This is a genomic window from Alteromonas mediterranea DE (assembly GCF_000020585.3).
Lineage (GTDB): Bacteria > Pseudomonadota > Gammaproteobacteria > Enterobacterales > Alteromonadaceae > Alteromonas > Alteromonas mediterranea.
On the sequence record NC_011138.3, the window covers coordinates 689,244 to 804,586 of the forward strand.

90 protein-coding genes, 1 pseudogene and 1 riboswitch (2 of these 92 cut by a window edge) are annotated in these 115,343 nt (G+C 46.3%); of the genes and pseudogenes, 53 read left to right on the forward strand and 38 right to left on the reverse strand.

The window, feature by feature from the left end; genetic code table 11:
* The 7 genes from MADE_RS03240 to MADE_RS03270 form a co-directional block, all read right to left on the reverse strand.
* On the reverse strand, positions 1 to 187 hold the start of the coding sequence (locus MADE_RS03240) for a protein-L-isoaspartate(D-aspartate) O-methyltransferase (RefSeq protein ID WP_012517176.1). Its footprint begins 449 nt before the window's first position; the window shows 187 of its 636 coding nt (coding positions 1–187); it begins with the start codon at positions 185 to 187; its stop codon lies off the left edge, out of view.
* 78 nt (positions 188 to 265) lie between these two features.
* On the reverse strand, positions 266 to 1,351 hold the full coding sequence (truD, locus tag MADE_RS03245; RefSeq protein WP_012517177.1) for a tRNA pseudouridine(13) synthase TruD: 1,086 nt from the start codon (positions 1,349 to 1,351) through the stop codon (positions 266 to 268).
* Positions 1,348 to 1,821: a 2-C-methyl-D-erythritol 2,4-cyclodiphosphate synthase gene (gene ispF, locus MADE_RS03250; RefSeq protein WP_012517178.1), complete on the reverse strand. Its 474-nt coding sequence runs from the start codon at positions 1,819 to 1,821 to the stop codon at positions 1,348 to 1,350. Before ispF ends, truD begins: the two co-directional genes overlap by 4 nt.
* A 14-nt stretch (positions 1,822 to 1,835) precedes the next feature.
* Positions 1,836 to 2,552 (reverse strand): 2-C-methyl-D-erythritol 4-phosphate cytidylyltransferase, encoded by a 717-nt coding sequence (gene ispD, locus MADE_RS03255; RefSeq protein ID WP_012517179.1) that lies wholly within the window; start codon positions 2,550 to 2,552, stop codon positions 1,836 to 1,838.
* Between the two features lie 5 nt (positions 2,553 to 2,557).
* Positions 2,558 to 2,848 (reverse strand): cell division protein FtsB, encoded by a 291-nt coding sequence (ftsB, locus tag MADE_RS03260; RefSeq protein WP_012519942.1) that lies wholly within the window; start codon positions 2,846 to 2,848, stop codon positions 2,558 to 2,560.
* A 99-nt stretch (positions 2,849 to 2,947) separates the two neighbouring features.
* Entirely contained in the window at positions 2,948 to 4,663 is a 1,716-nt protein-coding gene (locus MADE_RS03265) for a TIGR03545 family protein (protein ID WP_012517181.1), read from the reverse strand.
* 413 nt (positions 4,664 to 5,076) lie between these two features.
* The gene (locus tag MADE_RS03270) at positions 5,077 to 6,699 is read right to left on the reverse strand and encodes a methyl-accepting chemotaxis protein (protein ID WP_012517182.1); all 1,623 of its coding nucleotides are present in this window, start codon (positions 6,697 to 6,699) and stop codon (positions 5,077 to 5,079) included.
* 487 nt (positions 6,700 to 7,186) lie between these two features.
* On the opposite strand from MADE_RS03270, the gene putA reads away from it, so the two are divergent.
* Positions 7,187 to 10,984: a bifunctional proline dehydrogenase/L-glutamate gamma-semialdehyde dehydrogenase PutA gene (gene putA / locus MADE_RS03275; protein ID WP_012517184.1), complete on the forward strand. Its 3,798-nt coding sequence runs from the start codon at positions 7,187 to 7,189 to the stop codon at positions 10,982 to 10,984.
* 564 nt (positions 10,985 to 11,548) lie between these two features.
* Here putA and MADE_RS03285 read toward each other — a convergent pair.
* Entirely contained in the window at positions 11,549 to 12,151 is a 603-nt protein-coding gene (locus tag MADE_RS03285) for a TIGR04211 family SH3 domain-containing protein (RefSeq protein ID WP_012517186.1), read from the reverse strand.
* Between the two features lie 172 nt (positions 12,152 to 12,323).
* Here MADE_RS03285 and MADE_RS03290 point away from each other — a divergent pair, with 172 nt between their 5' ends.
* Both MADE_RS03290 and MADE_RS03295 read left to right on the forward strand, forming a co-directional pair.
* Positions 12,324 to 13,829, forward strand: a complete 1,506-nt coding sequence (locus MADE_RS03290) for a CYTH domain-containing protein (RefSeq protein ID WP_023559506.1) — start codon at positions 12,324 to 12,326, stop codon at positions 13,827 to 13,829.
* A gap of 60 nt (positions 13,830 to 13,889) precedes the next feature.
* Entirely contained in the window at positions 13,890 to 14,972 is a 1,083-nt protein-coding gene (locus MADE_RS03295; protein ID WP_012517188.1) for a helix-turn-helix domain-containing protein, read from the forward strand.
* Between the two features lie 92 nt (positions 14,973 to 15,064).
* Here MADE_RS03295 and mutH read toward each other — a convergent pair whose 3' ends face one another.
* Positions 15,065 to 15,742, reverse strand: coding sequence for a DNA mismatch repair endonuclease MutH (gene mutH / locus MADE_RS03300; RefSeq protein WP_012517189.1), 678 nt, complete (start codon positions 15,740 to 15,742; stop codon positions 15,065 to 15,067).
* A 113-nt stretch (positions 15,743 to 15,855) separates the two neighbouring features.
* On the opposite strand from mutH, the gene rppH reads away from it, so the two are divergent.
* The 7 genes from rppH to MADE_RS03335 all read left to right on the forward strand — a co-directional run bounded on the left by rppH (position 15,856) and on the right by MADE_RS03335 (position 23,487).
* Positions 15,856 to 16,398 (forward strand): RNA pyrophosphohydrolase, encoded by a 543-nt coding sequence (rppH, locus tag MADE_RS03305; RefSeq protein WP_012517190.1) that lies wholly within the window; start codon positions 15,856 to 15,858, stop codon positions 16,396 to 16,398.
* 271 nt (positions 16,399 to 16,669) lie between these two features.
* The gene (gene ptsP, locus MADE_RS03310; RefSeq protein ID WP_041702999.1) at positions 16,670 to 18,961 is read left to right on the forward strand and encodes a phosphoenolpyruvate--protein phosphotransferase; all 2,292 of its coding nucleotides are present in this window, start codon (positions 16,670 to 16,672) and stop codon (positions 18,959 to 18,961) included.
* Positions 18,962 to 18,966: 5 nt separating this feature from the next.
* Positions 18,967 to 19,773, forward strand: coding sequence for a sulfite exporter TauE/SafE family protein (locus MADE_RS03315; RefSeq protein ID WP_012517192.1), 807 nt, complete (start codon positions 18,967 to 18,969; stop codon positions 19,771 to 19,773).
* 4 nt (positions 19,774 to 19,777) lie between these two features.
* Positions 19,778 to 20,581: a prolipoprotein diacylglyceryl transferase gene (lgt, locus tag MADE_RS03320; protein ID WP_012517193.1), complete on the forward strand. Its 804-nt coding sequence runs from the start codon at positions 19,778 to 19,780 to the stop codon at positions 20,579 to 20,581.
* A gap of 18 nt (positions 20,582 to 20,599) precedes the next feature.
* Positions 20,600 to 21,433 carry a thymidylate synthase gene (locus MADE_RS03325; protein ID WP_012517194.1) on the forward strand — a complete coding sequence of 278 codons (834 nt, stop codon included), beginning with the start codon at positions 20,600 to 20,602 and terminating at the stop codon, positions 21,431 to 21,433.
* A gap of 9 nt (positions 21,434 to 21,442) precedes the next feature.
* Complete coding sequence (locus tag MADE_RS03330) at positions 21,443 to 22,513, forward strand: response regulator (RefSeq protein ID WP_012517195.1); 1,071 nt, start codon at positions 21,443 to 21,445, stop codon at positions 22,511 to 22,513.
* The gene (locus MADE_RS03335) at positions 22,510 to 23,487 is read left to right on the forward strand and encodes a sensor domain-containing diguanylate cyclase (RefSeq protein WP_012517196.1); all 978 of its coding nucleotides are present in this window, start codon (positions 22,510 to 22,512) and stop codon (positions 23,485 to 23,487) included. Before MADE_RS03330 ends, MADE_RS03335 begins: the two co-directional genes overlap by 4 nt.
* Positions 23,488 to 23,515: 28 nt before the next feature.
* On the opposite strand, the gene MADE_RS03340 is transcribed toward MADE_RS03335, so the two are convergent.
* The 5 genes from MADE_RS03340 to rapA all read right to left on the reverse strand — a co-directional run bounded on the left by MADE_RS03340 (position 23,516) and on the right by rapA (position 30,076).
* Positions 23,516 to 24,862, reverse strand: coding sequence for an AmpG family muropeptide MFS transporter (locus MADE_RS03340; protein WP_012519939.1), 1,347 nt, complete (start codon positions 24,860 to 24,862; stop codon positions 23,516 to 23,518).
* A 97-nt stretch (positions 24,863 to 24,959) separates the two neighbouring features.
* Positions 24,960 to 25,283 carry a hypothetical protein gene (locus MADE_RS03345; RefSeq protein ID WP_012517198.1) on the reverse strand — a complete coding sequence of 108 codons (324 nt, stop codon included), beginning with the start codon at positions 25,281 to 25,283 and terminating at the stop codon, positions 24,960 to 24,962.
* Positions 25,284 to 25,426: 143 nt separating this feature from the next.
* On the reverse strand, positions 25,427 to 26,311 hold the full coding sequence (locus tag MADE_RS03350) for a DUF3530 family protein (RefSeq protein ID WP_012517199.1): 885 nt from the start codon (positions 26,309 to 26,311) through the stop codon (positions 25,427 to 25,429).
* 165 nt (positions 26,312 to 26,476) lie between these two features.
* Positions 26,477 to 27,193 (reverse strand): bifunctional tRNA pseudouridine(32) synthase/23S rRNA pseudouridine(746) synthase RluA, encoded by a 717-nt coding sequence (gene rluA, locus MADE_RS03355; protein ID WP_012517200.1) that lies wholly within the window; start codon positions 27,191 to 27,193, stop codon positions 26,477 to 26,479.
* Between the two features lie 39 nt (positions 27,194 to 27,232).
* Positions 27,233 to 30,076 carry an RNA polymerase-associated protein RapA gene (rapA, locus tag MADE_RS03360; protein ID WP_012517201.1) on the reverse strand — a complete coding sequence of 948 codons (2,844 nt, stop codon included), beginning with the start codon at positions 30,074 to 30,076 and terminating at the stop codon, positions 27,233 to 27,235.
* Between the two features lie 446 nt (positions 30,077 to 30,522).
* Between rapA and MADE_RS03365 the strand changes: the two genes are divergently transcribed.
* Positions 30,523 to 32,598 (forward strand): extracellular solute-binding protein, encoded by a 2,076-nt coding sequence (locus MADE_RS03365; RefSeq protein ID WP_041912749.1) that lies wholly within the window; start codon positions 30,523 to 30,525, stop codon positions 32,596 to 32,598.
* Between the two features lie 303 nt (positions 32,599 to 32,901).
* The gene (locus tag MADE_RS03370; RefSeq protein ID WP_012517204.1) at positions 32,902 to 34,299 is read left to right on the forward strand and encodes a PhoH family protein; all 1,398 of its coding nucleotides are present in this window, start codon (positions 32,902 to 32,904) and stop codon (positions 34,297 to 34,299) included.
* A 133-nt stretch (positions 34,300 to 34,432) separates the two neighbouring features.
* Here the strand turns inward: MADE_RS03370 and MADE_RS03375 are convergent, their stop codons facing one another.
* From MADE_RS03375 to MADE_RS03385, 3 genes are all read right to left on the reverse strand, one after another.
* Positions 34,433 to 35,428, reverse strand: a complete 996-nt coding sequence (locus tag MADE_RS03375; protein WP_232363096.1) for a hypothetical protein — start codon at positions 35,426 to 35,428, stop codon at positions 34,433 to 34,435.
* A gap of 97 nt (positions 35,429 to 35,525) precedes the next feature.
* On the reverse strand, positions 35,526 to 36,911 hold the full coding sequence (gene cysG / locus MADE_RS03380) for a siroheme synthase CysG (protein WP_012517206.1): 1,386 nt from the start codon (positions 36,909 to 36,911) through the stop codon (positions 35,526 to 35,528).
* Between the two features lie 129 nt (positions 36,912 to 37,040).
* Complete coding sequence (locus MADE_RS03385) at positions 37,041 to 38,810, reverse strand: DEAD/DEAH box helicase (protein ID WP_012517207.1); 1,770 nt, start codon at positions 38,808 to 38,810, stop codon at positions 37,041 to 37,043.
* 306 nt (positions 38,811 to 39,116) lie between these two features.
* Here MADE_RS03385 and prsT point away from each other — a divergent pair, with 306 nt between their 5' ends.
* Positions 39,117 to 41,891, forward strand: coding sequence for an XrtA/PEP-CTERM system TPR-repeat protein PrsT (gene prsT / locus MADE_RS03390; RefSeq protein ID WP_012517208.1), 2,775 nt, complete (start codon positions 39,117 to 39,119; stop codon positions 41,889 to 41,891).
* 190 nt (positions 41,892 to 42,081) lie between these two features.
* Here prsT and MADE_RS03395 read toward each other — a convergent pair whose 3' ends face one another.
* Entirely contained in the window at positions 42,082 to 42,936 is an 855-nt protein-coding gene (locus tag MADE_RS03395; RefSeq protein ID WP_012517209.1) for an ion transporter, read from the reverse strand.
* 214 nt (positions 42,937 to 43,150) lie between these two features.
* On the opposite strand from MADE_RS03395, the gene MADE_RS20655 reads away from it, so the two are divergent.
* Complete coding sequence (locus tag MADE_RS20655) at positions 43,151 to 43,303, forward strand: hypothetical protein (RefSeq protein WP_012517210.1); 153 nt, start codon at positions 43,151 to 43,153, stop codon at positions 43,301 to 43,303.
* Positions 43,304 to 43,400: 97 nt separating this feature from the next.
* Here the strand turns inward: MADE_RS20655 and tolC are convergent, their stop codons facing one another.
* On the reverse strand, positions 43,401 to 44,789 hold the full coding sequence (tolC, locus tag MADE_RS03400; RefSeq protein ID WP_012517211.1) for an outer membrane channel protein TolC: 1,389 nt from the start codon (positions 44,787 to 44,789) through the stop codon (positions 43,401 to 43,403).
* A gap of 296 nt (positions 44,790 to 45,085) precedes the next feature.
* Here tolC and nudF point away from each other — a divergent pair, with 296 nt between their 5' ends.
* The 5 genes from nudF to parE all read left to right on the forward strand — a co-directional run bounded on the left by nudF (position 45,086) and on the right by parE (position 49,574).
* Positions 45,086 to 45,712 carry an ADP-ribose diphosphatase gene (nudF, locus tag MADE_RS03405; RefSeq protein WP_012517212.1) on the forward strand — a complete coding sequence of 209 codons (627 nt, stop codon included), beginning with the start codon at positions 45,086 to 45,088 and terminating at the stop codon, positions 45,710 to 45,712.
* On the forward strand, positions 45,709 to 46,149 hold the full coding sequence (locus MADE_RS03410) for a DUF1249 domain-containing protein (protein ID WP_023559508.1): 441 nt from the start codon (positions 45,709 to 45,711) through the stop codon (positions 46,147 to 46,149). The genes nudF and MADE_RS03410 overlap by 4 nt, the downstream gene beginning before the upstream one ends.
* The gene (locus MADE_RS03415; protein ID WP_012517214.1) at positions 46,146 to 46,949 is read left to right on the forward strand and encodes a metallophosphoesterase family protein; all 804 of its coding nucleotides are present in this window, start codon (positions 46,146 to 46,148) and stop codon (positions 46,947 to 46,949) included. Before MADE_RS03410 ends, MADE_RS03415 begins: the two co-directional genes overlap by 4 nt.
* 29 nt (positions 46,950 to 46,978) lie before the next feature.
* Positions 46,979 to 47,560: a YqiA/YcfP family alpha/beta fold hydrolase gene (locus MADE_RS03420; RefSeq protein WP_012517215.1), complete on the forward strand. Its 582-nt coding sequence runs from the start codon at positions 46,979 to 46,981 to the stop codon at positions 47,558 to 47,560.
* 118 nt (positions 47,561 to 47,678) lie between these two features.
* Positions 47,679 to 49,574 carry a DNA topoisomerase IV subunit B gene (gene parE / locus MADE_RS03425; RefSeq protein WP_012517216.1) on the forward strand — a complete coding sequence of 632 codons (1,896 nt, stop codon included), beginning with the start codon at positions 47,679 to 47,681 and terminating at the stop codon, positions 49,572 to 49,574.
* A gap of 31 nt (positions 49,575 to 49,605) precedes the next feature.
* On the opposite strand, the gene MADE_RS03430 is transcribed toward parE, so the two are convergent.
* Positions 49,606 to 50,283: a hypothetical protein gene (locus tag MADE_RS03430; RefSeq protein ID WP_012517217.1), complete on the reverse strand. Its 678-nt coding sequence runs from the start codon at positions 50,281 to 50,283 to the stop codon at positions 49,606 to 49,608.
* Positions 50,284 to 50,519: 236 nt separating this feature from the next.
* Between MADE_RS03430 and MADE_RS03435 the strand changes: the two genes are divergently transcribed.
* Together MADE_RS03435 and MADE_RS03440 are read left to right on the forward strand one after the other, a co-directional pair.
* On the forward strand, positions 50,520 to 51,224 hold the full coding sequence (locus MADE_RS03435) for an HAD family hydrolase (protein WP_012517218.1): 705 nt from the start codon (positions 50,520 to 50,522) through the stop codon (positions 51,222 to 51,224).
* Positions 51,225 to 51,433: 209 nt separating this feature from the next.
* Positions 51,434 to 52,642 carry a YfiM family lipoprotein gene (locus MADE_RS03440; protein WP_232363015.1) on the forward strand — a complete coding sequence of 403 codons (1,209 nt, stop codon included), beginning with the start codon at positions 51,434 to 51,436 and terminating at the stop codon, positions 52,640 to 52,642.
* A 129-nt stretch (positions 52,643 to 52,771) separates the two neighbouring features.
* On the opposite strand, the gene MADE_RS03445 is transcribed toward MADE_RS03440, so the two are convergent.
* Positions 52,772 to 53,104, reverse strand: coding sequence for a hypothetical protein (locus MADE_RS03445; protein ID WP_012517220.1), 333 nt, complete (start codon positions 53,102 to 53,104; stop codon positions 52,772 to 52,774).
* Positions 53,105 to 53,358: 254 nt separating this feature from the next.
* On the opposite strand from MADE_RS03445, the gene MADE_RS03455 reads away from it, so the two are divergent.
* Complete coding sequence (locus MADE_RS03455; protein WP_012517222.1) at positions 53,359 to 53,550, forward strand: hypothetical protein; 192 nt, start codon at positions 53,359 to 53,361, stop codon at positions 53,548 to 53,550.
* A gap of 1 nt (position 53,551) precedes the next feature.
* Here MADE_RS03455 and epmB read toward each other — a convergent pair whose 3' ends face one another.
* Complete coding sequence (epmB, locus tag MADE_RS03460) at positions 53,552 to 54,577, reverse strand: EF-P beta-lysylation protein EpmB (RefSeq protein ID WP_012517223.1); 1,026 nt, start codon at positions 54,575 to 54,577, stop codon at positions 53,552 to 53,554.
* Positions 54,578 to 54,613: 36 nt separating this feature from the next.
* Between epmB and efp the strand changes: the two genes are divergently transcribed.
* The 7 genes from efp (at position 54,614) to MADE_RS03495 (ending at position 64,207) form a co-directional block, all read left to right on the forward strand.
* A complete protein-coding gene (gene efp, locus MADE_RS03465; RefSeq protein WP_012517224.1) occupies positions 54,614 to 55,183 on the forward strand; it encodes an elongation factor P in 570 nt (189 codons plus the stop codon).
* A gap of 102 nt (positions 55,184 to 55,285) precedes the next feature.
* Positions 55,286 to 56,254 carry an elongation factor P--(R)-beta-lysine ligase gene (gene epmA / locus MADE_RS03470; protein WP_012517225.1) on the forward strand — a complete coding sequence of 323 codons (969 nt, stop codon included), beginning with the start codon at positions 55,286 to 55,288 and terminating at the stop codon, positions 56,252 to 56,254.
* A gap of 164 nt (positions 56,255 to 56,418) precedes the next feature.
* Complete coding sequence (locus MADE_RS03475) at positions 56,419 to 58,884, forward strand: TonB-dependent receptor (protein WP_012517226.1); 2,466 nt, start codon at positions 56,419 to 56,421, stop codon at positions 58,882 to 58,884.
* A gap of 106 nt (positions 58,885 to 58,990) precedes the next feature.
* A complete protein-coding gene (locus tag MADE_RS03480) occupies positions 58,991 to 59,614 on the forward strand; it encodes a hypothetical protein (RefSeq protein WP_012517227.1) in 624 nt (207 codons plus the stop codon).
* Between the two features lie 70 nt (positions 59,615 to 59,684).
* Complete coding sequence (locus MADE_RS03485) at positions 59,685 to 60,209, forward strand: GNAT family N-acetyltransferase (RefSeq protein ID WP_012517228.1); 525 nt, start codon at positions 59,685 to 59,687, stop codon at positions 60,207 to 60,209.
* 422 nt (positions 60,210 to 60,631) lie between these two features.
* Complete coding sequence (locus MADE_RS03490) at positions 60,632 to 62,977, forward strand: TonB-dependent receptor (RefSeq protein ID WP_012517229.1); 2,346 nt, start codon at positions 60,632 to 60,634, stop codon at positions 62,975 to 62,977.
* Positions 62,978 to 64,207, forward strand: a complete 1,230-nt coding sequence (locus MADE_RS03495) for a dipeptidase (RefSeq protein WP_012517230.1) — start codon at positions 62,978 to 62,980, stop codon at positions 64,205 to 64,207.
* 98 nt (positions 64,208 to 64,305) lie between these two features.
* On the opposite strand, the gene MADE_RS03500 is transcribed toward MADE_RS03495, so the two are convergent.
* Positions 64,306 to 64,914 carry a peptidylprolyl isomerase gene (locus MADE_RS03500; protein ID WP_012517231.1) on the reverse strand — a complete coding sequence of 203 codons (609 nt, stop codon included), beginning with the start codon at positions 64,912 to 64,914 and terminating at the stop codon, positions 64,306 to 64,308.
* A 47-nt stretch (positions 64,915 to 64,961) separates the two neighbouring features.
* Entirely contained in the window at positions 64,962 to 66,194 is a 1,233-nt protein-coding gene (locus MADE_RS03505) for a methyltransferase (RefSeq protein ID WP_012517232.1), read from the reverse strand.
* A gap of 333 nt (positions 66,195 to 66,527) precedes the next feature.
* On the opposite strand from MADE_RS03505, the gene MADE_RS03510 reads away from it, so the two are divergent.
* From MADE_RS03510 to MADE_RS03525, 4 genes are read left to right on the forward strand one after another with little or no spacing between them, the layout of a single operon-like run.
* The gene (locus MADE_RS03510; RefSeq protein WP_012517233.1) at positions 66,528 to 67,169 is read left to right on the forward strand and encodes an alpha-ketoglutarate-dependent dioxygenase AlkB family protein; all 642 of its coding nucleotides are present in this window, start codon (positions 66,528 to 66,530) and stop codon (positions 67,167 to 67,169) included.
* 7 nt (positions 67,170 to 67,176) lie between these two features.
* Positions 67,177 to 67,497: a BolA/IbaG family iron-sulfur metabolism protein gene (locus tag MADE_RS03515; RefSeq protein ID WP_012517234.1), complete on the forward strand. Its 321-nt coding sequence runs from the start codon at positions 67,177 to 67,179 to the stop codon at positions 67,495 to 67,497.
* 32 nt (positions 67,498 to 67,529) lie between these two features.
* Positions 67,530 to 68,222, forward strand: a complete 693-nt coding sequence (locus tag MADE_RS03520) for a phosphatase PAP2 family protein (protein ID WP_012517235.1) — start codon at positions 67,530 to 67,532, stop codon at positions 68,220 to 68,222.
* 2 nt (positions 68,223 to 68,224) lie between these two features.
* Complete coding sequence (locus tag MADE_RS03525; protein WP_012517236.1) at positions 68,225 to 68,854, forward strand: nucleotidyltransferase family protein; 630 nt, start codon at positions 68,225 to 68,227, stop codon at positions 68,852 to 68,854.
* 72 nt (positions 68,855 to 68,926) lie between these two features.
* Here the strand turns inward: MADE_RS03525 and MADE_RS03530 are convergent, their stop codons facing one another.
* Together MADE_RS03530 and MADE_RS03535 are read right to left on the reverse strand one after the other, a co-directional pair.
* Positions 68,927 to 70,267 carry a nitrate regulatory protein gene (locus MADE_RS03530; protein WP_012517237.1) on the reverse strand — a complete coding sequence of 447 codons (1,341 nt, stop codon included), beginning with the start codon at positions 70,265 to 70,267 and terminating at the stop codon, positions 68,927 to 68,929.
* A 325-nt stretch (positions 70,268 to 70,592) separates the two neighbouring features.
* The gene (locus MADE_RS03535; RefSeq protein ID WP_012517238.1) at positions 70,593 to 70,880 is read right to left on the reverse strand and encodes a hypothetical protein; all 288 of its coding nucleotides are present in this window, start codon (positions 70,878 to 70,880) and stop codon (positions 70,593 to 70,595) included.
* A gap of 405 nt (positions 70,881 to 71,285) precedes the next feature.
* Between MADE_RS03535 and MADE_RS03545 the strand changes: the two genes are divergently transcribed.
* The 11 genes from MADE_RS03545 (at position 71,286) to MADE_RS03595 (ending at position 87,787) form a co-directional block, all read left to right on the forward strand.
* A complete protein-coding gene (locus MADE_RS03545; RefSeq protein ID WP_012517240.1) occupies positions 71,286 to 72,851 on the forward strand; it encodes a SulP family inorganic anion transporter in 1,566 nt (521 codons plus the stop codon).
* A 327-nt stretch (positions 72,852 to 73,178) separates the two neighbouring features.
* Entirely contained in the window at positions 73,179 to 75,728 is a 2,550-nt protein-coding gene (gene nirB / locus MADE_RS03550) for a nitrite reductase large subunit NirB (protein ID WP_012517241.1), read from the forward strand.
* Between the two features lie 36 nt (positions 75,729 to 75,764).
* The gene (gene nirD, locus MADE_RS03555; protein ID WP_012517242.1) at positions 75,765 to 76,136 is read left to right on the forward strand and encodes a nitrite reductase small subunit NirD; all 372 of its coding nucleotides are present in this window, start codon (positions 75,765 to 75,767) and stop codon (positions 76,134 to 76,136) included.
* A 58-nt stretch (positions 76,137 to 76,194) separates the two neighbouring features.
* Entirely contained in the window at positions 76,195 to 79,023 is a 2,829-nt protein-coding gene (locus tag MADE_RS03560; protein ID WP_012517243.1) for a nitrate reductase, read from the forward strand.
* Positions 79,024 to 79,059: 36 nt separating this feature from the next.
* The gene (gene cobA / locus MADE_RS03565) at positions 79,060 to 80,001 is read left to right on the forward strand and encodes a uroporphyrinogen-III C-methyltransferase (protein ID WP_012517244.1); all 942 of its coding nucleotides are present in this window, start codon (positions 79,060 to 79,062) and stop codon (positions 79,999 to 80,001) included.
* Positions 79,985 to 80,980: a glycosyl transferase family protein gene (locus MADE_RS03570; RefSeq protein WP_012517245.1), complete on the forward strand. Its 996-nt coding sequence runs from the start codon at positions 79,985 to 79,987 to the stop codon at positions 80,978 to 80,980. Before cobA ends, MADE_RS03570 begins: the two co-directional genes overlap by 17 nt.
* 184 nt (positions 80,981 to 81,164) lie before the next feature.
* A complete protein-coding gene (locus MADE_RS03575) occupies positions 81,165 to 82,481 on the forward strand; it encodes a methyl-accepting chemotaxis protein (RefSeq protein WP_012517246.1) in 1,317 nt (438 codons plus the stop codon).
* A 556-nt stretch (positions 82,482 to 83,037) separates the two neighbouring features.
* Positions 83,038 to 84,447, forward strand: a complete 1,410-nt coding sequence (locus MADE_RS03580) for a CmpA/NrtA family ABC transporter substrate-binding protein (protein WP_012517247.1) — start codon at positions 83,038 to 83,040, stop codon at positions 84,445 to 84,447.
* An 89-nt stretch (positions 84,448 to 84,536) separates the two neighbouring features.
* Entirely contained in the window at positions 84,537 to 85,532 is a 996-nt protein-coding gene (locus MADE_RS03585; protein ID WP_012517248.1) for an ABC transporter permease, read from the forward strand.
* Positions 85,533 to 85,548: 16 nt separating this feature from the next.
* On the forward strand, positions 85,549 to 86,436 hold the full coding sequence (locus MADE_RS03590) for an ABC transporter ATP-binding protein (RefSeq protein WP_012517249.1): 888 nt from the start codon (positions 85,549 to 85,551) through the stop codon (positions 86,434 to 86,436).
* A gap of 130 nt (positions 86,437 to 86,566) precedes the next feature.
* On the forward strand, positions 86,567 to 87,787 hold the full coding sequence (locus tag MADE_RS03595) for an alginate export family protein (RefSeq protein WP_012517250.1): 1,221 nt from the start codon (positions 86,567 to 86,569) through the stop codon (positions 87,785 to 87,787).
* A gap of 89 nt (positions 87,788 to 87,876) precedes the next feature.
* Here the strand turns inward: MADE_RS03595 and MADE_RS03600 are convergent, their stop codons facing one another.
* The 5 genes and pseudogenes from MADE_RS03600 to ccoG form a co-directional block, all read right to left on the reverse strand.
* Positions 87,877 to 88,467 (reverse strand): HD domain-containing protein, encoded by a 591-nt coding sequence (locus MADE_RS03600; RefSeq protein ID WP_012517251.1) that lies wholly within the window; start codon positions 88,465 to 88,467, stop codon positions 87,877 to 87,879.
* A 76-nt stretch (positions 88,468 to 88,543) separates the two neighbouring features.
* Positions 88,544 to 89,176, reverse strand: coding sequence for a thiol:disulfide interchange protein DsbA/DsbL (locus tag MADE_RS03605; RefSeq protein ID WP_012517252.1), 633 nt, complete (start codon positions 89,174 to 89,176; stop codon positions 88,544 to 88,546).
* A 434-nt stretch (positions 89,177 to 89,610) separates the two neighbouring features.
* Complete coding sequence (locus tag MADE_RS03610) at positions 89,611 to 91,533, reverse strand: TonB-dependent receptor plug domain-containing protein (RefSeq protein ID WP_012517253.1); 1,923 nt, start codon at positions 91,531 to 91,533, stop codon at positions 89,611 to 89,613.
* Between the two features lie 87 nt (positions 91,534 to 91,620).
* Positions 91,621 to 91,883, reverse strand: a riboswitch (cobalamin riboswitch).
* Between the two features lie 106 nt (positions 91,884 to 91,989).
* Positions 91,990 to 92,974 (reverse strand): annotated as a pseudogene (locus MADE_RS03615) (serine/threonine protein kinase).
* Complete coding sequence (ccoG, locus tag MADE_RS03620) at positions 92,971 to 94,401, reverse strand: cytochrome c oxidase accessory protein CcoG (RefSeq protein ID WP_023559511.1); 1,431 nt, start codon at positions 94,399 to 94,401, stop codon at positions 92,971 to 92,973. The pseudogene MADE_RS03615 and the gene ccoG overlap by 4 nt, the downstream one beginning before the upstream one ends.
* Before the next feature lie 536 nt (positions 94,402 to 94,937).
* Here ccoG and MADE_RS03625 point away from each other — a divergent pair.
* Positions 94,938 to 95,210: a hypothetical protein gene (locus tag MADE_RS03625; protein WP_012518238.1), complete on the forward strand. Its 273-nt coding sequence runs from the start codon at positions 94,938 to 94,940 to the stop codon at positions 95,208 to 95,210.
* A 111-nt stretch (positions 95,211 to 95,321) separates the two neighbouring features.
* Positions 95,322 to 95,867, forward strand: a complete 546-nt coding sequence (locus tag MADE_RS03630; protein WP_012518237.1) for a DUF3016 domain-containing protein — start codon at positions 95,322 to 95,324, stop codon at positions 95,865 to 95,867.
* A gap of 123 nt (positions 95,868 to 95,990) precedes the next feature.
* Here MADE_RS03630 and MADE_RS03635 read toward each other — a convergent pair whose 3' ends face one another.
* Positions 95,991 to 97,751: an acyl-CoA dehydrogenase family protein gene (locus MADE_RS03635; RefSeq protein ID WP_012518236.1), complete on the reverse strand. Its 1,761-nt coding sequence runs from the start codon at positions 97,749 to 97,751 to the stop codon at positions 95,991 to 95,993.
* A 251-nt stretch (positions 97,752 to 98,002) separates the two neighbouring features.
* On the opposite strand from MADE_RS03635, the gene MADE_RS03640 reads away from it, so the two are divergent.
* The gene (locus tag MADE_RS03640; protein WP_015066211.1) at positions 98,003 to 98,809 is read left to right on the forward strand and encodes an SDR family NAD(P)-dependent oxidoreductase; all 807 of its coding nucleotides are present in this window, start codon (positions 98,003 to 98,005) and stop codon (positions 98,807 to 98,809) included.
* Between the two features lie 24 nt (positions 98,810 to 98,833).
* Positions 98,834 to 99,709 carry an amidohydrolase family protein gene (locus MADE_RS03645; protein ID WP_012518234.1) on the forward strand — a complete coding sequence of 292 codons (876 nt, stop codon included), beginning with the start codon at positions 98,834 to 98,836 and terminating at the stop codon, positions 99,707 to 99,709.
* A gap of 16 nt (positions 99,710 to 99,725) precedes the next feature.
* Here the strand turns inward: MADE_RS03645 and MADE_RS03650 are convergent, their stop codons facing one another.
* The 3 genes from MADE_RS03650 to MADE_RS03660 all read right to left on the reverse strand — a co-directional run bounded on the left by MADE_RS03650 (position 99,726) and on the right by MADE_RS03660 (position 102,246).
* Complete coding sequence (locus MADE_RS03650) at positions 99,726 to 100,910, reverse strand: mandelate racemase/muconate lactonizing enzyme family protein (protein ID WP_012518233.1); 1,185 nt, start codon at positions 100,908 to 100,910, stop codon at positions 99,726 to 99,728.
* Positions 100,911 to 100,978: 68 nt separating this feature from the next.
* Positions 100,979 to 101,746, reverse strand: coding sequence for a class II aldolase/adducin family protein (locus MADE_RS03655; RefSeq protein WP_012518232.1), 768 nt, complete (start codon positions 101,744 to 101,746; stop codon positions 100,979 to 100,981).
* Positions 101,747 to 101,811: 65 nt separating this feature from the next.
* Positions 101,812 to 102,246, reverse strand: coding sequence for an NUDIX hydrolase (locus tag MADE_RS03660; protein WP_232363097.1), 435 nt, complete (start codon positions 102,244 to 102,246; stop codon positions 101,812 to 101,814).
* Positions 102,247 to 102,608: 362 nt separating this feature from the next.
* Between MADE_RS03660 and MADE_RS03665 the strand changes: the two genes are divergently transcribed.
* From MADE_RS03665 to MADE_RS03685, 5 genes are all read left to right on the forward strand, one after another.
* Positions 102,609 to 103,658, forward strand: a complete 1,050-nt coding sequence (locus MADE_RS03665; RefSeq protein WP_012518230.1) for an efflux RND transporter periplasmic adaptor subunit — start codon at positions 102,609 to 102,611, stop codon at positions 103,656 to 103,658.
* A gap of 11 nt (positions 103,659 to 103,669) precedes the next feature.
* A complete protein-coding gene (locus MADE_RS03670) occupies positions 103,670 to 106,777 on the forward strand; it encodes an efflux RND transporter permease subunit (RefSeq protein ID WP_023559513.1) in 3,108 nt (1,035 codons plus the stop codon).
* Between the two features lie 498 nt (positions 106,778 to 107,275).
* Positions 107,276 to 107,680 carry a substrate-binding domain-containing protein gene (locus tag MADE_RS03675; RefSeq protein ID WP_015066216.1) on the forward strand — a complete coding sequence of 135 codons (405 nt, stop codon included), beginning with the start codon at positions 107,276 to 107,278 and terminating at the stop codon, positions 107,678 to 107,680.
* A gap of 33 nt (positions 107,681 to 107,713) precedes the next feature.
* Entirely contained in the window at positions 107,714 to 108,895 is a 1,182-nt protein-coding gene (locus tag MADE_RS03680) for a hypothetical protein (protein ID WP_023559515.1), read from the forward strand.
* 142 nt (positions 108,896 to 109,037) lie between these two features.
* Positions 109,038 to 110,657 carry a methyl-accepting chemotaxis protein gene (locus MADE_RS03685; protein ID WP_023559516.1) on the forward strand — a complete coding sequence of 540 codons (1,620 nt, stop codon included), beginning with the start codon at positions 109,038 to 109,040 and terminating at the stop codon, positions 110,655 to 110,657.
* A 227-nt stretch (positions 110,658 to 110,884) separates the two neighbouring features.
* On the opposite strand, the gene rpoD is transcribed toward MADE_RS03685, so the two are convergent.
* From rpoD to MADE_RS03700, 3 genes are all read right to left on the reverse strand, one after another.
* Positions 110,885 to 112,720 carry an RNA polymerase sigma factor RpoD gene (rpoD, locus tag MADE_RS03690; protein WP_015066219.1) on the reverse strand — a complete coding sequence of 612 codons (1,836 nt, stop codon included), beginning with the start codon at positions 112,718 to 112,720 and terminating at the stop codon, positions 110,885 to 110,887.
* A gap of 467 nt (positions 112,721 to 113,187) precedes the next feature.
* A complete protein-coding gene (dnaG, locus tag MADE_RS03695) occupies positions 113,188 to 114,966 on the reverse strand; it encodes a DNA primase (protein WP_015066220.1) in 1,779 nt (592 codons plus the stop codon).
* Between the two features lie 187 nt (positions 114,967 to 115,153).
* Positions 115,154 to 115,343, reverse strand: partial view of a GatB/YqeY domain-containing protein gene (locus MADE_RS03700; RefSeq protein WP_012517256.1) — the end only. 257 nt of this gene lie beyond the right edge of the window; the window shows 190 of its 447 coding nt (coding positions 258–447); its start codon lies beyond the right edge, outside the window; its stop codon occupies positions 115,154 to 115,156.

Sequence of the window (115,343 nt, forward strand, 5' to 3'; positions counted from 1 at the left end):
AAGGTTGCGATATCGTTTGACCTTGACCTATCGGTAACGCTGTATTTTGATAAGCTTTGTGCTTCAGCGCATCGGGTAGAAAACTTTCCCGCGGCGTACCAGCAATGGCGTTTAATACTGCTTGTGAACGTATTCCCTCGTTATAAAGCAGTTGTGCTAACGCGTCTCCTTTTCTAGAAGCTCTCATGATGTTGCGTACTTTCCTTTATTCTTATTCACAGCTACGCGAGATATGGATTGTTGCGTGCCACGCTCTCTATAGTTTTTAAACCCTGTTAATGGGAGACAAGGTCTCTACACACTCCCTAAGGACCGAAGTAGCAAAGCAGCCACTAGGAAGTGCAAATGAGATAGTAAATGTATCACCCTTACTCTGCCATTCAAGCTGTGATGGCCAAATTTTTATCGCTCGGCGCTCTTGATCGAAACCGCACTGGCTTAAAAAGTCGATCACTTCACTGTTTTGTTCTGCTACCGCTTGTTCTAGCGCTAGTGCGTTGGCTTGGGTCACAAGTTCACCTTTACCCCAAAGCGGTGCTGATGGGCATACGTCTTTAGCGTCAAATCGACGCTGGGCGTCTTGCTGTTCGTCTGTGTTGGTGGCGCCGCCATTAATGAAAAAACTGTTTGATCCAGTCAGTACTAGCGCGTCACCTTCAATAATCGTATCGAACTTGTTTTGCTCAAGGCGAGTGGAGAGCATTTCATTGAACAGCCAGCTGCGCAAAGCCGATAACGCCATAGAGCGCTTGTTTCTGTGCCTAATGGACTCACCGTTCACCATACGCTCAGCCATAACTAAATTACCGCCGCGCTGCACTTCGCCCATGTCGTTTAATCGCATAACGCCAAAGCGTTGTTCGCCGTAATAATTTGGAACTCCATGCTTTTCAATTTCCTGAAGACGCGCTTCAATGGCTTCAGGGTGAAGTACTTGCCTAAGCGTAATTGTGAAGTGGTTACCTTTGAGCTGGCCTGTTCGTAGCTTTTTGTTATGGCGAACTTGCTTGAGTACTTTAACACCTTCAAGTTCAAAGTTGCTAAAGTCAAAATCTGGCTTTCCCGGGGCGTGAATGCCGAACCACTGTTGGGTTACGGCGTATTTATCCTTACGCCCTGCATAGGTAATTTGTCGAAGGGGGAGGTTAACAAAGCGCGCAAGCTGCTCTGCGACAAACGCGGTATTTGTATTCGTTTTTTCAACAAATACAAACTGGTGCTCTCCCTCACCACATGGTGAATAACCTAAGTCTTCGACTACTTGAAAGTCGTCGGCTTGGAATTTAAAGATGCCGGTCGATACGGGCTTTGCGTAATAGTACTGCCAATGGTCGGTATTTAACGGCTTCATAGTTTTTCCAATAGTACGACGGCGTGAGAGGCAATGCCTTCTTTGCGCCCTGTGTATCCTAGCTTTTCGGTGGTTGTGGCTTTCACGTTTATTGCATCAAGGTTCACGTTACAGTCTTTAGCGATAACCTCTCGCATAGCGGTTATGTGCGGTGCCATCTTAGGTGCTTGCGCTACAATAGTCATGTCAGCGTTGCCAAGTTTATAGCCTTTTTCTTCTACCACGCTCACGACGTGGCGCAACAATACGCGACTATCGGCGCCTGCATAGGCATCGTCAGTATCGGGGAAGTGTTTACCAATATCGCCTAGCGCAGCAGCGCCTAACATTGCATCGCATAGTGCGTGAAGCAATACGTCGCCATCTGAATGGGCAACTAAACCTTGTTCGTAATCAATGCTCACGCCACCTATGGTGATGGGGCCTTCGCCGCCAAATTTGTGTACATCAAAACCGTGTCCAATTCGCATTATAATTGTGCCTTTTAATTTTTTGCGCTATCGCCTTGCGCGCTAAATTTTTGCTTAAGATAAAATTCTGCCAAAGGAAGGTCGGCCGGGTGTGTTATTTTTATATTCGCCGGGCTTCCGCTCACCATGGCTACACTGTGACCAGCAAACTCCATGGCCGACGCTTCATCAGTAATGCTAACACCTTGGGCCAACCCCTCTTGAAGCGCCCGTTTGAGCAACATGGCTGGAAATAGTTGGGGCGTAAGGGCATGCCATAGCCCATTCCTGTCTTCGGTATGAGAGATTATATTTGACGAAGGCTTTACCCGCTTCATCGTATCTCTCACCGGCGTCGCTAGTATGCCACCCGTAACGTCTTCGCTGCCTATAAGTGACAGCAGGTTGGAAATGTCGGCATCATCTACACACGGACGCGCGGCGTCGTGAACCAGTGCCCAGTCATTCTCGTCCAACGATAAGATGCCGTTCAATACGCTATCTGCACGTTCCTTGCCACCATCAACCACACGAATAGGCTTCTGCCTAAGCCCTAACTGGTCAAAGTACTCGTCACCTTGGCTTATCGCAACAATCACATCATCAATAAGTGGGTGATTGAGTAGCGCATCAATCGTGTGTTCAAGAATGGTTTTACCATTTAGAGAGAGGTATTGCTTCGGGCGGTCGGCCTGCATACGGCTACCAACTCCGGCTGCGGGGATAACTGCAACCACGCGGGGTGATGTCATTTTCTTCACTTAGAGTCTGCGGGCAAAATACGATAGAAAGTTTCCCCTTTTTTAATCAGGCCGAGTTCGTTCCTCGCTCTTTCCTCAATAGCCTCTAAACCAATTTTTAAATCGTTAATATCGGCTTTGAGAAGCGCATTGCGCTGGGCAAGGTTAGCGTTTTGCAGCGCTTGTGTCTGCACTTCCTGCTTTCGGCTAAAGTAGTCGGGGATGCTATTTTTTCCGAACCATAGTCTGTATTGCAGTAGTCCTAATAGTACTAACAACACAATAGGAAGCCATTTACCTTGCAACACAGATTCACCTGACAATGTGGTTAAGCGGAAAAAAGCAGAGGCAATAGGCCTCTGCGTGTAGGCTATTATGCCGCGAAGCGGCGTCGAGTCAAAGGCGCTTTACTCACCTTGACCCAATTTACCTTTCAATTTGTCGAATAGCTTATTTTTTTGCTGTTCAACAACGTTATTTAGCTGGGCTTGAAGAAGCTCTTGCAGCGCGGCACTGTCGCCTTGCGCAGCGCTAAGCATGCTGTTTACATCAACTAATTCGCCTGACAATAGCGACTGCTCGCTACTTATCATGCTATTTAGCTTTGTATTAAGCTCATCAAGTTTATCTTGCTGACTTGCGGTAAGCTGAGATAGTGCAGCCTTTGCCAACTTATTATCAAGATCAGATTTGATATTGAAGTCTGGGTTAGAAAGTGTGCCATCTAGCAGCATGGTCATATTTAAACTCGTCAACGTTTGTAGCGCTTGAGCAATTGCGCTAGTGATATCGCTGGTGCCAGTCGCTTCCATAACAAGCTGCTGTAAATCTACTTCACCGGTACCAGTGAGTAGATTATCAGTAACCTTCATTGAACCGTTGGTTTTCATTAAGGCCGACTTAAGCACTGCGTTTAACGTGTCGTTGCCGCTAAAGGAAACATCAGACATATTTACACCGGCCAGTTCCCATACTTGGCTAGCATCAACACCATCACCATCAATCCAGAATTCGCCACTTGACGTGAACGATTTTAATACATCGCCTGCGGCTTCAATGGTAAATGTAGTAGGGTTACCAAAGACTTCGTGAACATTGGTGATATTGTTCCATTTACTGGTAATCGATTCGTTTTGCCATAGCACAGAAACGTTCGCCTCTCTCACTAAGATAGACGGTACTTCAGCTGGGGCTTCACTTTTTTCTTCCCCTTGAATTAAGGGCATCACAATCTGCATCGCAGACATTAGGTACTCTGTATACTCAGCTGCTTTGTCACCAAAAACAAAATAGGTTACTTGTGAAAGAGCGGCTTGATCGCCAGCTATCACGCCTTTAAGTAACGCATAATCTTCTTGAGGTGCCTGTTTAAGGGCTTCAACGCTTTTACTCAGCGCTTCTTTCGCATCGCTTGCTTTGGCTGTAAAATCAGTGATAAGAGCGCGATCAGCCTGCATTTCTTCTTTTAATTTATCAAATGCTGACTTTGCCTGTACCAAGGCTTGAGGGTCTTTGTAATTGGTGTCTTTAAGTTCTGCGACTTGTGTTTTGTAATACGCAATGCGCTCTTTGTTAGGCAATGATTGATAATCTTCTTTCAGACCTTTGCCATAAGTTTCGTATGCAGATTTAGCATTTTCTATAGCAGCCGTCGTTTTCAACGGGTTACGAGCAAGCAATTCGTCAACGGTTGGAACCGCTTCTTGAGCTTTAGCTTTAATTTCGTTAAATGATAGCGAGCGTTCAGGTACACGATACACTTCACCTTCAGAAGGGCGCTCAGTATCGAACTGAACTTCTAATAAATTAAGATTATTTACAATAACTTGGTCGTCAAGCAGAGGCTTCAATGCCACATCTGCGTTGGCTTCACCCACAAAGACTTGGTTGTGAGAAGGTTTAGTGGGGTTGGTTAGCGCTATACCTTTAAGCGTCACCGTCGTTGGGTAAAGGGAATGATCGAAGTCATCTATATTAACTTCAGCGCCATACGATTCGCCAAGTTTTGACTCTAAGATTGACTTGATAATGGTATTGGCGAACAGCACGTACACCAAAAACAGCAATACAAAAAAACCGACAACCCACAATAAAATAGGCTTACCCTTTGAACCACTACTCATTTTCAACTCCTTGATTTTAAGCGCATCTAACGGTTATTGCGCTTCATTCTTCTCTACGTGTGATTGTGGTAAAAAATTACACGTAAGCATGCGAAAGACAGCCACTGTTGGTATTAGTTCAGTGTAATGCAGTGTGCTGTAATCTTCCATACGAAGAAAGTATACAGGGCGATTAGCGGGCCGTCTTTGGCTTATTTCATTGATCACCATACTGCGTTTACTTTTCAAACAAACGGTGAGTGCCGGCGTTGGCTAGTGTCAAATAAAACGCCTACAACGTAGGCGTTCGGTATAGGGAGGGAGGCGAAAGGCTCTGGACATTGCCAGAGCTTATTCGCTGGTATCATCGCTAATGGATAAGCGGTGTGTAACGAAAGCGCCAGGCTTAATTTGACCGACGCCTCGCAATGAATTTACAGTTTAAATCGATTAGCTATTTCCATAATGGCTAAACAGCTACTGCGCAACGCTTGGCTAGCCGCTGCTAGCTCATCAGCCGTACGAAGGCTGCTATCCGCTGCACCTGACAGCGCATTAATTCTCATGTTGGCTTCGGTCGCCGCTTCCGCTTGCTGCTCAGTCGCTCTTGCTATTTCACTGCTTTTGTCTGCGATTTCTGTCATTAGACGGTCGGCTTCTTGTAGGTTTTGGTTTGCTTGTATGGCGTTATCTACGGTTTTAGACGACGCAGCCTGACTCACTTTTACCGCATCCACGGCATTTTTCGCATTGCTCTGCAGTTTCTCAATCATGGCCTGTATTTCATCGGTACTTTGTCCCGTTCTGCTTGCTAGCGTTCGCACTTCATCGGCAACGACTGCGAAACCTCGGCCTTGCTCCCCGGCCCGCGCAGCTTCAATGGCGGCATTAAGTGCAAGCAAGTTGGTTTGTTCTGCAATACCGCGGATAACGTCAAGTACAGCGCCAATACTGTCTGTCTGTGCGGCAAGCTCGGTCACCACGTTACTCACACTTTCAATATCAGATGTTAATGAGCGAATATCTTGAACTGTACTATCTACCACAGACGCACCGTGCTGCACGTTACTTCTTGCACTACTGGTGCCTTTTTCAGCAGAGTCAGCGTTATTGCTTACCTCGTTAATTTGCGTGGTCATTTCTTCCATCGCTGCGGCAACTTGAAGCATGTTCTCATTTTGCGTTTGCGCCCGCGCGTTACTGTTTTTACTGGAAGTTTCTACCAGCTCAGCCTGTTGGGTAAGGGAATTAATATTTTCCCGAATACCCAATAAAGATTGACGCATCTTCTCGGTGTACTCGTTGAAATAGCGCGCCAAGCGCGTCACTTCATCTTGCCCTGTTTCCGGTAATGAGCGGGTAAGATCGCCCTCACCTTGGGAAATATCTTTCATGCGCTCACTGACTTCCTGAACCGGCTTAACGATACTGCCGCCAATTACGTAGATAAGCAGAATGACTAAAACTACGCTTACCACACAAAACACCACGATAACATTGCGCAGGTGGGCATATTCTTCTTCAAGATTGGTAAGGTAAATACCTGAGCCTACTGTCCACCCCCATGGTTTAAATGCTTTTACATAAGAAATCTTATCGGTTGGGGCTTCTTCGCCAGGAAGAGGCCAAACATAGTCGACAAAGCCTGCTCCTTTAGCTTTTACTTTTTGCGCCATTTCAAGAAAAAACGCTCTGCCATTACCATCTTTAAAGGTTCTAAGGTCTTTGCCATCAAGAGCAGGCTTCATCGGATGCATTACCATGGCAGGGGTTTCATCCTGAATCCAAAAATAGTTGTTGCCGTCGTATCTAAGCGCTTTAACCGCCTCAAGTGCTAACTGTTTGGCCGTAGCTTCGTCTACATCGTCGCGCTTAGCAAAACTCCCTAATAAGGTATGCACAACTTCAACAAGGTGCTGATTTTCATCGTAAGACTTTTGTTTTAATGCCTCGTAGTGCCTGTTCAAAACAAGTGCAGTAAGCAAGACAAATAGCAGGGTAATAAGAGCAGCTATAATGCCCAAACGTTGAATCAAACTGAATTTTCTTAACCACATAAGGCAAACCTATTTTTGGATTTTTTGTTTTTTAAGTGTAGACGTTATTCTCACTTCTACTCATTGTATGGATTTAAAATTGAGCAAAAAGGATCATTGTTGGCATAGCCGTTTATGGCGCCAAGTAACTCGTCACTTAACCTTTATCGACAATCTCGTTGTTGACTTAATGTCTTTAAATTTAAGTTCAAAAATGAGGGTGGATATTCAGCGTGATTAATGTCATCTAACGCAGTGAATATGTAGCTTGACACGGTATCTGAAAAACTTTTTGTGTGGGGGCTTGGCAGGGCTTTTTTGTGTGCTAACATCCGCGCAAATTTGGCGCTGTCGTGATCTTCATTCAAAAGTATAAAGTTTAAAGAAAAACGACACGTTAAAGCACGGTTTCGACTTTGCTTGTTTTTTGGCCGCTTCCATGTAACCGTGAGCAGAAGTACACGGCGGGAACGCTTTTTGTTACAGCTATTTCTATGAAAGGGTTGCAATGCTCATAAACGATACACTTCATACTACTTCACCGCTACGCCAGCGTATCAGAGACTACTATCGCATTAGCGAGTCTGTGGCTGTAGACCAAATTCTTCCCATTGCCGAGGTAAACCCTCGTGCACGAAGCCGTGCGTGGGAACGTGCACGTAAGATGGTGCTTCAAATTCGCCGTGAACAAGAAGGCCACGGTGGCGTAGATGCGTTATTAAACGAATACTCGCTATCTACTGCAGAAGGCGTAGTGTTGATGTGTTTGGCTGAAGCCTTACTGCGTGTACCAGATCGCGCGACACAAGATGAACTCATCCGAGACAAACTTTCAAAAGGGCAGTGGACACCACATTTGGGGAATTCTGACTCTCTGTTTGTGAACGCGTCAGCATGGGGCCTGTTGTTCACTGGCAACATGGTCAATTATGCCGACAAGCGTAAAAAAGAGCAGTTTGGCTTATTGAAGCAAACGATTGGCCGTTTAGGTGAGCCTGTTATTCGCCGAGCAATGAATATTGCAATGCGCGTTATGGGCCGTCAATTCGTCATGGGTGAAACTATCGAGGATGCGGTAGACCGCGCCAAAGAGAAAGAAACGAAAGGGTATGTGTACTCTTACGATATGCTAGGTGAAGGCGCGCGTACCATGCGTGATGCTGACCGCTATTATGACGCATACGTAAAGGCTATCAAGGTTATCGGTAAAGCGGCAAATGGCCGTGGTCCGAAACGCTCTCCGGGTATTTCCGTGAAGCTTTCTGCTATTCATCCGCGCTTTGAATTCTCTCATCGCGAGCGTGCCATGGTCGACATTCCACCGCGCTTAAAAGCCCTTTGTATGATGGCAAAAGAGTATGATATCGGTCTAACAGTAGATGCTGAAGAAGCCGACCGCTTAGAGCTTTCTTTAGACATTATTGAAGCGGTGTTCCGCGATGACGATCTCAACGGCTGGACTGGCTTTGGTTTGGCGGTGCAAGCTTATCAAAAGCGCGCAATTCACGTTATCGAACATTTACGTAACCTAACGTTAGAAGTGGGCCGACCATTGATGGTGCGCTTAGTTAAGGGTGCATATTGGGATACCGAAATTAAGCTTACCCAGCAGGCGGGCCTTGAAGAGTTTCCTGTATTTACTCGTAAGTCGTCAACAGATGTGTCGTATCACGCCTGTGCGAACCGCTTGCTTGAGTACCGCGATACTATCTATCCGCAGTTTGCTACGCACAACGCCTACACCGCTTCTGTTATCGTAGAGCTTGCTGGCGACGATAAAGAAGGGTTCGAATTTCAATGCCTGCACGGCATGGGCGATACCCTTTACGATCAAGTCGTGACAGAAGATAAGATTCAGTGCCGTGTTTATGCGCCGGTGGGAGAGCATGAAGACTTATTGGCTTATCTTGTTCGTCGTCTTCTTGAAAATGGAGCGAACTCGTCGTTTGTAAACGCTATTGTTGATGATGAAAAGCCTGTTGAGTCACTACTTGAAGACCCGGTAGAGAAAACGCAGCGCCTCAAAGTTCGCTACAATAAGCTTATTAAAACGCCTCGTGGTTTGTACGCGCCAGAGCGTGATAACTCACGTGGTTTAGACCTTACTGACACCAACGCGGTTACTGCACTTAAGCATGAACTAGAGCGTTGGCAGGATTACTACAAAGTCACCGATGAGGTGCCAGAAGGGGCAACACCTGTACTTAGCCCAACCGACCATACTGACATTGTTGGTTATCATTACTACGCTACGCCAGACGACATGCGTAAGGCGCTAGACGACACAGATGCAGGTTTTGAAGCTTGGTCGAAGCGAGATGTCAGCGAAAGGGCAGAAATTCTTAATCGTACGGCAGATGCGCTAGAGCGTCACATGGCCGAGCTTATTGCTATTTGTATGCGTGAAGCGGGTAAAGTAGCGCAAGATAGCATCGACGAAGTCCGTGAAGCGGTAGATTTTTGTCGTTATTATGCAGTACGCGCCGAAGAGCTTGCTGAAGATCAGCGTTTACTTCCCCGTGGTGTGGTGCTGTGTATTAGCCCATGGAACTTCCCACTGGCAATTTTCCTAGGACAAGTTGCCGCCGCGCTTGTTACGGGGAACACGGTAGTGGCTAAGCCTGCAGAGCAAACCAGTATCGTTGCGCAGCGCGCAGTCGATATTATGCACTCGGTAGGTTTACCCGAAGATGCATTGAAGCTAATTGTATCGCCAGGTAAAGAAGTCGGTGAAACGCTGCTGCCTGATGAGCGTATTAAAGCCGTCATGTTCACGGGCTCAACGCAAACCGGTACGCTAATTTCGCAAGTATTGGCAGAGCGAGGTGGTGAGCAGGTACCGCTTATTGCAGAAACCGGCGGTCAAAACTGTATGATGGTAGACTCAACGGCCTTGCCAGAGCAGGTGGTTGACGATGTAATCCATTCTGGGTTCCAAAGTGCGGGCCAGCGATGTTCAGCACTGCGCGTGTTGTTTGTTCAAGACGACATTGCCGATGAACTAACCGAAATGTTAATCGGCGCACTTAAAGAGCTAACGGTGGGAGATCCCACGCAGCTAGCTACCGACGTCGGCCCGGTTATTGACGAAAAAGCACTGAAAAGCCTGACAGACCACCAAGACTATATGGAAGGTAAAGGTAAGTTGCTCTATCGCAGTGAAATGCCAAAAGGGTTTGAAAACGGTACGTTCTTCGCGCCTACGCTTTATGAAATTGAAAATATCGATGTTCTTGAGCGAGAAGTATTTGGACCGGTTGTTCATATTGTTCGCTTTAAGTCAAAAGAGCTCGACAACGTGCTTGAGCAAATCAATGGTACAGGTTACGGCCTGACGATGGGTATTCACTCGCGCATTGAAGAGCGTGCTAACGAGTTAGCAGCGAAGAGCCGTGCGGGCAACGTTTATATCAACCGCAATATGATTGGGGCAATTGTTGGCGTTCAGCCCTTTGGTGGGCGCGGGCTTTCTGGTACTGGTCCGAAAGCCGGTGGTCCAAACTATCTGCCTCGTCTAATGATGGAACGCGCCACACCCAAGCCGTCTCATATCGATGATGTAGATGGTACCGATGCAGCGCTTATCGGGGATGAGAAAATTGCCGAGCGTGCCCACGTAATGATGGACAAGGCTAAAGCCGTTGAAATCCAATGGCGTCACACGCCTATCAACGATCGCATCTCAATGGTACGCCAATTATTGGCTAAAATTGCCAAGGTAGATATTGTCGATGACTTGGCCGACGACTTGAACCGCACGTTGGCAACGGCTCGTCAGCAATTAACCAGCGTAGAGCGTAAATTGGCTAAAGCTCAGACTTTGCCTGGCCCAACGGGTGAATCCAACAAGCTTTACTTAGAGCCGCGCGGTATCCTGGTATGTTTCGCCGATAAAGAAGTAACGTTTGAATACTGGTTGCTGTCTATTGTCACTGCGCTTTCTACCGGTAACCCCGTAGTGTCAGTCGTCTCTGAAATCTTCTATGAAGAAGCTGTAGAAATTCAGAACAAGTTTGAGTCAACGGGTGCCCCGAAGGGATTATTCCAAGTCGCTCGTCTTGCGCATTTAGATACGCTATTAATGGATGAAGACTTATCGGGTGTGGTTGTTGACTCAAGTACTGAGCGTACGGCGCGTATCACGGCTATGCTGTCGTCGCGCGAAGGGGCTATCTTGCCGGTTATTACCGCCGAGTATAACGATAACCTTATTCAGCGCTTGATGACTGAGAAAACCATCAGTATCGATACTACGGCATCCGGTGGCAACACCTCGTTGATGACCTTAGTAGAAGATGATGAATAAGCGATAATCCTTATCATGTAAATTCATAAATAAAAAAGGGCCAGCGATTATGCTGGCCCTTTTCTTTAGCCCACTTTACGTATTCTTTACGCCTACTTTTCCCACCTTAACCCCGTCTTAACCCTGCTTTTGGGACACTAGCTGCCAATAGTTAACTGAAATCACACGTTCGGTGCATCATTCGCTCTTTTCATGTTTTAGTAAACAGAAGGTAGGGATGCGCCGTGCGTCAAGTTATAGGCACACCTAATGCGCAACACGCTTAACCGAGAGCGAAATTTTGTTAACCATGCTCGTCATGAATTAAGAACGCCTATTGCCGTCACTCGAAGCAGTTCAGCTTTGCTTCATCGGGTTATAGATAGTGAAAATAAAAAAGTGAATAACCTTGCCTCGCGTAGACCATGGCCGCTCTAACAGAGACCCTTTTGTGGCTGGGGCGCGATGAAAATGCCTCGTTGCCCGAATCGAGAGTGGATGTGACAGTAATTACTCAACACCCTATACAACAACGCCGATGATTGTCATCGGCGTTGTTGTGTTGTTTCTTAAAAGCGTTAACGCTTACATCCATTCACTGCTTCGGCGCTTGCGCTTTGGCAGATAGGTTAGCATTACGCCTAGCAAAATACCGATGCCAGCCACTATTCCGCCGCGGGTAAACCACATTACTAGCTCATCTTTATTCGCGCTTTCAACCTTCGCCGTTAAACGAATAATTTGCGAGGCTTGCTCGTCATTCGTCGTGGTAAGTTTCGATACTTGCTGACGTGCATCGTTTAGCTGCTGACGGAGCTTTGCGTTGTCAGACTGTAAGGTCTGCAGACTGCTCTGGCTCTCTGCCAGTTTCTCGCTGATGATAGGAAGCTGCTCTGCTTGTGACATAGTATTCGACACAAATTTACTTTCTACCCAGCCTTTACGACCTTCCGGATCGGTAATTTGTGTGAACTCGGCATCGTTATCTCTAGCAAGTACCGTAATGGGGGTACCTGCTTCAATTGACCCTAAAATACGGTAATTACGGCCAGGCCCAGTATGCACGAAGATAAATAAGTCATCTCGAATGTAATGTGAAGAAGACGCTTCTAAATCAGCGATATCTTGTAGCGAAAATGCTTGAAAAGAGCACGCAATAAGGGCTGCTGCTAACCACTTTCGAATCATATGAAGTCCAATTTTAGAATTTAAAACGTGAAGATGGTATTGGTTGACCGCGATAAAGGCAAGTTTGTTCCACTTTTGTCTAAATTTAGCACCTAAGAAAGGTGTTGTAGCATTGCGAAAACTAAGTGACAAAGGTAAGGTGTCAGCATCATCAGCTGTGCTTAGCGCAACCATGTCAGAAATAGAATTAAAATTTGTTACAGGTGACGACGCGCACCAAGCGTTTACGCAACGGGTCCTTCCTCTTTTTGAAAAACACCGTATCCAAGTTAACTCGCATCGCGAAATGCGCTTGGAAAACGACTATTACGATACCGAAAAGCTCGATTTTCAAAATCAAAAAATGGGCTTTAGAGTACGTGGGAATAATGGTGAGTACGAACAAACCCTAAAAACGAACGGCGTGGTTAGCGGCGGCCTGCACAAACGTATGGAATATAATGTCAGCCTTGAAAAATCACAGCCTGACCTTGCCCTGTTTGATGAAAGCGTATGGCCACAAGGCTGGGATGTATCGGCTAAAAACGCAAGTCTCTCAAAGCAGTTTAGCACCCACTTTACGCGCAATGCTTATGTAGTTGCACTTGATGACAGTGAGGTTGAAATCGTGCTGGATTGCGGCAAAGCCAGCACTGAAAAAGCCAGCTCACCTATAAATGAAATTGAACTTGAGCTAATGTCGGGTGATATTAATACCCTGTTTACTCTAGCGGTATTGATAAATGACAACATGCCGGTAAGGCTGAGCGATGTGTCGAAAGCGGCCCAGGGTTATCAACTGCTGCATGGCTTTAATGCGAAAATTCGTCACTTACCTGATTTTCTCGCGCTAGAAGATACCACCACAACAGAAGAAGCATTTAGCCGAGCGGTGCAAACTGCGCTTGCGCATTGGCAGCATCACGAGCACGTATTCTGTGAAAGCGGGTCGATAAAAATGCTCGCGGAAGTCGCCAAAAGTGTACGTCTGTTGCTGCAAAGCGTTTCACTGTATCTTCCTGTCCTTCAATGCCCCGAATTATTGGCGCTGCACAAAAAACTCGTCGCTCATGCGCAGAAATGGGGATGGCAGGACGACCTTCAAAGCCTGCGTTACTTGCTGTCTAAAAAGAGCATGTTTAGTAAAACACTAAGTAAGCACCCCGCGGTGGTAAGTTATCTACAAGGCAGACAAACGGGGCTTATGCAGGCCCACGAACCTGAAAAGCTGTTTTTTGATAACGATGCTACCGACATTAAGTTGCATGCAATTAGCCTTATTCAAAACAAACCTTGGCAGAAAGAAGCGACAGGCTATGACCACCCCGTGCTCGACCACGCTAAAGGTTGGCTTTCACAAGGTTGGCAGACAGTACAGCAGAGCATGCCGTTAAGTAAAACCATGGGGCCAGTGAATTATAGTGCGGTGGAAATCATGTTGCGCCAAACCTTGTGGAGCGGCTTCTTACTTGGTGACTTGTTTGTTGAAGAACGCGGCAATTTCCGCGCGCCCTGGCTCGATTTGCTAACCGGCATTGATGAGCTTAACGCACTTTTAATGCTTAAGCAGTCGATAGATGATGCCGAGGTAGACTCCCATGACGAGGTTCGTAAATGGACCGCAGAAAAGCTCAGCACGCTAATACGTATTATGGAACGTACACGCACCGTCGCTATGCAACGTGATGTTTACTGGTAGTCAATTTTTACCAGGTGAGGGCTGTGTTAGTACGTTGTTTCTCAAGGATGGAGGGCGCTGATGACCTCAGCTATCTTTAGTTATTGTCTTTACGCACTATTGGGTGTGTATGCCGTAGGGGTTGTGCGTCTGTTCGTACAAAAAGTTAATTTAAGCAGTACGCGTTGGCTTATTGGCGCTTTTGTGTGCTGGCCACTTTTCATGTTAGACGAATGGCTCCGTCTCGCTCATGCTACTGATCTAGCGGTTATTTACGGGCTGTCAGACGTTTTTGCTGTTTTAGCCATTACCTGCTGTTACCGTGCGATAAAGCCAATGTTACTGGCCTACCCAACGGCAAGAAAACGTCTGTGGTGGCCTGTTGTGGTCACTGCACTTTTTCAATGCACCGTATTGCTGATCCCCGTAGAGGATAAACAGCGGTGGCTGTTGTCGTCACCGCACGGCGAGCCCTTGGTTTTGTGGCCAGCGTATATCGCCTCACTGCTTACAGGGTTTAGCGTACTGCTAATTGGTATTCTTATTACCGAACATATTCAAATGTATCACAGGCACCTTCCTGAGCAGGCAGTAGATATTAAAAATTTAAAAATGCCAAAGCTAGCTGGGGTGATGGGCAGCTTGGTCGGTGTCGCGTTTATGAGTATTTTACTAGTAACGGCGGCGACCTTTGGTTTTTTTCCCGTTCCGTTTTGGGAAAGCTTTCATCACCTAATGTTAGGTACTGCAATATTAATCGTGTTGTTTTCATTAACCTTTATTCGCCGTACGTCGCCATCCCCCCTTGATTACGAACGCTTAGATGAAGGCAAAGCGACGCCCTATGAAATTAGCAGTATTATTTCAAAAGCCGAGCGCTATACGTTGGAATCGAAAGCGTATAAAACCCGCTTTCTTACGCTGAGCGCGTTTTGCAAAGGGGCTGATATCGACCCTACGTCGTTAGCCCTGGCTCTACAGCTTTCAGAGAGAAAGAACTTTAGGCGGTTTATTTTTCATTATCGTCTTGAGTATGCGAAAAATGTGCTGCTGCGCAGTGATGCTAAACTTGAAGCGGTGGCAAAACGTATAGGTGTGAATTCAGAAAAGTTCTTAAGCGAATATCTGGTCAAGCACTTACACACTCCCTCTCAAAAGAAGTAGAGCGACAACCGTGTTGAGTGCACCAACAGGTTTATCCTCCAATAGATGGCATTAGTTGCTGCATGCTTTGCTTAGTCGCTACGCGGGCTTTTTTATCCGCCAAAGGCATTCATTAAAATCTGTTGCGTAAAGGTTTTACGCAAATAGAACCCTCGCGGCCGGGTTTTAATGCGCTGCCCTTCTGGCCCTAATGCATCGGTCAGCACTTTTCCGTTAGCCGCTTTCGGACGTATGTGGAGAGCTTCACCTTGCCGGGAAGTGATTGACTCGACTTGCCCGGTTGCAATGTACTCAACCAGTTCCTCCCAGTCATGCCTGAGTAGGGCGTCTTCGTGTTCATTAGGGCGCCAATAAAAACCCGTCGCCACACGCCGCTCGGCAAGAGGGATAGCTCTGTCACCTTCAATGGGCAACCACAGCACCTGCTGAAGCTTATTGCGAACGTTTGAGGTTTCCCATGTGATACCTGGCGACATTAAAAGGGGCGCAAAGCATACATAGGTGGTTTCTAAGGGTGAGAAGTTAGCGTCGATAGGAATAGTTTTAAGCTCGATACCGAGCTCTGGAAAATCCTGCTGTGGCTTTGAACCTGCGCTAGCCCCTAACCACTTCTCAATTAGCATGCCTGGCCACCCTTTGTGGCGCTGCAGGTTTGCCGGTATAGCAACATGGGCCATTTCAGCTAATTCTCCAAGCGTCAGCCCGGCAATCGCGTGACAACGCTTTAAAAGACTATCTGGCGAAGAGGGGGGAGAGGCTGGTGGTTGCATAAATGACGTTAATTTCCTGTTTGAAAAGCAAGAGCGAACATTAAGACTATGATTGGAGCATAGTTTGTGGAAGAATGAAAACATATAACAGTATAGTGTGCCCGGGAGTCTATGTGATAGATGCCGATGGATTCCGTGCGAATGTGGGCATAGTGATTTGCAACAAAATGGGTCAAGTATTTTGGGCAAGACGTTATGGTCAACATTCATGGCAGTTCCCTCAAGGCGGAATTGATGAAGGGGAATCTGCTGAACAAGCTATGTACCGGGAGCTTCACGAAGAAGTAGGGCTGACACCGAAAGATGTCACCATTTTAAGTGTTACCCGTAACTGGCTTAGATATAAGCTGCCAAAGCGATTAATTCGACAAGGTAGTAACCCTGTTTGTATAGGGCAAAAACAAAAATGGTTCTTGTTGCAGCTAGATTGCAACGAGCGCGATGTTAATGTGCTTAAAACAGGTCATCCTGAATTTGATGACTGGAGGTGGGTAAGTTACTGGTATCCTATTAGGAACGTTGTATCGTTTAAGCGGGATGTTTACAGGCGGGTAATGAAGGAATTTTCACCTGTTGTTATGTCTGCCCAGCAGCGCCCTTTGCAGCGTCAAAACGCAGCGCCACATAAGCGTGGAAAAAAGCGCAGGCGTGGCTAACGGCGCAACGCCAAGGCTGAAGATGTATCGCGTGAAACAGCCCTGAGCGAGTATGCAGCCCTGAGCGAGTATGCAGCCCTGAGCGAGTCGCGAGCAAAAAGCCCTGAGCGAGTATTCAGCCCTGAGCGAAAAAAAAGGCGATGAGCGAAAAAAAAGGCCCTGAGCGAAAGAGTAGGGCATGAGCGAAAAGCGATGTATGAAAAAGTAAGCGGCGAGCGAACTTCGAGTAGATAAGGAAGAATCGGTGAGTCCTCAAAGTCAACAAGGCGCAATGTTAACAACGTTAAAACGTATCGTGCAGGAAATGAATCAAATTCCTGCTCTCGATACCGCATTGTTTAGGCTGGCCTCTCGTGTAAAGCACACCCTTAACGTAGACTCTTGTTCCATATATCTTGCCGATTATGAAGCGCAAGAATTCATACTTAAAGCCACTGACGGCCTTCATCCAGATGCCGTTGAGCAAGTACGCATAGGTTTTTCAGAGGGGCTTATTGGTCTTGTAGGGCAAAGAGAAGAGCCGCTTAACATCGTTAATGCCCATAGCCACCCTCGATTCAAACATTACCCCGAAGTAAAAGAAGAAAAATACAACGCCTTTTTAGGTACACCGATTATCAATCAAAGGCGAGTGTTGGGGGTGATCACACTTCAGCAAGCAGAAATGCGACGCTTCAGTGAAGATGAAGAGGCGTTTCTCGTTACCCTTGCAGCGCAATTAGCCTTAGAAATCACCAATGCCGATATTCGCGGTGCGTTAACGCTCTCAAACTCCCCAGATAACATTGCGCAACAGAAGCACGTGCACGGTATCGCGGGCTCACCGGGGTTAGCAATTGGTAAAGGGGTGTCGCCCGATAAGTCCATTAACCTCAAAAACTGGGTAGTAAAGCGCTCCAAATCCCCGCAAGATCAGATCAAGCTTTACCGCAAAGGGGTCGAAGTGACGCGGGGCCATGTCGATACATTGTCCAACCGCCTCGATGACGCTATTCCCGATGACGTAAAGTCTATCTTCCAGCTTTATCATCACTTACTTGATGCAAATAGCTTAGGCCGGGAAGTTGAAGAAAAGATTCGACAGGGGTGGGATGCGGCGTCGTCACTGAAAATGGTGGTAGAAAGTTACGCTGCCCGCTTTCGGGCCATGGACGACCCTTACATGCAGGAGCGTGCCATTGATATCGTTGACCTGTCAGACCGCATTCTTGCAAATATTTTATACGAGGCTAACGGCCAAAAAGTTACCGAAAAGGTAATTACAGAAGCCAGCATTTTAGTGGCTGACGAAGTTTCGGCGCCCATGCTTGCTGAGTTTCCGAAAGATAAGCTCAAGGGTATTATTTCCATTCGCGGTTCGAACAACTCCCACGCCGCCATTTTAGCAAGAGCGATGGGCGTGCCTGCTGTTATGGGCTGTCAGAACGTCACCCCAGCATTGCTTGAAGATAAAGAGATATTGCTTGATGGCTATTCCGGTGAAGTTATCGTTTCGCCCGAGCGCAACATTAAGTCTGAGTTTATTCAGCTGATTGAAGAAGAATCGGCCATTGCAGAGAAGATTGATGCAGAAGCCGATAAACCTTGCGAGAGCGTGGACGGCTGCAGAATGTCGCTTTACATAAATGCGGGCCTTTCTGCTGAAGTTGAACTCAATGCAGAGCAAATCGGCGCAGGGGTCGGCCTGTATCGTACCGAAATTCCCTTTATGCTTCGCGAGCGTTTTCCTTCAGAGCAAGAGCAGGTGAAACTCTACCGCCAAGTACTTGAGGCCGCGCCTGAGTTACCTATCACTATGCGTACTCTCGATGTGGGAGGGGATAAACCTTTACCGTACTTCCCGATTAATGAAGAGAACCCGTTTTTGGGGTGGCGAGGTATTCGTCTTACACTTGATCATCCTGAAATCTTCTTAGTTCAAGTGCGCGCAATGCTGCGCGCAAGTGTAGGGCTTAGCAACTTGCAAATCATGCTACCCATGATTTCTACGGTGTCTGAGGTACAAGAATCAAAGCGATTAATTAATCAGGCGTTTTACGAAATTTCTGATGAGATTGCGGAGTCGGGACAAACGCTAAATAAGCCTAAACTCGGTATTATGCTTGAAGTGCCTTCAGTGCTTTATCAATTGCCACAATTGGCAAAACACGTCGACTTTTTCTCAGTGGGTAGCAACGATTTAACGCAGTACTTATTAGCGGTAGATAGAAACAATACACGGGTTGCCGATCTGTACAACAGCTATCATCCTGCGGTATTGGGGGCGCTATACGATGTGGTGCAAAAAGCCAATCAAAATCAGGTCCCTGTTACTATCTGTGGTGAGATTGCCGGTGAACCTGCTGGCGCATTGCTACTAATGGGGATGGGCTATCGTCGCCTTAGTATGAACGGGTTTAACTTAAGAAAAATAAACTGGCTTATCAGAAAAGTAACGCTGGATGAATGTAAGCAGCTACTTTCGCTGGCGCTGACGTCTGTCAGCCATGAAGAAGTCTTTGTGCACTTAAACCAGTATCTTGAAACCAAGGGCCTAGGAGGCCTTATCCGAGCAGGTGCTTAGGACATATGGACCCATTTGTTGTTATTATCGTCAGCTGTCTGATTTTAGGCTCTGTCGTTGGAATTCTTGCGGGTATGCTGGGCATTGGCGGAGGGCTTATTATTGTCCCTGCACTTAGCTATTTACTTGTTCACTTTATGGGCATGACCACTGAAACCGTTATGCCGGTTGCTATCGCAACGTCTTTATCAACCATTATCTTTACCGGCACGTCGTCGGCATTAGCGCACTATAAACTCGGTAATATTCAGCGCTATATCGTGCTTTATACTGGTTTGGGAATTGCGTTTGGTGCTATCGCCGGCGCCCAGGTGGCCAGCCACATGTCTGGGGAGCTGCTCAAAGATGTGTTTGCGGTGTTGGTAATATTAATTGCGCTGCAAATGATTTTTGGTAAGCAAAAAGCATCAGATAATGAAGCCTCCAAAGGTACATTAGCAGCCGTTGGCGGCACAGCAGGTATACTAAGCGCGCTAATGGGCATTGGCGGTGGTGCGTTACTGGTTCCTGCGCTAGTGTGGTTTCGTGTGAATATTAGGGCGGCTATTGGCTGCGCCGCTTTTTGCGGGCTCGTTATTGCTGTTTTTGGTACTACGAGTTTCGTGATTGCTGGGTGGAATGCGATAGATGTACCAGAACATAGTTTAGGTTATGTGTATTTGCCCGCCACAGCTGGTATTGTTGCCACCTCTATGTTTACCGCAAACATAGGGGCGAAGCTCGGACAGCGAGTAAATGTGCGGGTGTTAAAAGCAATGTTGGCGTGCTTACTCGTGTTGGTAAGCATTAGAATGATTTTAGGAATTGAATAAAGTAATGGAACAGAGCAGTTATCTGGTATTTCCCAGTATCGACCCCGTTATCTTCAGTATGGGCCCGCTAAGCGTACGTTGGTATGGTTTAATGTATCTCGTTGGCTTTATTGCCGCGTATTTATTAGCACAAAAGCGCCTGTCGCAAACCAGCTGGAGCCGTGAGCAGTTAAGCGATTTGCTTTTCTGGAGCTTTGTGGGAGTGATATTAGGCGGCCGTATTGGCTATGTATTTTTCTATCAGTTTGGCATGTTCCTCGACGACCCCTTGTATTTATTTAAAATTTGGGCCGGCGGTATGTCCTTCCACGGCGGGCTGCTGGGGGTTTTAGCTGCACTATTTTGGCGCGCTAAGTGTATGAATACAACATTCTTACGATTAGGCGATTTCGTAGCGCCCCTTGTCCCAATTGGTTTAGGCGCGGGGCGGATAGGTAACTTTCTTAATGCGGAATTGTGGGGGCGAAGTACGGATGTACCATGGGCAGTGATCTTCCCTAATGCGGGCAATATTCCTCGCCACCCGTCGCAGCTTTATGAATTTGCCCTTGAAGGTGTTCTGCTCTTTATTATTCTATGGCTATATTCAGCTAAAAAGCGTCCGGTAGGGGCGGTAAGTGGTTTGTTCTTGCTTGGGTATGGTAGCTTTAGATTTATCGTTGAGTATTTCAGAGAGCCCGATGCTCATATTGGCCTATACCAAATGGGCCTCAGTCAGGGGCAACTTCTTTGTTTACCTATGATAGCTTTAGGAATAGGATTAATAGTCCGTGCGTATACGCGCGGCAAAGACCGTGTTGAACAGTAAAAAAATATAAGAATAACGATGAAAGAATATCTCGCTCTAATGCGCCATGTACGTGATACAGGTGTGAAAAAGAAAGATCGAACTGGTACAGGTACGTTAAGTGTGTTCGGGTATCAGATGCGCTTTAATCTGCAGGAAGGGTTTCCCTTGGTGACAACGAAAAAGTGTCACCTTAAATCCATCATTCATGAACTTCTTTGGTTCCTTAAAGGCGAAACCAATATTGCCTATTTGAAGGAACATGGCGTGAAGATTTGGGATGAGTGGGCCACAGATGAAGGCGAACTTGGCCCTGTTTATGGTCATCAGTGGCGTAGCTGGGATCGCGGTGACGGTACGTCAGTCGACCAAATTGCCGAGGTTGTAGAGCAAATTAAAAACAACCCTGATTCACGTCGCCTTATTGTGAGTGGCTGGAATCCAGCGGTATTGCCAGATACTAACTATTCGCCAAAAGAAAATGCCGCCATGGGTAAACAGGCGTTGCCACCTTGTCATACGCTTTTTCAATTCTATGTTCTAGATGGAAAGCTAAGCTGCCAACTTTATCAGCGAAGCGGTGATATCTTCCTAGGTATTCCGTTCAATATTGCAAGCTATGCGCTACTTACTATGATGATTGCACAGGTGTGCGATTTAGAGCCTGGTGACTTTATCCATACGTTGGGCGATGCTCACTTGTATTCAAACCATCTTGAGCAGGTAGAGCTACAGCTCAGTCGCGAACCGTTCGAACGTCCAACAATGGAAATTAACCCAGAAGTAAAAGATATTTTTGGGTTCACATTCGACGACTTTACGCTCAAAAATTATCAATCTCACCCACATATTAAAGCCCCTGTTGCCATATAAGGAGTATCCATGAGTACTCCAATATTGATTTGCGACGATTCAGGTTTCGCTAGGCGTCAAATGGCGCGTAGCTTGCCCGATAGCTGGGATGTGGATATTTCTTTTGCTGAAAATGGCGAGCAAGCTTTGACGCTTATTCGAGAAGGCAAAGGCGATGTAGTTTTTCTAGACCTTAACATGCCGGTAATGGACGGCTACCAAACAATGGAAGAAATTCGCAAGCACGACCTTCCGTGTTTAGTGATTGTGGTTTCTGGTGACGTTCAGGCGCAAGCGAGAGAAAAGATGCTCGCCTTGGGTGCGTTGGACTTTATTCGAAAGCCTATCGACAACGATAAGCTCAGCCATATTTTATCGTCTTATGGTATTTACAGTGGAGAAACGCACTCTTCTGGTGCCAAATTACAAAAAGTAGAAGAAGCTAGCCAAACTAAGGCTACCGCAAGTCAACGTGTTACAAGCACCGAAGAAAAGTTAGACGCCTGTCGCGAAATGGTGAACATTGCCATGGGGCGGGCAGGCGAGAGCTTAGCAGAGCTACTTGGTGAGTTTATTGACCTGCCCATTCCCAATGTTAATCTGATTGAAAGCAACGAACTTTCCATGGCGGTAGCCGAGATTAACCGCAACGAGAGTGTGTCTGCGGTTTCAAAAGGGTTCATTAGTGAGGGGGTTAGTGGGGAAGCACTGGTAATCTTTAACGATACGAACTCTCAAAACATTGTTGAGCTGCTTAAGTACCCGCCGTCGGCGTCATCTGACAAACTAGCGCTAGAAGCCCTTATGGACGTGTCTAATATTCTAATAGGGGCGTGTTTAAACGGGTTATCAGAACAGCTAAAGGTGGCGTTTAGTCACACACACCCTGTGTTATTGGGGCAGCATCAAGGCCTATCAGCGCTGCTAAGCGATAACGTACAACGTTGGGGGAAACTTATGGCTATTGAAATAGGCTATGCAATCAAAGCGCGAGATATTTCCTTTGATTTACTGCTACTATTTCCCGGCGATGCCATGAGTCAGGTCTATTCGCGCCTACTTGACGATAGCTACGATACAGATGACAAGGAAGGTCTATGAATGCATCCATTGATACTTTGAATCGCAGTGCGGTATCTCAAGTTCCCTTGGAATTATTAGATTCTATTGAGGTTGGTATTGCCGTGCTCGATAGAAACTTCACCGTACAAGTATGGAACAAATTTTTAGAAAACCACAGTGCTAAAAAAGTCGATTTTATAATCGGGCATAGCCTGTTTGACCACTTTCCTGAAATAGAAGAAAAGTGGCTTAGAACCAAGGTCGACCCGGTTTTTAATTTGAAAAGCCCCGTGTTTATTATTTGGGAGCAGCGCCCTTACCTATTCAAATTTGCCTGTAATCGCCCCGTTACCTGTGCTGCTGAGTATATGTATCAGAACGTGACCATGTTTCCCATCGTTGATAAAGATGGCAATGTGGAGCGTTTTTGTATGCTTGTATACGATGTGACAGAGCAAGCGCTAGGTAAGCTAGGTATGGAGCACCTCAATCAAGAGCTTAAAACAGCGAGCCGTGTAGATGGCCTAACCGGGCTATTCAACCGTCGCTACTGGCAAGAACGTTTTGACGAAATGTATAAGCTTTGCGTTAGAAGAGACAAGCCTAGCACGGCAGTTATGCTAGATATTGACCACTTTAAACGCATTAATGACACCTACGGTCATCAGGCGGGCGACAAGGTCATAAAAATGCTAGCGGCTTTGATAAAACGCTGTGTGCGCGAAACCGATTTAGCCGGGCGCTATGGTGGAGAAGAGTTCGCGATTATCCTCAATGACTCTACCGTTGAAGATGCGCGTATTGTCGCTGAGCGAATTCGTCAGCTCGCACAGCGTTTGGTGGTCGAGCACGAAGGCGAGTCGATAAATTTTACCGTCAGCCTTGGTCTTGCCCAATTTTGTTCAGCGTTTAAAGGCCCTCTGGCATGGTTAGAATGTGCAGATAAAGCGCTTTATGACGCAAAAGAAAGCGGTCGAAATCAATATCGCGTTTATGATACAAGCCAACGCTAGCTTGCTAACAGGCAAGCTAGTTAGAGTGTTAAGCCGTTTCCACGCGCTTTATATGGTGACGAATTGAATACAAAAAGCAAAGGCTTGGAATAACCATTACGGCAGTAATGATGAAAAATAAACTCCAGTTGCCGTTTAAGCTATCAACAACAATACCGCTGCTAGAGGCAACCAATGTCCTGCCGGCTACACTTAATGACGCCATCAGCGCATACTGAGTGGCGCTAAAGGCTCTGTTGCACAGCAGCGAGATAAAAGCGACCATCGCTACCGTACTCCATGCGCCGGTAAACCCATCAACGATCACCGTGACGGCGAGTAACGAGGTGGATGGGCCCGTTTGCGCAATCAGCGCAAAAAGAAGATTCGACGCCGCCATGGCGACGCCCGCAATCATCAGCCCTCGATATATGCCGTAGCGAATATTAACTAAGCCTCCTAACAAAGAAAAAACAATGGTCACCCACCAGTTGAGTAATTTCGAATAGGTGGCAATGTCACTGTTGGAGAACCCTACCTCTTTATAAAAAACGATACTCATGCGCCCTAAAAATGCTTCGCCAATTTTAAATAGAAAGATGAAAAGCAGAAACGACGCTGCTAGTTTCACACCATTGCGGTTAAAAAACTCGGCAAAAGGCGTGATAAGCGTGGTTCTAATCCAATAGACAAGTGGCGAGCTCGTAGCGTTGGCGTCTGTTATCTTTTCAAGCAAAGCCTCTCTATCAATCTGAGGTTCATCTGCTATGCACGTAGCGCACATTAAAAGTACCATTATTACGCTTAGCAAAAGATAAATGTTGGGCCATGACCACGTCGTTAAGTCGGCCAAGAAAAACGGTATGGCACCAAGCCCACCATACCCTGTCCACCAGCCAGCCGTCGCCACAGAGGACGCTGCTGACATACCGTCTTTATCCTCTTTTTCCACACAATCGATGCGAAAGCCATCAATGGCGATGTCCTGTGTAGCTGACGCTACAGCAATGAGCAGACCAATTAACGCTACGTAATACAAGTCGTAAGTTGCACTTAGCTGCGACATACCAAGACAGAGTAAAACGATGCAGCCTTGCATAGCGAAAATCCACCCTTTACGCTGACCTAATAGTGGTGGCTTGAGCTTATCTACAAGGGGCGACCATAAAAAGTTGAATGAGTAAGTGGCAAAGATAATTCCGAAAAGGCCGATTGCAGAGCGGGACAAGCCTTCGTCTTTTAGCCACGCTGATAGCACTGAGCCAATCATTATCCAAGGGAAACCGCTGGAAATACCAAACAGAAAAATACTTAAATAGCGTTTGTCGTTGAACGTTTTTAAAGCGGTAAGCAAAACTTCAGCCTTTGGCAATAACTCAAAAGCATATTGAGCCACGAAGTACGAGGTTTAGCAATAACCCATTGAGCGGCAATAGGTAAGTATCGACATCCTGTGACGTTGTTGGTCACTTATTTTTGCCGTAGACGGGAGCCTAAGGGCGTATCCCCACGCAGTCCAAAGGGCAATGACCTAATCCTTCGAGAAAATTGACGCAGTTATTAAGTTCATCAATGAGAAACTGATCTTTTGTCAGTTTCTCTTCGTTCCAGTAATGCACTTGATGAAGTACATGCCAAAACACCCGTTCTTTTTGTGTATAGGGCTGGGTTAACGTGTATTCAATTTGGCCCCACTCTTCCATACTATCCCAGAAAAATAGCTCGATCTCCTCGATAGGAAGCTCTCCTTGCCAAAATGCTCTCAAATAGAAACACAGCTGCTTTGCTTTGTTGTCTACAAAATCTTGAACATTCACAAGTAATTCAACCGTCTCTGTTTGCTATGAAATATTATAGTCTATAACGCAGTTACCACGTGCCAGGGCAGGGTATTATTTTGTCTGAAATACTTAGGTAACTGTTTTGGGTGCTAATTTAGCCTAATCGGTAGGTGAATAAATTACCAGCCCAAGTGGCGGGTCCAGCCTATGGCGCTATTTGCAACCATCTGAATTTGTGGGGGTTTGTGAATATCTCTTATACTAAAGGTTAAAGAATTATTTGGAATATTTATTTGCCGGTAGTGCAACTTTAGTGCGTTTTTTGCTCTAATTTTCCTTTTTAATGTGGTATTGCTCTCCCAATCATTAAAGTTGTTAAGAGAAACATCTAGGACAGGGTAGTTGGCCTGAGCCATGGTTTCTATTACTAAGTTATTGGTGGACTCTTCGGGCCAAAAGGGCGATATGGCAATGAATGTATCTGGCTCTAAGGCGGGCTGTTGTTCTGTGGCAGACAAAAATGTGGTGGCAAGCATGCCTTGGGCTATTACCATGCGATAGCCGCCTCGGTCCTGTAAATAATTATACAACGCGCTGAGTTGAAGCGTGAGCGCAGTAACGGTCGTTTCGAAGCTAAGGTATTGTGTGAGTTGATTGCTACGAGGGTGTATCTCATTGGGTTGTGATGAAGGCGCGCTATCACCCTCATCTAAAGAACCAGGCATCGTATCTTCGTTTATTGGCTCACTGGGTGTTACGGGTAAATGAAAAGGGCTAATGACTACGTTCCAGCCTTTTTCTGCGAGCAAGTCGGCAAGGCTATTGCCTTGTGAAAGCGTGAGGCTAGATGGGAAAGGTTCGGTAAGAACTATGGCTGTACCAAGAGGCAGTGGTGTTTTGGCCCCTATTTCAATGATCGGTGCTTCGCCTTCACCCACCATGATTGTTTTTACTTCACCAGGTAAGTAAGCATTACTCACGTCTTTCAGAAAGTTGCTGTGCGCCGTCATAGGTAAGAGGGATACGATGACAGCAAATAACAGAAGGATAGTTTGCCTTTTCATAGAAGAGAGATTTGCCTTTTAGTTCTACCCATTAACTGGTGCTTAACCCGTTGCTTCGTTTGTACCAATAACTAAAACAGTTATCGGCACTCTAAGCAAAAACTATAGCAATGGTTAAAAAGAATAACGGGGGGTTAGCACGTCACAGTAAAAGGCAAATTAACGCTAGTCTCTATCAATAGAAAGGGCGCCTGGGCGATAATGGCTAAACGGGATAGGGGTTTTAAAATGTAACCACTTTTCCAATGTTGGGTGAGTCAAGCTTAAACTTTCAGCGTGAAGTTGAAGGCGAGGGGCCATACTAAGCGCCTCGTCATGAGCATACAACCGGTCACCTAAGATTGGGTGGCCCAAGGCTAGCATGTGCACCCGTAGTTGGTGTGAGCGCCCTGTAATGGGATATAACGCCACTAAGGTATAGCGGCGCGCTGCATCGTCAGTGGCACGCTCAATGACTTCAAACCGCGTAATGGCTTTTTTGCCCCGTTCGAAGTCCACCATTTGTTTTGGTCTATTAGGCCAGTCGCAGATAAGGGGTAAGTCTACTTCGCCCGAATCTTCCTCTATATGGCCGTGAACCCGCGCGAAATAGCGTTTTTGGGTTAGCCGAAGCTCGAACTGCTTAGAGATATGGCGATGACTGTCTTTGTTAAGTGCCAGTACTAAAATACCCGAAGTGGCCATATCTAACCGGTGTACCACGGTAGCAGTGGGGTACACAGTGTTAACACGGCTAATCAGAGAGTCGCGGTGTTCTAGTGCTTTACCGGGAACACTCAATAGCCCGCTGGGTTTGTGTGCTACCACCATATCCTCATCCTGATACAAAATATCAAGATAAGGCGTCATTGGTGGGTTATAAACAAAGCTCGGGTTAGCCATTGCGTTGTGTCACTTATAAGTAGCCGTTAAGGGGGAGCGTTACGGATTGTTTACCACAATTCGCAACGCATCTAGCTGAACATCAGCTTCCTGAATTACCTTATCGAGGGCATTCATTTGCGTTTCAATGAACTCAATTTCACTGTCTCGCACCGCTGGATTGCGCTTTTGTAAGTCGCGTAAACGTTGAATTTCTTCGCCCAAGGTCAAGTGCATGGTATTCAACGCGTCGTGCTGCTTTTGATTGGCCTGCTGGTGGGCAAGCTTACGCGCCTTCTCAATAGCCAACTCAAGTGGCTGTTGCAGGGCTTTCAATAGCTGCGCTGAAATTTTACGTCCAATCTTACGTTTCACATCGAAGCTTAAGTCAGACGCATTTCCTTGTGCATCTAAGCATACGCGTACCGGCGTCTGCGGTAAGAAACGGCCAAGCTGCAACGCTTTTGGCGCTTGAGCATGAAGAACAAATAACGCCTCTATCCAGTATGCGCCTTTTGGCAGCGACGGCTCAGCAATAAAGCCCATGCTACTCTTGCCGTGAACATCCGTAAGGATAACGTCAATGGCGGTATGAACAAGAGGGTGGTCCCAGCTAAGAAACTGCACGTTCTCTAAGGTTGTTGCCACACGGCGCTTGTAGGTGACTGTCATTCCCTCAGGGTCAAGGCCAGGAAGCTGACTCACCATAGACTCGGTAGGCATAAGAATAAAGCAGTCGTTGCCTTTCTCTTCTTGCTGTACACCGATAGCGTCGAACACGCGGCCCATGAAGCGCGATAGATCTTGTTCGCTATCAAGGGTAACAATGTCTTCGAGTAACTGCTCTACGCGCCCTTCACCAGAGGCATTTAACTCTAGTAAGCGATCTCGTCCGGCCTCCAACTGCGCTACAAGCTGGCTGTTCAGCGTTACGCTCATATTGATAAGTTCATCACGAGCGCTTATATCATCGGGATGTAAGCATGCACCAACAAGCAACGGTTTAACGTCATCGAATACGCCAGAGCCTGTCGGGCAGGTTTTCTCAAATGCGTTTAGTCCTTCATGGTACCAATCTAACAACACATGCTGCGCGGTCTTAGCAAGATACGGTACGTGAATTTGTACTGTTTGCGTTTGGCCAATTCGATCGAGTCGACCAATGCGCTGTTCCAGTAAATCAGGTGTAATGGGTAAATCGAACAACACCAAATGGTGGGCAAACTGGAAGTTACGGCCTTCACTGCCAATTTCGCTACACAGTAGAATTTGTGCACCTTCTTCCTCGTCGGCAAAGTAGTGAGCAGCCTTGTCGCGCTCTACAATGCTCATACCTTCGTGGAATACGCTGTGTCGAATGCCTGATTGAGTGCGAATGACTTCACCTAGCTCTTGCGCAGTGCGAGCACTGGCACAAATAAGCAGTATTTTTTCAGGCTTAACGCTCTGCATGAAGTCAAGCAGCCATTCAACACGAGGGTCGTGTTTAGTCCAGCTATTTACCACGTTGGCCATTCGCTCGGGGTAAAGCGAGTAGGTCAGGTCGCCGCCGCTTACCGCATCTGCGTAGACTTCAGGCAACGCAAGTTCATAAGCGCTCAGTTTACGTTCAGGAAAGCCTTCAATATTAGCGCGACGGTTTCTAAACAGCATGCGGCCAGTGCCGTGACAGTCAATTAACTGGTGTAACAGCGCATGGCGGTTTTCTGGCGTGCTCAAATCGCCGGTGTGCTCCATGACATCAGGGGCGAACTCTGCCAATTTGGTACGTTGTTTGTCGTTAGGCTCTGCATCTGAAAGCAGTGGCGCGACGGCGTCGGCCAGCTGGCTATATTTCGACTCTTCTTCTAAAAAAGCGTTGTAACTATGAAAACGAGCAGGGTCAAGAAGACGCAGGCGAGCAAAGTGACTTTCGTGACCAAGCTGATCTGGGGTTGCCGTAAGCAGCAATACACCAGGCGTTAGGTTAGCTAAAGCTTCAACGCACTTATACTCAGCTGATTGCGCCTCGCTTGACCACGCCAAGTGATGAGCTTCATCCACAACCATCAAATCCCAGCTTGCGGCTTGAACTTGCTTTTGGCGCTTTTCACTTTGGCTTAAAAAGTCGATGCTACAAAGTACTAGCTGATCGTTTTCAAACGGATTCACTTCGCCAGCATCAGACGCTTCGCTTTCTTCTATCGCGTCGCAACGACTTTCATCGTAAATGGCAAAGGGTAGGTTTACTCTACGAAGCATCTCAACCAGCCATTGGTGTACTAATGAGTCAGGGACCAAAATAAGCACGCGTTCAGCGCGGCCCGTTTTAAGCTGCTGATGGATAATTAGCGCAGCTTCAATGGTTTTACCTAACCCTACTTCATCGGCAAGGAGTACGCGCGGCGCGTGTCTACCGCCGACTTCTGAAGCAATGTGAAGCTGATGAGGAATAAGAGAAATACGCGCGCCAGCTAGGCCGATAGTGCTAGAGCGAAGGTAGTCGTATTGATAGTCTAAAGCACGCTCTCGTAAATCGAACCACTTTGGGTTGTCGAGCTGCTGGCTGAACAAACGTCTTTCAGGTTGGTTTAGTTGAATATGGCTGTCTAGCATCGTCTCGGGCAAACGCACTTGCGCTTTGGTGTCTTCGCGAAGCCCGTGATAAATACACACCCCTTGGCTTTCTTCTTTTTCTGTAATGGTCATTTCCCAACCATCTTGGCTTTTTACTGTTTCGCCAATTTCAAAGATGAGTCGCGTTAGTGGAGCGTCTTGTTTGGTATATTTACGTGCTTCGCCAGTTGCGGGGTACAATACTTCAACTGAACGGAAATCGGTGCCCATAATCACACCTAAACCTAGCTCTGTTTCCGTGTTGCTTAACCAACGTTGACCAACTGAAAATTGACTATCTGAACTCATAAATCACCAACCTGTTTTTCGGGGGGGCGGTATTGTACGCATTGCGCTGTGATAAGTCATTAATACTAGACTATTGGTTGTCGTTTTTACTACATAGGCGTAGAGGGGGCGAATTTGCAACACGCATAAACACATCCATGTGGTTCTCAAATGGTCGTGTCTACTGCCAATGCATTTTATACAGGGCTTGTATGCCTTGTATCGCCTTTTTATCATCGTTGTTGGTTGCATTCTTTATGGCGTTAATAAGTTCGGGGGCGTTGTAAGGCTCAAGTAATGTTAAGAAAGTCGCTGTGCCAGGCGGCATGCCTATACTCGATAAGTAGAGTTGAGGTGATGTTAACAAGTGTCGGTTGATTGAATGGTAAATTATTTGACGATAGTAACGCACTTTTTGTTTTTATCTGCTATTTATCTAACACTTACTCCACAAAAGGAATTGCGTAGTGTCGCAGACAAGACGTTTTGTCTCTAGCTTTCGAGTCCCGCCGTTAATGCTACATTTAGCGACTGCAGCTCGCTGGCTATTTGTCACTGCCCTCATTATTAGCGAGCTGGCCTATGCGCGTCCTATCGTGCTTGCAACCTCGGAAGTTAGTCCCTTTAGTGACAGCAAAGACGTGTCGAAAGGATACGTAAATGAAGAGGTGGTAAAAGCTTTTGAAGAACTAGATGAGCAGCTTAACGTTGAGCGTTATCCTCATGCTAGGGCTCTGATGTTGGCGAAGAAGGGAACCGTCGATGGCGTATTTCCTGTTCACCATCATGAGCGCTTCACAGACGCATTTCTTTTATCTGATGCCATCCCTGCAGGAGCAAGTGGGTTCCTAATTAGGACGAAAGACTTCAAGGATAACAGTAGCCCCGACAACCTTGTTGAATGGCTTAAACGACAAAATTTACGAGGAATCGGGTATCTGAGGGGGACGACAGCCCCCAAATTCTTATCAAAAGAAACGTTTTTCAACCTGTATCCGGGTGCATCTACCGTTAACCTATTGGATTTACTTGGTAAAGGGCGAATTGATGTACTGTTTATTGATAAATACAGCGCAAAGGAGGCGTTAGTAAATGAACGGCCCAATTTAATTGGGAAGTTTAATTTTATCCCTGGTGCGGAGGTAGCTAGCACTTATCATCTCGCACTGTCTAAGCAGACACCTGGAGCCTCTCAGTTAATTGAAAAATTTAACTTAGCGTTACAGAAACAAAAACAAAGCAGATTATTAACGCTCACACTCGAGAAATATGGCGTCTATGACGCTTCACAGGGGGAAGAGGCATTAGTTGTCGGGGCGCCAGATATTAATGCCGTTTTTCAAGCTAAAGCATACTTAGATAAACACGATTCGCCTTTGCTGCACTCCAATATTCAATGGCGAATAATGGATGAAACCGTTTTGCGCCGTAGACTGCTAGGTGACTTTTCTGTTAACGAAAACAGCTTCGACTTGGTGTTAATCGGCAGCTATGGTCTTCCCATATGGGCTAAACGAGGCGTTCTACTTCCTTTCAAATCGCATCCCGCCGATTACGATATCGACGACATTATTCCTGCCGCTCTGCATGCAAACATTGTAGATGGACAGCTTTATGGATTGCCTTTTGTCGCTGAAACTACGCTTACTTTTTACCGAAAAGATCTGCTAGAAAAGTTTAGTTTAAGTCTACCCACCGTACTCACCTATAACGATATTAAGTCTCTTGCTAAACAAGTACATATACCTGAAAAAGAAGTCTATGGTATAGGGCTTAGAACGCGAGTGGGCTGGGGACAGAATATGGCATTAGTGAGCACCATGGCTAACACCTATGGCGGGGCGTGGTTAGACAACAACATGCAGCCCACACTGGATAGTAAGGCATGGTTTGATGCAGTCGGTATGTATGCTGAACTTGTTAGGCAATATGGGCCGCCTGATAATCATGATATGGGGTGGCAAGAGAATCAAGAGCTCTTTGCCCAAGGGAAATTAGCCTTTTTCGTTGACGCTTCTTCATTAGGCGGGGCTTTATTTGATGATCACTTTTCTAAAGTGACTCAATTTACCGGAGTAACCTATGCGCCGCTGGGTAAGCAACAGAAAGGGGCGCAATGGTTTTGGTCATGGAATTTTGCAATACCGAAACAATCTCGCTATGTAGAAGAGGCCCAGCTACTTGCGCATTTTTTAACGTCTAAAATCTTTATTAATTTACTTAAGAAAGCCCGCGGAGAATACGCGGCCCCGTCTGGTACTCGACACTCAACATATTCTAGCGATTATCTGCAAGCCGTACCTTATGCGGCTTTTGAACATCAAGCATTGAAGTTACTTTCAAGCGATAAACCAGGTAATGCCATGGTAGGCAAACAGTTTATCCCTATCCCAGAATTTACCGCTATCGGTTACGCCGTAGGGGCACAAATTAATGATGTGGTTACTGGGGGAAAAAGCGTAAAAGCGGCGCTAGAAGGAGCGCAAAGCCAGACTCAGATTATTTTGGAACGGGCAGGGTACTTCGCTGATAAAGAAGAATAGCGTGTTAGCAAAGTAGTTAGTATTACGAATGTGCGAGAAGTGCAAAGGCGAGTCACTCCACAAAATAAATATCAAAAAACAGTGCTAATTCTCAAAAACTGGATTATGGTGGAATTAAGGGTTCGCTATTTTACTAACGAACTCGCGAGGCAGAATGAGTAGTACTGCTTCTCAGTCGACGCGAGTAGGGGAAGAGGTCCTGTTTCGAGCGGCATTCTCCTACAACCGTAACTGCAGCTTGTTAGCGCGTGCGTTCATTAAAGAGCATAACGGCTAACCTGGCTTTATTTACCGGAGTGAAGGATGCCAAGAAAAAATTCTACCGAAACTAAGATTTACGTCCTCGATACTAATATTCTGCTTCACGAACCCCACGCTTTTCTCTCCTTTAAAGAACACGACGTTGTAATTCCAATGACTGTATTGGAAGAGCTCGACTACATCAAAGACAGCAAAAAAGACGTGGCGCGTGACGCACGGGTATCCATTCGCGCAATGGAGGACTTACTCCACGATGCAACGCCAGAAGATATGCTGGCTGGCGTATCTATGGATGGGTTAGGCGCGGGACAAACGGCACCCTCAGGCAGTTTATCTATTTTCGCCGACCTTAACATGGTTGAGTCTCAGCAGGTCTTTACCAGCAATGAGAATGACAATCGCATTATTAACGTAGCGCTGCATTTACAAAAGACGTTTGCGCCGCAAAAAGTGGTATTGGTGACCAAAGACTTAAACATGCGGCTTAAGGCGAAAGGGGCAGGCCTTGCTCATGTTGAAGATTATCGCACCGACCAACTCATTACCGACATCAAGTATCTATCCCGAGGCTTCCATACATTTGAAGGCAACTTTTGGGAAAGCGTAAAAAGTGTGGATAGTCGCACCGAAGGGCGAGACACCATTCATACTATTCCCAAATCTATGCTGCCAGAAGCGTATGTAAATGAGTTCTTGTTAGATGAAACCAAACAGTTCGCAGGCTTGGTGGAAGAAATTACCGACGATCATTTAGAGGTACTGGATTTAGGTTACGAACGCTTAATGGGCCGTCATGCGTGGGGAATTACGCCTAAAAATATCGGCCAGGCTATGGCGCTTCATGCGCTACTCGACCCGCACATTGATATGGTTATCCTTACCGGGCCTGCCGGTAGTGGTAAAACTCTCCTTGCGCTAGCTGCTGCCCTTGAAATGGTGGTAGAGCGAAACATGTACGATAAGATCATCGTAACGCGAAGCACGCCTGAAATTGCCGAATCTATTGGCTTTTTACCGGGAACCGAAGAGGAAAAAATGTTGCCCTGGTTGGCGGCTATCACCGACTCGCTTGAAGTGCTTCACAAACACGATGAGAATACCAAAGGCTCTATGAATTACATCATGGAAAAAGCCAACATTCAGTACAAGTCGGTGAACTTTATGCGAGGCCGAAGCATTCAAAATGCCATTGTGATTTTGGATGAGTCGCAAAACTTAACGGCGTCACAGCTTAAAACCATTATCACGCGCTGTGGTGAAGGCACTAAGCTCATTGTTGGGGGCAACCTAGCGCAGATAGACAGCAATTACCTAAGTGCTGTGACCTCGGGTTTGACCTATCTAGTTGAGAAATTTAAAGACTTCTCTGGCAGTGCCACCATTAACTTAGATGGGGTGGTAAGAAGCCGCTTGGCGAGTTTTGCCGAAGAAAACCTATAGCTTAAATGCGTACCGGTAATTCATAGGTTTATACCAAAAGCGCCTTGACTCATTTGAAGGCGCTTTTTCCCACTAAATTTCAATTAAAGGTATGACTTGCCCGCCTTTTGTGTAGGGCGTGAGTAAGCCGCTTTTAGTCCACCGCTTCTACTTGATAGCGACCTGTCACTATATAACGCTCAGTGTCTTCAGAGACTTGTCCAAATGGAATAAGGGCTGGGCCAGTGGGGTCGTAGAGGACGTAAGTCTCGCCGTCGTGGACTATGGTTCTATCATCTACCATAGGGGTGAGCGCTATGCCCAACAACGCGTGATTGGGCAGAAATACCATTATCATTTTCGTGGACGGTAAAAATGCGCGAACCATCGACGATGCCAGTACAGCCTTACTGTCACAGTCTCCGACATTTTGCATAAGTACGTTAATGGGTGGAGCATAGCCTGAACCATTACTTACCACTCTGTCTTCAAGTGTGTCATACGGAATACTTTGCAGCCAGCTTAGAATCAGCGAAAAGTACGCCCGTGAATCAGACTGTGCGTTGACCTTTTCGTAAAACGCTTGCGAGGCGGCGACCAGCGGTTTCACCGACTCGGCGGCATAGCGGGTATGGTCGGGTTTTATCGCCTTTTGATTGAACAACGTGGTGAAGCGCGTAAAGTAATGCTCATCTAAGTACGCGTTATACGCCTCTCGCTGGACGGCTTTAAGGTTGCTGAGTATGGCCTCGACCTTATCTTCATTCGCCCCTTTAACCTGTATATCAATAGAGTCGCGCTTTGGTATTATCTTAACGCGGGCCTCTTTGGGGTTAATTTTTTTGGCCTCTTCCATCAGCGCAACCGTTACGTAACGCTGGGCTATTTTGGGCCGATAGTTGGCTTGTTGAGTTGGTGCTGCTTTAATTGCGGTGTGAGGTAATTCGAAGGAAATAGATTGTCGAGTGCTATCCATATCTAGCCATTCATAGCTAAATAGTACGCCCGATTCACTCTGCGCCTTTTTGAATTTGAGTTGCTCGGCCCCTGCGGTGGTTGAGAAGAAAAGCCCAACCGATAGCCAATACAAGCCCACTAATAACACCCTATTGATGGCGCTTAATGGTGGGGAAGTAATTTTTCTAAACACTGTGCAGTACGCCTACTCATAACCAACGTCGTGTTACTGAGTATGCGTACCTTAGTAGAAAATACAAGGCTATCTGAAAAGCGGCTATCTCATTGGCCTACTCTTGAAACCAGTTTAGCTCATCGTGAAGGCCAACAACGCTACCTACAATTATAAGGGTAGGAGGCTGAAGCTGGGCTTTTTCTTGCTTAGCGACAATGTCTTCAAGCGTACCCGTTAACACCTGCTGCTTTTCAGTGGTGGCAGATTGCACAAGTGCGATTGGGGTAGAGGCATCTAGCCCTTGCTCTATCATCTTTTCGCAGATGATAGGCAAACCTGTTAAACCCATGTAAAACACTGCGGTTTGGTTTTTCTGTGCAAGAGCAGGCCAATTAAGGTCAATAGTGCCATTTCTTAAGTGGCCGGTGGCAAATACCACAGACTGTGCGTGATCTCTATGGGTAAGGGGAATGCCCGCATAGCTTGATGCACCGCTTGCTGCGGTAATTCCGGGTACAACTTGAAACTCAATGCCGTGCTGAATAAGGGTTTGAATTTCTTCACCACCGCGGCCGAAAATGAACGGATCGCCGCCTTTTAAACGCACCACGCGGTTACCTTTTTTCGCTTCGTCAACCATAAGTTGGTTAATATCATCTTGTGGGAGCGTGTGATTGCTTTTGGCTTTACCCACGTAAATTTTCTCGGCATCACGGCGCACCAGCTCAAGGATTTGTGGTGAAACCAGACGGTCGTAAACTACCACGTCGGCTTTCTGCATTAAGCGTAAGGCACGAAAGGTAAGCAAGTCTGGGTCGCCAGGGCCTGCACCCACAAGATAAACCTGACCTTCCACCTTTTTATCTTCGGCGGCCGCTTGCAGTGCCACATCAAACGCCTCATCGGCTTTCTTGTCTTGGCCCTTTTCAACCATTTCAGCAATGTCGCCGTCAAGTACGTCTTCCCAGAAGTAGCGTCTTGCGGTTACCCCGTTAAGGGTTTGCTTTACTTTTTCGCGAAATTTCTCAGAAAACGCACCTAGTCGACTTAAATTAGCGGGAAGTACCGTCTCTAACTTTTGACGTAAATAACGCAGTAAAACAGGCGCAACGCCACCACTGCTCATGGCTATAATAATGGGCGAGCGGTCGACAATAGAGGGGGTGATAAACTGGCAAAGTGGCGTATTATCTACCACATTCACCAGCACTTTGTTAGCGCGTGCAAGGTCGTGGATATACTGATTCACATCGCCTTTATCGGTGGCAATGAAGACCATGTCCTTGTCTGACAGGTCAGTGTCTTGAAACTCACGTTCAATGAGCGTTACTTTCTCGTTGTTAGCAAGCAGCTTAACCGTATCGCAAACCCAAGGTGCCACCACGGTAACGGTGGCTGGGGTCTTCATAATAAGCTCTAGCTTACGGGCTGCAACTTCACCCGCCCCTACAATAAGGACGTTAAGTTTTCTGGCATCAAGGAATAACGGAAAGTAATCCATAGCGGTTTTCTTAGCTTCAAATACAAAAAAAGAACTGACACTATTTTGCGCCAATTCTTTTTAATTAGAAAACAACGAAAACAGCCTTCATATTGCAATTAGTTATATAAAGGCTGGAAGTGTTGCTATTTAGTTCTTACGTTTACGGTTTTCACGGTTGCCTCTAGGTGCACGATCACCTTTGTCACCGCGGCTTCCACGACCGTCGCGCTTAGGTGGCGTGTCTGACCATTCACGAATGTTCAATCGCTGACCTGCTACGCGTGTGCCCGAAAGGGTGTCACGGGTTTCTTTTGGCATACCGTCAGGTAAATCAACAGTACTGAAGTTATCATAAATCTCGATAGCGCCAATGTGCTTCGAGTTTATGTTTGCTTCGTTCGCAATAGCGCCAACGATGTTGCCAGGCTTAGCGCCGTGAACATGACCTACTTCAATACGGAAGCGCTGCATGCCTTCTTCTGGCTTGCGGTTACCACGTGGTACTCTTGGCTTTCTTTCGCGGCCATCACGACCATCGCGAGAGTTTCTATCACGATTATCGCGTGGAGGCTTGCTGTTGATGTCTGGTCGATCTGATTCTTTAAGAATTAACGGCTCGTCGCCTTGCGCAATTTTAAGTAGCGCAGCCATGATGGTTTCAGGCGATGCTTCGTTTTCTTCTTTAATCATCTCAACAATAGGCATTAATGATTCAATGCTATCGTCTTGCGTTGCTTCGGCAACCGACTGTTTGAAACGGCTTAAGCGTGTCTCATTGATTTCGCTGATTGAAGGAATAGGCATCGCTTCAATAGGCTGTTTAGTGGTTTTCTCGATAGAGAACAACAAGCGCTTTTCGCGGTGAGAAATAAATAGGATTGCATCACCTTGACGACCAGCACGACCGGTACGACCAATACGGTGTACGTAAGACTCACTGTCATACGGGATATCGTAGTTGATAACGTGGCTTACACGCTCAACGTCAAGACCTCGGGCTACTACGTCAGTAGCTACAAGAATGTCGATTTTACCCTGTTTAAGCTTTTCAACAGTACGCTCACGGGCTGCCTGAGGAATATCACCGTTTAGTGGTTCTACATCGTAACCACGGGCAGATAGCTTATCGGCAAGTTCCACGGTAGCGGTTTTCGTGCGTACGAAAATAATCATACCGTCGAACACTTCCACTTCCATGATGCGGGTTAGCGCTTCAAGTTTGTGGTGCGGTGCGATTTGGCAGTAACGCTGGCGAATGGTGCTGGCAGTGCTTACCTTAGACGCAATTTTGACGTGCTTAGGATCTTTCAAATAGCGCTGGGTAATCTTCTTGATTGGGCCAGGCATGGTTGCCGAGAACAGCGCAGTTTGGCGCTCTTCTGGCGCGTGGCTAAGAATAAGCTCAACGTCATCGATAAAGCCCATGCGAAGCATTTCATCTGCTTCATCTAGCACTAAATACTTAAGTTCGCTTAAGTCTAGTGTTTTGCGCTTGATATGGTCGATGATACGCCCTGGTGTACCAACAACCACTTGCACGCCGCGCTTAAGCTGGCGAATTTGGTTGTCGTACGACTGGCCGCCGTATACGGGAAGTACTTTAATTTTTTGACTAAAGCTCGCATAAACCTGAAACGCCTCTGCAACCTGAATTGCTAATTCACGGGTTGGGGCCAATACCAGTAATTGCGGCTTACGTTGCTCAGGATCGATATTTGCCAACATGGGCAGGGCAAACGCAGCGGTTTTTCCTGTCCCTGTCTGTGCCTGACCGAGTAAGTCGTGTCCTTCAAGTAAAAGAGGAATACTCTCAGCTTGAATAGGAGACGGTTTCTCGTAGCCAACTTTTTCAAGGGCTTGTAAGATTGGTTCTGGTAAATTGAGGTCTTTAAATGTCATGTCGACAGTTGTTGTCATTAAGGGTCCTGGTGCATTAAGTAAGGAGGGTGCGGCATACGACTAAACCGTACTTTTTCGGTTTATTATCGCAAGACGCTATACAGCGTTGAACTGGCCTGTCCGGCGAGTTAATGAAGCGTATTCTTAGCGTATTTCGCGATATGCTTGCCAGCAGTGTTGCAAAAAACAGTATTATATTCGAATAATGGACAGGTTGCCACGAAATTGCATAAATTTGACGAAATAATAAGCAGTGCGGTGAGCGTTTTTTTACAATGTGCAGCAATGTGACAATAAAAATTTGAGGAAGGGCAAGGAATTACAATGACAAAGCATAAAACAAATAAATTAATTAAACGTACAACGTTAGCGGTTATGTTGACCAGTGCGCTTTTGTCAGGGTGTAGCGAAAAGTCGATGGAAAGCCACTTGGCAGATGCGAGAAACTATGTTTCTCAGCAGCAAGTTGATGCAGCCATTGTTGAGTACAAAAATGCAATTCAAAAAGGGCCTAATGCTGCTGAGCCACGCTTCGAGTTAGGCAAGCTTTATTTACAAAAGAACAACTTTGCCGCGGCAGAAAAAGAATTAAACAAAGCCATGGAGCTTGGTTATCCCGTAAGTCAAGTTATCCCTCTTTTATCTGTCGCTTATCAGCAATCAGGAGCAGAAAATGCCCTTGCTGAAGTGGATTACCGCGCAGAAGGTATGACTGCGGTAGAGTCAGCGGAAGTCGGGTTTTACAAGCTTCAGGCGCTTATGCAATTAGGTAAGACCGAAGAGGCACAAACGTTAATAGCCGATCTTTCTACGCTAGATACAAGCTCGGTATACAAGGGGCTAATCGATAGCTATACGTTTGTTTTAGACAATGACATGGAAGGCGCGTTAGCAGCAACTGAAGCGCTGCGCGAACAAGCACCAACCAATAAAGACGTACTTCAGCAGTTAGCAAAAATCTATCTGCAAAGTGGTGAGCCAGCAAAAGCCGCTGAAGTCTATGGCGTTTACGTGAGTCATTACCCTGATGATGTTACCAGTAAGTTTGCCTATGCTTCGCTGCTCATTGAAATAAGAGAACTCGATAAAGCAGAGCCCATTGTAGATGATTTGCTAACGCTTAATGAGAATCATCCTTTACTCAATACGTTTAAAGGCATTATTGAGTCGGCCAATGAAAACTATGCCAATGCTTTAGAGTACTTGGAAATTGCGGTGCAAAACGGCAGAAGCGACCAAGTTGTTAGATTGGTCGCTGGGTTTAGTGCATATCAAATTCAAGATTTTGAGGCAGCTCAGCGTCACTTAACCATGGTGGCATCCAGCTTACCTGATAATCATCCCGGCCTGCGTATGTTAGCAGACAGCATGCTTCAGCTTGGTGAAAATGATGAAGCGCTAGAAGTATTGGCGCGGGTGGAAGGTGAGCAAGGCGTAGACGCGGCACTTTTCTCAAAGGCGAGCTATCAGTTACTTAAAGATGGTAACGTGGTAGGTGCTAAGCAAATGGTAGCAAAGTCTGAGGCGGTAAGTACTACGGCTGATGATTTATCTCGTTTAGGTGTGCTTCAGCTTTCACTTAACGACATTGATGGTCTGGTTAATTTGGAAGAAGCGGTAGAAAAAGCGCCTGAGTCAGTGACATCTCAAGCGACCTTGCTACGCGCTTACATTGCCACCAATCAACTTGATAAAGCCAAGACTGCGGCAAAAGACTGGCACGAACAATCGCCAGAAACTGCTGCGCCACTTATCTACCTAGGTAATATTGCTACTGCTGAAGGTGCGTATCAAGATGCCGCCCAATACCTCGACAAAGCAAGTGAACTTAGTGATGCGGGCAATGAAGTAACGTATTCACGGGCTAAGCTATTGGTAGCAGAAGGCAAAAAAGATAATGCCATGGCGTTCATTCGCGCATTTGTTGATAAGAACCCTGCCGACGTACAAGCGCTAGCGCTGTGGTTTGCATTAGCCGTTGAAAAAGGCAATGGCGATGAGGTTATCGCGCATGCCCAAACGCAGTTTAATGGCAACAAAGATCAGCTTAATTTACGGCTTTTACTCGCAAGAATGTATTCCCTTAACAATCAGCTTGATAAAACAGTCTCGCTTTTAGCCGACGTAAAAGGCGACGAGTCATCACCGCAGGCGTTTTGGAACTTAAAAGGGCAGTCGCTTATTGCGACTAATAATGTAAAAGAAGCGACCGCATTTTTCGATCATTGGTTATCCCTTTACCCTCAGGATAAAAACGCGGTACTGGGCAAACTGCTTATCGTTGATTCACAAAAGCAGTTTAAGCAAGGGCTAGCGTTAACCAACAAGGTGCTAGCAAAACGCCCAGACGCACAATTAACGCTTTTAAAAGCGTATTTCCATAGCCGTTTGGGTCAGGCACAGCCTGCGTGGGAGATCATTAACAACACCGCGGATGATGTTAAAACGCTGCCGTTTGTTAGAGGGGTTATTGCTCGTTTACACCTTATCGAGAAAGCGCCAGAGCAGGCGGTAGACCATGCTAAAGCGGCTTATGATGCCACACCTAATTCAGACAATGCCTTACTTCTCGTGGCTGCACTAGAAATGTCTGGGAAAAAAGAGCAGGCCTTTAGTTTTCTACAAAAGCATGTAAAGGCGCATAACAACGATGTTCAAAGCGCCATGCTGTTAGCTGAGCGACAAATTCGCAACGACAGAGACAGCGCAATTGAAACCTATGAGCAGGTGTTAACACAAACGCCGGACAACTTTGTTGTGCTCAACAACTTAGCTTATTTGGCGTTTGAAGATAACGACTTAGCCCGTGCGGAAACACTTGCCAAAAAAGCGGTATCACTACAGCGCGAGAATGCCGATGCGGTCGATACACTGGCCCAAATACATATTGCGAAAGGTGAAAAAGAGGCAGCACTGGCACTCTATGAGCAAATTTCTGCGGGGCCGATTGCAAACGATGAAGTCTATCTTAATCACGTAGCCTTGCTGCTTGAATTAGACAAAGACGCTTTGGCTAAACGCAGGCTAGCAAGTAGAGAGTTTACAACTGAGGCTGCAAAACAAAGGGTGGAAGCGCTTAAAACGCAGTACGGCTTGTAAGGCGTACCTGCCAGCACCGGGTGCTAAACAGGTTTAGCCGAGGTTAAGTGAATTAGCAGAGCAATGCTGCTTTGCCGCTTACTCCAAACTTTATAAAACAAAGGCCACTCACAGTGGCCTTTGTTATTTTTGGGGCGTTTCTAGAAGCGCGCGAGAGTGCCGTTTGAGTTATCAAAAACGGTGTAGAGGTTTAATCAGAGGTGTTTGTTTCACCTTTTACCGCTTGCGCTGACACCTGGGCCTTAAGCTCGCGTAATTCCTTCATAACGTCGTGCAACGTTGGCTCAACATGCCCTTGTGCCATTTGCTCCTCTAGCAGCGCTGCTTCTTTCTCTGCGCGGGCTTTTTCGTTTTCCCTTTCCATTACGTTTACTACAATGCCAATCACCATATTTAAGAACGCAAACGCCGTGAAAAAGATAAAGGTGAGGTAGAAGATCCAGCTTAGTGAATACACTTCCTGGGTTTCATACATCACGTCTGTCCAATCCTCGAATGTCATTATTCTAAAGAGCGTTAACATTGAGATGGTAATGTCGCCCCACAGCACGGGATTAATGTTTTCAAATAACGTACTGCCTACCGCTGCGTATATGTAAAAAATGATAAACATCAGCAGCATGACATAAGCCAACTGAGGCAAAGCTTTTACTAAAGAAACAAGCAATATTCTAAGCTCTGGAATAATTGAAATCATACGAAGTACGCGGAATACACGTACCAAACGGGCTATCAATGCCAATTCCGTATCGTCAGCTGGAATAAGACTTATAACCACAATAAGCGTATCGAACCAGTTCCAAAAGCTTCTGAAAAAAAAGCGTTTTTGCTTTTCAGCTAAAAAACGAATAGTGAGTTCAGTTAAAAAGAACGCGCTAATGAACCAGTCTAAGAACAACGTGACTGAAGCCATCCCTGAAGGCAGTTCGTAAGTTTTAGCCCCCACCAGCAGTGCCGAAATAACGATGACACTGATGACAAAGGCTTCAAACCATTTATTGGCGCGGATTCGTTCAAATTTATTTTGAAGTTCAGAGGCTTGCATTTTTAATTATCACTCAAGGAAAAATCAATAAACCAATTGGCTTGTGGTAAACCTTATTGGCGTTATACTAAAGTTGCTATGCGCACATTTATTGCGACATAAATGTAGGGGCAGTCAGCGCGAATTAAAACCTGTATCCCTACATAAAAGGTAAAACTGTAACGTAAAAAGCTAGGTCATTTACTATATAGGTAAGAAACAAAAGGGCATAATCATGGATGATGAGTTAAGACTGTTGCAAGCAAAATTACACGCCGTGTCCGTACGTTTATCTAATTTTGTATTGACGAAGCAAAACGCTCAAGCCTTGTGTAATGAGTATCGACAGCTTCTAGGTGCCCTGCAAAAGTTCACGCCGGCCAAATAACCCTCACGCTTTTCTTTACTACAAACTAGGCGGCGCACAAAAAAGGGCAGCGCTGCGCTACCCTTCTAATTCATCATCGAATGAACGACGATACAATTTAGCCGTTGTCATTGTTCGTAACGGGCTTAAGGCCGCGATTTATCATCGCTACGTCTTCACCTGTCAACGTACCTGCTGCTTGTTTAAGCGTAATTACAGACTGAATAAAGTCGTATCGAGCACCGGCTAGGTTACGGCGTGCGTCGAATAAGTTACGCGTGCTGTCGAGTACGTCAACGATAGTACGTGTGCCTACATCGAACCCTGCTTCAGTTGCTTTGAGTGCACTGTCTGCCGACACAACGGATTGTTCTAGCGCACGAATAGTCGAGATAGACGCTTTTACGTTATTAAACGAGCTACGTACTGACTGTACGGTTTGGCGGTAAGTTTGTTCTGCCGCTTGGCTCGCCGCCACGTAGTTGTATTTAGCTTGTGAAGTTTGCGCGCTTACGCTACCGCCTTGGTAAATAGGTACGTTTAGTGAAATCCCTATTGACTGGCTGTCTAGGTAAGGCGTTTCGTAACCAAACGGTGTGGTAGAGCCGTCGTCATTTAATATTTCAGCATCAACATCATCTTTCGAGCGACCGTAGCTGCCAGACAGTGATAATGTTGGCAAGTGACCAGAGCGCGCAATAGCAATATCTTCTTTTGCCACGTCCATGGCCAAACGGTCAACTAATAGAGCAAGATTTTGGTCCTGCGCGGTCTCTAGCCAGCTGTCTACAGTTTCTGGTACTGGCATAGTCGCAGAGAAATTCTCTGTATTTAGACCGAAAAGACGATCGTGGTACTTGCCGGTAATAACACGAAGTGCTTCAAGGGCAAACTCAAGCTGGTTTTTCGCTTGGATTTCCTGAGCTACTGTGCTGTCGTAGTTCGCTTGCGCTTCGTGCACGTCAGTAATAGCTGTTAGACCTACTTCGAAGCGCTGGCGTGTTTGCTCGAGCTGACGCTCAATGGCGCGTTTTTCAGCACCTACAAATTCTACGTTGTCACGCGCGCGCAATACGTCGAAGTAAGCTGTAACCGTACGCACGATAACGTCTTGCATACTAGCGGCAAGTTGTGCATCGCTTTGCTCAGCTACTTTCTCTGCGCGGTCTAGACCCAACCAGTTTGCGTGGTCGTATAAAGACATTGAAAGTGATAAACCGTAGTTAAGCGTGTCTACTTCAGTATCTGTTGTGAAGATCGTATCTGGACCAAGCAGCTGAAAGCGTTCAGACTCCGAGTGCGTATAACCCACAGAGCCAGAGATTTGGGGTAGTAGGCTTGCGCGGCTAAGACTGATCCCTTCGAACGCAGCATCACGTTGCGCTTTCGCCTGGTTTACCAGTGGATCGTTTGCCAGTGCTTGTTGATATACCTGCATTAGGTCATCGGCTAGCGCACCAGTTGTCATCGAAACACCGATAACTAGCGACAGAAGTGTTCGTTTCATGCTTACGTCTTCCTGTTGTGTTCAAGTTGCGTCGTCGTTTATTCGTTGAGACGACTTATTAAAACCAAGTGTATGAAAATTCAACCACAAACCGAAAGTCCAAACTCGTAACAGTATTCGATTAACTGTAACAGAATATGTGATCTACCCACGCAATTATTATAGTAATAGACGACTTGTAATATGAGTTTTCTGTTATTCGCTCACACGCCGTACCGCATTTTTCATGCGTATACATGGTTGGTGTGTAAATGTACTATGTATGATAAATCTATTTGAACCATAAGTGTCAGCAAATGAGCAAGGAATTCCTTTCATTTACCTCAAATGACGTCGAAATCACCGACATAAAGCCAGTGTATCGTGGTTTCTTTACCATGAATCAGTATCAATTTAAGCACAAGTGTTTTAACGGAGAGTGGAGCGATACCGTTACTCGCGAAATATTTGAACGCGGTCATGCGGTAGGTGTATTGCCTTACGACCCCGTTCTCCAAGAGTTCGTGCTAATCGAGCAAGTAAGAATTGGGGCATTAGCGACTTCTTCAAGTCCTTGGTTAATAGAAATTATTGCAGGCATGATAGATAAAGGTGAAACGGCAGAAGCGGTTTGCCATCGAGAGTCGATGGAAGAAGCGGGTATCGAGCTTGAAAACCTAACTAAAGCGCTGAGCTATTTGTCGAGTCCTGGCGGTACAACAGAAAGATTACATATTTTTATAGCGAAGGCCGACGCCAGTAAGGCGCACGGCATACACGGTTTAGACAGTGAGTCAGAAGACATTAAAGTTCATCGAGTAAAAGAGAATACCGCCCTTGAATGGTTGGAAAATGGCCATATTGACAACGCCGCAGCGGTAATTGCGCTACAATGGTTTTTTATGCACAAAACACAACTTCTGGAGCAGTGGCAGACATCGTGACTCAACGCAATCAACGAAAATACGTACCTAACCTTCCGTCCATGCAGGCGTTATGCGAACTGAACTATTCCCATGTTCTGAGAATTTTGCCTGACTGTGACACAGAAGACCTGAGGTATGAGTTTTCAGTAGGCGTTGGGCTTTCTTACGAAATTCGCATTGTTGAATCGGCCCGATACACCAGTACACTTAGTATCAAGCAGACCACGAAAGACATGCCTTCTTATTTGACCCCGGCGATGACCGTGAGGCTTTATCACGATGCGCGTATGGCCGAAGTGATAAACAGTCAAAATACAGGGGCGCTGCAGCCATCTTACGACTACCCCAATATTAAAATGCGCCAACGCAACGAAAAGCATATGGTCAACATTTTTTTGGCGGAGTGGCTGAATTTCTGTCTTCAACATACCTCTAGCGTTACGTCCGAAGCGTGATAAAGCTTATTCAGCTAAGTGACTGTCACTTACTCAAAGATAAAAACGAAACCGGCTATGCGGGCATAGCACCTTACGACTCATTAGAGCGCACCCTGCTTCATGCCGTGAACCATGCTGAACAGTTCGAAGCTAATAATTCATCGATGGCCCCATCATGCTTTATGCTTATTACCGGCGATATCAGTGGTGATAATACGCCTGAAAGCTATCAGCATTTCATCGCCTTAATGGATAAGTATGTGGACAGAGCGAACATTGCTTGGTTTGTGCTTGCTGGTAATCACGATAACAATGCGCACTTTGAAACGTACCTGGGTGATAAGCAGTTAAACAGCGATAACCCGTTGACGTTTCAAAACTGGCACATACACGGTATGGACACCCGCGCGTTAGATAGCACTTATACCGCTGCAGGCGAAGTAAAGGGTGGCGAGATCCATGACCTAACCCAGGCCGTCGCCCAATTACCCGACAATAATCATTTAATTGCGCTTCACCACCATATACTGCCGTCAAACAGTTGGATGGATAAGCATTTTTTAGCAAATGCCGAGGCGTTAGTTTCGCTAACTGAGCAATACGCTCAAATTAAAGCGTTAATCCATGGCCATGTTCATTCGCCTCTTCGCCAGTTAATAGGGGAAAATAGCACGCCGTCGTATGGGTGCCCTTCGACCTGTTGGCAGTGGGAAATGCAGTTGGCATTTGGGGTAAGCAATGACGCCCCAGGCTATCAGGTAATTGAGCTGCACGAAGACGGGGTTGTGGACGTAAGTATTGAACGGGTTGAGCACTAGCCCATAGTAAAAAAAGAAAAGAGACATCTATGCAGCACATTTTATACCTACACGGCTTCTTGAGCTCCCCTAAATCGGTAAAGGCGCAGGCCACTAAAGCGTATTTCGAGCAAAACCATTCGGATGTCAGGCTACATATTCCCGAGTTATCTAACTTTCCCAGCAAAGTAGAAGGTCAACTGCTCGACCTGATAGAAAGTACGCCAGCACTATTAAATGACGGGCTTAAACTAATTGGCAGTTCCATGGGCGGCTATCTTTCAACGTTTTTGCTAGAGCAATTTGGTGGCAAGGCCGTACTAATCAACCCAGCAGTGCGCCCTTATGAACTGCTGCAAAGCTTTATTGGCACGCATGAAAACCCGTACAGCAAAGAACAGTTTGAAATAGTTGAGGGTGACATAGGAGTAATAAAAGCATTAGAGGCTGAATCGATAAGCGATCAGGCGCGGTATAAAGTGCTACTACAAACCGAAGATGAGACCTTAGATTATCGCTTAGCGGCTGAAAAATATGCGCAAAGTCACCTTGTGATAGAAGAAGGCGGTGATCACAGCTTCGTTGGCTACGAAAATCACTTGCCAGCCATTGCTGAGTTTTTGCTGAAATAAGCGCATTGCCAGCCTTAACCAGCCCTGATAACATCAAATATACTTTGTGCAGTACTGTGGTTAATAACAGTATTGCGTATTCCTTATTCTATTGCTGGCTTAAATAACAACCATAACTATGTCAAATCAATACAATTCAGATGCCATCGAGGTCTTAAATGGCCTTGACCCAGTTAAGCGCCGCCCTGGTATGTATACCGATACCACTCGTCCTAATCACTTAGGGCAAGAGGTGATTGATAACAGTGTGGATGAAGCGCTTGCGGGTCACGCCTCGAGCATCAAAGTAATTTTGCACGAAGATCAATCGCTAGAAGTCATTGATGACGGTCGTGGTATGCCAGTAGATATTCACCCTGAAGAGGGGATATCGGGCGTAGAACTTATCTTATGCAAACTGCACGCTGGTGGTAAGTTTTCCAATAAAAACTATGCGTTCTCAGGCGGCTTGCACGGGGTAGGTATCTCGGTAGTCAACGCCCTTTCAAATCGCGTTGAAGTGACTATTCGAAGAGACAGCAGCGTTTATCAAATTGCATTTGAAAATGGCGACAAAGTAGAAGACTTGCAGGTCATTGATACCTGTGGCAAACGCAATACCGGTACGCGAGTCCACTTTTGGCCGGACCCACAATACTTCGATTCGGCCAAGTTTTCGGTAAGTCGCTTGAAACACAACTTGCGCGCAAAAGCGGTGTTAAGCCCTGGCCTACGTATTCGCTTTGACAACAAAATCGCTAAAGAAAGCCAAGAATGGTTTTACGAAGACGGCTTAAAAGATTACCTCTACCAAGCCGTTGAAGAATTTGAAACACTGCCGTCAGACACGCCGTTTGTTGGCAACTTCACCGGCAATACGGAAGCCGCTGACTGGGCAGTAATGTGGCTGCCCGAGGGCGGCGACTTAGTAACAGAAAGTTACGTTAACCTTATTCCTACAGCCCAAGGCGGTACACACGTTAACGGGCTGCGCCAAGGCCTGCTTGAGTCGATGCGCGAATTCTGTGAGTTTAGAAACTTAATGCCGCGGGGCGTAAAGCTATCACCCGACGATATTTGGGACCGATGCGCCTATATCCTGTCGACGAAAATGCAAGATCCACAGTTTGCAGGACAAACCAAAGAGCGCTTGTCATCACGCCAAGCCAGTGCGTTCGTATCTGGTGTGGTTAAAGATGCATTCAGTCTATGGCTAAATCAGCACACGGAAATTGCCGAAGCGTTGGCAGAAATGTGTATCAACAACGCGCAGCGCCGCTTACGCCAAACCAAGAAAGTCGCGCGTAAGAAGGTAACGCAAGGGCCAGCGTTACCAGGAAAGCTCACTGACTGCTCTTCACAAGATATCTCTTACTCTGAGCTGTTTCTAGTAGAGGGTGACTCGGCAGGAGGCTCGGCTAAACAGGCTCGCGACAGAGAGTTTCAGGCGATCATGCCGCTGCGCGGTAAAATCCTGAATAGCTGGGAAGTCGACTCTTCTCAGGTACTGGCATCACAAGAAATTCACGATATTTCAGTGGCGCTAGGTATTGACCCTGATTCAACAGACCTGTCTGGTTTACGCTACGGCAAAATTTGTATTCTTGCCGATGCTGACTCTGATGGGCTTCATATTGCAACCTTATTATGCGCGTTGTTCGTACGCCACTTTAGAACCCTTGTCGAGCAAGGTCATGTGTACGTCGCTATGCCGCCGCTATTTAGAATAGACGTAGGCAAAGAGGTGTATTACGCGCTAGATGAAGGCGAAAAGCAGGGCATTCTAGATCGTATTGAAGCAGAAAAGAAACGGGGTAAAGTGAACGTACAGCGCTTTAAAGGCCTAGGTGAAATGAACCCGCTGCAGCTTCGCGAAACCACCATGGACCCTAATACTCGCCGCCTTGTTCAGCTGACGATTGAAGATGCTGAAGAAATGATGGAGCTTATGGACATGTTGCTTGCTAAGAAGCGTTCTGGCGATCGCAAGACTTGGCTAGAAAGCAAAGGAAATATGGCAGAAGTCGTGTTGTAAAACAGGGCGTTATGCAAAAAAGCCCGAATAACTAAACGCCAAGACGTTGTTCTTGGCGTTTTAGTGTGTGCATCTTCAACAAAATACTGCCACGCATTATAACGCTGGTGCCGTTTAAAATAAGCAGCGGCCAGCTTTGGCTTAACGGCATAGTTAGGCCAAATAGTAAGGTGCTCACATCTTTAATAAGAATATTTCTAAATAGTGCAAAAGACAGAGAACCCACTTTTTTTCTCCGCTGAAGCACGAGCCACTGGTGTAACGAACCTTGAAATAATACGACGGTAACGACCAGCATTAGCGTATTGGCACCCAGCTGTGCTAGCCCCGGGAAAGGGCGAAAGGCTATAGAAATGGTACCGGCAACAAAAGCTAACAAAGCAACCGCGGTCACCCAACCTGATACTTTAGTGCGCCTGTGTTGCCAGATTTTCCAGATGATAACGAGGGTAAGAATAAGTGCACCAAAGCGCGTCCATACTAGGTAATGATTAAAGGGCTCTACCGATATACCAAATAGGTATATAGAGAAAAAGGCAAAGTAGCTAGAGCCAAATTGGTTGAGAGAAAGGCTTTGGTTGGCATCGAGACTGCTGCTGCGAGTAATCGCATTTTGATAACGCGACATGGCTTGTATTTGCGACCATAGCCCTAACCAAGTCAGTAAAAACAGCGCTGCGCTCACAAAGCCTAATACATGGTACAGCACTCAATTTGCTCCGTTATTACTAATACGTAGTAGTAAAAAGGTAAGCATTGTATCACAAGCTTGAAAAAGGTAAGGGCAGTAGTGGGTTAATTAGTGGGGCTATAAACCTTGGCCCGCTACCTGCATCGCCCTACTTAACCAGTTAATTACGCTGGTCATCTTAATTAACTATCGGCATCGATAGTACCCCATGTACTTTTAGTCTTTATTTCAACTACACAGCAAGGAGGTTTACTTTGACATTGCATTTTGCGTCTTCAACTTCAGGCCAATTAGCAGTTAGCGAAAAAACCACAACGCTATTGTTTGACCACGACGGTACGTTAATCGACTCAGAAACCGTACATTACGTTTTATGGAAAGCCATACTGCTTGGATATCATGTTGAGTTAAGTGAAACATTTTATTGTGAGGTGATGGCAGGCATTCCCGTTAAGCAAAACGCCATCGATTTGGTAGCGCATTTTAAATTAGACGTAGCGCCTGAGGTTTTAGCCGAACAGAAACACAAAAGTATTAGCGACTATTTAGATAAACACGCTTTTCCTCTCATGCCTTATGCTAAAGAGACCATAAAGACATGCTTCGATAAAGGCTACCGCATTGGTATTGTTACAGGCGGAAGTAAAAAGTCGGTGGAAAAAACCTTATCTCAGTATGCTTTGGCAAACTACATATCTTGTGTGGTGGCCGTAGAGGATGTGGTAACAAGCAAACCCGCTCCAGATTGTTACGAACTTGCCATGCGACAACTCAACAAAACCCCTGAAGAATGCGTGGCCATTGAAGATACTCAAACTGGGATGAGGGCCGCCCTTGCCGCTAACTTAGCCTGTGTGGTGATCCCCACGCCGCTATCGCAGCACCATGACTTATCTCGAGCAACCGTGCGCTGCGGCAACCTTCAAACGTGGGTGGAAAGCGAACTTATTTCGCAATAACCCCTTGGAAAGCTGACTCGTCGTGCCACTTGAAACTGGTGGCGGGTAAATAGATAACGTAGTATAACCATCGTTTTAACCACACAGTGTCTCAATGGCATCACGGGTAAAGTTGCTGTCACATGATTTTGCGTAGCGTCAAATGGCTGTTAATAAGTATAGCCTTCATAGTATTTCTTCTTGTGGCCACCGTCGTTACGGTAACGGTTATGGCTGTACAGCAAACTCCGTTGGTGGCCTCTACCGCGCCAACTCAGCTTGATGGTGCTGACAGTGTTAACGAGCTTTTAGGGCAGTTGCAGCGGGCGTTCTCGCGTCGCGAAGAAGGCCACCAAGTTACCCTAACTGAAACGCAAGTGGAAAGTTTGGTAGGCGTTTTACAACGGGCGCTACCTGACTTTAAGGGCGTGGTGAATATTACCCCTATTGGCGGCACCATTAATGTTACTTATGCCATTACCGATATGGGGTACTTCGTTAATGCTTCAGCACTTGTGCTGCCCGGCGACAGTTTGCGAATAGAGCAAGTGCAGATTGGCGATTTAACCATTCCCGGTCGGTTCTTACTGCGCTTTCTTGAACGTACCGTTAATTCTTACACCCAGTCAGAAATCGCCACCATTGCGTTATCGCGCGTTGAGCGCGTGACTATGCGAAGCGGTGAGCTCACCTTAGATGTTGGGCGTTTAGATGAACTGTTGAGCGAACTAAACGTGGTAGCGTCTAATATGTCGGTAACCGAAGAGACTGAACTTCAGCGTTTAGCGGCGTACTACCTGCGCTATATTTCGGGAAGAGAAATTGCGCTTTCAGATAAGCCTGTCTCGCTTATCGAGTACCTGCGAGAGGGCATGGCAAGGGCGCGAGAACAAAGTAGAACATCAGAAGATGCACTGCTTCACAATAAGGCGGTAATTCTGGCGCTTGCTGTGTATGTGGGTCATCATCGCGTTGGAAACTTGGTTGGTGATATTCAACCTGATCCCAACAAGGCGTTGAAACCGCGCCGAGGCGCCGTACTTCACAACCGCAATGACTTGGCGCGCCACTTTATTATCTCCGCCGCTTTAGAGCTTTTATCTGAGCAAGGCATGTCGCTGGCAATAGGCGAATTCAAAGAGCTTATGGACCGTGGAAAGGGCGGTTCAGGCTATAGTTTTGTGGATTTAGCCGCAGACATGTCGGGCACAGAGTTTGCTCGGGTTGCCACCGAGCCTAGTACAGCATTACGTGTGCAAAATGCTGTGGCGCGTATTCAAAGTGAACTTGAAATTATTCCGCCCATTGATGGGCTGCCTGAAGGGTTAAGTAAGCAAGCGTTTACTGAACAATACCAAAGGGTAGATAGCGAAGCTTACCTGAAAGAAGTTAAAGAAATTAAACGCAGAATGGGTTTACTGCCGCTTTATCAACCCTAAAAAGCGCGGGCAGTAATTGGCTGAAGCGCGACATTATCGAACCCCACTTTAGGCCAAAAAGAACATTTAAACGTAAAGAAGCCCAGTAACCGTCGGCGTTAAAGGGCTTCCCGATATTCGTTTTTCGCGTTACTTTTTAGCAAGTGATTGTTGAAATTGCGCTATGGTCACAAGTGCCAACTCTATCTTTTTCACCAGCGGTGCCAAGGCTTGTTTCGCTGCATCGTCATCTAATGCTTTTAGAGACTGCCAATCGTTAGCAATTTCTTGCACGTACGGGCCAAAGCGTTTGGCCGACGTAGTAAAGCCGCTGTCTTCAGCAAATACGGCTGCAAATTTACCTTTTTGATCTCGCTGCAAATTATCTAAAATTAGATCGGCATCAACAGCTTTGCGGTGTAGCGTTTGAAGTGTTTCTTGAAGTTGTTGATGGACAGCTTGCATCTCTTGGCTTTGTTGCATTGGTAACGCCTTTTGGTTCTAAGTGTCTAAAGTTTATGTATTAAGCTAACGTTTAAATGTTTTATGGCTGTCAGTACAGCCCGCTTAATTGCTTTACGGTAAATATTGATTAAAGTTTCGACTTTCAAGGCCGATACACTAACGTCTGTTGTCTTTTTTGTGCCTCTTAAACAGGGCGCAACATGCAACATACCGTAAGGGTGGGCAATTCTGCCCATTTTTTTACTTTGCTACAAGCAACAAAGGAAAATGGTATGGATCTACAAGGTACTAGTGCCTCTGGAACGTCCGGTGCGTCACTTGAGTTGGCCTCTCTAAAGTTGGCAAAAAGCCAGCAGGAACAAGAGGGACAAGCGTCGCTTCAGCTGCTGGAATCAGCATCTGACGTACCAAAAGCATCATCGTCAAACCCCGCGTTAGGCGCCAACGTCGATACCTACGCGTAAGTTACGGATGCAAATGTAAGTCGATAGGCGTTTTGCCGGGCTGTCCACCAATTTCTCTTACGAGTTTGGGGACTAAAAAGCCTGGCAGGCGCTTTATCGCTTCTTCCATAATGTGGCGCCCTTCATCATCACTCACGTAAAAGTGACTTGCGCCCTGAACTTTGTCCAACACGTGTAAATAGTAAGGCAACACGCTAGCCTCAAATAGTGCTTCGCTTAAATCACTTATTGCTTCACCTGAATCATTCACACCTTTTAAAAGTACCGACTGATTAAGCAAAGTTACCCCTTTTTCTCGCAGCGTAATTAACCGTGATTTAAGCGCCTCTGACATCTCGTTAGCGTGGTTGGCATGCAGTACCAATACTTTTTGAATAGGTAGCGCGGTAAACCAATTTACAAACGCATTATTGATTCTCTCAGGTAGTACCACGGGCAAACGGGTATGAATCCGCAAGCGTTTGACATGGTTGATAGAAGCAATTTCGTTAGCTAACCACGCGAGATGATCGTCTTTAGCCATAAGCGGGTCGCCACCAGAAAAGATGACTTCGTTAATATTGTCGTGAGCTTGAATGTACTGCAGCACCTCTTCCCACTGATGTTTGCTTACGGCGTTATCAGCATAAGGGAAATGGCGGCGAAAGCAGTAGCGGCAGTTAACCGCACACCCGGTACGCACCATAAGCAGCACACGAGAGTCATATTTATGCAAAATACCTTTGCCCGCCGTATCGTGCTCTTCTAGTGGGTCTTCACTGTACCCGGGCGAGGTTAAAAACTCGTCGCTCAGCGGCATGACTTGCAGAAACAGCGGGTCATTGGGGTTGCCTTTTTCCATTAAATCAGCGAAATGCCGTGGAACACGCATGGGGAACAGTCGCCGCGCTTTAATATGTTGTGCGTACTTTTCTTCGTCTAAACCCAAGTGCTGCAGCAGTTTTGCGGGATCAGTAAAACTGCCAGCTAATTCTTTTTGCCAGTTATGCTCTACAGAAATCGGTTTTTTAGGTATTATTTGTTCCACGAAACTTTTTGTACCTTATGTTTAGACAGAGGAATTATGGCTAATTACAGCACTAACGAGTTCAAAGGCGGCCTGAAAATCATGCTGGACGGCGAACCTTGCAACATTCTAGAAAACGAATACGTAAAGCCGGGTAAGGGCCAAGCGTTTAACCGCGTTAAAATCCGTAAGCTTATTTCAGGTAAAGTTTTAGAAAAAACTTTCCGCTCGGGTGAATCAGTAGAAGGCGCTGACGTAATGGATACGGAGCTTGCCTACTTGTACACCGACGGCGAATTCTACCACTTTATGAACAACGATACATTCGAACAAATTGCTGCAGATGAAAAAGCGGTAGGTGAGAATCAAAAGTGGCTAGTAGAAAACGATGTTTGCACCATTACCCTGTGGAATGGTTCACCTATCACAGTAACGCCACCTAACTTTGTTGAGTTAGAAATTACCGAAACCGACCCAGGCCTTAAAGGTGATACGGCGGGCACAGGCGGTAAGCCAGCGACGCTTAGCACTGGCGCGGTAGTTCGTGTTCCACTATTTGTTCAAACCGGTGAAGTTATTCGCGTAGATACTCGCTCTGGCGAGTATGTGTCACGTGTACAAAAGTAAACACTAATATAACTATGTGCCTAGGCACGTAGTGTTTCAGGTTAAAGCCGGTGCCCTTGCGTACCGGCTTTTTATTTTAGCTTCTGAATTTGGGCCGATAATATGCAAAATTGGCAGCCTACCGCGACACATGAAGCACGGGTGGCCCGTGCTGAAATACTTCGCACTATTCGCGAGTTTTTTCACAGAAAAAATGTTTTAGAGGTGGAAACGCCGCTACTTTCAAAGGGAACGGTGACCGACGAACACTTAGATGCATTTTATACCGCGTTTAATTTTGATAGGTCGGGAAAGCCGACGAGGCTTTACCTTCAAACTTCACCTGAATATGCCATGAAGCGTTTGTTGTGTGCCGAAAGTGGCTCGATATATCAAATCTGTAAAGCGTTTCGTCACGAAGGGGAAGGCCGCTGGCACAACCCAGAATTCACTATGCTTGAATGGTATAGAGTGGGCTTCGATCATTTCGCATTAATGGATGAAGTGGATGCTTTGCTGCAAGAAACACTTTCCACGCTTCCGGCAGATACAATGACTTACCAGGATGCGTTTCTTACCTATCTCAACATTGACCCGTTAAGTGCTAGCAATGACGAATTGCTAGGGGCCATGAAACAACAAGGAATAGACATTCATGAGCCAGAAAATCTAAGCTTTGATAGCAAACTGCAGCTTCTATTTAGCTATGTTATCGAACCTCAAATTGGTAGTGATAAGCCGTGTTTTATTTACAATTTTCCCGCATCGCAGGCAGCACTGGCCAAGCTTAGCGCTACAGACCCTCGTGTGGCCGAACGCTTTGAAGTGTATTTTAAAGGGGCAGAGCTTGCTAATGGCTTTAACGAACTAAGCGCAGCAAAAGAGCAGCGGGTGCGCTTTGAAAGCGACAATGAAAAGCGCCGTGCCAGCGGGCTTGTTACAAAACCCATAGACGAAAACTTTTTAAACGCGTTAGAAGTAGGTTTGCCTTTGTGCGCCGGCGTTGCATTAGGGGTGGATAGATTACTGATGCTAAAAACAGGAGCTAATCATATTAACGAAGTAATTAACTTTACCGTTAGCCGCGCTTAAACAGATAGGGAGCGGTGGCGAATTTCCACTGAAATAATCTCAAAACATGAAAATAAGGCAAACTTATTGTCACTAGCGACTACTGGCGGTTGACATAAGGGCTCACTTCCTTAAAATGTTATAACATCACTAAATGATGTTATAACATCCACCAAGGAATACCCATGAAAATGCGTTCGCTGCTAAGTTTGTCCATAGCAGGGCTATTAAGTGCGCCTGTGTATGCCACAACAGTTACCGGAAAGGTTACCGATACCGCAGGTCAGCCCGTTGCTGGCGCCGAAGTAAAAATAGAAGGTAGCCGCCGCGTGGCTTACACAGATGAAAATGGTGTTTATCGCTTCGACGATGTGAAGCAGCCTCATATTCATTTACACGTCTATTCTTCTAACTTCATACACGGTGATAACGACTTAGGTGATGTAGACACCGATCAAAACGTCGACTTCGTATTAAAGCCAGCATCGGTCGAAAACATTGTTGTAACCGCTAATGCATTACAGTCTTCAGTGCTTGAATCAGTGACCCCTGTTACCGTCATTGGCGCTGAAAAGCTACGCAAAATAGAAGCGCCTACCCTTGGTGAAACTCTAAAAAATGCGCCGGGTGTTCACAGTACCTATTTTGGCCCGGTTTCGAGTAGCCCGGTGATCCGCGGTAACGATGGCCCGCGCGTCAAGATTGTTCAAAACGGACTCGATGTGTCTGACGTATCCCGCGTCGGCCCCGATCACAACGTAGCGACATCTCTTGCCAGTGCTACGCAAGTAGAGGTGCTTCGTGGGCCGGCTACGTTACAGTACGGAAGCGGCGCCATTGGGGGCGTGGTAAACGTAGTCGACAAGCGCATTCCTCAGTATCAATTAGACGGTGTTGAAGGGGAAGCTGAAACCAGCTACAGCACGGTCAATAACGGTTCGTACACCCGTGCTGACGTGACGGGGGGCAGCGACAACATTGTATGGCATGTTGATGGTTTTTATCGCGATACAGATAATGCCGATATTCCAGGCTTTGCCTCTATCGACCCAGACGAAGATGAACCAAACGGTGAACTTGAAAGCAGTGCCATGGAAACCCGCAATGTTGTTGCCGGTTTATCTTACGTGGCTGAAGAAGGTTACTTTGGCTTTGCCGTAGAACAGCTTGATAATGAGTACGGCGTGCCTGGTCATAGTCATGGGCATGAAGACGAACATGACGAACACGATGAAGAGCGTGACGAGCTTGATGGCAATCATGAAGATGAAGATCATGAAGGCGAAGAGGGCGTGCTACTTGATGTAGACATGACCCGTTATCAAGCTGCAGGTGAATGGCATTCACCTATACAAGGTTTGACTAACCTTAAATTTGCCGCTGCCTACACAGATTACCAGCATGCTGAAATAGAAGACGGTGAGCCAGGTACTGTATTTACAAATGAGTCGAGTGATATTCGCTTGTCTGCTTATCACGAAGAAGTTAACGGCTGGCACGGCGTACTTGGTGTGCAGTTTAACCACAGTGATTATAACGCTGTAGGCGAAGAAGCGTTTACGCCGGGTAATTCAACATCAAGTTATGCACTTTATGTGATTGAGCAGAAAAATGTGGGTGATGTAACTTTCGAGCTAGGCGGCCGTTTAGAGCGCACAACGCTAGACGCTGAAGCCAGTGAAATTGAGTTGGAAGTACTTCACGAAGCGCATGAAGGGGAAGAGCACGACGAAGATCACGAGGGCGAAGAACATGAGGAGCATGCTGTAGCCTTTACCTTCCCAGATTACGACTTTACCAGCGTGTCGCTTTCCGCAGGGGCCAACTGGGAATATCAAGAAGGTCACTCAATTGCAGTTACGCTTTCACGCAGCGAACGCGCCCCAAGTCAGCAAGAGCTTTTCTCTGCTGGTCAGCATTTGGCTACCCAAAGCTATGAAGTGGGTTTAGTCTTCGATATGGACGATGAAGGGCATATTGAAGAAACCCTCAAAGGCGTAAAGGAAGAAGTGAGTACGAATCTAGATCTAACCTTCCGCAAGTTTACGGGCGATTGGGGTTACAGCGTGTCGTTCTTCTACAATCAAGCAGACGACTACATTTATCAAACCAGTAAAGGGCTAATCGCGCTAACCGAGCATGAAGAGCACGACGAAGATGAAGCTGTAGAAGAAGAGCATGATGAGCACGGCAATGAAGAAGGTTTGCCGGTATATTACTTCCAACAGGCTGATGCTGATATCTGGGGTTTTGAAGCAGAAACCTATGTAGATTTAAGCGATTCGTTGCGCCTTACCGTGTTCGGTGACTACATTCGCGCAGAAGTGGAAGACGATAACCTTCCGCGTACACCACCTATGCGTTTTGGTAGTGAATTAAGCTACGTAAACGACGGGTTAAGCGCCGATGTAGGTTTCACATGGTATGACGAGCAAAATAACGTTGCGTCGTTTGAAACGACCACCGACGGCTACACCTTAGTAAACGCTAGCGTGCAATACGAATTTGCTACACAAAACATAGACTGGGTAGTATTCGCCCGTGGTGATAACCTAACCGATGAGGAAGCGCGAGTGCATACGTCTTTCTTAAAAGACCAGGCACCGCTTCCGGGTAGAAACTTTACTATGGGTGTGAGAGCGTTGTTTTAATTAAACAACCTTCACACAAGTAAACGAAGGCGGTATATTGCACACCGCCTTTTGCGTTTCTACACTAGGGAGAATGTAACCCCGCGGCTGTGACACAGAGGTAACAATGAATGAACTAACCCAGTGGCTAAACGTTCAAACTGAAAAGCACATGGTTTTAGGTTACGGAAGCTTACTAAGCAAATGCAGCAGAGAGCGCTATTCCAATATTTTCACCGAAGGTGTGCCGGTCACGGTAGCCGGGTTTGAACGAGCTTGGGTTACGCGCAGCTTGCAAGAGCAGCAAACCTACGTGGGCGCGGTAGCTAATGCGCATAGCAAGCTCAATGCACAGCTAATACCCACCCAAATAAATCCAGCCTTGCAAGAGAGGGAAAAGGACTACCGGTTTGTAGAAGTAAGCCCGCAAGACCTCGACTTTCACTTACATAACCAAAGCGAATACGTACCACCTAGTGAGCTCTTATCCCAGTTTACTTTTTGGATTTGTGAAACCCTTGCCTGTGAGCCTGCAAATGAAACGTTTCCCGTTCACCAAACGTATATCGATACCTGTATGGCTGGTTGCTTAGAGCACGGAGGGCAAGCGGAGGCCGAGCGTTTTGTAGCCCACACTTCCCTTTGGGGGCACCCTAGAGTGAATGACAGAGCCAGCCCTAAGTATCCCCGGGCGGCGTTAGTAAATAGTGAAGATACAGCTCATATAGACCGTTTGCTCGCGAAGCGGTAGCGCCTGCGCTATTGTTCTAAAGGCTTTATATTAAAGCATAACTCGACCCACATGTAATAACAGGATTAGCGTGAACACAGCCCTTCCAATATTTACCACCGACAGAATTACCTTGCGCCCGCTTACCTTTGACGACCAGCACTGGGTACTTGCACTTCAGCAAGATGCGTTATGGCTTAAATATATTGGCAGCAAGAACGTAAATAGCCTTGATGATGCATGCGACTATATTGGTAAGACGAATGCTCAGCGAGAAGAGTGGGGCTACGGACTGTTAGCCGTGGAAGATAACGACGCTAGACGGCCGCTTGGCGTATGCGGTCTTTTTAACCGCTTCTCTTTTGAATGCCCTGATTTGGGTTTTGCCATGTTACCGGATGCTCGGGGCAAGGGAGTGTGCTTAGAGGCATGTGAGCGCGTAATTGCCTGGTCTGCCTTACAAGGCTACAGCTTTTTAACTGCGATGACGCACCCCGAAAATAGGGCATCACAGAACCTGCTGTTGCGCTTAGGGTTTGAAAAGCAGGGGTTGTACTTTGACAAAGCCTTTCCTCATCAATACCTGTATAGGTTAGAAATAACTTCACACATCTAGCGCCATCATGTTCAGCGCTTACCTGCATTACGGTCTTAAGCTTAAACCTAGTCTTTAATCGCTAAAAGGCCTCACCGTTTCAACCTTCCTGTAATGATTCGTTTGTCTTAACCAGGGTGCTATTGCTTATTTATACTTTCGTCTAATTTGGTGCATTGCTGTCAAAATGGGTGCTTTTCAGCGATCTCTTTGCCATTTAAATGTTACTTGTACGTTAACAGTTCAGCCTCTTCTACTACGGTATTTCCCCTGGTTGAGTCATTCGTCTCTGATTAAAGGTAATTCGTCAAAATTTCTCGCCCCTCTTTGCGCAATGGTATGCCTGTTGAACAACAGGTAGTAAACGCACCGCAAATGGAAATGCGCAGAATAAAAAACAGGGTCGCCAAGTCGATATAAAACCTAATAAGAAGACCGCAGCTATGACAATAAAAAGTACACATACAACATTCAAATGCACATTGTTAGCAGGAATAATAAGCCAAGCGCTTATCCCTACCTACGCTAATTCTCAAGAGAGGACTAGTGAACAGCAAGTCGAAACAGAAGAAAAAATAGTTGTCACAGGACGTCGTGTAACCCAAACCGATATTGCAATTGGAACTGACGAAGCCACCAATACACTTGCGGTGAGTCGCGAGGAGTTGCTTTCAGCACCTTCGGGCATTTCCGGCCTGAAAATGCTAGAGAGTTTACCTGGCTTTAACGTTCAAACTGATGGTGCACTTGGCCTTTATGAGTTTGGTAACTCGGTACAAGTGCGAGCTTTCCAGCTCAGTCAAATGGGATTTGTTCTTGATGGTATTCCAATGGGACGCTCTGATGCATTTGGAGGAAGCCCTATATTCCGATACGTTGATAATGAGAATTTAGGGGCTGTCATTGCCTCACCTGGCGCGGGAGATGTCTCTGCACCAACTTACGCATCGCTCGGTCCGATTGCGCAATACAATACGGTGCGGCCTTCGGATGAAATGGGAGGTATGGTCGCAGTTACTGCTGGCGATTTTGATTTACAGCGTACCTTCGTCAAGCTGGAAACCGGCGACATCGATGGTTTTAAAGCGTATGTAAGTCGCTCGAAAACCGATTCTGACTTATGGCGGGGTCCAGGTACTATCGACAGAGAGCATATTGAAGCAAAAGCGCTTTATGAATTTGGCAGTAGCTATATTCAAGCTACTTACGTAGCAAATGACTTTTTCGACTACGATTCACCTTCTGCACCAGCCTCTGTTTTTGAAGATGACTATTACTACAGCTACCTAGACAGTATTCCCGAAGGATGTATCGAACCTCAACCTGAGGTTTATGACTTCAATGGTGACGGTACTATTGATGACACTGACTTTACGCCGGTATTTACAGGTTCTAATTGTACAAGCTATTACGAAGATAGAATTAATATACGAGACGATAAACTTTATTCTCTTGGGTTTGGCACCTACTTAACCGATGATATTCAACTTGAAGCTACGGCGTATTATGAAGATAAAAATGGTTACGGTGTATCGCCTGATAGCTATTCTAATACGTTGAGTATTTATACTGACCAAGCAGCAGCGGGGTTAGATGTGGTTCACCCTAGGGGCGTGCAATACGGCCTATCTACTGTAGGTGGTGAGCGAGAGGGGCTCGTGGGAAGCGTCACTTGGTTTGTTGGTGAGCACAAATTCGAGGCGGGTGGCTGGGTAGAAGAAGACACCTACAATAGAACACAGGCGCGTTTGAATAAAACCGGCGGCAGTGCGGACGGTGACGTTATTTACGACGAAGTAGCTTATTACCGAAGGAATTACACTGCCGTTCGTGATACTACACAGTTATTTATTAAAGATAACTTTGCCATGATGAACGATGACTTGTTGCTAGAAGTCGGGTTTAAGTCGCTGTCTATCGACTATTCACTAGACGGGTACAGAGACTATAACGATTACGAAATAGATGGCGAACTTGGTTATGGACCGCAGTCTATTGAGGCTGAATACACTGATAACTTTCTGCCAATGGTTGGCGCGGTTTATCGTTTAAATGAATCGGATCAGCTATTCGCTTCGTTCGCGCAAAACTTTGCACTGCCGGCAGGAACGGACGATATCTTTGACAATGCTGTTGGGTTTGACGTTGAAGCTCCGCAAGGAGAGGAAGCCGACAACTATGAGCTCGGATTTAGAACCAACCGAGAGCATTACAACGGTGCGGTCGCGCTATTTTATACCCAGTTTGATAATCGACTAATTGCCAGTAGCGTGATTAATCCAGCAACAGGCCAACCAGAAACCTTTTATGTTAACGCCGGTGCATCTAAAGCCTACGGCATCGAATTTAGCGGAGTTTTTCAACCCGAAATGTTCGACAGAAAGCTCTATTTCAATGCAAATATATCGTATAAGAAAGCCGAACTAGAAGACGGGTTTGCAGGTAATCCAGCCGGCAGCCAATTACCTGATAGCCCTGAATGGTTAATGACCGGCGGTATTACCTATGAACCTACCGAATGGCTAGTTGCGAATTTCTCTGCCAAATATACAGACATTCGATATACAGACTTTAACGAGACCTATGAGTTAGAGAGCTACCTGGTTGCTCAGGCTTACGTAGATATTGGTGGTCCTAACAATTTTGGTATGCCCGAGAATATTCGATTGCGGTTTAACGTTGATAATGTATTCGATAAAGAAGTTATGTCTTTCGGCTTCACCGGTTCCTCGTTTGGTCGCCCACTTAGCCCACGTACTTTCCAAGCAACATTAACGGTGGATTTCTAAATGCGGTACGTAAATGGTAAAACAGTAAGCGCTTTAGCACTCTCTTTAGCTTTAACAAGTGCCTATTCTAATGCGGAGTCAGTAAAGGCAAGCGATATTCATGACTCTATGGTCGTCATGGATACGCACCTAGATACGCCAGCGCTGCTCGTACAGCCCGGTTTTAATATTATGCATGCGCATAATGTTGAGGATGACTTTTCCCAAGTGGATGTTCCAAGAATGGAAAGCGGCGGATTAGACGGCGGGTTCTGGGTTATTTACACGCCACAGGGCCCAGTTACAGTAGAGGGGTTTAAATCTGCACGCGACACAGCGATTCTTCGTGCTATGGCTATTCATAAAATGGTCGAAGCCAACCCGGATACATTTACTCTTGCCACTGATCCAAAAGACGCCAAAGCTATCGCTGATAATGATAAGAAAATTGTTTATATCAGTATGGAAAATGCTTACCCGCTGGGGGAAGACCTCAGCTTGTTAGATACTTTCTATAAAATGGGGCTTAGGATGGTTGGTCCCGTTCATTTTAAGAATAACCAATTTGGCGATAGTTCCACTGATCCTAATGGCCAGCAATACGGAGGGCTTTCTCCACTTGGAGAAAAGCTTGTAAAGAAAGCTAACGAACTGGGTATAATTTTGGATGGCTCGCATGCTCACGACGACTTACTCGAAGACATGATACGGCTGTCGAAAACGCCTGTCATCCTGTCGCATTCGGGCACGAAAGCCGTCTATGATCATCCGAGAAACATCAATGATGAACTACTAAAAAAGTTGGTCGCAAGTGGCGGTGTTATCCATGTCAACGCCTATGGCTCTTACTTAACAGAATTGCCAAGCGACCCCAAACGCAAGAAAGCGTATGGGGAATTATTTAAGCAAATGGGGAACATTGCTGAAATGACGCCAGAGCAAGTGGCTGCGCTAAAGCAAAAACGTAAGCAAATTGATATGGAGCACCCTGCTGTTCGTGCAACCTTTGACGATTATATGGCTCACTTTCTTCATATTTTAAAAGTTGCTGGGCCTAAACATACTGGGGTGGGTGCAGATTGGGATGGCGGCGGCGGTGTGGAGCGCATGATGGATGTTGCCGCTTTACCGCTGATAACAGAGAGGCTTCTAGCCGAAGGCTACACCAAAGAAGACTTGCAAGATATTTGGGGTAACAACGTGTTGCGGTTGTTAACTCAGGCACAAGAATACGCCCAGTCGCTAAAATGACATCTACCTAAACCTTGAAGCAATGTGTCCGTTTTCGCCAGAAAAGGACACATTGATATCTAAATCGAAAAAGGGTGGTTAAATCGAAGAAAGATGTACTAAAGCGGCGGCAGAACCGTCATTTTTTTAATGACAATAGGTTCAATAGGCACATTATTCGCGTTCAAGCGAAGTGAGTACTCAGTTTCCACCTCTGACATGGCATCTACAATATCTTCGCCTTCCACAATCACGCCAAATACCGCGTAGCCCCAGTCTCTGCCCGGGTTTAAGCTGCTGTTGTCGTTCACATTAAAGAAAAACTGTCGGTTTGCGGTATGTGGGTCACCTTGTCGTGCCATCGCAATGGTGTGTAGATCGTTAGTTAAACCGTTACCTGACTCATTAAAGATATCGGGGAAGTTTGATTTGCCGTCGAAGTCTGCGGTATAGCCGCCGCCCTGTACAACAAAGCCGGGCACAATGCGATGGAAAATAGTGTCTTCATAGGCGCGTTTATCTACGTAGCGAAGAAAGTTATTTACCGTAATAGGCGCACGTCTTCTGTCGAGTTCAACCACAATATCGCCCATGGTAGTTTCAATTTTTACCCGAGGATAGTAGTTATCTGGCTGAACCTGTGAACCGTCATCTTTCTTTGCCAAAACCGCTGAACTGCTGCCTAGCAGCGCGATGGCGGTAAGAAGTGGTAAAAGTATTTTTTTCATAAAAATGCCTTTAAATATATTCCGTATTACGCGTTTTTTAAGCGTGCTTATCGTTTAGCAGTGCCTAAGATAACGAACTTTTTGTCACTCGCAAGTACCTTTGCGCCACCAAACAGTTTTTTAAGCTTAATGTGATACTCAAGGTGTCTATTCCCAACCACAACCAAATGCCCGCTTTTGACAAGCAGGTCGCGAGAGTCGGTAAACATCTGCCACGCGATATGATCGGTAATCGCGTTTTGCTGATGAAACGGTGGGTTACACAAAATTTTAGTAACAGCAGGTTTATTTTCTCGGTTTAAGAGTGTCTCTAAGCAATTACTTGCGACAAACTCACACTGTTCGATTTTATCGGGGAAGTTGTTAAGTACATTAAGTCTGGCACTTTCTAACGCCATATATGACTCATCTACAAAAATCACCTTGGCATCTGGGGCAAGAGAGAGTGCGTTAACACCCAGTACGCCGTTGCCGCACCCTAAGTCTACCACTACGTCGTTGGCACTGACCGTCATGTGCTCCAGCATAATGCGTGCACCGATATCTAGCGACTGGCGTGCAAACGTATTGGCAAGGTTGTCTATAATAAGCGCAGCGCCCATGGTGCTTTTACACTGCCACCGCGTTGGGTAGGGCGATGTCGCCTGTTTTAACGAGTCTCTTGGTGTGGCAAAAATAAGTCGTGACTTTTTCTTCGCCAGAGATGTCGTCGTCGGGCCAATGTATTTTTCGAAAAGGTTAAGTGCCGATTTCGTGATCGCCTTGACCTTGCCCGTCGCGATAACCTGGGTTTCAGGCGTAATATAGGCTTGTAAATCAATAAGCTGTTGTTCAAGTAAAGCAAGCGCTCGAGGCACTTTTATGACTACCACGGCCGGTGCACATGCAGGCTTAAAACTAGCGCTCTCAACGCTGGTTAATGTTTTAACCGGTGACGTTTTTAGTTCTTGTGTACACGAGCCTTCAGAAGCGCGTATCAAGGAATTTGCTTTTAAATTCTCGTGCAACGAACGCAAAGATATATAGGAATCGGAAACCCAATAAGGGGCTAAATGTGAAAACCAACAGCCTAATGCGCCGAAATCGTCGTTAAAGATCATTAGCGACGGCGTACTTTCATTATCGCCGATAGACAGCTCATTCTCACTCAAAAGAGACTCTAGATGCTCTATCACCAGTTCATCAGCACTGTCCCATGCTTGAAGGCTCACATGCTGGTGCTTTTCAGGGTAGCGAATAAGCGAGAGTTGACGGTCGGCAAATATAAATTCTGTATTCATTGGGGTCTGTTGCAAAGGAAAGGCTCACGACATTCGCTATTGACGAATGCGCCATTAGGTTAGAGATTTACTGTCTATCTTACCATACCCAAAATAAGGCTCTACTTAATAACGCCTTATAATGAAATATCCTGGCCGTCTTTTTTAATTCCGCTTGTAGACCGAGTATTTAACTGGCCACTAAATCAAACCACAATGTCACGCAGCCCGTAATGAAGACTACGCTAAGAAATAGCGAAAAATAAATTATCACCGCGGCGGCCAATATTGGAGTTTGTATAATAAGCGGGAGCAACCCCTCACAATTACCACAATGGAATTAAACGAATAGACATGCAATTTTCTCTCTTTGAGACACCTGATGAAGAAAGTGTGCCTTACCAGCTTCCGCTGACTGAGGCAGATGTTCGGTATTTTCCTAACGCATTGTCGAAGAATGATGCTGACGCTTTCTTCGAACGGCTAAAAACCGAATTACCCTGGAGACAAGATACTCTTCGGTTGTTTGGTAAACAGGTGAAAATTCCCCGTCTTCAAAGCTGGCATGGCGACCCTGAGTGCACCTATACCTATTCAAACCTTACTATGCCACCTAACCCATGGACATCAAGCCTCGCGTTAATTAAAGCCCGTTGTGAAGCGTTATGCTCGCCCAACTACGGTACAAAATTTAACAGTGTACTCGCTAACTGGTATCGCGACGGGCAAGATAGCATGAGTTTTCACTCTGATAATGAACCAGAGTTAGGTACGAACCCAGTGATTGCTTCGGTAACGCTAGGTGAGGCTAGGCCTTTTGTTTTAAAACACAAAGAAACAAAAGAAAAATATACCCAAATACTCGAACACGGTAGTGTGTTGATTATGGCTGGGGCAACGCAAAGTCATTATGTGCACGGGATTGCGAAGACGGCTAAGCCTATCGGTGGTAGAATTAATCTTACTTTTCGACACCTTATTCAAAGAGCAAGGTAAGCCAACCATGCAAGTAAAAACGTTTCTTGAATCAACGATTAAAGCAGCACTAAACCCGAGCTACCTCGAAGTGGTGGATGAGAGCTTCATGCACAATGTGCCCGACGGCGCGCAGAGCCACTTTAAAGTAACCGTAGTAAGCGACGCGTTCGAAGGCAAACGCCTTATTGCTCGCCACAGAGAAATAAATGGTCTTGCCGCAGAAGCGTTACAGGGGCCTGTACATGCTCTTGCACTGCATACTTATACACCCGCAGAGTGGGAAGCCCGTGGCGGAGAGTCTTTGGCTTCTCCTAATTGTTTAGGCGGCAGTAAACACGACAAGTAACGCTTTTTATCGTAATAAATGGAAGTAAATAAATGAAAAGCAGCGATACAAAAAACAATGGGGCGCTCGCCTCTTACGTGAACATTATTAAAGCCCCAGCAATTCAAGTACTGCTAATGGGCACCGGCTTTTTACTTATGATGTTATTTGTTTATATGGGCGTAATGACCTCATTCGACAATACATTATTTACGACACTGAGCGCGCTTGGCGATGTACATGGATGGAAGAACGATGTGTTAAGAGATGTTACCGCCCTTGGCAGTAACACCGTGCTTATATTTGTTGCTGCAGCGGTAGCAGGGGCATTGGCCTTGGCGGGGGAAAAGAAAAAATCACTGACTTTTATTCTCGCGGTAGCGGCAGGCATAGCGATGACTTTTTTACTTAAAGCGGGAATTGATAGGCCACGTCCGTCATTAACCATGCAACACGTTGATGTGTATACCCAAAGCTTTCCTTCGGCCCACGCTACGCTGTCGACGTTGGTTTATTTCTATATTGCGCACTTGCTTACATACTTCACACAAAACACATCAGTGCGGACATGGATTTACTTCACCGCCGCTTTTTTGGTGTTTTGCATTGGCTTAAGCCGCGTTTTGTTGGGTGTGCATTGGCCTAGTGACATCATCGCGGGGTGGTTTGCAGGGGGCAGCATGGCGTCGTTTTGTTTTTACGTAATAAAGTGGAAACGTAAGCTGCGTATTAAAAAAGAAGGCTAAGTGTGGTGCTAAACCAGGCGCTTAGTAAAATAATACACCGCGACCCTTTCAGAATGGATTGCCTTCGCGCACTAAGCGCACTTAATTTACCACAAGGCTATTTGGGTGCGGGGTTTGTGCGAAATGCCATTTGGGATGATTTACACAATAAGGCTAGACCTACGCCACTTAATGATATTGATGTGGTTTACTTTAGCGATGAAATTACCGTGCCGCAGAGCAAGGTTAGCGTTGAGAACACCATCGAATCGCTTTCTCAGCCAGGCGTCCAGGCCGGCGTCTTATCTGAAGCTAAGGCACAGGAGAAAGCGTTTGAACATGAGCTTGCCCGTTTTGTGCCGAATGCCAACTGGCAGGTAAAAAACCAAGCGCGTATGCATTTGGCTCACGGGCACGCGCCCTATAAAAGCTGCAGTGAGGCCATTTCATATTGGATAGAGCGGGAGACCTGTGTAGCGGTGCGCCTTTTAGCAAATGACGATGTAGATATACTGGCGCCATTTGGCTTGGAAGCAAACTTCGCCGGCACGATAAGTATTAACCCCAAATACCCTAGACCTGATGTTTTTGAGCAACGCGTTGTGTCTAAAAGTTGGCCTAAGGTTTGGCCTTTGTTGAAGGTCGTGTTATAGCAACAGAAGTGCAGCAAATGGCATGTATATTCAGCTATTTTGGCTAATCACTAAAGCAAAAATGGGCTTAAGCTACTTTCTCACTGCACTTTTTGTAGCAATGCTAACTATCTTGGCAGCAATGGCCGCAATAGTGGTATTTTCGCTCATGGCTTGTTTTTGTAGTCGGCGATATGCATTGTTTTCGCTTAGCCCAAACTGCTCCATTACTACCAGTTTTGCTCGACTTATCAGCTTTTGATCTTGTATTGCCCGCTTGGCTTCTTCAAGTTCGCGGCCCATGTCTTCGATATGTTGTGCTTGTGAACGCAGTAAATCATAAAAAGAGCGGTGGGCAGATAAGGTTTTGGTTTGCTCATTAAGTGGCAGCGTTTTAAGCTCGTCGTCTTTACTATCTTCCGCTAAGCCCGGCATGCTGGGGTCGAACAATAGGGTGAGTGGCGAGCCATCGGTGGCGTGTTCATCGTTGAAGCGTTTAAGCAACTGTTGATGATTGGCCATTTCATTTTTTGCGTCGGCCACTTTAGTATTGGCTTGATGCAAAAGGGCTTCCGTGAGCGCGACTTCAATGGCCTGCATGGCATCCATGCGACGTGTCGCTACATCAAACCAAACTTCTGATATCTCACCAGCAATTGGGCTGCCGTCACCAAGTTGCGCAATCATGTTTCTAAGCTGCGCGATATCGATAGCGGCAGGGCTTTTATTTAACGTATCCAAGGCGTCTTTGTGTGCTTTACAGCTAAACTCACAGAAAATATTGAAGTGATGTTCTTGGGCTTGCTGAAGGGCAGCAAGCTTTTCGCATAAACGCGCATCAAAATGGGTTTCTGCAAAACCAATCGCCCCCCAAGCCCGTTCTTGCCCTGCGTATTCCTTCGCCTGCATAAAGTTGAATAACGCCACTAGCAATCTAGTAATAGTTGGGTCGCTTGCAATATCCGCCGCTTCAAAAATAACGGTAAGTAAACTGGCGACTAAACGGCTGTACGCGCGTGTCGACTCCAGTGGCGTTAGCTTCTGCTTACTCACTTGTTCTCTTAATCGAGGTAGGTAGTCTGTGGCCTGCATTGCAAGCGTAATGCTACTCAATAAACGCGGGTTGCCCGTGGTGATCTCATCAGTCAGGTAGAGGGATTTTAACTGGCTTTTTAGCGTTGACTCTGCGTGTTCACTAGCAGCAACATATTGCATCCGCTCTGAGCGATATCGCTCGGCGTTTGACGCGAGAAAGATATTGCTGGCACCCCGTTCCTTTTGAAGTTCATGAATAAGTTCTCGCACTGCAATAACAATGCGGCAGTTACTCGATAACTGTTCAAGTACCGTAATCTCAGCGTGTTTAGCTGCAAGTAAAAAGCGCTTAGTCGCGTCGCTACACAGTGTAATGGTCGGTTCGGATTCATGAAGCATAAGGAAACTACTTTAGCTAAAAATAGAGATAACGCATTAAGCCAAGCAACACTTATGCCCTGTTTATAATGCAGGGATGCCATGAAGGTTCAGTGGCGTTAAGTTCTTTCAGCGCCAATAAGAATAAAGGGCTGGGAGCCACGAAGGGTTTGACCATGGTTCGACATAAAGGGGTCGAGGGTGTGGCTGTTGCCTTATTTGTGTAGCGAGAAGTGAATGGTTGCGCCAAATTGGTGCAACCTGGTGTTGGCGTTTTCGGGGCTGTTTATACGTACAACACAGCAAAACGCTGAAACTTTGGGATTTTTCTTAATGTGGTTGTCTCTTAGTTTCTTACTACCCGAAGAAACCACCCTACAAATAAGGAAATGAGAAAGCCAAAGAACGCAATCATGGTTGTGATAGTAAGCATTTGCCCTGAGAAGTCAGCGTTTTCTCCGGTGTGCTCGCTCACTAGCATGCCCGACGCTTGGAAGATAAATAGGGCGGCAACGGAAAATAATAAAATAACGGCGGTCGACATAATGGTCGCTTTCCAATAAGCCTTTGGCGACATCCAATGAATAGCGCCTGCCACCAACACGCACAAAATAGTAAGAATATAAGGTACCACTTTAACTCCTCGTTGAATAAGGCACTAGCCTTAAAGCGATGTCTCATCACCATGCTCGACTTAGTTCCAACCGTGAGCGCTGACGGACAACATGAATAAAATACCGTAATACGATGCCATGGACGGCGCCATTTGTCAGCAAAGGCGAGAAAATTAAGCGATATGAAAACGCTCAAAAACAGGGTTCTATCAACATAAAAAATTTGGGCAGCAACAAACTGGTGGCGAAAAGCGGAAAGACTTTACGGATTAAGGTTTGTCTTAGTGACAATCTATTGAAAGATTTTAAGCCCTAATGGTGATAGAATCGCCGAAAAATTCTCCTACTTGCATGGTGTGCTGCTCAATCTAGCGGTTTACGCCACGGTGGGTTGTTGTGTTTAACATCTTAGCTTCTGAGAGAACATGTTCGATTTAATTACCAGTAAAGACAGCAACGTTAAAAACGACGTGCTATCAGGTATTACCGTGGCGCTTGCCTTGGTACCTGAGGCCGTAGCATTTGCATTTGTAGCCGGCGTAGAACCAATGATTGGTCTTTATGCGGCTTTCATGATGGGCTTGATCACTTCTGCTATTGGCGGTCGCCCGGGTATGATTTCTGGCGCTACCGGCGCTATGGCCGTGGTGATGGTGGCACTGGTTGCCCAGCACGGCGTACAGTACTTGTTCGCTGCGGTTATCTTGGCCGGTTTGCTGCAAATAATGTGCGGTATATTCAAGCTCGGCAAGTTTATTCGACTGGTGCCATACCCAGTAATGCTGGGCTTCGTAAACGGTTTGGCCATCGTTATTTTCTTGGCTCAGCTAGGTCAATTTAAAGTGACCAATGCGGCAGGTGAACTTCAGTGGATGGAAGGTACGCTGCTATATTGGATGCTAGGGCTTGTGGCGTTAACCATGGCCATTATTTACTTGCTTCCTAAGCTAACTAAAGCTGTACCTGCTTCGCTTGTGGCCATTGTTACGGTAACTGCATTAGTGCACGGCCTTGACCTAGAAGCCCGTACGGTTATCGACTTTGTTCGCGACTTGCTGCCAGCAGACCAGCGCGATACTGCTACGCTAGCCGGCGAATTGCCGAGTTTTGCTATTCCTATGGTGCCGTTCACTTGGGAAACCTTCATGATAATTCTGCCTACCTCAGTCATTCTTTGCTTGGTCGGTCTTATTGAATCGCTACTCACGCTTTCCTTGATTGATGAAATGACCGATACCCGTGGTCGCGGTAACAAAGAATGCGTGGGCCAAGGTGTTGCGAATACTGTTAACGGTTTCTTCGGCGGTATGGGCGGTTGCGCCATGATTGGTCAAAGCATGATTAATATTAACTCTGGTGGTCGTGGTCGCCTGTCAGGCATCACCGCGGCGTTAGTACTGTTGGGCTTTATTTTATTCGCCGCCCCGCTTATTGAAATGATCCCGCTAGCCGCCCTTGTTGGGGTTATGTTTGTGGTAGTAATCGCTACTTTCGAATGGGCGTCATTTAGAATTGTTCGAGGCGTTAACAAAGAAGATGCCTTTGTATTATTCTTGGTCACCGGCGTTACGGTTATTGCTGACCTTGCGATAGCGGTTGTGGTAGGGGTTATCGTTTCCGCGCTGGTGTTTGCATGGAAACACGCCCGTCATATTGAAGCGAAATCGCATATCGATAACGACGGCTGGAAAGTGTATGAGCTAGACGGCCCACTGTTCTTTGGTTCGGTATCTCACTTTAAAGATTTGTTTGATATTGCCAACGATCCTAATGATATCGTTATTGATTTTAAAGATTCTCGCATTTGGGATTCGTCAGGTATTGATGCGCTGGACACCCTTGCTGACAAGTATGAAGAGCAAGGTAAGAAGCTGCACATTCGCCACATTAGCGATGAGTGTCGTTCACTACTTCGCAAGGCAGACAAGTTTGTTGAGATAAACGTGGTAGAAGACCCTCGCTATCGCGTAGCGACAGACAAACTGGCGTAAATCTTTAACATTAAGTAATGCACCAAGTGAACACAGGTTTGCGTTTGTTTGGTGCAGCTTAGAAATAAAAATATTGCCTTTTTTATCTTAAATCTATTAAAAACAGCGTGTTACACGATTGGCACTGAATTTGGATAGTATTAAACGTAAAGTGTGTTTTAGTGATTTGTGTCAATCGCTGAAAATTGTGTGATTTATAACACTCCGTAAAATGTGTTAGCTAGAATATGCTGAACTTAAGTGTCAGTACTAGCAAAATAGGCAACGAAGCCCGCATCAACGAAAGTTGAAGCGGGCTTTTTTTTGTCCCGAAAAAAGGGGAATACCATGACTTCATTGGACTCAAAAACGCAAATTGTCGTCGTAGGCAACGGCATGGTGGGGCACCATTTTGTTGAACAGCTTCACCAAAGCGACGCCAATGTAGAAATAACCGTCTTATGCGGCGAGTCTCGCCTCGCGTACGACCGCGTTTACTTATCTTCGTTTTTTAGTGGCGCAAGTGCTGATGATTTAGCGCTTACCACCCCAGCACAGTATGCCCAGTGGGGCGTAAGTGTAGTGACCAATGCGTTGGTGACCGATATAGACCGTGACAACAAAAAAGTGACGACGTCAGAGGGGCAGGTATTTAGTTACGATAAACTTGTGCTTGCTACCGGCTCATATCCTTTCGTGCCGCCTATTCCCGGTAACGAGCAAGAGCACTGTTTGGTCTACCGTACCATCGATGACTTACTTGCCATTGAGGCCTCGGCGGCGGTAAGTAGCGTGGGGGTGGTTGTCGGCGGCGGCCTGTTAGGCTTAGAAGCGGCGAACGCACTTAAGCAAGCCGGCCTTGATACTCATGTCGTCGAGTTCGCGCCACAGCTAATGGCGGTTCAACTTGACCAAGCCGGTGGTAAAGTCCTTAAAGATAAAATTGAAGATTTGGGCGTGACTGTTCATACCCAAAAAGCGACACAAAGCATTGAAGCGGGAAATACCTGTCGCTATAAAATGGTGTTCGCCGATGGCACCGAACTTGAAACCGACATGATCCTTTTTTCTGCGGGTATTCGCCCTTCGGATCAGCTTGGTAGGAAGTCAGCACTAACACTTGGCGAGCGCGGCGGTATTGTTATTGATAACCACTGTGTGACGTCTGATCCGAATATATACGCCGTAGGCGAGTGCGCGCTATGGGACAACAAAATTTTCGGCCTTGTTGCCCCCGGCTATACTATGGCTCGCACTGCGGTAAGTCATCTAACCGGTGGTGATGCTGAGTTTTCAGGTGCCGATATGAGCACCAAGTTGAAGCTTATGGGGGTTGAAGTTGGCTCAATTGGTGATGCGCACGAACGTACTGAAGGGGCATTAAGTTATACCTACTTAAACCAACCTGAAGGCGTTTACAAAAAGCTTGTTGTTGATAGTGAACAAAAGAAAGTGCTGGGCGCGGTACTGGTAGGTGACACAAGCGATTACGATACGTTATTGCAGTATGCGCTTAACGCTATCGACCTTCCTGAGCATCCTGAAAGCCTTATTCTTCCGTCGTCGGATGCCGCTCCTGCTCTTGGCGCCGATGCGTTACCCGACACCGCGTCTATTTGTTCCTGCCTGAATGTAACAAAAGGCGATATTGTTTCAGCCATTGAAGGTGGCTGCTGTAGCGTAGCGGATGTGAAAGGTGAAACCAAAGCCAGTACAGGCTGTGGTGGCTGTGCAGCGCTACTTAAAAACGTGGTGGACAGCGAGCTTGAAAAACGCGGCGTTGAAGTTTCAAAAGCCATTTGTGAGCACTTTAACTATACACGTCAAGAGCTCTTTCACATTGTAAAAGTAAACGGTATTCGCACGTTTGATGATCTGCTAGAGCAGCATGGTGAAGGTTTAGGTTGCGAGATTTGTAAGCCCGCAGTGGGCTCTATTTTGGCATCAGTTTATAACGACTACATTCTAAAATCGGCCCACCTACCGTTACAAGATACTAACGATATCTACCTTGGCAACATGCAAAAAGACGGGACTTATTCCGTTGTGCCACGGGTGCCGGGCGGAGAAATCACGCCAGAGAAATTGATTTTGTTAGGTGAAGTGGCGAAAGAGTACAACCTGTACACCAAAATAACCGGTGGGCAGCGTATCGATTTATTCGGCGCGCGTGTTGAACACCTTCCTGACATCTGGGAGAAGCTAGTAGCGGGGGGATTTGAAACCGGTCATGCGTATGCGAAAGCACTGCGCACTGTGAAGTCGTGCGTGGGAAGTACTTGGTGTCGCTATGGCGTACAAGACTCAGTTGGTACCGCTATCGATTTAGAAAATCGCTATAAAGGCTTACGTGCACCGCACAAAATCAAATTTGCTGTATCAGGCTGTACCCGTGAATGTGCTGAGGCCCAAAGTAAAGACATTGGTGTTATTGCCACTGAGCAGGGCTGGAACTTGTATGTATGCGGTAACGGCGGTATGAAGCCCCGCCATGCCGACTTGTTTGCCACCGACTTAGATACCGAAACCCTTATCAAATATATCGACCGCGTGTTGATGTTCTATGTGAAGACTGCCGATCGCCTTCAGCGTACTTCAGTGTGGATGGATAACCTAGAAGGCGGCTTAGCTTATCTTCAAGATGTGGTGATAAACGACGCCTTGGGCATTAACGACGAGCTAGAAGCGCAAATGGATACCGTGGTTGACGCGTATCAATGTGAGTGGAAAACCACTATCGAAGACCCTGAAGCGCGCAAGCGTTTCCGTCAGTTTGTAAACAGTAATGCAGGCGATACCAATATTCAGTTTGTTTCAGAGCGCGGCCAGGTTCGCCCTGCAACAGAAGCTGAAAAAGTGGCAGGGAAAGACCAGTTTATTCCAGTCGCTATGGTATAGCGATTTAGTTATTAAAGAGCTTAGGAGGAACATTTGATGTCAGCAGCGCCAAATCTTTTAGCTTCAGGACAAGATATTCAGCAATGGCACCTAGTGTGCGAAACACGGGACTTAGTAAAAAATAGCGGCGTTTGCGCCCTGGTAGAGTCTCGGCAAATCGCGATTTTTTGTTTATGTGTCAAAGGGGAAACCCAGGTTTTTGCGATAAGTAATTACGACCCCATTGGCAAGGCCAACGTGCTATATCGCGGGCTTTTGGGGTCAATTGGCGGCGCCCCGGTAGTTGCGTCTCCTTTATACAAGGAGCATTACTTTTTAGAAAGCGGGCTATGTAAGGAACACGATGATATATCGGTTACCACTTACCCAGTAAAAGTAGAAGGTGAAAAGGTTTTCATTGGCATTTAAGCGGTACGCTGCACACAGAAGGCGTTGACAAAGCAGAGAAAACGAAAAAGGTAATGATATGAATATGGCTACTCCACAACCCGATATTATGTCTGAACAGTTAAGACAAACAACATGCCCTTATTGCGGCGTGGGTTGTGGCGTAGATATCAGTTGCAACGCAAGTAAGCGTGCCGTAACCCTGGACACTGTTAAGGGCACGCCCGAGCATCCCGCCAATTTTGGTAGGTTGTGCGTTAAAGGAACAAACCTGCTTGAAACGAACGGCCTTAATGGGCGTTTACTTCACCCAACCATGGCAGGTAAATCGGTGGATTGGGACACGGCCACCGATGTGATTGCGGATAAGATCGCCTCTACTATTGCGCAGTATGGCGCGGATGCCGTTGCTTTTTACGTGTCAGGTCAACTACTGACCGAAGACTATTACATTGCCAACAAATTAATGAAAGGCTACATCGGCAGTGCCAATATTGATACTAACTCACGCCTTTGCATGTCGTCAGCCGTGGCTGCCTACAAGCGTGCATTTGGCGAAGACGTGGTGCCATGCGATTACGCAGATTTAGAAAGCACTGACTTACTTGTTATAACAGGGAGTAACACGGCGTGGGCACATCCTGTACTCTTTCAGCGTATTCAGCGTGCAAAGCTTAAAAACCCGCACATGAAGGTGGTGGTCATAGACCCACGCAAAACCGAAACCTGTACCATTGCCGACCTTCACCTAGCAATAAAACCCGGCAGTGATGTGGCACTCTTTAATGGCCTGCTACGCTTTGCTAATAAGCAGGAAAGGATAGACAAGGCAAGCGTTGGAAGGTTTGCCGACGGTTTAGATGAAGCCTTAGAAAGTGCGAGCGCGTCGACGCTTAGCGAAGTCGCCAAGATTTGCGATGTCGACGCTAGCAGCGTGAAAACCTTTTATGAGATTTTTTGTGAAGCGACTCGGGCTATTACCTTCTATTCAATGGGGGTGAACCAATCGTCAGCAGGCGTAGATAAAGCGCAAGCCATTATAAACTGCCATTTAGCCACCGATTTAATTGCAAAAGAAGGCTGCGGGCCTTTCTCAATTACGGGCCAGCCGAATGCCATGGGAGGCCGTGAAGTAGGTGGGCTAGCAAATATGCTTGCCGCACATATGGACCTTGAAAACCTTGAGCATATCAACGCAGTAAAAACGTATTGGAACGCGCCAGTTATGCCTAAAGGGCAGGGGCTTAAAGCTGTTGACCTCTTTAACGCCATTGAAAGGGGGGAAGTAAAATTCGTTTGGATAATGGGCACTAACCCTGTAGTAAGTATGCCCAACCGCGGTCAAGTCGAGCGCGCACTATCAAAGTGCGACATGGTGGTGGTGTCTGACATCGTGGAATCTAACGACACATTGAAATACGCCCACATTGCCCTTCCGGCAACGGGATGGTCTGAAAAAGATGGAACGGTGACCAATTCAGAGCGCCGTATATCACGTCAGCGGGGTATCTTGCCTCCGCCAGGCTGTGCAAAACACGATTGGCAAATTATGTGTGACGTAGCGGCTAAAATGGGCTTTGCTGAGGCATTTAATTTTACCCATCCATCGCAAATTTTTTGCGAATACGCAGGGTTAACCGGTTATCAAAATAATGGGCAACGCCAGCTGGACCTATCGCCTTTACAAAATATTACTCAGGCGCAATATGATGCCATGTCGCCTTTACAGTGGCCATTTACAACATCTGATGAGTTGCAAGGTATGCAAGGGCTTAACAGCAAGCGACCCTTTGCCGATAAACAGTTCTCTACGCCTAACGGTAAAGCCAAGCTTATTCCTGTTGTATTTAAAGCACCACAGCAACAAACGTCGAAGCTGTTCCCGTTTGTGGTAAACAGTGGGCGCGCCAGAGATCAATGGCATACCATGACTCGTACCGGCAAAGCAGCAAAGTTGCTAGCCCATACGTCTAATGCCAGCGTGCATGTAAGCCCTCATGATGCTAAAACGCTAGGCGCGAGGAATAAAGACTACGTGGCTTTGCATAGTGCGGCATGTGTAGATGCCCCGGTTATCTATCCCGTTAAAATCGATGAAGACATGCGCAAAGGAGAAGTCTTCATTCCTATCCATTGGTCTGCTCAGTACGGCTCACACTGCAAGTTGGGGTCACTTTACGCCAGTGCGGTAGACCCTATTTCAGGTCAACCCGAGTTAAAGCACGCTGCCGTTGCTATAGAACCTGTACGCTTTACCACCTACGGCAAAGTTTTCGTAGCATCAATAGTGCAAAACGCGCAGCCCAGTGAATTTAACTTTCTCGATGAAGTCGCGCTACAGCATGCTTGCGACTATTGGACGAAAACGCCCATTGAAGGTGCAGTATTGACAGCGAATACAAACCTGTCTGGTGATGCGTCAACGGTATTTAATATTGCATCGAACAAGGGCCGCCGAGCATTCACACAAGACGTGTTACCTCTTTTACCACAAAACACTGTGTTATTGCAGTTTCATCATCACACCTACTCAGTATGTATAGCCCTTGTAGACGATAAGCTTTGCTTTGCGGCGTTTTTAGGTGATGAGCCAGAGCAGGAAGCCGCAGTAGACGCTAACGTTGGATGGTCAGTGCCTAATGCTTGGGTTGCCAGTCTGCTGAATACCTCTATTAGCCTTGAAACCCAGCGCAAGTTATTACGCACTCAAGTAGACGAGGCGTTTTTAAATGGCGATGTAGTGTGTAGTTGCTTCGAGGTGCGCGAGAAAACAATTAGTGACGCTATAGAAGGCGGTTGCTCCTCGGTAACGGAACTTGGCAAAAAGCTAAAATGCGGTACGAACTGTGGCTCGTGTAAGCCTGCACTATCACAACGAATTAATCAGCACGCATTGATAGGTGCTTAAGTTATCTACATTCAAATTATTTAGGAGCGTTTATTCATGTCATTAGCATCTAGCTGGTCGTTACCTTTTTTACGCACCTTTTTTAAAGCCCGCGGATCAAACCTTAGCGTAGCTAAACGCAATACCCAGCACATAACCAAGAACAATTCGACGGCGTCGCGTTTTTTGAGCGAATTCTCAACGCCTTCTCAGCGTAACGCTGGAAAGCGCGGCCAAGTATTTATTGTAGGCGCAGGCCCAGGAGATGCCGAGTTACTTACATTAAAGGCGCTTCGCCTCTTACAACAGGCAGACATAGTGCTGTTCGATGCCTTAGTGAGCGAAGATATACTGGCGTTAATCCCTCAAGCAGTGGCGAAAGAATATGTGGGTAAACGCTGTAAAAAGCACAGCTTCACCCAAGATGCTATTTGTAAGCGCGTAGTTGAACTCGCAGGCATGGGGCGCACCGTCGTGCGTTTAAAAGGGGGCGACCCAGCGCTATTTGCAAGAACCTGCGAAGAAACTGATGCATTAACCAAAGCGGAAATTCCTTTCGCTATCGTGCCTGGTATTACCGCTGCATCGGGCGTATCTGCCTATACCGGAATACCCCTTACCGACAGGCGCTGCGCCCAATCGGTAAGCTTTATGACGGCCCACTTTAAAGATGCAGACCAATGGCCAGAAATGGCGTCAATGGCACAAAGCGTATTGAAACACACCATGGTGGTTTACATGGGGCTAAGTCGCCTAGAAGGGCTTTGCCGTGGGCTGGTTAATCACAACGTGCCACTCGCATGGCCTGTAGCAGCCATAGAAAATGCGACCACCCCTGGGCAGCGCATGATTACAGGAACGCTGGCTGATATACATAGTAAAGTAAACGCAGCGAATTTAACGGGCCCGACGTTACTTATATTTGGAAAAGTGGTAGAGTCTCGTCAACAGGTTAATACACTTCTACTACATTCATCCGAGCATGCAGCAACCATTTAGCGAATACATAAAAATAATTGGTAAGGGTCAGAAAGGGGGGCGCAGCCTAACCCGAGAAGAGGCCTACCATGCCATGAAAATGGTGTTGGCTAATGAAGTGACAGGCGATCAGCGCGGCGCTTTTCTCATGCTGCTGCGCACGCGAGAAGAAACCCCAGAAGAAGTCATTGGTTTTGTCGATGCCTGTAGAGAGTTAATCGAGCCCGAGGTGAAAACACTTACGCCTACCTTAGATATAGGGTGTTATGCAGGTAAACGCCGTCAACTACCTTGGTATTTATTGGCCGTGGCCATATTGGCAAGAAACGGGTATTCAGTTATGCTTCACGGTGCCCACGAGCCAGGTTCTGGTCGCCTTTACGCGAGTATCGCTTTACCCAAACTTGGCTTACCCGAAGTTAATAGTATTGCTCAGGCAAAACAGCAGTTGACTGAAAAGGGTGTCACTTACCTTGATTTGTCTTATCTTCTTCGCGCTTTGGACACTATTATTAAATTACGAGACGTCTTTGGATTACGATCGTGTGCTAATACTCTCGCTAGACTATTGAACCCTACAGCTGCCAAATTTTGTGTTCAAGGGGTTTATCACATGCACCTTGACCATAAACACTGCCGCGTAAACGAAAACTATCCTTCGATTGATGCGCTCTGCTTTCGCGGTGATGGAGGTGATCCAGAAGTTAACGGTGAAAGAGAAACTGAGCTTTTTATTACCCGAAACGGGAAAACCGAAGAAGTTATAATGCCTGTGCTCGCTGATAAATGGGCGCTCAAAGACAAAGATATGAAGGTTGACGACATGCTTGACGTCTGGGCAGGTAAAGCAAATAGCCTTTATGGTGAGCAGGCTATCCTAAGTACATTAGCTAGCTATCTAGTACTTCTTAAAAATTGTGCCGTTACCGATGCCCTTACCCAAGCAAGGCAGCTTTGGGCTGAGCGCGATAAACAATCCCTGCCTTTTTTATTTTCTTAAATTTTTAATGCTCTTCAAATCCTCTGCTATCTTTAATCAAGACCAAAAAAAATTAGCCTATTGTTTCAAAATGACTGCGCTTACCGAGGCATGCTACGGGCATGCCTGTAGTGGTGATTTGCCTTTAGTGTAAATAGATGCAGACGTTAAAAATGCGTGAAACGAGGTCCATTAGGAGCGCAGAATGTTTTTCAAAAATAAAGAGTTGATAGCCGAGAAGCAACGTTTGGAAAAGGAAATCGAGGCATATCATACCGTTCAGGAAGAATTACGGGAAGAAATGTTGTATGTCGAATTAAGTGCAGAAGGCCGAATTCGCGCAGTGAATGACCTCTATTCCCAAGCTACTGGCTATTCACTCAGCGAATTAGAAGGCAAGAGTCTAGACAGCCTAATGAGTCAAAATGCGTTAAGAAAGCCAGCTGCACAGGATTTACTTGGCGCCATCAAAACTCACCGCCACTGGCATGGCGCGATAAGCTTTTTCGATGCTAAAGGCCAAGAGGTTTGGGTGAGGGGGATTATTCAGCCTATTGATGATGCCTTTGGAAATGTGAAGTACATCGCCTTTTATATGGCAGAGCAAACGCGAAATATCACTCACAGCAATGAATTGAGAGACATGATTGCTGCGCTTCATCGTTCTTCTGCTGTTATCGAATTTAAATTAGACGGCACTATCATCACGGCGAACGAGAACTTTTTAAAAGGGACCGGCTATACCTTAGAACAAGTTCAAGGTAAGCATCACCGCATCTTCTGTACCGAAGAAGAAGCAAATTCTGAGGAATATAAACAGTTTTGGCGGGGTTTAGCAAAAGGACAGTTAGAATCGGGGCGTTACAAGCGTATAGATAGTGCTGGCAATGAAGTGTGGTTAGAAGCGTCATACAACCCAATTAGAAATGAAGACGGAGAACTGTATAAAGTGGTGAAATTTGCCACTGTGATTACAGAGCAAATGCAGCGCGAATTTGCTATTTCTGAAGCCGCGAATGTCGCTTTTAATATTTCACAGGAAACAGGTGAACAGGCGCGCAAAGGTAATGAAGTACTCGATTCCACAGTGAATGCGATGAACGAACTTACCGCTCAAATGGGTAATGCTAGCGCAGGTATTAAGGATCTTGACGAGCAATCACAAAAAGTCGCCGACCTTGTAAAAAGCATTAGCGGTATTGCCGATCAGACTAACTTATTAGCATTAAACGCCGCTATTGAAGCGGCACGGGCCGGCGACCAAGGTCGTGGGTTTGCCGTGGTGGCTGATGAGGTTAGGCAACTTGCCTCGCGAACAAGCAGTGCTACAGAAGAAATTGTCAATGTGGTAGTAGAAAATAGAAAGCTAACTGAAAATGCAGTGCAGTTGATTGAAGCTGGGCAAGAAAAAGCCCGAGAAGCGTTAGAGTATTCAACTCAGTCTGGTCAAGCGATGGGCGAAATACAAAGTGGCGCGAACGAGGTGGTAAACGCCATAGGCCAATTCACTAAGCGTTTGTAAGGTAGTCTCCCTTTAACAAGGCCAACACATGATTCAGCGGTGGACGCGTATCACACGCACCACCGTTGAACAGTACCCCCTTTTTTGGTGCACTTAGCTCCCCGTAATTCTTGAATGTCCTTCCTTGTTTTTTGCTAAATATCATATAAATCAGATGTTTATATTTGTGGCACAAAGGCTGCTATTAATCTGGTGCAATAACGATGCTGCTATTAAAGAGTAGTGTTTGCATACACAGTGCAACGACATTGTGGAATGCACAACATTTGCCATAGGGTAAATAAACAGGATTCAGCGGAGAACGGTAGGGAAGCGATATCATCTCCGGTAACTATGGCAAGTGAATAATAATAAGAACAGAGTGGTTTTATAAGCTAAAGCTTTTGATAAACCTCCCTTAAAGATGAGGTGTGTGAGCGGGAATTCCTGACTTACCATTAACAACTTGATGCGTTTGTAAGAACTCCGATATTACAAACACGGCAACGAAGCCCACCATGCTCGACGGTATTACGTCGATAGCTGGTGGGTTTTTTTTTGGTTACGAGGAACACGTATGACTGGGTTAAAAACAACATCACTACTTAAACGCTTGCGAAAGGCGAGTGCTGGCGTATGCGCTGCTCTCGCTGTCTCCGTAGCGAGCTTCTCCACTTCTGTTACCGCACAGGAGCCAGCGTTGGGCTGGCCTGAAAAAGAAGAGTTAAAGTTTGGCTTTATCAAGTTAACTGACATGGCACCCCTAGCGGTAGCCTACGAGAAAGGCTTTTTCGAAGAAGAAGGGCTTTACGTTACCCTTGAAGCACAAGCAAACTGGAAAGTGTTGCTAGATAGGGTTATTGATGGGCAGTTGGACGGAGCGCACATGCTCGCGGGGCAACCGCTCGGTGCGACTATCGGTTTTGGTACCGAGTCTCACGTGGTTACGGCCTTCAGTATGGATCTCAACGGTAACGGTATAACGGTATCCAATGAGGTTTGGGAAAAAATGAAAGCCCATATCCCTCAGGAAAATGGCAAACCAGTACATCCTATTAAAGCCGACTACCTGAAACCTGTTGTTGACGAATACCGCAACGCCGGTAGGCCGTTTAATATGGGTATGGTTTTTCCAGTTTCTACCCATAACTATGAACTTCGTTACTGGCTAGCCGCGGGGGGTATTCATCCGGGGTACTACGCGCCACACAAAGGTGATACAGCGGGGCAAATAGACGCACAGGCACTGCTTTCTGTAACCCCTCCTCCTCAAATGCCAGCAACCATGGAAGCGGGCACGATTTACGGATATTGCGTAGGCGAGCCGTGGAACCAACAGGCTGTATTTAAAGGCATTGGTGTTCCCGTTATCACTGACTACGAGATTTGGAAAAACAACCCCGAGAAAGTGTTCGGCGTTAGCCAAGGTTGGGCTGAAAAGTACCCCAATACGCATATTCGCGTGGTTAAAGCCCTTATTCGAGCAGCAATGTGGCTTGATGAAAACGACAATGCGAATCGTCCTGAAGCGGTGAAAATTCTAGCGAAAAGTAACTATGTAGGCGCGGATGAAGATGTCCTTGCCAACAGCATGACCGGAACGTTTGAGTACGAAAAAGGCGATAAACGCGATGTGCCAGACTTCAACGTATTCTTCCGTTATAACGCAACCTACCCTTACTACAGCGATGCGATTTGGTACCTCACGCAAATGCGTCGCTGGGGGCAAATATCTGAAGCAAAGTCTGACGACTGGTACAAAGAAACCGCGAAGAAGGTGTATAAGCCTGAAGTGTATGCTCAGGCCGCTAAAGCACTTATTGCAGAAGGAAAAGCGAAGGCGTCAGACTTCCCAGAGTTTTCGACAGAAACAGGTTACAAGCCTGCACAAAGCGAATTTATTGACGGCGTCACCTTTGATGGAAGCAAGCCAAATGCTTATTTAGAGCAATTTAAAATTGGCCTTAAAGGCAACACAGTTCTTTAAGTGTCGAGTTTAATCGCCCCGGAAGCTTCCTTTGGGTGCAGCGGGGCAAACACAGTGCACCAGCGCTTAATCAATGTCAGGAGCAAGCAATGAGCAAGATGACTACCATTCTTCGTCTTCCAACCTCGCCGTCTAATGCTAATTCAATGGCGAGTCGGCTATACCAATCCACCCCTGCCTTGTTGCTGCCTGTTATCGGTTTGCTAATGTTTTTGGCTATTTGGAATGGCGTCGCGAAAAGTATTGATACCTCGCTAGGGCAATTTCCTGGCCCGGTACAGGTTTTTGAACAGACGGGGGCATTAATTGATGAACATATTGCACAGCGTGAAAAGGCCGCGGCATTTTATGAACGTCAAGAGGCGAGAAACGCAGCTCGCGTAGCTCAAGACCCCACTTATGAGCCAAAAATAAGAGATTTTACCGGTGCGCCGACCTTTTTTGACCAAATATGGACAAGTCTATACACCGTAATGGTGGGCTTTTTTATTGCATCAGTGGTAGCGGTACCGGTGGGAATACTGTGCGGGTTGAGCAAGTCTGCCTATACGGCGATTAACCCCTTAATTCAATTATTCAAACCTGTGTCGCCATTAGCGTGGTTGCCCTTAGTGACTATGGTTGTGAGTGCGCTTTACGTTAGCGACGATCCCGCGTTTTCAAAGTCTTTCGTCACTTCGGCTTTTACCGTGTCGCTTTGTTGCTTGTGGCCTACGCTTATTAACACGGCGGTAGGCGTATCAAACATTGATAAAGACCTCATCAACGTGAGTAAAGTATTGCGACTAACGCCTTTAGCGCACCTAACTAAAATTGTTCTGCCATCGTCAATACCTATGATCTTTACTGGCCTTCGCCTGTCCCTTGGCATTGGCTGGATGGTGCTTATTGCCGCTGAAATGCTCGCTCAAAACCCAGGGTTAGGCAAGTTTGTATGGGATGAGTTTCAAAACGGCAGTTCAGAATCGTTAGCCAGAATTATGGTGGCAGTGCTGACCATTGGCGTAATAGGCTTTGTATTAGACCGCTTAATGTTATCAATTCAGCGCGCTGTAAGCTGGGACAAGTCGAGCGTACTACGCTAATTTTGAGGAGATATTTATGCACACTAAACACTTAGAGTTAGAACAGGTAGGTATCGATTTCCCTACGCCTAAAGGCCCGTTTACCGCGCTACAAGACGTGAATTTAAAAATTGCCAAAGGTGAGTTTGTTTCATTAATCGGGCACTCGGGTTGTGGTAAGTCAACGGTTCTTAATATCGTGGCTGGTCTACACCAAGCCACTACCGGCGGTGTAATTTTAGATGGCGCTGAAGTTAAACAACCTGGCCCAGAGCGTGCGGTAGTATTCCAAAACCACTCTTTATTACCCTGGCTGTCGGTGTATAAAAACGTAGAACTTGCGGTTAAATCTACCATGCGAGGTAAAAGCAAAGGCGAAATGCGCGACTGGATCATGCACAATTTAGAACTTGTACACATGACCCACGCCTTAGACAAGCTTCCCAATGAGATATCTGGGGGAATGAAGCAGCGAGTAGGTATTGCCAGAGCGTTAGCGATGGAGCCAAAAGTATTGCTGATGGATGAACCGTTTGGCGCACTTGATGCTCTCACTCGCGCACACCTGCAAGATTCACTTATGGAAATTCACGCTGACCTCGGCAATACGGTGATCATGATTACCCATGATGTAGATGAAGCGGTACTGCTGTCTGATCGTATTGTTATGATGAATAACGGGCCAGCGGCGACGATAGGTGAAATTCTAGATATTGAGTTACCTCGTCCTCGAAACAGGTTAGCGCTCGCTGATAATAAGCAATACAACCACTATCGACATGAAGTGCTGACTTTCCTTTACGATAAGCAGAAGAAAGTAGAAACCGTGCCTTCACGGACTAAGCACTCTGCTTCACAGAAAAACAGTAAATCCAATGAGGTGTCATCTGAAAAAAAAGACACTAAAAAATCAGATGCCGCTTAGCACTGCCGGCATCTGAATAAGGCGGTATACCTTACCGCCCACGCATTTTAACTATCGCTTTTCACCCGGCGTTTTCTGTCGGGCGGGAAAGTACTGACCAACAAAAATAAAGAACCGGTAGGTAAAACACATGAACTCGTCACGAAACTTTGGAATGAAAATACTCGCTGCCTCTGTCATTACGCTGATAGGTACAAGCGCCATGGCCGATGATATTCACACTGCGCTAAGCGACGCAACTGCGTGGGCCGATTTGAACTTGCGTTATGAGTCTGTAGAGCAAGATAATGCACTAGAAGATGCCAGCGCATTAACGCTGCGCACGCGATTAGGCTTTAGTTCGGGCAGCGTTAATGGCTTTTCCTTTACCGCAGAGGTTGAAGATAGTCGTATCGTATTAGGCCAAGATGAATTTACTGTGGGCCCAACGGGCTTTAACGTGGGCGAATACTCGGTTATTGCTGACCCCGAAACAACTGAAGTCGACCAAGCGTTTATTCAATATAAAGCGGATAACTTCACTGCAAAGGTAGGTCGTCAAGTTATTACTTTAGACGACCATCGCTTTGTGGGTCACGTTGGCTGGCGACAAGACCGCCAAACCTTTGATGCAGTGAGTGCAAAGTATGCTGCATCAGAGAATTTATCGCTTTTCTACAGCTACCTTTATAAACGCAATCGCATCTTTGCCGAAGCGGCAGATTTGGACTCTAACGACCATATCTTACACGCCACCTACACCTCTAAAATAGGTAAGTTCGTGGGTTATGCGTACTTACTCGAAATCGATAGTGATACTGATAATGCACTCGATACTTATGGCGTCAGTTACGACGGGAAAACGAAAGGTGAAAAGGTTAACTGGGCGTATGGGGCTGAGTTTGCCACTCAGTCAAGTGAATCGGGCGCTGGTGAAACCGCGACGGATTTTGATGCGTCATATCTTAATGCCTATTTAGCTGCCAGCTTTTCTGGCGTAACGGCTAAAGTTGATTACGAGATTCTGGGTTCAGATGACGGCCAATATGGGTTCTCGACACCGCTGGCCACGTTGCATAAATTCAATGGTTGGACCGATCAATTCCTAGGTACACCTGCGCAGGGGCTAAAAGACCTCAAGTTTTCCCTATCAGGTGGCCTTGCTGGTGGTAAGTGGCTATTGGCCTACCACGACTTCACTGCCGATGACAGTAGCAACGGGGTAGACGATTTAGGTAGCGAAATTAATGTTCAATATACGAAGAAATTTGCAGGTAAATATAACTTTGGCATCAAGTACGGTACTTATGATGCAGGCGATATTAAAGTAGACGCGAACCGCTTCTGGATGTGGGTGGGGACACGTTTTTAAGATTATCCCCCCGTGCTAACAACGCTGTTTGTGTTAGCTCTCCACACCATGAATAAATACGCTGGCTATAGTGATATTAACATTGCTTGTTAATTGCTTAGCCAGCCGTTTTTAACCGCAATATCAAGCTGCTGTAAAACATAATCCCATAGGGCGGGTGCGCAGGTTTTAAGATGCGCGTTTCGCTTTTCTATTTTCTCTCTTGCAATATTATGCCGCTTCCAGCTACCGCCATTGTCTTTCATATTTTGAAACACGGGAAGTACACGGTCCATCGCTTTAGCAAACTCAGCATCGGCGGTTTCCGCTGCTTCAAATTCAAGCCAAAGGGAAAGCATTTCGCTATCTAGTGGGCTTGGAAGCAAGCCAAAGATTCGTTTAGCCGCTGCTAGTTCTTTTTCTGCTTGTTCATCGTGGTCGGCTTGGTGATTGAAAGCGAACATATCACCGGCGTCTATTTCAACGATATCGTGAATAAGGATCATGCGAATAACCCGACTGACATCAATGGGCTTAGCGGCGTACTGGCTTAACATGTTTGCCATTAGTGCCACGTGCCAACTGTGCTCGGCTGAGTTTTCCTGGCGATAGTTATCACAAGGTAGCGTTATTTGCCTTTTAACGGCTTTTAAATGGTCTAGCTCACATATGAAATCAGCAAAGTCACTTACTGCGTGCATTGGGTTCTCCAAGACATAAAAATGGGCGCTTAAGCGCCCATAATGTGTTTAATTGATGTAGATACGAATGGCGTAATTACTTTTGCTCTGATAGCCACACGATTAAATCAGCAATGTCATCAAATGACATGTCAGCGGTGAATGTTGGCTGATATTTGCCGTTAATGATGAAGCTTGGCACACCCGTTAAGTGCTCACGGTATTCGTCAATCTGCTGCTGATTTTTACGCAGCATGCTGTTTACGCCAAAACTTTTTGCCATTTTATCAAACTCTTCACCGTCTACGCCATTTACAACGAAGATGTTACGAAGGTCTTTTAGGCCGGTAATTGACGCGCGCTGTTTGTGAATGTAGTTAAAGATGGCTTTGTTCATAGCATCTTCTTGCTTCATAGCGCGGGCAATAAGCATGGCTTTCGTTGCATCGTCCTGCACTTCAGGGCCAGTAAAACGCATAAAGTTTACGTGCACTTTGTTGAACTTAGTTCCGTCGCTTTTCTTTTCTTTAATTTGCGCAACGATAGGCTCAAACTGGAAACAGTGTGGGCACCAAAACGAGAAGTACTCAGTAATTACTGGCTTATCTGTGGCTTCTTTATCAAGTACTTTGTAGTGCGTACCTTCTTTCCATTTAGACGCTGGCTCTTGTGCACAGGCCGTTAATGGCAAAAGCATTGCCATGACAAACATTACTGCAAACTTTTTCATGGAATATGATCCTATGTTCAAAAATATTATCGGTGATGAGATTATCACAGCATTGTTCGCTTAACTAGGTTCTGTTGTTCTTCAAAACCTTATACGCGATAAGCTCACCAAAAAACGAGATTCAAAGCCTAGTGTGTTACACGAATGGCTGCCGTTTCATACAAACTCTTGTAATAACCGGTATGGTGCGAACGCAGATTTCAACGTGTGGGTTAGGTTTTACAGGACGTAAGTGTAAAAGTGCCAAACTGAACAAAAGATGAATTAAGGCGGGTATCAAGGTTTTTTGGGTACTCACGTGGCAACATGACACGTGGCTTACGTGTTTTCAATCGCGCTTGGCTTGTGTGTTTTCAATTGCAATCTAGCCTAGCAAAAAATAAAAGGCTATACCGTGGATATAGCCTTTATACTTGTGCCGCAAGTGGGGTTTCCTACATGCTGTAGTTAACTGAAAGGAGCGCCCGGCGCTCTTGACCGGCGTAGCCCACAATGTCTTCATAGTCGGTATCAAAGGCATTATCGACCTTTAGTGAAACCTGCCATTTAGCATCAATCTGGTAACTAAGGTTGACCGTTGCCAGCGTGTAGGCCGACAGCGCTAGTGTCTGCGATGGCTCAGGGAACGGCGGGAAGAAGGTATCATAGTGGCTACCCGTATAAGCCAGCTTCGTGTACAAGCTGAATGTATCTGTTCCAAAGTCTGTGGTATAGGTGAGTGAGCCTTGATGACGCGCACGGCGAAGTTCTGTGTTGGTAATGCCATTATCTGTTTGCTCTGCGTCTAAATAGCTGTAAGCAGCAGTAATGTCACCATAGCCACTGTTCCAGTTAAGCTCTACGTCTACCCCTTCACGAGCGCTTTCGCCGTCAATGTTGTCGGCGCTAAATGCGCCAGCGTCTGGGACGAAAACGAAACCGTTTATCTCATCCTCTAAGTCGGCAGTATAGACGCTAATCTGACCCGTAACCTTCTTCCAATTAGCTTTAACACCTACTTCCCACTCTTCACTAGTTTCAGGTTCTAGGTTGGGGTTGCCAACGAAGCTGGCTGGGAAAAAGCCAAAGCGCTCTGTAAAAGTAGGCGTTTTAACCGCGCTTCCATAGCTGGTAAACAGCGTGTAGTGGTTATTTAATTGCCAGCTTAACCCGCCGCGATAGCTAAGTGCATTATCAAACTCGCTGTTGTTGTCATAACGGGCGCTTAACGTAGCCGTTAAAGACTCGGTTAATTGACCGTTAGATTCTGCAAAAACGCTGTACGTATTGTCGTGCTGCTTTTGATTAGGATCGCCAAAATTGATGGGGCCGCGCTGGTCGAACAGTCGCTGTAGGTATTCAACGCCGCCAGCAAAATCCCAATTTTTAATGGCGTAAAAGCTTGTCCAATTTAACTCAATACGCTCCCCGGTTGTACCACCGGCGTCAACGCCTGATTCGGTATTGTCGTTCTCGTCTTTTCGGTAGTGTGCACTTAATGCAGAACGATATTGCGTATTGTTTGGGGCAAACTCCCAGCGTAATTTAGCGCTAAGTTGTGCGCCGTCGGTCACATTATCGGTGTCAGTTGGTAAGCCGGTAACAGCAAAGTCAGTGCCGTCGTAGTCGTTTTCATAGTGCACGGTACGCAAATTAGCAATTAGCGTATGCTCATTAGATACAGCGTAGTTAAGGTTAAGACCAGCGGTCATGTTATCGTAACCGTCATCTTCATTGCCTACGCGCGAAACATTATCGCCATCGGTACGGATATAGCTAGCATAGGCAGACACACCCACATTATCGCTTTGAGAGCGGGCATTCATACTGCCTTGTAGCGTGCCTTGTGTCCCTGCCGCCGCAGAGAAATCAACGTGTGACGTATTGGCCGCAAATTGGCCTGACTTTGTTGTAATGCTCAGCACGCCACCAATTGCACCACTTCCCCAGCGGGCGCTTTGAGGGCCGCGAAGCAGTTCAATACGCACCACATTGGCGCTGGTTAAGTGGGCCAAGTCAACCAGGCTGCCTTGGCCTATATCGTTAGATACAACGCCATCAATTAATATAAGTAAATGGTTGGTTTCGCTTCCGCGAACGCGCACTTCAGCTAAGCCGCCTGGGCTACCTGACTGCGCTAGGCTAACGCCCGGCAAACCGCGAATAAGATCGGTCAGCTGCAGTGCTCCCGAAGCTTGTATGTCGCTTTCGGTGAGTACTGAAACAGAGCCGGGAAGTTTCGTTAACGATATAGGCAAACGCGTTCCGGTTACGGTTAGCGTTTCAATATCTTGGTTGAGTGTTTGAGAGTAAGCAGGTGTGCTTAAGCACGAGAGAACCGCAGCACTTAGCGCTGCTTTATTAAAATATGTACGCATGGTTTTTTATATTTTCTTTGATGCACTCCGCCCGAGCACATGTTTAAGGGAAGCGTTCTATTTGCTGATTTTGAGGCTACAAGCAAACGACACCGTGAGGCACAGGCCGGTATCCGGGCTTACTCACCATCACATTTAAAGTGATAGCTCTTTTGCCTTCCCATCTAATAGTGTTTGCTAGCGCAAAAGCGCGCTCACTTACAAAAGACAGTGGCGTATGAAAAGAAAACGACATAGCGTTGAGTTTACCGTTGCGGGGGCAGCATCAGTTTTCCACTGATTTCCCGTTTAACCCTAGTTATCGTCGCCATCGGTTGATAAACAAGGGCACCTACGCGTGGGCGATTATATAGAAGTTAAAAATTGATAGCGAATACAGTTTTTTATACCTTACGCCTTTTCGTTGTCTTTAATACACTGCGAAAAGGCGTAGTGAAAAAGCACGTGTTAAATGGGCTAATAGCCCAATTTTAATGAAGGCTCTTGAAGCGCAGATAGCTGCTCTTTTAATGCAAGAATTTGTCCTTCCCAATATTTATCTTCTGCAAACCAAGGGAACGCACGGGGGAACGCAGGGTCTTCCCAGCGTCTTGATAGCCACGCCATATAGTGCACCATACGCATGGCGCGAAGGGGCTCGATAAGCGGAAGTTGCGACGTGTCGAAGGTGTGAAACTCCTCGTAAGCTTCAACTAAGGTATCAAGCTGCAAAAGCTGCTGTTGACGGTCGCCGCTTAGCATCATCCATAAATCCTGAATGGCTGGGCCCATACGACAGTCGTCAAGATCGACAAATGTCGGGCCGTCTCGCCATAAAATATTACCCGGGTGACAGTCGCCGTGTAAGCGAATGGAAGTGGTGGGCTTATACGCTTCTTTGGTGGCAGAAATGACGGGATTTAATATGGCAAAAAATGCGGTTTTTAAATGATCAGGCAGTAGCGTGCTCTGCTCGAGTACTTGTTTTGGCTCGTTGAGATAGCTTTCAACATCAATGGAAGGGCGAGAAGTAAATGCTTTGGAATGAGCGACACGATGAATGCGACCTATAAAGCGGCCCATCCACTCGAGTTGGTCAAGGTTATCATTTTCAAATTGTCTGCCGCCAACAGAGGGAAACAGCGCAAAGCGGTAGTCNGTCTCACCTACTTTGTGATGGTGCAACGTACTGCCGTTTATGGCAATANGCGCGGNCCAAGGGAATTTCATTCTCTATAAGTTCTTGAGCAAACTCATGCTCTTCGCTGATTTGAGTGTCGCTCCAGCGGCCTGGGCGATAGAACTTGGCAACGTAACGCTTGCCATCTTCGGCAAGAAATTGGTAAACCCGGTTTTCATAGCTGTTAAGCGCTAACAAGCCGCTTTGAAGAAAAATGCCCTGGCTTTCCAGGGCATCTAATATGGTATCTGGGCTAAGCCCAGAGAAAGAAAAATCTGTCATCGATAAAGGAACTTCGTTGGTTCATCAACCGTAACCGTTTCTCCATCAATTGTGGTGGTTACACTGATAAAAATATCGGTAACCGTATCTTCCAGATTATAGGCGTCGGTTGCAACTGAAATCGGTGTACTGTAAACCGTACCACCGACAACCGTAACCGTTTGCTCACCTATGTATTCGTAATCAGGTAGCCCTTTCACTGCAATAGTGTAGGTTTGGGTTTGCTGAGTTTTATTTAAAACCTTAATGGTATATACGTTTTCTATCAGGCCTTCATTGGTTTCACGGTATAGCGAGTTTCTGTCGCGAATAATGTCCACCTCGGTGGGGCTTCGCGTCCAAATGTTGGCAAATAGTAAGCCTGTCATAACGATAAGCACTACAAAATAGCCAATCAGCTTAGGGCGTAAAACGTGCGTTTTACCGCCGGCCAGTTCTTCTTCTGACGTAAAACTAATCAGGCCTTTGGGGTAACCCATTTTATCCATAACGCCGTTACAGGCATCGACACAGGCACCACAGTTAATGCACTCGTATTGAAGGCCGTTACGAATATCAATGCCAGTGGGGCACACTTGTACGCACAGGTTGCAATCAATGCAATCGCCTAAGCCTTTCTCTTTTACCTGCTCGTGACTAAGTTTCCGGGGGCGCGGCCCGCGCTGCTCACCTCGATTTGCGTCGTAAGATACAGTGAAGGTATCTTTGTCGAACATGGCTGACTGGAAGCGGGCATAAGGGCAGATATGAGTACACATGATTTCTCGCATATAACCCGCGTTACCATAGGTACAGACTGCAAAGAAAATAACCGAAAAGCCCGCCCAAAAGCTTGTGTCAAAGGTAGCAAAGTCAATAAATAAGGCACCAATGGGGGTAAAGTAACCCACAAAAGTTAAGGCAGTAAGCAAGGCAACTAATACCCACGCTGTGTGTTTGGCTGTTTTCCTTAGAAATTTATCTACGTCCATTTTACGCGCATCAAGCGCTATGCGCTTATTGCGTGGGCCTTCGAATTTCTCTTCAAACCACGTGTAGATATAAACCCACGTGGTTTGTGGGCACATAAAGCCACACCACACTCGCCCTGCAAAGGTTGTCACAAAGAAAAGTGCAAAGGCCGAAACAATGAATATATAGGCTAATAAAGTAAGGTCTTGAGGCCACAAAGTAAGCGAGAAAATAGTAAACCGCTGCTCACCAATATCTAGTAGAACCGCCTGGTGGCCGTTGTATTGAATCCATGGAATAACGGCAAACAAGGCCAAAAAGAAAAGGCCAAAGAAACGTCTGAAGGTTTCAAGAGGCCCCTGAACGGCGCGCACATAAATACGACTGCGTGANTCATGGCGCTTACCCTCTGCACCACCTTTCGGCTTATGCACTTTTACCGGCGTAACGGTCTTTACCGGTATTTTTTCATTCATAGCTTAACCTTATGTAGATGTAGCGAACTGCCTGCGCAGTATAACTGCGATCTCAACATCGTATTTAATATAGATCAATAATGGGGCGTATGATCTAACTTTTAGGACTTTCAGTCAATACTGAAAGTTTAGAAATTTCACGAATGACATAGCGTAACGCGTTGATTTCTCGTTTAACCGTAAACACTTTTATACAGCTCGTGAAAATCGTTCTAGATGCGTACTACTATACATGAGTATAGATTGTCGTATTTACAGATAAACCCGTAAGCCATTAATATCGGCGACAATATTATGGTCAAATACTGTCTAAATCATGTACATTAGACTTACTCTAAAATGGAATTTGGCAAAAAGAAGTTAGGTGATCTGTTTTTAAGTTGTGTGTAACTTGAAGCTATTTGTTTAAAACGTGCGTCAACGTTAACTGGGAAGTTATGTTAAGGTTCTTTATTATCGCGGCTGAAATAATCGTTCTGGTTTTGGTACTGCGATCCCCGTTTGTTCAGTACCTCTTTGAGGATATCCAACACTCAGTGTCAGATTGGCTTGTGGCTTTTTCTACCTTGCCAGAACGCAAAGAGTTAGGAAGCCTGCAGGATAAAATTAATATTGAGTTAAGCCCGCTGAAGCCCTATCAGCAAACCTACGTGAAGCAAATAACGGTTAGCAGTGCCAGTGTGAAGCGCTTCTACCTTACCTATTGTGAAAATGACGACATAAACCCAAATTTTACGGGAACTAAACGCGCTCAACTTTGCCTAATCATCAAGCAGTCACCGGTTATGCAGGTCGCCAAGCAAAACTAACCTAAGTTTAACTCTGTAGGTGTGTAGTGCGCAGGGCGATTATAGTTCGGACAAACTATTTTTAAAGCTTGCTAACTTATGGTCGAATCGACTGAATTTAGGAGCATAAAAGTGAATAAACTACGTACTTTTTCTTGTTTGAGTTGCGCCGCAGCAGTAGGTTTACTAGCGGCTCTTGCTCCCTCCCAGGCAGCGGAAGTCAACATTACGTGGGAAGAGCCTGAATCTTACAGCGATGTAAGGCCAACCAATGAATCGCGCAAACGTTTTCGCGAACGCACGTTAGAAGAGCTTGAGTCCCATATTGCAGAGCTAGCGAGTAGCTTACCGGAATCACAAGTGCTCTCTATGACAGTGACTAATGTAGACCTTGCCGGACAGGTATGGCCGAGCCAGTTTGTCGGCTTTGGCTCAGGTGCGGGAAGCGACGTTCGCATTATCAAACGCATCGATATACCGCGCATGACCTTTAGCTACACGTTAGCCAGCGAAGATGGCAAGGTGATTTTAAGTGCAAAAGATGTGAAGCTTAAAGATATGGATTTTATGGAGTCGAATATTCGTCGCAACCGAACAGAGTCCTTATCTTATGAGAAAGCCATGTTGAATGACTGGTTTTCCGATACTTTTTCTACGCAAGTTGCCGCAACGAATTAGGGCAGCTGCAGAGCACATTGCAAGCAGAGACTTAAGGCAATAAAAAAGGTCACTTCAATGAAGTGACCTTTTTTGTGCCTTCGGCTTATCAGAAGTAGATAAGCCGAGCTTAGCTGTTATATTTTAAAGGTAATCAAACTCATTACCTGAAACGGCGAGGGTACTTTCTGGGCCTGCTTTATATGCGGCTTTGTGAGCATCGCGACGTACAAGAATTCTCTCCATGTAGAAATCACGAGTTTTCATCTTCGATGCCGCGAGCACTGCATTGCCGACATGCTGAGCTTTGTCAGCCATACTGTACCAAAGTACGCCAATGAGTGAATACGCACTGTAAGCTAGATAATCGCAGGCTGCTGAGGCTGCCGTAGTCGCATCCATACCTAAGCAATCAGCAGAAGAGGCGCGCCAATCATCAAGGATGCCTTGCGCAAGATTTTTCGCTTCGCTGTCTTGTATATCGCCAACTAAAGCAGAGAATGCCTTATAGGTCGCTTCCATCATTTGACCACCATCGCGGGTTAGCTTTCGGCCTATTAGGTCAAGCGCTTGAATGCCGTTAGTTCCTTCATAAAGCATAGCAATGCGCACATCACGCATAAGCTGCTCCATTCCCCACTCGCGAATAAAGCCGTGGCCACCGAACACTTGAACACCTAAGCTTGTGGTTTCAAGGCCCATATCGGTCATAAAGGCTTTACAGATTGGCGTTAAGAATTGCAGAATTTTCTCTGCATCTTCTTTTTCTTGCCCTTCACCGAGCTTCTCAACGTCCATAAATTTCGCATAAAAAAGCGAAAGGGCGCGGCAGCCTTCTATCAGAGACTTTTGAGTAAGGAGCATTCGAGCTACGTCAGGTTGAAAGACAATAGGGTCAGCTTTGCCGTCTGGATTTTGAATACCTTGAGGCGCGCGAGACTGCACACGCTCACGTGCATAAGTCAGTGCACCCTGGTAAGAGGCTTCAGCAGCCCCTAAACCTTGAAGGCCCACTTGGAAGCGCGCGTCATTCATCATGGTGAACATACAGGCTAGACCTTGGTTTTCTTCACCCACCAAGTAACCTTTAGCGCCGTCAAAATTCATCACGCAAGTAGGGCTCGCTTTAATTCCCATTTTGTGTTCAATACTGCCCACGGACAGGGTGTTTGCTTCACCTGGTTCATTGTTCGCATCTGGCAGGAACTTAGGTACTAAGAAAAGACTTATTCCTTTTACCCCTTTGGGCGCATCGGGAAGGCGGGCAAGCACAAGGTGAATAACGTTCGAGCTCCAGTCTTGGTCTCCAGCCGTGATAAATATCTTGTTACCCGTGATCATATAGCTGCCGTCGCCTTGTGGCTCAGCTTTGGTACTAAGTAAACTGAGATCGGTTCCCGCATGAGGCTCGGTAAGGTTCATGGTACCTGTCCATTCACCGCTAATCAGTTTGGCAAGATAAATATCTTTAAGTTCTTTGCTAGCATGCTTGGTTACCGCAAGGGTAGCGCTTTCTGTAAGCATGGTGGTTAAACGCCAGCTTAGGTTTGCTGCATTTAGCATTTCGTGAACAGGCACAGCCATCGTGTAAGGTAGGTCTTGGCCATCATACTCGGCTACCCCTAGCATGGCGTTCCAGCCATTGGCTACGTATTCTTGATAGGCATCAGCGAAGCCTTTTGGGGTGGTTACTTTCCCGTCTTCTAACTTACAGCCTTCTTCATCGCCTTCACGGTTTAAAGGGGCAACTACATCTAATGCAAACTTGGCACCTTGAGCAATAATTTCATTCGCCAATTCGCTATCAAAATCGGCTATGCCAAGCTTTTGGTAGTGGGCATCAAGTCCAAGCCAATCTTTTAATAAAAACTGAAAATCAGTTGTTGGGGCATGGTACAGAGGCATGGATGACTCCTTTTTCAAACAAGTGTTTTAATTTTGCCTATTATAGTCACAAAAAGCGTAGTCGGAATAGCCCGTTAAAGGAAAGTTAATAATAAATTTGTATTATGTTTATAGCAGTGAATGTAAGAGGTGTCAGGGAGAATAAAGAGGGCATACGTGCTTGCGCTAAGTTAGCTTGCATTTCTAATTGGCACTGGCATGCTTAGGCGAACTTTATTAAATGCAACAAAAAGAGCGTGGTACACAACGACATGTCATCACAAGATGTAACTTCAAGCGCGGTTGAGAGCACTGATAATGGAACGTATAAACACGCCACACGTCCTGTGTGTATTGTAACAGGCGGAAGCTTGGGGATAGGGCATGCGGTATGTAAGCTTTTTAGTGAAAATGGCTACCAGGTGATTAATCTTGATATCAGAGACTTTGAACACGCGCTACCTAACACAACGTGGAAGCCCTGCGACGTAAGCGTGGTTAGCAACGTGGAAGCGGCAATTGCCGAGGTCTTGATAACGTATAAGCGTATTGACGCACTAGTGTGCAATGCGGGAATGCACGTTTCTGCCACTATCGAAGATACTGACGAAGCCTTGCTTGATAAGGTACTCAATCTTAATGTGAAAGGCGCCTACGCCGCTATTAAGTCTTGTTTACCTACCATGAAAGACCAGCGAAACGGTGCCATTGTGGTAATGGGGTCCGATCAATCTTTTGTTGGAAAGCGTAATTCATTTGCCTATGGGTTAACAAAGTCAGCACTCGCGTCGATAGCTAAAACTACAGCACTGGATTATGCGAGCTTTAATATTCGAGCGAACGCGGTTTGCCCCGGCACAATTGAAACGCCCCTTTTTCACAATGCTATCGATAACTATGTATCACGCTCTGGCGCTGATAAAAACGAGGTGGTGGCAGAAGAAGCCGCTGCGCAGCCCATCGGTCGCTTAGGTCAGCCAGAAGATGTGGCCGAGCTCACCTATTTCTTGTGTAGTGATAAAGCGTCGTTTATTACAGGAAGTTTGTACGCGGTCGATGGCGGCTACACAGCGCAATAATAGCTAACAAGAGGTAAGGTAAACGTGAGCGCTGCAACTCATTCTTGGATTGACCCACATGTTCATTTATTTGCTTTACAAGAAGGCGATTACCACTGGTTAAAGCCGAACAATCCGCCGTTTTGGCCAGATAAAGATGTCATCGCAGAAAGCACTTACGAGCATCATTTACGTCGCGCTTCAAAGGGCAAGCTTACAGGGTTTGTTCACATTGAAGCGGGGTTTGACAACGAACGCCCTTGGCGAGAAATCGATTTTCTAATGCGCCATTGCTCACTGCCTTTTCGTTCTATTGCGAGTATAGATTTAACCTCTATGCGCGCTGGCAGCCTCATTGATACGTTGAAAAACTACGGTTCGGTTTGCGGCCTTCGCCATATATTAGACGAAAACGCCCACGCGCTTTTGACCTCACCAAAGGTAAAGTGGGGATTAGGGTATATGGCTGCCCAAGGGTTAAGCTTTGAAGCTCAGTTTAACTTGGCCGGTAGGGGCGCTGTAAAAGCGCTACTTGCCATACTTGAAACCTACCCTAGGTTACGGGTAGCCATTAACCATAGCGCAGTGGCGCCTGTTGAACTCAATAGCTTGGCATTTAAGCATTGGCAGCAGAATATTCACCACTTAAGTGAAACCAAGCAGGTAATATTTAAGTTCTCTGGGCTAGAAATGCAAAACCGCAACTGGCAGTGGCGGCGTGCCCAACCTCTTTTTAATTCGCTAGTTAATACGGTAGGCGTGGCGCAGTTAATGTTTGCAAGCAACTATCCACTTTGTCAGTGGCGCATGCCCTATGAAGCACTGTGGCAAGGCTTTCTTAATATGACAGCGCCGCTTTGTGAACATCAAAAGGCGGCGCTATTTTCATTAAACGCTAAGCAATGGTACGGCCTCGCTTAGCTATTAAAGGTAACACTTATTTCAGTGCGGTTACCGTCATGTGAGGCGAGCGATAAACTACCTCGTCATTAAGGTCGATACCAATTCCCGGTGTGTCAGGCGCCTCTATAAAACCGTTTACTGGCTGAGGATCTTGAATACATAACTCTCGGTTCCAGTCTTTAATCGCGTAAGTGTGGTGTTCGTGAATTAAGAAGTTTGGAATTGCCGTTTCTAAATGAAGGCTTGCGGCCGTAGCTACCGGCCCGCCACACACGTGAGCCTGGACACGGACATCATAAATATCCGCATAGTCACACACTTTTTTCGCTTCGGTGAAACCGCCGCATAAACCAACATCCGGCTGAAGCACATCAATAGACTGGTCTTCAAGGTAAGGGCGTACATCCCAGCGATGATACAAGCGCTCACCGCCAGCGATAGGCACGTTCACGTTTTTCGCCACTTTGTCGTGAAGCTTCGAGTTAAGGTAGTTCACGGGCTCTTCGTAATATAGGCAGCCAATTTCTTCAACAATGTCACCCAGCTGAATAGCGGTGGATGCGCCTAACAAGCTGTGGCATTCAAAAATAATGTCGCCATCTTCGCCCATGGTGTCTCTTATAGCCTGAAGCCTTGCTTTAAATAGTCTCAGCTCAGGTTTTGTAAATAGCTTGGTTCTATCGAAATGGGTATTGCCGTCTTTGTCATAAACGATAGGGTCTACTTTAACAGCGTCATAGCCGTCTTTAAGCGCTTTTTCCGTCGCGCGAGCGTAGTCAGCAGGGTCGTTAAGCTTAGTGACTTCTTTATCCCAATCGAACTGAAGCTGGCTGGCGTAACTACGCAGTTTTCCGTTTGTTTTACCACCTAGTAATTCATACACAGGGAGCCCTAGCGCTTTACCTTTAATATCCCAAAGTGCCGTGTCGATAGCACTCATCGCCGCGTAAATCACCGGGCCGCCTCCAAGCCCCCAAAAGCCTTCGCGAAGCATTCTCGACCACAGTAGCTCGGTATGGAACGGATTAAAGCCAATGAGCATCGCCTCGGCAATCTCTTTAATCATATGGGCGGCTGCACTGTGCCCCCAATCGTAAGCAAGACCTGCTTCGCCTACGCCAGTTATACCTTCATCGGTGTAAACCCGTACGAAAACAGGGTTCCACTGTGGGCGTTTAGGGCATTCAATATCAAATATTTCTACTTTGGTGACTTTCATAGTATTAAAACAATTCCGGTTGAAAATTAGTTGGCGCAGCTATGGGTGTTCCGACAAGCGAGCGGCGTTTATTCGCAAAAGCTCGGATCTAACTTGTAGGCTTTGCGCAACATGGCAGGCCACGCTTTTTGTCCGCCGGTTTCGCCGCTGTGAACCACATTAGCCTGCGCGTAAATGCCATCAATGATGGTTTGCGGTATTTCTATGACCTCTTCGTTAGACTGCATCAAGGCTAGCTGAATTTCACAGGCTCGCTGTAAATCGTAAAAGCGCATAAATGCATCACCAACACTTGGGCCTAATGTTAATCCGCCATGATTGGGCAGAAGCATGTGATTCGTATCGCCTAAGTCATCCTGCAGGCGCTTTTTCTCGCTATCGTCAACCGCCAGCCCCTCGTAACTGTGATAAGACAGCGAAGGCAAAGAGAACATAGAGTATTGACTCCAGGGCTTTAACCCTCCTTTCACAGATGCCACTGAGATAGTCGCTAACGTGTGTAAGTGAATTACACATTGAGCGTCGTGGCGCACTTCATGGATGGCGCTGTGAATAGTGAAGCCCGCTGGGTTAATGCCGTAAGGCGTGTCATCCAGAATATTGCCTGCTAAATCGACTTTAACTAAATTAGACGCAGTAACTTCGTCAAAGGTTAGGCCAAATGCATTCACCAAGTAATGGTCGGTACCTGGCACTTTAGCTGAGATATGGGTGTAAATAAGGTCGCCCCAACGCATATCTGCCACTAGGCGGTAGCAGGCGGCGAGGTCTACACGAGTTTGCCACTCTTTATCTGATACTTTGCCTTTAAGGCTTAAGGTTGGCAGTGAAAACAAGCCATCTCTCCTATTTTTTGTGTGGAGACAATTTACCAATACCCATCGCAATGAACAATGCTTTGTCAGGGCTGGTTTATAACGAATTGGGTATAGCCATCGCGCAAGGGAATAAGATCATCCGCAAAGCGCATGGCGTTTTGGTCAATAACAAAGGGGTCTATTTTTGCTAACCCCGTAATTCCTACTTGCGCCCAACGAGGTGCTTCAAACTTGTCTGGTAAGCTCTCTAGGCCGGCATCTAATTGGCACCCAAATAAAACTAACCCATTTTTGGTTGTTAACAGGTATTGGGATACTTCAACGTTAAAGCCCGTTTCTTCCCATGTTTCTCTGTGTGCGGTACAGGCGAGGGATTCCCCTTCACCACGCCCACCACCGGGAAAATCAAATTTCCCTGATAACCGATGTTCAACCAGCAATACTTTTGAGTTGGCTTTAATTAGACATGCGGCAGCGATAGGAGAAGCCTGTGCTTGCTGGTCTATATTCTGTTGCACCTGCACTAGAGAATTTGAAACACGACATATGGGCGGATCAGGCGATGGGTGAGTGCATGCGAAAAGCGTTAAAACAGCGAATATAGCTGATAAGCGAAATAAGATAGGCATCGAATTGGGTAAAATACTCTAAGGCTGTTAATGAAAGTTGTATAAGTAATGCAACATTAGAGACAGACTCTACGCAAAAACAAAATTAAAATAAAACAATAATGACGCAGTACACCAATGTAAGGTTAGGCTGTGCTTACTATGTCTAATAAGCCGCCGCGTTAATAAGCCATTATAGTGTGCTCGTACACCCATTGATCCCGTACCGAACACGGATATTCAGTGGGTACTTTTTACCTATAGGAAAGGTTATGTCTTCACGATTTTCTTTATCGCCCTTGTTAATTGGTGTGGTTTTGCTTGCTGGTATAGTGGTGTACTTGAATATGCCAGAAGAGCAGAGTGCGAATAAAGGTGGTCCTAGGGCTACGCCAGTCAATACCGCGATGGTTTCCTCTCAGGCATTTCCTATTACCATCGAATCGCTAGGCACAGCAATTGCCAATGAGTCGGTCAATATCACTGCTCAAGTTACCGATACAGTAAAGGCACTTCATTTTGAAGATGGCGATGAAGTGAAAAAAGGAGCGCTGCTGGTTCAGCTTAACAATACCGAGGAGCGCGCTCGAGTCGAAGAGTTAAAAGCAAACATTGAAGAGGCTAAACGTCAGTTCACCCGTATAGCGGACTTGCGCCAGTCTAACGCCACTTCCGAACAATTACTCGATGAGCAACAGGCCCGCGTAAAAGCGCTTGAAGCACAACTAGATATCGCGCAGGCTCAGCTTAATGATTTGCAAATTCGCGCGCCGTTTAGTGGGCTGTTAGGTAACCGCGAGATCAGTGTTGGCTCACTGGTGCAGCCAGGCAATACCATCACTTCTTTAGATGATATTAGCGTAATAAAGGTCGACTTTAGTGTGTCTGAAAACCACTTGGCTAGTGTGGCAAAAGGGCAGACGATCACCGCTTCGTCGGTAGCCTACCCCGGTGAAAGCTTTTCGGGAAAGATCACGAATATCGATACACGACTTGACCCTATTAGCCGCTCTATTCGAGTTAGGGCGGCGCTAGATAACCAAGATAAGCGCTTGCGCCCTGGCATGTTGTTAACCGTAGTAGTAGAAAAGCGGGTGTTAAATACCTTGGTACTGCCAGAAAAAGCACTGGTACCCGTTCAAGACAAGCAATTCGTTTATGTAGTAAAGGACGATGTAGCGCACCAAACCGAAGTCGAAATAGGGGAGCGCCGTCCCGGCCTGGTACAAATAGTAAGTGGCTTAAGCGCAGGGGACGAAGTGATAACCGAAGGTACGCTTCGCGTTCGCGACCAGTCGCCGGTTAATGTATTAAACCGCTAGGGAGCTTACGCATGTTATTGTCAGATGTATCTGTAAAGCGCCCGGTTTTCGCAACCGTTATAAACTTGCTGCTCATTATCTTTGGTGTTGTCGCTTTTTCCATGTTGAGTCTGCGAGAATACCCAGACATAGACCCTCCTATCGTTTCTGTAAGTACAACCTATACAGGGGCGTCGGCCAATATTGTTGAAACCCGTATTACGCAGCTGTTGGAAGACAGAATTTCGGGCATTGAAGGCATTAAAAATGTCACGTCTACGTCTCGAAATGGCCGCTCAGACATTACCATTGAGTTCAAGCTTTCAAGAGACATAGACGCGGCAGCCAATGATGTACGCGAACGCGTTAGCCGGGCATTGAACAACTTACCGGATCAGGCCGATCCACCTGAAGTATCAAAAGCTAACTCTGATGAAAGTGCGGTGGTGTGGTACAACCTTCGCAGCACCAACTTAAATACAATGGAGCTAACCGATTACGCCGAGCGCGTGTTAGTGGACAGGTTATCAATTGTAGACGGCGTTGCTCGCGTGCAAATTGGTGGTGGTAGACGCTATGCCATGAAGGTATTTCTAGACCGTAACGCAATGGCGGCGCGCGGTATTACGGTAAGTGATGTTGAACAAGTTATTCGTGCAGAAAACGTAGAGTTGCCGGCAGGAGAGGTGGAAAGTACTGACAGAAACTTTGAAGTGCGGGTGGCAAGAACTTTTCTTTCTCCTGATGATTTTTCAGCCCTTACCGTGGCGGTAGGCGATAACGGTTACTTGGTTCGCCTTGGTGAAATTGCCCACGTTGAGTTGACCGCTGAAGATGATGAAACCGAGTTTCGCGGCGATGGTGTGAATATGATAGGGCTGGGTATTATTAAGCAGTCTAAAGCTAATACCCTTGATGTAGCGCGAGCGGCAAAAGCGCAAATAGCCAAAATAGAAGCCACGCTTCCCGATAATATTTTTATTGTGCCAAGCTACGATTCGTCTGTGTTCATCGAAGCATCCATTGACGAAGTGTACGAAACCTTAGGTATTGCCATGTTAATGGTGGTTATCGTTATCTATCTATTCTTAGGTAATATTCGTGCTACGTTAATTCCCGCCGTAACGGTACCCGTTTCCATCATTGCAGCGTTTATCGTGATGTATGCGCTGGGGTTCTCTATCAACCTACTTACTCTACTTGCTATGGTGCTCGCGATTGGACTGGTGGTTGATGATGCTATCGTAGTACTAGAGAACATTTACCGACGCATCGAAATGGGCGAGCCGCCTATTTTGGCAGCGTACCGCGGCGCTAAAGAAGTGGGGTTTGCGGTTATTGCTACCACTCTTGTACTGATTTCAGTGTTCGTACCTTTAGTATTTTTAGAAGGTAACATAGGCAGGTTATTTACCGAATTTGCCCTAGCCATTGCGGCGGCTGTGGCATTTTCAAGCTTTACTGCCCTTACACTCTCGCCCATGATGGCATCGAAGATCCTTAAAAAGCGCACTCGCTCTTCAGGCTTTGGAAGCTGGATGGATAAGCGCTTCTCGCAGTTGGAAAATGGCTATTTCACTGCGCTGGGTAAAACCTTACACCAGCCTATTTTAATGCTGCTTTTGTTGGTGATTACGGTTGTTGCGCTGGTGCAGCTATCTGAGAAAGTGCCCAGTGAATTTGTGCCTAAAGAAGACAGGGGCAATTTCTTTATCTTGATGAATGCACAGGAAGGGGCAAGCTTTGAAAGTAACGCCAAAAACCTGGAGAAGATTGAAAGCATATTAATGCCTTACCGAGAAAGCGGAAAGATAAACCGCCTGTTAGTTCGCACCCCTGGTTTCGGGGGCAATGCGGGTATTGCCATAGTTGGCTCCGCAGATTGGGACGAACGCGACTTTAGTACGTTTTCTCTCATGGATGAAATTAGCGCTAAACTAAATTCTGTGCCTGATGTACGCGCCTTCGCAATCATGCGAAGTGGGATTTCAGGGGGAGGTTTAGGCCGTCCAGTACAGTTCGTATTACAGGGCGATACCTATGAAAACCTGGTTGAATGGCGAGATATAGTGCTTGAGAAGGCAGCGCAAAACCCTGGCTTGGTTCGCATAGATTCTGATTATAAAGAAACCTCTCCTCAACTGCTGGTGAATATTAACCGCGATAGGGCTGCAGATCTTGGCGTGTCTATTAGCGATATTGGCGGCACATTAGAAGTGATGTTAGGGCAGCGCCGCGTGTCTACTTTCCTTGATAGGGGAGAGGAGTACGATGTAATTTTAGAAGGCATAGAAGAAGATTTCAGAAGCCCTAATAGTATAGAAAACTTGTATGTACGCTCAGCAAGAACCGGTGAATTAATTCCGATGGATAACTTGCTAACGTTTGAAGAGCAGGCCACATCCTCAAGGCTTAATCGCTACAATAGAATGCGGGCAGTCACTATTTCAGCAAACTTGGCAGAGGGATACACATTAGGTGAGGCACTAGCCTATCTTGAAAACATTGTCGCTACCGAATTGCCAGATAATGTGTCGATTGACTACAAAGGCGAATCTCAGCTTTACCAAGAGGCAGGGAATTCATTTATTTATGTATTCATGCTGGCGCTTGCCGTTACCTATCTCATATTAGCTGCTCAGTTCGAGAGTTGGGTACATCCGTTAGTGATCATGCTAACGGTACCGCTAGCCTTAGTGGGGGCTTATATTGGGCTGTTTTTCAGCGGCATGACGATTAATATCTACAGTCAAATTGGGCTTGTAATGCTAATTGGCTTGGCGGCTAAAAACGGCATACTCATTGTTGAGTTTGCAAATCAGCTGCGGGACGCCGGCATGGAATTCGAACATGCACTAAAACGGGCTGCCGCCCAGCGTTTGCGACCTATTGTCATGACCGGTTTTACCACTGTTTTTAGCGCTTTGCCTCTGGTGCTTGCCTCAGGCCCCGGCGCTGAAAGTCGTATGGTAATTGGTATGGTCATTTTTTCAGGTGTCTTAGTGTCGGCCTTTATGACGTTGTTTGTTGTTCCTACGGCCTACAGCTGGCTGGCGCGCGACACAGGATCGCCGCTTAAGCGAACCAATGAAATAGAACGATTAGAAAAAACGATCCCGTATAAAAAAGGGGAAGATTAAGTTTTTTGCAGGGCGTAAGCCCTGCGTATTTCCCCGTTATTGGGCAACATTTCAACTTATCACGGTAAGCTAGGGTATGTTTTAATATACCTAAATATGGTTGGTTATTACATTGTAATCAACTTGTTAAGCTAACAAGTAGCTGAATTTTCTCAGATATTTATGTTTATTACTTTTCCATCACTGTTTCTTATGAAACGTTATAAGTTTTACGAGTATGCATTAGACAATGGTATAGTTGTTTAACTTCTCACTTCCTCTACACTTCGCGTCAATTCCACTACCTTATATAAGCTATTAATTTATATAAGATAAATATTTCAAGCTCAAATTGGCGAATATTGAAGTTGTGATTAATACTTACACCGTTGCAATTGTTAGTACACAAGCACCTGTTTGGCCTATGTCGTTCAAATACTCAAACGTCGCTTCACGCGGCCTTAAAAAGAAAGTAGAAAACGATAAGCAGATACTTCAACAGATTCTAGAGGACAAATGATGAAAAAATGGATACTTGCAGCTGGCCTATGCTGTAACGTAGCGTTCGCTGATGTAGCAGTGATCGTGCATCCCAGTAATGGCGATACGCTAGACAAAGATAGCATTAGCCGAATTTTCTTAAATAAAGCAAAAGCTTTCCCTAGCGGTACAAACGCTGAGCCAGTGGCTTTGGCAGAAGGCCAAGCTGCAACTGACGAATTTAACGGCAAAGTATTAAACAAAACAGCAGCTCAGCTTACTGCGTTTTGGTCAAAACTAGTATTTACGGGTAAGGGGCAACCGCCTAAGGCATTAGCGAGCGACGCTGAAGTGGTTTCTGCAGTAGCAGCTAATCCTGGCGCTATTGGCTACGTTGACGCTGGCTCAGTGAACGACAGCGTGCGCGTTGTCGCCACCTTTTAACTCCCGTTTATATAAAGAATTTAAGGAACACGCATGAAAACCAAACTTGCAATCTTATCAATGGCTGGCTTGTTAGCTACCCCGGCAATGGCTGAAATTCAAATTAACGGCTTTGCTAACCTTATTGCTGGAATGACGCTAGACGACGATGAATCAGTATACGGCTATGACAGTGACTTCAATTTCGACCCTGCCAGCGTTTTTGGCTTGCAAGTTCGCGGCGATGTTAGCGATAAGTTATCTGCTACAGCGCAGTTAGTCGGTCGTGGTAGTGAAGACTATGACGCTGATTTCGAGTGGGCTTACATGACTTATATGTTGAACAATAACGTTAATATTAGTGCTGGTCGCCTGCGTATGCCGCTTTTCAAATACTCAGCATCGCTAGATATTGGTTATTCTTACCACTGGTTAACACCACCAGATTCAATCTATGGTATAGATTTCAACAACATTGACGGTGTTCGCGTTGATTACATGAATTACTCTGGTGACTGGGAGTACGGTGCGCAGCTTACTATGGGCCGAGTTGAAACCGATACCACTATTTCAGGCACACCTGCTGCACTAGTACTTAAAAACGTAGTGGCGGTTTCATTTGAAGCTACACGCGACTGGTTTAGTGCGCGTACTTTGCTAGCACGCAGTAAAACAAGTGCTGCGAATGCGGAATTCGATGGGTTTGTAGACGGTATATCGGCATTTGGCGCCGCTATTCCTAACGCATCTGAAGTTGCTGAAGGTTTTAGTGTGAATGACGATACAGGTACCTTCATTGAAGTAGCGGTTGATATTGATAAGTATGACTGGTTCGTAGGCGCTGAATTTACGCAAACAGAAGTGGAAGGCTCTGTCATTGCTGATAATAAAGCATGGTATGTAACAGCCGGTATGCGTTTCGGTAAGTTCACACCTCACATTACGTACGAAGTAGAAGAAGCGGACAATGGGACCCAGCTAGACCTAGTTGCATCATTACCACCACAGATTGCAACGGGTGACGCGGTAACCGATGCGACTTGGTCTGCAATCTATCAGGGTGCTGTAGGTATTGCTGCTCAGCAAGAGCTTGATGTTTCTGCCGTTACTGTAGGCCTGCGCTACGACGTTGAACCCGGTTTCGCGCTTAAAACAGACGTAACTTGGTACTCAGACGATTTGAATGACCTAAACGATGCTACTTTGCTAAAAGTTGGCGTTAATTACACGTTCTAAGTGTCTACTATGGCCTCGCGTGATAGTGCGAGGCCAAATTTTATTAAAGATTTTCGCTATTAAGTAGATAAATTAGAATAAGATAGTTATTCCTATTAAAACAGGTAGCTATTGCGCGAATATAATAACAGTGGGACAGCGAATGAACTTTTTAAAAAAAATGTCTATTGCGAGTAAGATATTTCTCATTCCGGGGATCGCAGCGATAAGCTTTGTTATCTACTTACTTATTACTGTATACACCGCGTTAAATAACGGCGCAACCTTAGAGAAAGTTCAACAAGTCCAGTTCCCAGCGTTACAACAATCGGCATCTACCCTTGTCGATATGCAGAAGGTGCGCGATACCTTATCTAGTGCGGTTACAACCGGTGACCAAGATACGCTCATCATGGCGCAGAACCTGGCGAAAGAAGTGAAAGCTGGGCTCAACCAAATAGGGTCTATTAGTCCAGAGTTTCGCACCGAAATAGCTAAAATTTCGGCAGGGTTTGATGATTACTTTAAAGTGGCGTTTGACGTGTCTCAATCGATGGTTGATGGTACCGCTGACTTCAGTCGCTTAGGTGAACTTTCATCGCAAATGAATAGCTCTTATGACGATGCTATTGCCGCCATGTCTACATTCAGTGATGCGCAGCAGGCCGCGTTTGAAGAAGCCTTTGAAAATACCGACAGAGCAAATACTTCCCTCATTAGTACAGGCGTTATTTTAGCTATCGTTGTTACCATACTTTTGTTTGCTACCGCCGTGCCTATTGTGCGTGGAATTAAGCAGAGTATCGACGACGTGGTGCGCTCACTTAAAGATATTGCCCAAGAGAATGGCGATTTAACCGTACGCATTGAAACGAAAAGCGAAGACGAAATTGGCGAACTGGTGTATTGGTTTAACCAGTTCATGGACAAGCTTCAAGGGGTTGTCCGCGATGTGGTAGAAGCAAGCTTACCGCTTTCTAATTTGGCACAAAATTTACGCGGGGTAACGGAAGAAACCCAACGTACCATTAATGTTCAACAGCAATCTGCGACTAATGCGAAAAGTGCTGTGGATACAATGAGTGGCTCAGTAGACGGTGTAGCACACAGTGCTGCCCAGGCAGCAAGTGACGCCAACGAAGCAACCAGCGCCGCCAGTGAAGGCCGTCAAATTGTTCAGCAGACGGTAACGAGCATTCAGCAGCTTGCTGAGAACGTGCGTGAAACGGCTGACGTGATAGCGCGTTTAGAGTCTGATTCAAACAAAGTAGGTTCAGTACTTGATGTCATAAAAGGCATTGCTGAACAAACTAACTTACTGGCACTGAATGCGGCGATAGAAGCAGCGCGAGCAGGCGAACAGGGCCGTGGCTTTGCGGTAGTGGCAGATGAAGTAAGAACACTGGCATCGCGTACACAGCAATCTACAGAAGAAATTCAAAGTACTATCGAGCAGCTTCAAAGCGCAGCGCACTCTGCAGTTGAAGTTATGGCACGTGGAACTGAGCAGGCATCTAGCAGTGTAGAAACTGCTAACAAAGCCGGAAGCAGTCTTGAAACCATTACCAGTACTATCGGTCGCATTAATCAAATGAACGAGCAGATAGCGCACAACACGGAAGACCAGCGTACGGTAGCGGTAGACATAGTTCGCCATGTCGATGAGATTCACCAGCGCACAGAACAGACCTCTAGTCGCTCTGTTGAGTTAGGCACAATGTGTAATGAGCTTGCTGATTTGGCACAACATTTAGAGTCTATTGCTAAGCAGTTCAGAGTGTAAGTCTACGGCTCCTAGTAGTGATTACTTGGGCCTTAGCTGCCGCCTTAGCGTGATATTAGCTTAGACTGTTACATGCGTAACAAGCCTCCGCAAGGAGGCTTTTTTGTGGGCAGAGTTTGGTAGTTGTAGTAAATATACGACAGTGACTATCGACAGGCATAAACAGAAAGCGCATAAAAAAATCCCCAGCAAGCTGGGGATTTTTACAAATAAAGTTAAGCCTTAACCTATTCGTCTAAGAAACTGCGTAGCTGCTCAGAACGGCTAGGGTGGCGAAGCTTGCGGAGTGCTTTAGCTTCAATCTGACGAATACGCTCACGGGTAACGTCAAACTGTTTGCCTACTTCTTCAAGCGTGTGGTCGGTATTCATATCGATACCGAAACGCATACGCAGTACTTTTGCTTCACGGGCTGTTAGACCTGCCAAAACTTCTTGTGTTGCGCCTTTTAAGCTACCGCCAGTTGCTGAATCGAGGGGCTGAATAATAGTGCTGTCCTCGATAAAGTCGCCAAGATGTGAATCTTCATCATCGCCGATAGGGGTTTCCATCGAGATTGGCTCTTTAGCAATCTTAAGTACCTTACGAATTTTGTCTTCAGGCATTAGCATGCGCTCGGACAACTCTTCAGGTGTAGGTTCACGACCCATTTCCTGAAGCATTTGACGAGAGATACGGTTTAGCTTGTTAATCGTCTCAATCATGTGCACAGGAATACGAATTGTACGCGCCTGGTCTGCAATCGAGCGAGTAATAGCCTGACGAATCCACCATGTTGCATACGTCGAGAACTTATAACCACGACGATATTCAAACTTGTCCACCGCCTTCATTAGGCCAATGTTACCCTCTTGAATAAGGTCAAGGAACTGCAGACCGCGGTTGGTGTACTTCTTCGCAATTGAGATTACAAGACGAAGGTTGGCTTCAACCATTTCTTTTTTCGCGCGACGGGCTTTCGCTTCACCAATCGACATACGACGGTTAATGTCTTTAATATCTGCGATAACCAAGCCAGTTTCTTGCTCTACTTGGTTCATCTTACTAATGCAGCGTTCAATCTCTTCTTGGTTAACTGCAAGATCAGCGGCATAAGGCGCACCTGATTTAACAGCTTCATGCAACCATGCAGTAGAGGTTTCATTGCCCGCAAATGCTTTGATAAAGTCTTTCTTAGGCATTTTTGCATTAACAACGCAGAACTTCATAACAAGACGTTCTTGGATACGCACCTTGTCCATCATCGCACGCATGTTCTTAACCATGCGGTCGAACTGCTTAGGAACTAAGCGGAACTCTTTGAAAACGTCGCTTAAAGCGTTGATTTGGGTACGGGAATCGGCGTGAGAGCGGCCTTTCTTCTCGATAACTTCACGAGTTTTGATGTACTGCTCACGAAGCTCTGAGAAGCGCTCGCGCGCTAGCTCTGGGTCTACGCCGCTATCGTCTTCTTCTTCGTCTTCATCTTCATCATCGTCGCCATCTTCGTCATCTAATTCTTCTTCAGATAACTCAGAGCCCACGTGGGTTGCTGTTGGTGCGAGATCTTGATCATCGTTAGGATCAACAAAGCCCGAGATAATATCGCTTAGGCGAATTTCTTCGGCTTCGTAAAGGTCCCACTGATCTAACAGGTAAGTGATCGCTTCTGGGTATTCAGCAACCGAACACTGTACTTGGTTTATACCGTCTTCAATTCGCTTAGCGATTTCAATTTCGCCTTCACGAGTAAGAAGTTCAACAGTACCCATTTCACGCATATACATGCGAACTGGGTCAGTTGTACGGCCAATTTCACTTTCTACGGTAGCCAGTGCTTGCGCCGCCGCTTCCGCGGCATCTTCGTCAGCATTCGCTTCTTGCATGAGAAGTTCATCTGCATCAGGAGCTGATTCAGAAACTTGAATTCCCATGTCGTTAATCATGCGGATTATGTCTTCGATTTGATCAGAATCGACAATATCTTGCGGCAGGTGGTCGTTAACTTCTGCAAAGGTTAAGTAACCTTGCTCTTTACCTTTTGCAATCAGGAGTTTAATCTGAGACTGCTTGCTTTGCGCCATATACCCTACACTTCTCACATTCAATTAGTTTGCAATAGAAAAGACAACATACACCTAGGTATGTTCCCTGATCTGCTGTAGTACTGCATTTGTATCAAGGCCGTTAATGCTCGATGCCACGTTGGTGTAAACCAATACTTTTACGATGCACATCTGCTCGGGTTCGGTTCTGCCCGTTATATTCGGCTATATCTTTGCTACTCGTGTTGCTGCATTTTTGTTCACTCTAAAGGGTGAAGCATGTTTAAACATGTCTGCAGCGAATTAGCCAGTATAGCAGATTAACCGGTGGTTTTACCAGATTGACGGCCGATTTTTTAGCCAGTAATTTCATGTTCGCTCTACACAAAACCGCGGGTAACCTTTACTAGGTAAAAAGTTGGGTAATAGGGCGAACAGAAAAATACACAGCCCATCAGGTTAACCCAGCGGTCATAAAATTCGCATAAGAATTTTTGCTAACTAGGCTAACTCTTCTGTCTTTCCCTCATAAGCAGGTTCAATTCCTGTTTTTCCGCTTGAGTAAGCGGCTGAACCCGCGAGCGTGAAATTAAGGTTTCAATACGGCTATCGAAATGCCCGTCCAGCAAGCGAGCGAAGCTGTCGTTGTAAACGCGCTCAGCATCCTCGTCTTTAACTAAGTGCTCTTGTAACAATAATTTCGCGATAGTAGAAGAATGGGGATGGTCGCGGAAATTTTCAACAAGCTGCGCAGTTTTAGCCTTAGGGTTAGCTAAACAATAGCGGTGTACGTCGCGTAGTAAATCCATGCCAGCGGCTTTGCTGCCGGCAAAAATATCAATTTGAACGTCTTCACACATTGATGCCAGTTCAGGCTTATCAAGTAACAAGCGAATTAGCATACGCAGTGGAGAAAGTTTGGGTTTGTTAACTTGATTACGACTAGGTGAATAGGCTTGCTTCGACCCCTGGTTGGCTTTTGTTATGTCCTGCTGAAGCTTAAAACGGTCAAACTCGCCGGTGTGCTTTGCAAGTTCTTCTAAGAGCATTTGCTTTTGATCTTCACCCAAGGTGCTTTCGATAAGCGGCATGGCCGCTTTTTTTAAGGCAATTTTACCTTCAGGGGTCCCAACATTATGGGTCTTTAATAAGTTTTCGAAGAAAAAGCGAGACAGCGGCATAGCACTATCAAGCATTTCCATAAACGCTTCTTTACCCACTTGGCGGACCATAGTATCGGGGTCTTCGCCATCGGGTAAGAATAAAAACGAAATACGCACGCCGTCTTTTAATGCCGGTAAGGCGTTCTCTAATGCCCGCCATGCAGCCTCTCGACCGGCCCTGTCACCGTCGTAGCAACACACGATATGCGAAGTAGCACGAACCAACATTTGAATGTGTTCAGGCGTCGTCGCCGTGCCTAGCGCGGCCGTGGCAATGTTAATGTCAAACTGACTTAGCGCCACTACGTCCATGTAGCCTTCTACAATTACAACCGTATCTAAGGTACGGTTGTTCTGGCGAGCTGAGTAAAATCCAAATAGCTCGCTACCTTTGTGGAATATGCGGGTTTCTGGCGAGTTTAAATACTTTGGTCCACCGTCATCTAATACACGGCCACCAAACCCTACAACCCGCCCCCGTTTGTCCCTGATGGGAAACATAATGCGGTCGCGGAAGAAGTCGTAGGTGCGCCCCTGGTCGTTTTTATTGACTAGCTTTAAATCGACCAGCTGCTTGATGCGCTGTGGGTCTTTGCCAAAAGTGTTTAACAACGCATCCCAGCTATCAGGGGCGTAGCCAATTTCCCACTGCTTGACGATGTCGCCACTAAGCCCACGGTTTTTTAGATATTCGATGGCTTTTTTGCTGTTGCCGTTTTGGCGCAGCTGATGTTGGAAAAAGCGCGCTACTTGCTCCATAACAGCATAGTCGTCTTGCTGTTGCTGCTTTTTCTCTTCGCTCATGGCAGGGCGACTGCCTTTTTCACGAGGGACTTCTAGCCCGTGATAGCGCGCCAACTCTTCGATGGCCTCGACAAATTCAAGGCGGTCGAATTCCATAATAAACGAAATCGCATTGCCGTGAGCGCCACACCCAAAACAGTGGAAGAACTGTTTGTCTTGGCTAACGGTAAACGACGGGCTTTTCTCGTTGTGAAATGGACAGCACGCCTGGTAGTTTTTGCCAGCTTTTTTTAGTTTTACTCGGCTATCAACGACTTCTACCACATCGGTACGAGAGAGTAAGTCATCTATAAAATCGCGAGGTATTTTTCCAGCCATGGGGTATTTAAAAGGACCAGTAAAGATAAGCAGCGGCGCCTACGAATACGAGCTGCCACAACAAAATTAAAAGAGTAAAGTACTGTAACAGGGAAGTACAACAATGAGAATAACGAAGGTATGGCATTCACACCCTCGTTCGTCTTTAATCTTACAGAGTAAGACTCCTCATAAGGATGTATTACGCCTAGGCGTTTAAGCGCGCTTTAATTTTCGCGCTCAGTGCGCCCATGTCAGTGCGACCCTGAACCTTCGGCTTCAACGCGCCCATTACTTTACCCATATCCTGCATACCCGATGCGCCAGTCGCAGCCATAGTTTCGTCGATAAGGGCGTTTAGTTCATCGTCAGTCAAAGGCTGTGGCAAGAAATCTTCA

Coding starts and splice junctions, on each gene's coding strand:
- nirD (WP_012517242.1), top strand. CDS start 75,765: ATGTCAGCAGCGCCAAATCTTTTAGCTTCAGGACAAGATATTCAGCAA.
- MADE_RS03635 (WP_012518236.1), bottom strand. CDS start 97,751: ATGCCTCTGTACCATGCCCCAACAACTGATTTTCAGTTTTTATTAAAA.
- ispD (WP_012517179.1), bottom strand. CDS start 2,552: ATGACATCACCCCGCGTGGTTGCAGTTATCCCCGCAGCCGGAGTTGGT.
- MADE_RS03385 (WP_012517207.1), bottom strand. CDS start 38,810: ATGACAACAACTGTCGACATGACATTTAAAGACCTCAATTTACCAGAA.
- MADE_RS03530 (WP_012517237.1), bottom strand. CDS start 70,267: ATGCTTCATGAATCCGAACCGACCATTACACTGTGTAGCGACGCGACT.
- MADE_RS03515 (WP_012517234.1), top strand. CDS start 67,177: ATGCAAGTAAAAACGTTTCTTGAATCAACGATTAAAGCAGCACTAAAC.
- MADE_RS03500 (WP_012517231.1), bottom strand. CDS start 64,914: ATGAAAAAAATACTTTTACCACTTCTTACCGCCATCGCGCTGCTAGGC.
- MADE_RS03520 (WP_012517235.1), top strand. CDS start 67,530: ATGAAAAGCAGCGATACAAAAAACAATGGGGCGCTCGCCTCTTACGTG.
- MADE_RS03545 (WP_012517240.1), top strand. CDS start 71,286: ATGTTCGATTTAATTACCAGTAAAGACAGCAACGTTAAAAACGACGTG.
- MADE_RS03420 (WP_012517215.1), top strand. CDS start 46,979: ATGCAGCACATTTTATACCTACACGGCTTCTTGAGCTCCCCTAAATCG.
- epmA (WP_012517225.1), top strand. CDS start 55,286: ATGCAAAATTGGCAGCCTACCGCGACACATGAAGCACGGGTGGCCCGT.
- MADE_RS03475 (WP_012517226.1), top strand. CDS start 56,419: ATGAAAATGCGTTCGCTGCTAAGTTTGTCCATAGCAGGGCTATTAAGT.
- MADE_RS03335 (WP_012517196.1), top strand. CDS start 22,510: ATGAATGCATCCATTGATACTTTGAATCGCAGTGCGGTATCTCAAGTT.
- MADE_RS03350 (WP_012517199.1), bottom strand. CDS start 26,311: ATGAAAAGGCAAACTATCCTTCTGTTATTTGCTGTCATCGTATCCCTC.
- MADE_RS03440 (WP_232363015.1), top strand. CDS start 51,434: ATGGCTGTACAGCAAACTCCGTTGGTGGCCTCTACCGCGCCAACTCAG.
- rapA (WP_012517201.1), bottom strand. CDS start 30,076: ATGAGTTCAGATAGTCAATTTTCAGTTGGTCAACGTTGGTTAAGCAAC.
- MADE_RS03490 (WP_012517229.1), top strand. CDS start 60,632: ATGACAATAAAAAGTACACATACAACATTCAAATGCACATTGTTAGCA.
- MADE_RS03560 (WP_012517243.1), top strand. CDS start 76,195: ATGAATATGGCTACTCCACAACCCGATATTATGTCTGAACAGTTAAGA.
- MADE_RS03670 (WP_023559513.1), top strand. CDS start 103,670: ATGTTATTGTCAGATGTATCTGTAAAGCGCCCGGTTTTCGCAACCGTT.
- MADE_RS03295 (WP_012517188.1), top strand. CDS start 13,890: ATGACCTCAGCTATCTTTAGTTATTGTCTTTACGCACTATTGGGTGTG.
- dnaG (WP_015066220.1), bottom strand. CDS start 114,966: ATGGCTGGAAAAATACCTCGCGATTTTATAGATGACTTACTCTCTCGT.
- MADE_RS03505 (WP_012517232.1), bottom strand. CDS start 66,194: ATGAATACAGAATTTATATTTGCCGACCGTCAACTCTCGCTTATTCGC.
- MADE_RS03685 (WP_023559516.1), top strand. CDS start 109,038: ATGAACTTTTTAAAAAAAATGTCTATTGCGAGTAAGATATTTCTCATT.
- MADE_RS03480 (WP_012517227.1), top strand. CDS start 58,991: ATGAATGAACTAACCCAGTGGCTAAACGTTCAAACTGAAAAGCACATG.
- putA (WP_012517184.1), top strand. CDS start 7,187: ATGCTCATAAACGATACACTTCATACTACTTCACCGCTACGCCAGCGT.
- parE (WP_012517216.1), top strand. CDS start 47,679: ATGTCAAATCAATACAATTCAGATGCCATCGAGGTCTTAAATGGCCTT.
- MADE_RS03455 (WP_012517222.1), top strand. CDS start 53,359: ATGGATCTACAAGGTACTAGTGCCTCTGGAACGTCCGGTGCGTCACTT.
- rpoD (WP_015066219.1), bottom strand. CDS start 112,720: ATGGCGCAAAGCAAGCAGTCTCAGATTAAACTCCTGATTGCAAAAGGT.
- MADE_RS03605 (WP_012517252.1), bottom strand. CDS start 89,176: ATGAAAAAGTTTGCAGTAATGTTTGTCATGGCAATGCTTTTGCCATTA.
- MADE_RS03330 (WP_012517195.1), top strand. CDS start 21,443: ATGAGTACTCCAATATTGATTTGCGACGATTCAGGTTTCGCTAGGCGT.
- rluA (WP_012517200.1), bottom strand. CDS start 27,193: ATGGCTAACCCGAGCTTTGTTTATAACCCACCAATGACGCCTTATCTT.
- MADE_RS03265 (WP_012517181.1), bottom strand. CDS start 4,663: ATGAGTAGTGGTTCAAAGGGTAAGCCTATTTTATTGTGGGTTGTCGGT.
- cobA (WP_012517244.1), top strand. CDS start 79,060: ATGTCATTAGCATCTAGCTGGTCGTTACCTTTTTTACGCACCTTTTTT.
- MADE_RS03370 (WP_012517204.1), top strand. CDS start 32,902: ATGCCAAGAAAAAATTCTACCGAAACTAAGATTTACGTCCTCGATACT.
- MADE_RS03570 (WP_012517245.1), top strand. CDS start 79,985: ATGCAGCAACCATTTAGCGAATACATAAAAATAATTGGTAAGGGTCAG.
- MADE_RS20655 (WP_012517210.1), top strand. CDS start 43,151: ATGGATGATGAGTTAAGACTGTTGCAAGCAAAATTACACGCCGTGTCC.
- ptsP (WP_041702999.1), top strand. CDS start 16,670: ATGTTAACAACGTTAAAACGTATCGTGCAGGAAATGAATCAAATTCCT.
- MADE_RS03285 (WP_012517186.1), bottom strand. CDS start 12,151: ATGATTCGAAAGTGGTTAGCAGCAGCCCTTATTGCGTGCTCTTTTCAA.
- MADE_RS03580 (WP_012517247.1), top strand. CDS start 83,038: ATGACTGGGTTAAAAACAACATCACTACTTAAACGCTTGCGAAAGGCG.
- MADE_RS03325 (WP_012517194.1), top strand. CDS start 20,600: ATGAAAGAATATCTCGCTCTAATGCGCCATGTACGTGATACAGGTGTG.
- MADE_RS03585 (WP_012517248.1), top strand. CDS start 84,537: ATGAGCAAGATGACTACCATTCTTCGTCTTCCAACCTCGCCGTCTAAT.
- MADE_RS03510 (WP_012517233.1), top strand. CDS start 66,528: ATGCAATTTTCTCTCTTTGAGACACCTGATGAAGAAAGTGTGCCTTAC.
- MADE_RS03445 (WP_012517220.1), bottom strand. CDS start 53,104: ATGCAACAAAGCCAAGAGATGCAAGCTGTCCATCAACAACTTCAAGAA.
- MADE_RS03575 (WP_012517246.1), top strand. CDS start 81,165: ATGTTTTTCAAAAATAAAGAGTTGATAGCCGAGAAGCAACGTTTGGAA.
- MADE_RS03680 (WP_023559515.1), top strand. CDS start 107,714: ATGAAAACCAAACTTGCAATCTTATCAATGGCTGGCTTGTTAGCTACC.
- MADE_RS03270 (WP_012517182.1), bottom strand. CDS start 6,699: ATGTGGTTAAGAAAATTCAGTTTGATTCAACGTTTGGGCATTATAGCT.
- nudF (WP_012517212.1), top strand. CDS start 45,086: ATGAGCAAGGAATTCCTTTCATTTACCTCAAATGACGTCGAAATCACC.
- MADE_RS03590 (WP_012517249.1), top strand. CDS start 85,549: ATGCACACTAAACACTTAGAGTTAGAACAGGTAGGTATCGATTTCCCT.
- mutH (WP_012517189.1), bottom strand. CDS start 15,742: ATGCAACCACCAGCCTCTCCCCCCTCTTCGCCAGATAGTCTTTTAAAG.
- ispF (WP_012517178.1), bottom strand. CDS start 1,821: ATGCGAATTGGACACGGTTTTGATGTACACAAATTTGGCGGCGAAGGC.
- nirB (WP_012517241.1), top strand. CDS start 73,179: ATGACTTCATTGGACTCAAAAACGCAAATTGTCGTCGTAGGCAACGGC.
- MADE_RS03610 (WP_012517253.1), bottom strand. CDS start 91,533: ATGCGTACATATTTTAATAAAGCAGCGCTAAGTGCTGCGGTTCTCTCG.
- MADE_RS03395 (WP_012517209.1), bottom strand. CDS start 42,936: ATGCAAGCCTCTGAACTTCAAAATAAATTTGAACGAATCCGCGCCAAT.
- MADE_RS03290 (WP_023559506.1), top strand. CDS start 12,324: ATGTCAGAAATAGAATTAAAATTTGTTACAGGTGACGACGCGCACCAA.
- cysG (WP_012517206.1), bottom strand. CDS start 36,911: ATGGATTACTTTCCGTTATTCCTTGATGCCAGAAAACTTAACGTCCTT.
- MADE_RS03595 (WP_012517250.1), top strand. CDS start 86,567: ATGAACTCGTCACGAAACTTTGGAATGAAAATACTCGCTGCCTCTGTC.
- MADE_RS03665 (WP_012518230.1), top strand. CDS start 102,609: ATGTCTTCACGATTTTCTTTATCGCCCTTGTTAATTGGTGTGGTTTTG.
- MADE_RS03495 (WP_012517230.1), top strand. CDS start 62,978: ATGCGGTACGTAAATGGTAAAACAGTAAGCGCTTTAGCACTCTCTTTA.
- truD (WP_012517177.1), bottom strand. CDS start 1,351: ATGAAGCCGTTAAATACCGACCATTGGCAGTACTATTACGCAAAGCCC.
- efp (WP_012517224.1), top strand. CDS start 54,614: ATGGCTAATTACAGCACTAACGAGTTCAAAGGCGGCCTGAAAATCATG.
- MADE_RS03650 (WP_012518233.1), bottom strand. CDS start 100,910: ATGAAAGTCACCAAAGTAGAAATATTTGATATTGAATGCCCTAAACGC.
- MADE_RS03675 (WP_015066216.1), top strand. CDS start 107,276: ATGAAAAAATGGATACTTGCAGCTGGCCTATGCTGTAACGTAGCGTTC.
- MADE_RS03315 (WP_012517192.1), top strand. CDS start 18,967: ATGGACCCATTTGTTGTTATTATCGTCAGCTGTCTGATTTTAGGCTCT.
- prsT (WP_012517208.1), top strand. CDS start 39,117: ATGACAAAGCATAAAACAAATAAATTAATTAAACGTACAACGTTAGCG.
- MADE_RS03600 (WP_012517251.1), bottom strand. CDS start 88,467: ATGCACGCAGTAAGTGACTTTGCTGATTTCATATGTGAGCTAGACCAT.
- MADE_RS03640 (WP_015066211.1), top strand. CDS start 98,003: ATGTCATCACAAGATGTAACTTCAAGCGCGGTTGAGAGCACTGATAAT.
- tolC (WP_012517211.1), bottom strand. CDS start 44,789: ATGAAACGAACACTTCTGTCGCTAGTTATCGGTGTTTCGATGACAACT.
- lgt (WP_012517193.1), top strand. CDS start 19,778: ATGGAACAGAGCAGTTATCTGGTATTTCCCAGTATCGACCCCGTTATC.